The sequence below is a fragment of the Bacillus cereus group sp. MYBK245-2 genome (assembly GCF_051916145.1).
GTDB lineage: Bacteria > Bacillota > Bacilli > Bacillales > Bacillaceae_G > Bacillus_A > Bacillus_A pacificus.
This window is the reverse complement of record NZ_JBQAGB010000021.1, coordinates 1-90,546: the sequence shown is the minus strand read 5'-3', so window position 1 is coordinate 90,546 and position 90,546 is coordinate 1. Positions and strand designations below refer to the sequence as shown.

Sequence of the window (90,546 nt, the reverse complement as noted above, 5' to 3'; positions counted from 1 at the left end):
CAGCGTTCATCCTGAGCCAGGATCAAACTCTCCAATAAAGTTAGTTTGTCTAGCATCTAAAATAAAAATTGACGTTTCACGTTGTTTGTTTCGTTCAGTTTTCAAAGAACTAAAAGCGGGTGAAGAGAATCGAACTCTCGACCAGAGCTTGGAAGGCTCTTGTTTTACCACTAAACTACACCCGCGTGGTCGGGAAGACAGGATTTGAACCTGCGACCCCCTGGTCCCAAACCAGGTGCTCTACCAAGCTGAGCCACTTCCCGTAATTGGCGCGCCCGAGAGGAGTCGAACCCCTAACCTCTTGATCCGTAGTCAAACGCTCTATCCAATTGAGCTACGGGCGCTTATTCATGATGTTTTTTCGTCGTTGTATTTTGGCGACTCAATTATCTTATCATACTGCATTTTCAAATGCAAGTACTTTTTTAAAAAAGATTTTTGATGCGGCCGAGAGGACTTGAACCTCCACGGGGTTTCCCCCACTAGGCCCTCAACCTAGCGCGTCTGCCGTTCCGCCACGACCGCGCGGAAAAAACAAAAGTGAGCCATGAAGGACTCGAACCTTCGACCCTCTGATTAAAAGTCAGATGCTCTACCAACTGAGCTAATGGCTCGTAAATGGCTGGGCTAGCTGGATTCGAACCAGCGCATGACGGAGTCAAAGTCCGTTGCCTTACCGCTTGGCTATAGCCCATCGAAATACTTATCTTATTTTCAAAGACAAATGTTATTGTACCATAATGACCAATAAAAAACAACTGCCAATTAGCAGAAGTTAAAATGGCGGTCCCGACCGGGGTCGAACCGGCGATCTCCTGCGTGACAGGCAGGCATGTTAACCACTACACCACGGGACCATTTAATCTTTACATTAATTTCATTTCACTTTTCATTATACTATTATGGTGGAGGATGACGGGATCGAACCGCCGACCCCCTGCTTGTAAGGCAGGTGCTCTCCCAGCTGAGCTAATCCTCCGAAGTGGTGACCCGTACGGGATTCGAACCCGTGTTACCGCCGTGAAAGGGCGGTGTCTTAACCACTTGACCAACGGGCCAATATGAATGGCAGAGAAGAAGGGATTCGAACCCTCGCACCGCGTTCGCGATCTACTCCCTTAGCAGGGGAGCCCCTTGAGCCACTTGGGTACTTCTCTGTATGGCTCCGCAGGTAGGACTCGAACCTACGACCGATCGGTTAACAGCCGATAGCTCTACCACTGAGCTACTGCGGAATAATAAAGACAATTTGTATCTTATAAAAATTCTCATCGTAAGTCAAGAAGTTTTTTCACAACATCTTGTACAAACGTGACATGTTTATAATATACTGGATTGCGTTTTCACTGTCAAGATGTTTTCTTTATCAAGATTAGTTTCCCTTTACACTTTCCGCAGACATATCTTTTTGTATTAATTTGACGTCTTCTTACATATTGAAGTGAGCATCCCATACATTCATACATATAAACCTTTTTTTCCTTCTCTTCATTCATCATTCGTTTACAAAACCGCGGCGCATCAACTGCCTTTAACAGTTCGCGAAAATCCTTATCCCGGTGCTTATATCCTCTTCCTGTAATATGTAAGTGATAATGACAAAGTTCATGTTTAACAATTCCAACTAATTCTTCTTTCCCATACATTTCGTAATATCGATAATTCAGTTCAATATTGTGTGTATTCAATAGATAACGTCCACCAGTTGTACGCAACCTACTATTAAACAGTGCCTTATGTAAAAACGGCATTCCGAAATATTGTAGCGATACTTCTTCCACTAGCCGCTGTATTTCTTGCTCATCCATTTTCATTCCTCCTAAACAAAAAAATATTTTTACACTTTTCTCCTCTCTTATACATATATTAAATAGTACATATACCCATCCTCATTCAAGAAGCGTGGTTTCTAAAAACATAGCAAAAATAGAAATCCACTCACCAACCTCTCATCAATATTACTTTACATTTATGAGAGTAGGATTAAACAAGGAGGGATTCCTATGCCTACATGGCTCAAAAAACAAATGCAACGCGCATATTTTGAAAAAAACCGGTATCAAATTAAATTATTAAATGAATGCTGGTTTTATTATAGCAAAATACATCAAAGTTCTTAATCCATTACACGTTTTATCCTATAAAAAAAGAGCAGTTTCATCTGCTCTCTTCTCTTACTATTCAATCGGCAACATAGATAATGCAACGCGACCTTTTTTCGTATCAATATCATCTACCCATACTTTGACGATTTGTCCGACAGATACAACATCTAACGGATGCTTCACGTATTGTTTGCTTAGTTTAGAAATATGTACTAAACCATCTTGTTTCACACCTACATCAACAAAAGCACCAAAATCAACAACGTTACGAACTGTTCCTTCCAGTTCCATACCACGTTTTAAATCTTCTAATTTCAAAATCCCTTTTTTCAGAAGCGGTTTAGGCAACTCATCCCTCATGTCTCGCTCTGGACTAATGAGTGCATCTATAATATCAACTAATGTTGGTTCTCCAACTCCCGTTTCTTGCGACAACTTAGAAATCTCTACTTCTTCTAAACTCTTTTGTAATTGCGGTTGCCCTACGTCATCTTTTGATAATCCTAGACTCTTCAATAACAATTCAACATTTTTATATTGTTCTGGATGAATACCTGTACGGTCTAACGGATTTGCCCCTTCTAATATACGTAAGAAACCTATACATTGTTCATATGTCTTCGCACCTAGACGTGGTATTTTCTTTAAGTCTGTTCGTTTTGTAAATTTCCCTTCTTCTTCACGCTTTGCTACAATATTTTTCGCAACAGTTTTTGATAAACCCGAAACATATTGCAACAACGCAACTGAAGCTGTATTTACATTCACACCGACTTGGTTAACTGCTGTCTCTACTACAAACGTTAATGATTCATTTAATCTTTTTTGAGACACATCATGTTGATATTGTCCAACCCCAACTGATTTCGGATCAATCTTTACAAGTTCAGCAAGTGGATCTTGCAGACGTCTACCAATAGAAACCGCACTTCTTTCTTCAACCTGTAAATCCGGGAATTCCTCACGTGCTAAATCAGAAGCCGAATACACACTCGCACCAGCTTCGTTTACAATAATATAGAAGACTTCTCGTTTCACATTTTGTAATACATCAACTATAAATTCTTCCGATTCTCTAGAAGCTGTACCATTCCCAATCGCAATCATTTCAACTTGATATTTATCTATAATAGAAAGAACTTTCGCTTTTGCATCTTCATATTTACGCACTGGTGGATGCGGATAAATAACATCAATATATAGAACTTTCCCCGTATCGTCTACGATAGCTAATTTACAACCCGTTCTATATGCAGGGTCTACAGCTAACACAACCTTTTCTTTCATTGGAGGTTGTAATAACAAATTACGTAAGTTCTCAGAGAAAATATGTATCGCTTGTTCCTCAGCTGTTTCTGTTAATTCTTTTCGAATCTCCCTTTCAATAGAGGGTTGAATTAATCGTTTATAACCATCCTCAATTGCTAACTTTACATACTGTGCACTTTTTGAATCGTTATCACGAATTACTTTCTTATATAAGAAAGTTACTATCTCATCTACTGGTGGAACAACAGAAACTCTCAATATATCTTCTTTCTCACCTCGATTCATCGCTAATACGCGATGCGGCACGACTTTCTGCAACGGTTCTTCATAACTGTAATACATTTCATATATATTTTTTTCATCTTTCTCTTCATCTTTTACAGCCGAAGACATAACACCTTTTCGAAAAGTAACATTCCGAATCCAACTACGATATGCCGCTTCATCTGAAACGATTTCTGCAATAATGTCTTGAGCACCTTGCAATGCTTCCTCTGCAGATTGCACTTCTTTCTCGGCATTTATAAACTCTATTGCCTTCTGATTCGGATCTTCTTTCGTATATAACAATAACCATTCAGCTAATGGCTCTAACCCTTTTTCTTTTGCAATCGTTGCTTTCGTTCTTCTCTTCTCTTTATACGGACGATATAAATCTTCTACTTCTTGCAACTTTGTAGCTTTCACAATTTGCTGATGTAATTCTCCTGTCAGTTTCCCCTTCTCATCAATAAGACGAAGAACCTCTTCTTTCCTATCTTCAAGCTGCATCATATATTGCCATCTCTCTAAAATTGTACGAATTTGCACTTCATCTAAAGAGCCTGTCCATTCTTTTCGGTAACGAGCAATAAATGGAACTGTGTTACCTTCTTCTGTTAATTGAATAACATGACGAACTTGCTTTTCGGTAAAGCCTAATTCCTTCACTAACATTTTCATTAACGCTTGTCGATTATCTACCATTTCCATATACAACCGTAACCTCCTCTATAATAAAAAAAGTTGCCCTTCAAAGAGAGCAACTTAAACTGCCGATTTAAAAATCTATTAGTCCTAAACTAATTTGTAGCGCTTCATCTACACGAATCATCATCACTTCATCTAAGTGAGTGATTTTGTCCGTTAAGCGCTGCTTATCGATTGTTCGAATCTGCTCAAGTAAAATAACAGAATCTCTCTCAAAACCGTACTTTTTCGCATCAATTTCCACATGAGTGGGTAATTTCGCTTTTTGAATCTGTGCAGTAATAGCCGCTACAATCACCGTTGGACTAAAACGATTTCCGATGTCATTTTGAATGACAAGAACCGGACGAACGCCTCCTTGCTCAGAACCAACAACTGGGGAAAGGTCTGCAAAATACACGTCGCCGCGTTTTACAATCAAAATATTACCCCCCGCTAACTAAGCGTTCTACTGTATGAGCTGCTTCATACTCTGCTAAGAAAGCTTCAGATGCAATACCAAGATTAATTTTTCCCATTTCAATGTACCCACGTCGCATTGATTCATGTTGGTAGCGTTTCTTCGTCTTATGTTGACGCAATAACAGTTGTGTTGCCTGGCAAATTAGTTCATGGCGATTCTTATTCTCTTGTTTTCCAATTCCGTCCAATTCCGTTACCATTTGCTTTGGCAACCGAACCACGATTTCAGTAGTTACACTTGATTCGGACACAAAAATACACCTCCACCGTCAACTACACACCCAAATATATATATGACACCTATTGTAATAATACCATTGTATGGAGCCTGTTGCAAAGACTTCCTTATTCCTTGCTTATGTTTTCCAATTCACAAACAAAACATTCATATTCTTTTATTTTTTATCTCATTACAACAAGAAACGGAAGAGTTTCCGCGTTAAATTATGTTAAAAGTAATGATAAGTAAAAAGCTTCTCGTCAAAAAACGAACTTATTCTTAGCCAACGAAAAGTCCTCTCACATGACAAGAAGCAAATCATACTACCTTCTATATATCATTCAAATAATTGATTACTTCCACAACTTTACCGTTCCGTATAAATATTCTCGGCACACGGAAACTAATCGTTGTAATAATTTCATAATTAATAGTCCCTGAATATTCCGCAACCTCTGTAGCGCTAATATATTCATCTCCTTGCCTTCCAATGAGTGTAACTTTCGTACCAAGAGGCACTTTACAAGGAAGGTGAATCATGAATTGATCCATTGTTACTCGCCCTACAATCGGTACCCTTTTACCATTTACAAGCACTTCAAATCCTTGTAATCTTCTAAGCCAGCCATCTGCATAACCAATTGCAACGGTCGCAATCCATTCTTCCGTCTTCGTTCGATAAGTGACGTTATAACTAATTCCATCCCCTTTAATCACCTGTTTAATATGAGCAACTTTCGTATGCAATGATAGCGCTGATTCTAATTTAAACGGTAAAAAAGGGCGTATTTCTACAGATGGAGATAACCCATACATCGCAATACCAATTCGTACTGCATTAAATGTAATCCCTTGAAAACGTAGCGTTGCAGCACTATTAGCTGTATGAACAAACTTAGGATCCACTCCGAATTCTTTCAACCAACTTAACTGCTCCAAAAATGTGTTATATTGCTTATCAAAGTAAGAAGTCTCCACCTCATCTGCCGTTGCAAAATGTGTATAAACTCCTTCCAATTCTAAGAATGGTGCACCTTCTAAGCTTTTTAAAAATCCTTTTAATTCTTTACGTTCACGTATTCCAATTCTCCCCATACCACTATCGAAATTAATATGGTATTTCATCGTAGACGAACCATCCCAAAGTTTGATTGCTTCATCTACCCATTCCTTTTGAAAAACAGTTAATGCTACATCATTTTCAGCAGCTACATTTATATCACGAGGAGGAGAAGGACCTAACACTAAAATCGGCGCAGTAATACCAGCTCTTCGAAGCACTAAAGCTTCATCTAAGAACGCAACTGCTAACCTTGTCGCCCCCGCTTCTAATGCTGTTTTAGCCACCGGTACATAATCGTGCCCATATGCATTCCCTTTAACAACGGCAAAAATTTCTACATCACTCGGGATAAATTCTTTAATATGTGTAACGTTGTTATAAATGGCATCTAAATCCACTTCCACCCAAGTGTCACGGTAAAATGGCGCTTCTTCCATAAACACACTTCCTTATACACGATATGCGAAGCTTATTCTTTTATATGCTTCTTTTATGAAATCCACCCTTCAAACTAAGAAAAGACGTGGTGCACATATATCACCACGTCTAAGAAGTTTACTTCACTTGCTTCTCTGTAACTGAACGAGCAACCATTAACAGCTCCTTCGGCTCTAAACCTTTAGACACGAGCATATATTCTACTCCGTTATGCGACCACGTTAAAGAGTCTTTCGTCAATGCTCCAATTGTAAAGCCAAGATCAACCAATTCCCCGCTCACACTTATCGCTGACGAAGCCTCTGCAACTTTTGCCTTTTCTTGTATTAAAGTAAAGGATTTCTTACTTCCAGTGTATGTGAGTATCGCACGCTTGCCACTGTCTGTCTTCAACTCTTTTTCATCTTTCAAAGTCATACCTTGCGGCGTATCACGCGGATACAAAATAGCAAATGGTTTGTCTTCTTTCGCTGTCGTTTGAACATCTACTTGCGCTCTAGACATATTTTGTTTCGTATCAAATGCACCTTTATCAAATTTCGCATCAAATTTCACTTTAGAGAAATCTACTTTCACAAGAACATTTTGATCATTATCCATTAACTTCACCGAAACTGGTGTTAAATCACTTTTCTTCAATGTAATCTCTTGTCTCGGCAACATGTTTTGATGCTGATAGTTTGTTTTTGTTTTAAAGATATAATACTTATCTGTTTTTTCAAAAGTAAGGTTTTTCTTATCCTGCAAAATATCCCTCACAAGGGATTCGTATAAATAAGCCTGGCTACTATTTTGCGGCCAATCACTTTGGAAACGGAAACTCTTATTAAGCGCTGGCGTTAATACAAATACACCTTCTTCATTCCTTAAAATAATTTGACTTTGATCTTTTTTCGCATTCTGCAAATTCACACGATAAAAAGAAGGTTCCTTATGCCATATTTCTACCTTATACTCCTGAGGCTCATTCCCTGTTTTAATAGATAATTTCGCTTCAGCTTGATAGCTTTTCAACCCTTTTACTTTCGCTTCTAAATCTCTCACAACATCATCTTGTTTCTTTTCCATACAACCGGCCAACACAAAAACGGTTAATAAACCGACAAGAACTAAAAACAGACGCCTTTTCATCACTTCAGCCCCTTTGCCCCTATAAATGAATGGAAGATGTACCTTCCTTATCGCTACCACAAATATATGAGACAAAGATATAAAATATGCAGACTAGCGTGACGAGCTTTCTAAAACAACTTGAGCAACAGCAAATTCCTTACTATGACTAATTGATAAATGAACAATATGCTCTGTACTTGTAATAAGAATCGGCTTACCTCTATCATCATTTCTTACTTCAACATCTAAAAAACTCACTTCTTTCCCGATACCAGTCCCTACCGCTTTTGAATACGCCTCTTTCGCTGCAAATCTTCCAGCTACAAACTCTGTAAGGCGACTTCCCTTCAGCCCCTTAGCAACATTACGTTCACTTTCAGTTAAAATACGTTCCATAAATTTAAGCTTTCCATCTATCATTTTTTCAATTCGATTCAATTCAATAATATCGATTCCAATCCCTACAATCATTTCAAAATCCCCTTCTTCTATTTAGCTTTCTTTTTTCATATTGTAAGAATAACAGAGAATCTTTCTGATGCAAAAGGAGTGATACTCACAACATGCTAATACCATCCGCCCGCATTTCCTTACAACCAATCACCATTGCTTTACTTCTCATACAATTAATCATGATTATATTAGGTGATTTCCCCCTCTTTCCTATGGCAGCTTCTAATGAATATATCGCTAAAGGAGAATGGTGGCGTCTCCTAACTTCCCTGCTCGTACATGTAGACTTACAACATTTTCTTTTTAATAGTATTTGTTTATTCGCGCTTGGCTCTTGTATTGAAAAACAACTAGGGCACTTGTCTTTCATCATTATTTTTTTCCTTTCTGGCATTCTCGGAAATATGTCCTCTTATCTTATTATGCCTCATGAATATATTCATGCCGGGGCATCTGGTGGCATTTTCGGATTGCTAGGCGCACAGTTATTTCTATTGTATAGCCGATATCGTTCTTCCAATCCAAGAGACATCGCTATTTTTTCAATTATTATATGTATATTACTACTATTCACTTTCTTCAATCCCTCTGCCAACCCTATCAGCCATTTAACAGGATTGATCATTGGTGGTATTTGCACTCCTCTATTAATAAAAAAACTCGATGGTGCAGAGCTCATTTAATATAAAAGCTCGCACCATCGACAATTTCCACATCTGTTTGTTCACTTAAATCTCTCATGAGTTGAAATAAAGACTCATCCTTCTTCTTCGCTTCAATCATACAATCAATTTGCGGAACACTTCCTTTTATCTTTTTTAAAAAAGATAAAAAAGTATCTACATTAATAAAGTCTGCATGTGCCCTTGGGTCTTTTCCCTCTCTAGGACTAGAAATGTGCATTTTCACCGGTAACAAAGACGATTCCCACGTATGTACAACACGCGCCCAATCTTCATGCCAATCTTCTCGATCATGATTCATCATATGATGATGCAAATCAAATACAACGGGAATGTCCAACTTTTCTCCTAAATATAATGTGTCCTCGAGCGTAAAAGTTGTATCATCATTTTCTAACATAATCATTTCCTGAATACCTCTTGGGACGTTAGACCAATTCTCTATAAAACGCTCTAATGCGAGCTCTTTATCTTTATATCCGCCCCCAACATGCATTACACATCGTTGCTTATGTTCAATTCCCATACCTTTTAATAATTTTCTATGCATTTGTAATGTCTTGACAGATTGTTTAAAAATATTCTCCTCGGGTGAATTAAGTACAACAAAATGATCTGGATGAAAATCAATACGCATATTCATTCGAATAGCGTAATCACCTAGCACTTTTAAATTTTCTTTTAAGGGACGAATGTAGTTCCACTCTAACAACTCCTCATGATTCGCTAAAGGAATCAACTTGGAACTAAGTCGAAAAAAGGATATATCATGGCCTTTGTTATGCTTTAATAACCTTAAGCAATTTTCCAAATTCGAATTAGCAATTCTTTCAAGTTTATGAATCGCCGCTTCCCGATCATCTATTTTTTGAAACTGCGCGTACGTCATCGTTTGAGATGGGGATGCGTTTTTCAAATGTACACTCATCGCAACATACCCAAGTCTTACAAGCATGTAGCACCTCATTTCTACACAAGTTATTATGTAGTATGTACAATTACAGAAATAAAAAAAGAGAATGCCGGAAAAGGGCATTCTCTTTTTTACTATTAAGCTTGTGGCTTACGGCTATGATGTTTTCTTTCGCCGCGTCCGTTTGAAGATCCTGGGCGACCTTGACCTTCTCCACGACGACCACGGTTGCCGCCATCACGATTGCGGTCACGGTTACGACCATCGCCACCGCGTCCATCACGACTACGATTACGGTTACCATCACGGTATCCGCCTCCGTTACCGCCGCGTTTTTTAGAACCGCCACCTCTTGCAACAACTGGTGGTTCTGATGTTAAAGCGATTGGAGTTGTATCTGGCTCTTTTGTCATCATTTTTAAAGCAGCAGCTACTACTGTTACAGAGTCGTTCTCTTCTAACATTTCTTCCGCAATACGCTTGTAGTATGCTAAGTTTTCATTTTCAATTGTGTTTTGAAGTTTTTCAGCGATTAAACGTTGTTGACCTTCTAGTGCCTCGTCAAGTGTTGGTGCATCCATGCGGTCCATTTTACGTTTTGTTGTACGCTCGATATTTTTTAATTGTCCAGATTCACGTGGTGTTACAAATAGCATTGCAATACCTTTTTTACCTGCACGACCAGTACGGCCAATACGGTGAACGTATGATTCTGGATCTTGTGGAATATCGAAGTTGTATACGTGTGTTACACCTGAAATATCAAGACCACGTGCAGCAACGTCTGTTGCAACAAGAACTTCAATAGAACCTTCTTTGAACTTACGTAATACAGACATACGTTTCGCCTGAGTTAAATCACCGTGGATACCTTCCGCAGCATAACCACGTAAATTTAATGCTTCTGATAATTCATCAACACGACGCTTTGTACGACCGAATACAATCGCAAGCTCTGGAGATTGAATGTCTAATAAGCGTGTCAATACATCAAACTTTTTCTTTTCTTGCACTTCTAAATAGAACTGCTGAATGTTTGGCATTGTTACTTCTTTTGCTTTTACTTTAATGTGTTGAGGCTCAGTCATGAAACGCTCAGCAATACGACGGATTGGATCCGGCATTGTCGCTGAGAATAGTAATGTTTGGTGTGTTTCTGGCACATCTGTTAAAATTGCTTCAATATCTTCAATGAAGCCCATGTTTAACATTTCATCCGCTTCGTCAAGAACAACTGTCTCTACGTTTTGTAAGCGAAGTGTTTTACGGTTAATATGATCTAAAATACGACCCGGCGTACCAACAATAATGTGTGGGTGTTTTTTTAGAGCACGAATTTGGCGGTTAATATCTTGACCACCGTAAATTGGTAAGATACGAACGCGTTTATGTTTACCAATTTTGTATAGCTCTTCTCCAACTTGAATTGCTAATTCACGCGTTGGCGCGATAACAATACCTTGAACCGATTCTTTATGTGTATCCACTTTATCTAATAGTGGTAATCCGAATGCTGCTGTTTTCCCTGTACCTGTTTGTGCTTGCCCAATAATATCCTTACCTTGCAATGCATGTGGAATTGTTTCAGCTTGAATTGGCGTAGCCTCTTCAAAGCCCATACTTTCAACAGATTGCAGTAAAGAATCACTTAATCCTAATTCTCGAAATGTTGTCAATGTTACTTCTCCTTTTCTATCCTATACTTATCATTTAAAAAAAGGCGTTTTCCGAATTTGCGGAAAAGCCCTTTTCCTGAATGCTCACGTATATAAACGGGCGTATATTCTTCACGAAAATACTTCTAAACGTTATTACACTTTATCAATTATAAGTTTTGTATGTGTAAAAAGCAAACCCAACTGTTACCTTATTTTCATATTCAGAGGTTTTTTCTTCACTTTTATTTTTTTATATTTACTGTAAGCGCTTATTATAAGTTTCTTCTTTTTTCGTTGCTATCATCCCTATTTATATACACCAATTATTTCAACATCGTAATTACTTCTTCCAATTTCATACCGCGAGATGCTTTTATTAATACAACATCTTTTGCATCGACTACTGCTTGCAACTCTTTTACTAACTCTTCTTTATTATCATAAGCCTTTACACGTTCGTTAGGGAAATTAATTTTCGCTCCTTCAGCAATTTGAGCCCCTAATTTACCATATGTGAACACATAGGAGATTTTTGCTGGATCGATTAATTTACCTACCTCATAATGAAACTGTACTTCTTGATCTCCAAGCTCTAACATATCGCCGAGAACAACAATCTTTTTAGAGAATCCATCTAAACCATTCATTAGGTGGAATGCTGCTTCCATAGCTGTTGGACTTGCATTATAAGCATCGTTGATAATTGTTAATCCACTATTTGTTTTTACAATTTCCATACGCATGCCTGTCATTTGAAGTGTTACTAAACCTTCTTTCATCTCTTCCCACGTTACACCAAAATGTTTCGCAATTGCCATAGAAGCAAGCGTATTATACACATTGTGTTTCCCTAATACCGGTAGATAGAATGAAATGTTTTCTTCTCTATTCATTTTAAAGTGTGTCCCAGTTGCTTGTAACGTTACAGTCGTTGGATAGTAATCATTTGCTCTAGCATCACCAAACGTAACTGTTTCAGCTATTAAATTCATTTCAGGAACACGATTCGTTAATAACGGCTCATCTCCGTTATATACGAACACTCCACCTTCTTGTAATCCTGTCACAATTTCTAATTTCGCTTCAGCAATTGCCTCACGAGAGCCTAAGTCCATTAAATGCGCTTCACCAATGTTCGTAATGATAGCTGCATTTGGACGAGCTAACTTAGATAAGAATTCAATTTCCCCGCGGCTTGACATTCCCATTTCTAATACAGCTACTTCTGTATTTTCTTCTAAGTTTAAAATAGTAAGAGGTAGCCCGATATGATTATTGAAGTTTCCTTCTGTTTTTTGAACTTTGAATTTAGTCGCAAGAAGACTTGTTACAATATCTTTTGTAGATGTTTTACCGTTACTACCTGTCACACCAATCACTTTAACGTCCAATTGGTCGCGATAGTTTTTTGCTAACATTTGTAATGCTGATAGCGTGTCTTCCACAAAAATAACCGGAAGATTCTCAGGTGGATTTGCTACATCTTTCATCCATAATGTCGCCACAGCTCCATTTTCAACAGCTTTATCTACAAAAGCATGTCCATCGAAACGTTCACCTTGAATCGGAACATATAAGTTTCCTTTTTCGATTTTTCTCGTATCAATAGACACTCCTTGTATAGTAATTCCCTCATACTGCTCTGCTAATCCCGTACCATTTGTCATTTGTTCTACTTGTTTTAACGTTCGATTTATCATAAAAACACTCCTTACATAGAGGAAGCACTATTCCTTCGAATAGTGCCTCCTCCTTTTTTTGTTAGATTGTATATTTAATTTTTTGTTTTTCTTCGTGACGCTCCATTGCTAAACGAATTAGCTCTTCAATTAATTCCGGATACGGTAATCCAGTATGTTGCCATAGTAGAGGGAACATACTAAACGGCGTAAATCCTGGCATCGTATTCACTTCGTTAATATATACTTCTCCATCTTTCGTTAAGAAGAAATCAGCTCGCGTTAAGCCAGCGCCATCTAACGATTGGAATGCAACAATCGCATCTCGCTTAATAACATTAGACTCTTCTTCTGTCATTTCAGCTGGAATAATTAACGCTGTATCACCATCGATGTATTTCGACTTATAATCATAGAAGTCTTTTTTAGGTACGATTTCACCTACAACTGAACATTTCGGTTCATCATTACCTAGTACACCAACTTCTACTTCACGTCCAACGATATTTTCTTCCACAATAATTTTACGGTCAAATTGGAATGCTTCTTCAAATGCATTCTCAAGTTCTTCACGATTTTTACACTTATTAATCCCAACACTTGAACCAAGGTTTGCTGGTTTTACGAAGCAAGGGTATCCTAATACTTCTTCTACTTTTTCATATGCTGTTTCACGATCTTTTTCCCATGCACTACGAATAAATGATGCATATTTTGCTTGTTTCAATCCAGCTTCTGCAAAGATGTTTTTCATAACAACTTTATCCATACCAGCAGCAGATGCTAGAACACCATTTCCTACATACGGAATGTTCATTAATTCTAATAATCCTTGCACCGTTCCATCTTCACCATTTGGTCCATGTAGTAATGGGAAAATAACATCGATAGCATTTTCCTCAGCATTTGTAGATGGAATGATTTCTGTGCTTAATGATAACGGAGAAATCGCATTTTCTGCACCGCTCATTTTTAGAACTTCAACATCTGTTACTTCACCTTCAATACGCTCACCGCGTACCCATTGACCTTGTTCTGTAATATAAATTGGATGAATCTCGAATTTATCTTGATTTAATGCTTTAATAGCAGCAAGAGCCGTTTGTAGCGAAACTTGATGCTCAGCTGATTTTCCACCATATAATAAACCTAATTTAATTTTTGTCACTGAAATCACCCTAACCAATTGTTTTCATTTTTCTATTTTAGCACTTTTTATAAAAATAGGTAGTTCCTATTTGAAATAAAATGCAACTTCCACAAATAATTAAATGACACCACTTATTGGTTTTCTATACTTTTTCCACTTAAATTTCTTCATAGATATATAAAATTGCAACTCAATCTAGTTATGTACCTAAAATATGTAGAAATCCCCTTTTTGTGTATGTCATCTAATTATTAAGAAGATTGTTTGGTTAGTGTGCTTTTTTGCCTTTGTTCAACAAGGCGGTCTAAAGAAATATATACAATACCTGCAACTACACAACCTACAGCTAAAATTGTAAATAGAAAGTGGCCAAGTAATCGGTCTAATAAAAAACCTCCAAGAAGTGGGCCGAATGCACTTCCTGTAATCCACTGCAAACTTGCAGCTCCCATATAAGTCCCCCTCAAATGCTCAGGGGCCAAATTCGCTACAAACGTCATCTGTACAGGCGACATAATCATCTCACCTAACGTATATATGGCATATACAAACAGTAAAGTTATTAAAATAATCGTAGCATTTGTATCAAGTCCTCCAAACCACTTCGGTAACCACCCTATGAAAAATAACCCAATCCCAAACAAACATGCACCATATAACATCGTCTTTCCAACAGGTTTATCTGTGACCCATTTTGAAATTTGAAATTGGAACAACACAACTAATAGTCCATTTAAAGCCATTAAATATGGATATGGATTGTTAGTTCCAAAAATATCTTTCATTTCATTGTCAAAGTGCAGTGGCAACATGCCTTCTGTTTGAGAAAATCCCATCGAAATAATGATACCTGCTAATAAATAAATCATGAGTGCCTTATCTCGCAATACAATTTTCCACACTGCTCCTGATTCTTTTTCTGTATCACCTTCTTTATTCGTATTCTTTGGCATTGTCTCTTGAATAAGGACGAATACAAGTAATGCATAAAATAACATCGTAGATGCGGCAATAATAAACACAAGGTTCTTCGATAACATAACTACTGAAGCCCCCATTATCGGACCAATTGCAGCACCTATATTGTGTCCCATTCGCAATAAACCATATGCTTCTGTTCTTTTTTCTGGCGCCGTTACATCCGCAACCATCGCTGATGCAGCTGGATGAAATAACGAATTACTTAATCCTAAAAAAATAGATAAAATCGCATATGGAATAAATCCTTCTATAAATAAAAAACCGAGCATGAATACCGCATTGCTCGCCATCGAAAATATCATAATCGGTTTTCTTCCATATATATCAGCAATTCTTCCCCCTATAATTGATCCAAAGCTTGCAGCAATTGGAGACAGTGCCATAATCACTCCGACCTGTAATAATGAATCTACCTTATCTTTTAAATATAATGCAAAAAAAGGCATCAACATCATCATTGCAATTCCATTTAACGTCTCACCAATAAACCGAATCCATACGTTACGATCCATCTCCCTTAACTCACGCCACGTATTTTTCATTATTTCACCCCTTTTGTTCACCAATAATTATCTTATAACAAGTTTAGAATGATGTGAATTTTCAAAATTAAAAATCCATTCTAACAGAATTAGAATGGATTTTTCTACTTATAAATTGGCTGCGTCGTCTTCTTCTTTACTATTATTTAAAGCACTATGTTTTCGGCTATATAAGAAGTAAACCGCAATACCGATAATCATCCATACACCAAAACTAATCCAAGCCGTCCCAGATAATTGAAGCATTAAGTATAAACAAAAAATTACCGTTAACGCTGGTAAAAACGGTACAAGCGGCGCCTTAAATGCTCTTGGTAAATCAGGATGCGTTCTTCTCATTACAATAACAGCAACAGCTACAAGTGCAAAGGCTGATAAAGTCCCCATATTTACAAGATGCGCTAACACATTTAAATCTATTAATCCTGAAATAAGTGCTGCAATAATTCCCGTTGTCCACGTATTTAAAAACGGTGTTTTAAATTTCGGGTGAACTTTAGCAAGACGTTTCGGCAACAATCCATCTCTACTCATTGCATATGAAACGCGTACTTGCCCATACATCATAACTAACATTACTGTTGTGATCCCTGTAATTGCTCCTACTGAAATTACTCCCGCTAAACTATCTTGTCCAATAAATTGAAGTGCAAAAGCGACTGGATCTGATATATTTAACTGTCCGTATGGAACAATTCCTGTCAAAATAAGCGAAACGATAATATAAAGAGCTGTACAAATTAATAAAGATGCAATAATACCAATTGGTAAATCACGTTGTGGACGTTTCACTTCTTCTGCTGCCGTTGAAACTGCATCAAACCCTATGAATGCAAAGAACACTGTAGCAGCTCCAGCCATTACACCATCTAAGCCAAATGGCATAAAAGGCGTCCAGTTTTCAGGTTTCACATAATTAAAACCAGCAAAGATAAAAATAAGAACAACCGCTAGTTTAATAAATACCATAATATTATTTACACGTGCACTTTCACGAACACCTCTAGATAAAAGAACTGTCATCACTAAAATAATGAGAACTGCCGGCAAATCAATTATTCCACCCTTTCCTGTACCAGGGGCTGAGGAGAGAATGGTAGGAATATGAATTCCAAATCCCTTTAATAAAGATTGGAAGTACGCGGACCAACCATTTGCCACAGCAGAGGTTGCAAGTAAATACTCAAGCATTAAGTCCCATCCAATTAAAAATGCGAATACTTCTCCCATCGTCGCATATGTGTACGTATACACACTGCCTGAGACAGGAACTGAAGAAGCAAATTCAGCATAACAAAATGCAGCAAAGGCACATGCTAACGCGGCTATCGCAAATGATAATATAATAGCTGGTCCAGAATGTTTCGCTGCTACCACGCCCGTTAGAACAAAAATACCCGTTCCAACAATTGCCCCGATTCCAAGCATCGTTAAATCTAGTGCGCCCAATGTTCTTGCTAACGTCTTTTGTTTACTCTCTTGCATTAACTTCGCAATAGGCTTCTTTTGAAAAATTTGCTTCATAGCATGCTCCTCCAAGTTTTAAATTTTCTGAAAATTTTTAATTCGCTTTTTTATTTTACTCATAGTACTTTCCCCAGTCAATACTTTTGTCGAAATAAGTAGAAACTCTTATGAATATGCACGATTTTTATCATTCTTTCTATATATCTTTCTATAACTTTCTTTGGTATTATTATACATGTCGATTCCATGAAAGAGGCATGCTCCGTTATTGAGCATGCCTCTTTTTACTTATTTCACAGTATATGATCCCTCTTCAATCCAGCTATACATATATTTTTCATCTTCTGTTTCATGTGCTTGTTTTACAATACGAAGCGGACGGAATGTATCTATCATAACAGCTAATTCAAGCGTTTCTTTTTTCCCTATACTCGCCTCTGTTTTCCCAGGATGTGGCCCATGAGGAATGCCGCTCGGATGAAGTGTAATAGACCCTTCCTCCACACCTTTTCGGCTCATAAAGTTACCTTCTACGTAGTACAGTACTTCATCACTATTCACGTTACTATGATAATACGGTGCCGGAATAGATTCTGGATGATAGTCGTATAAACGTGGTACGAAAGAGCAAATAACGAAATTGTGACCCTCGAACGTTTGATGTACTGGAGGTGGCTGATGAATACGACCTGTAATTGGTTCAAAGTCCTCTACATTAAAGACCCACGGATATAAATAGCCATCCCATCCAACTACATCTAACGGATGGTGTCCTAAAACATGTTTATGCATATACCCTCGCGACTTTGTCATTACGACAAACTCACCTTTTTCATCATACGTCTCTAATTTTTCCGGGCCACGAATATCTCTCTCACAAAACGGACTATGCTCTAACAATTGTCCATACTCATTGCGATAGCGGCGCGGTGTTGTAATTTGGCTATTCGCCTCTACAACAAGAAACTTAGTCTCTCCTTCATCAGGAATAACACGATAAATCGTTCCAATTGGGATTGTTACATAATCGCCTTTTCGATAGTGAATCGTTCCAAACATCGTTTCAATTTTCCCCGTTCCGTAATGAACAAATAACATTTCATCGCCATCACCATTACGGTAGAAATAGTCCATTTTTTCTGTTGGAGTCACTACTCCAATTAATAAATCCTCATTCCCAAGCATAAAGTTTCTTCCGCTTACTGCATCGCCAGTTTTTTTATTTTCTTTCGTGCGAAAATGACGATGAGCAAGAGCTACATCTTCTTCATACTGCAACTGACAAGAATGAGATAATGCCGCATGCCCTACTTCCGTTGGCATATAATGATGGTACAAAATAGATTGCGTACCAGAAAAACCTTTTGTTCCCATTACCTGTTCACGATAAAGCGACCCATCTTTTTTACGGAATTGTACATGTCGTTTATGAGGTAGCTCCCCCATGTGACGATAAAACATGCCCATCACCTGCTTCCCTTTCTTTTTTAACCGTATTACGTAACGTACCTAAACCAGTAATCGTAAGTTCTACCACATCACCATCTTGTAGCCACTCTTCTGTGCCTAGTTCTAAAATGCAACCTGTTCCTACTGTTCCAGAACCAATCACATCGCCTGGATATAACGTAACGTCTTCCGAAGCACGTTCAATCATTTCAGCAAATGTATAGTAAATATCTTGGAAGTTCCCTTTTGATAATAGCTTTCCATTTACATGAGCAGTCATCTCTAACTCATAACGGTCACCATTACGATAAATATCTAGTTCCTCTTTCGTAACAAGGTACGCTCCTAATGAAGTTGCAAAATCTTTTCCTTTCGCTGGACCAAGTCCTACCTTCATTTCTGTTGCTTGTAAGTCCCTTGCACTCCAATCATTCATAATACAATAACCAAAAATATATTCCTCTGCTTGCTCACGAGAAATATTTCTTCCTTCTTTCCCAATTACGCAAGCAATCTCTAACTCATAATCAAGTTTTTTAGATTTCTTCGGACTAATTACAACATCATCTGGACCAATTACAGCACGATGGTTCGTAAAATAAAAAACCGGGATATCGTACCATTCAGGTACAACATCTAACCCTCTTCGGCTACGTGCCGTTTTTACGTGCTGTTCAAATGCATAAAAATCCCTAATACTACTCGGATTAGGAATCGCTGCTGCTAATTGCACTTCCTCTAAAGAATATATGCCCTTTTCCGGATTATTAATATTACGCAACACTTCTACATACTCATCCGCTTTCTCTAAAAAGGCGAACATAGAAGAAGGTAATTTTCCACCACTAGCAAGATTCATATCGATTACTTTGTCACCTTCAAGCCATCCAGCTCGCATTTCTTTTGAAGGAAGACGAAATGTAACAAATTTCATCATGATTCCTCCTTATGAAAATGAAATTTCCACCAGCAAAAGAATGATTGCTGGTGGATATAAATTTTATAAATTCCCGCGACGCTCTTGTTCTCTTTCAATTGATTCGAATAACGCTTTAAAGTTTCCTTCTCCAAATCCACGAGAACCTTTACGCTGAATGATTTCAATAAATAAAGTTGGACGATCTACAATTGGTTTCGTAAAGATTTGTAGTAAGTATCCTTCATCATCGCGATCTACTAAAATCTTTAATTCTTTTAATTTATCAATTTCTTCATCAATTTTTCCAACTCGTGCAGTTAACTCATCATAATAAGTATCTGGTGTATCTAAAAACTCCACACCATTTGCACGCAGCGCTTCTACTGTTTTAACAATGTCATTTGTTAGTAAAGCAAGATGCTGTACACCTGCTCCATTGTAGAATTCTAGATACTCTTGAATTTGTGATTTTCGCTTTCCATCTGCTGGTTCGTTAATAGGGAACTTAATACGACTTCCATTTGTCATAACCTTCGACATTAATGCTGAATACTCTGTACTGATATCATCATCATCAAAATGGATCATTTGTTTAAAGCCCATAACGTTCTCGTAATAACTAACCCACTCTTCCATCTTTTCAACATTACCAACTACATGGTCTACAGCAATTAAACCTGACTCTTCAAATGGAATATCAAACTCAGCCTTTTGGAATCCTGGCATAAATGTTCCTTTATAATTTTTACGCTCTACAAGCGTATGAATTGTATCACCATACGTACCAATAACTGCTTTTTTCAATGTACCGTTCTCATCTGTTAACTCTACAGGCGGAGCAATTGCGACGGCACCACGTTTCACCGCTTCCGAGTATGCTTTATCAACATCGTCAACAAGTAACGCCACATCTTTCACGCCATCACCATGAGTCTTTACAAATTCTGCAATACGATTGTCGCTACTTAAAGCCCCAGACACAACGAAACGCATATTTTTTTGCACAAGAACATAAGATACTTTTTCACGATTACCAGTTTCTAATCCAGAGTAAGCCACAATTTTGAATCCGAATGCTCTCGCAAGGTAATAGCTTGATTGCTTTGCATTTCCTACGTAAAATTCCAAATGATCTACATCACGTACTGGAAAAAAGTCCTCCATTTGTGCAGCTAGCGTATCCATAGATTTTTGTTTCATAAAATCCTCATCCCCCTGTAAATAGATTAAATGGTCCATACTTAAAACCAACCGAAAACGCTTCCAACATCAATTAATAGAAATTAGTTAGCAAGCTAACAAATTCTGACCTTTAAAATTTTCTATTTTTTCTGTCAAATTCCTCTTTTTTTCTTACATATAAAATTCGACTTTTTTCTCTTTAAAATAAAGGGGACTATTCATACTTGAAGGGATATATAGAAGAAAAATAAAAAAGACCCCAACATATTAATTACTTACTAATATGCTAGAGTCTTTATTTTTTTTGAATAATTGTATTTATATGTCTCATACTAATACATTTGCAAGGAATAGAATAAATGATGTTAATACTACCGCTCCACCTAATGATCCTAATAAATCTGTTTTTGTTACTTGTAACACTTGTTCACTGTTCATATTCCTCATTCTCCTTTCATTTTGTATAATGTAAAACTTCTATTACACTAATACACTTGATAGAAATACGATTAATGCTGTTAATACTACCGCTCCACTTGCTGATCCTACAAAGTCACCTTTTGTTACTTGTAATACTTGCTCTTTCATTGTGCATTCTCCTCTCATTTTTCTTTTGTTACAAAGTTTTTATTATACTAACACGCTTGATAGAAATACGATTAATGCTGTTAACACTACTGCTCCACTTGCTGATCCTACGAAATCACCTTTTGTTACTTGTAATACTTGCTCTTTCATTTCTTTCATTCTCCCTTCATTTGTTTTTTGTTACAAAACTTTTATTATACTAACACGCTTGATAGAAATACGATTAACGCTGTTAATACTACTGCTCCACTTGCTGATCCTACGAAATCACCTTTTGTTACTTGTAATACTTGCTCTTTCATTTCTTTCATTCTCCCTTCTCTTCTTTTGTTACAAAACTTCTATTATACTAATGCGCTTGATAGAAATACGATTAATGCTGTTAATACTACTGCTCCACTTGCTGATCCTACGAAGTCACCTTTTGTTACTTGTAATACTTGCTCTTTCATATTATGTATCCTCCTCTTAATAAGTTATCTATATGTAATTTCTAAGAAATGTTTATTTCATAGTTTTTATGTTGATGTTACATTAAATTTAATAACGTAACGTTTGTAACATTAATGTAACATACCTATTATTACGTTGCAATATAATTACGTAAATTTTATTACACTTTTTTTACGTTTTTTTATAAACACCCTTAAAAACCTTGTTTTAATGCAATTTCTACTAAGTTTATGTTTGTAATGTTATTGTAACATTACAGTCATATAACGAAATATCGCCATACTCACCTCTACTTTTGTTACAAATTAACATAAATCTTTCATTAATAAAGTGGAATCTATCAAATTCTTACTGATAGTTCATGAGAGGTAAAATACAATCTTTCCAAGATAAGTTTATATGTTTCCTCCGTATAACTATGTATAATAAAAACAAAGAGGTGGTCATTTTGAAATTAATCGCATTAGATATGGATGGAACACTACTATCATCTAGTCTTGAAATCTCCAAAGAGAACTTACAAGCTATCCAAACTGCAAAAGAGGCTGGTCATATAGTCATGATTTGTTCTGGTCGTGCAAAAGAGGATGCTTTGAAATTATTGGAAGAATATAAACTATCTCTTCCAGTTGGAGCGAGCAATGGGGCAATTGTTTATGTGGATGGAAAAGTAATTAACTCGCGTTGTTTACAAAACGATAAAGTATACAAGCTTGCAAAATTACTAGAATCTGAATGTTTTCCTTACAAGCTATATACGAATAAAGGAGTTTATTCTCCATATACATGGCAAGATCAAGTCATGCAAGCGTTCGAAGAGAACAAGCATGCACTAGATGTTACACTTGAGGAACTTGAAAGAATTACAGAGAAACAAAAGAAATCAAACTTAATTACTGATTTCCAAAAAATCGAAGATATTGTAAATAATCCAGAATTAGAAATATCTAAATTCTTCATTTTGACGTTTAACGCAGAGCATCGTACACAGCTATTAAGCGTGTTACAAGAAGACACCGACATTTCAGTTACAGCATCCGCTCCTACTAATGTAGAAATTATGGATAAGCATGGTCATAAAGGGAACGGTCTACAAGAAATGGCCGCTTATTTCAATATACCAATTGAAGATACTATTGCAATCGGGGACAACTTTAATGATGTGCCAATGTTACAAGTAGCTGGCTTATCAGTGGCAATGGGAAATGCTGAAGAAGATGTAAAAAAACTATGTGATGTTGTAACATTAACAAACAATGAACATGGTGTTGCTCATGCAATCGAGCAATTTGTATTGAAACAAACTTCATCTAGTAAATAAAAAAAGGACTCTTTCAACTTCTGAAAGGGTCCTTCTCTTTTATACATGATGACAAGCAACAAAGTGCTCTTCACCAACATTACGGAATTCTGGTACCGTTTGTTTACAAATATCTGTTGCAAATGGGCAACGTGTATGAAAGCGACAACCTGAAGGTGGATTCGCTGGACTTGGAATATCACCCTCTAGTATAATTCGCTCTCGCTTCACTGTTGGATCTGGTATTGGCACAGCGGATAACAATGCTTTTGTATACGGATGAAGTGGATTTATAAATAACTCATCACGTGGCGCTGTTTCCACAATCGTTCCTAAATACATAATTCCAATCTTCGTACATAAATGCTCTACTACGCTTAAATCATGTGAAATGAATAAATAAGATAGTCCTTTTTTCTCCTGTAACTCACTAAATAAATTAATGATTTGTGCTTGAATAGATACATCTAGTGCTGCCACAGGTTCGTCAGCTACAATAAATTCTGGATTTAATACCATAGCTCTTGCGATAACGATACGTTGACGTTGTCCACCAGAAAACTCATGAGGGTACCGGTCAATATGATATGGAGCTAAGCCACATAACTCTAATACTTCTGTCACCTTCTCACGAACATTTTCTTTCGTCGCTAATCCGTGAGCTAACATCGGCTCACCAAGCGCTTCCCCAATTCTCATTCTCGGATTTAATGAGCTAAATGGATCTTGGAAAACAAGTTGCATATTAGGACGATGTTTTCTCAATTCTTCCTTAGATAAAGAGTGAACATCTTGCCCTTTAAACTTCACTTCCCCTTCCGTTTTTTGAACGAGACGTAAAATTGTTTTTCCTATCGTCGTTTTTCCGCTTCCCGATTCACCAACGAGGCCGAATACTTCACCTTTATTAATAGTAAAACTTACCCCATCAACTGCTTTTACATGTCCAACCGTTCTACTAAATATGCCGCCTTTAATTGGAAAATATGTTTTTAAGTTCTTTACTTCTAATAATGGTTCACTCATTGTTCCGCACGCTCCTCATATAACCAGCAAGCAACTTTATGATTCTCATCATGTACATTCAAACTTGGCGCCTCTTCTTTACATATTTCCATACAATGCTCGCAACGGCCACTAAAGTAGCAAAACTCATCTAAACCAACTAAATTAGGAACTTGCCCTGGAATAGAATATAGTTTATCTATTCGTTTACCCATCACTGGTTTTGATTTCAACAAACCTTTCGTATACGGGTGTTTTGGATTTTTGAATATCTCTAGTACTGGGGCTTCTTCAATAACTTTCCCGCCATACATAACGACAACATAATCAGCCATTTCCGCTACAACGCCTAAGTCATGTGTAATTAATAAAATCGACGTTTTAAATTCTTCTTTCACTTGTCTTAGTAGATCCAATATTTGAGCCTGAATCGTAACATCAAGAGCCGTTGTCGGTTCATCCGCAATTAATAACTTAGGATTACAACTAAGTGCAACAGCAATCATAATACGTTGTAACATACCACCACTTAGTTCGTGTGGATAAGAATGGACGATTTCATCCGCACGAGCTATGCCGACTTTACGAATTAACTCAATCGCCTTCTTATATGCTTCATTTTTACTAAGCAGTTCATGCTCCCTTAACGTCTCTACAATTTGTTCCCCTACAGTAAATACTGGATTTAGCGATGTCATCGGTTCTTGGAAAATCATCGCAATATCATTCCCTCGTAAACTACGAAGCTCTTTCTCTTTCATTCCTAAAAGACTTTTTCCTTCATATAAAATATCTCCACCTACTACACTGCCTGATTCAGCAATAAGTCCCATAATAGATAAAGCCGTTACACTTTTCCCGCAACCAGATTCACCTACAACACAAACAGTTTCACCTTCTCGAACTGTAAAACTAACATGATTCACAGCTTTTACTGTTCCTTCTTCTGTCTGAAAGTGTGTTTGTAAGTCTTTCAACTCTACTACCGCTTTACTCATATTCCCTCACCTACCGTCTCATCTTTGGATCTAACGCATCACGAAGTGCATCACCAAGTAAATTAATGGATACAACTGTTATAAAAATTGCAAAACCAGGCGGAATCCATAACCACGGACGCTTTTGGAAATCAATTAATGAGTTCGCTGCACTAATCATATTCCCCCATGACGGTGTAGGCGGGACGACCCCGAGACCTAAGTAGCTTAGTGCGGACTCACTTAAAATAGATCCAGCCACGCCCAAAGTTGCTACAACAATAAGTAACGGAAAGACATTAGGAATTAAATGATGAATAATTTTTCGAGAATCCTTTAATCCTAATACATCTGCTGCTTGCATAAAGGCTTGCTCCCGCAATGTTAAAATTTGTCCTCTCACAAGACGAGCAAGCCCTGGCCATCCTACTAAACTTAAAATAATCATTACAACATATAAACGGTATTCTGATGGTAATTTCCATTCTGATAAAATCGCTCCCATTATAATAAGTAGCGGTAATCCCGGAATGGACATTAGCACATCCGCAACACGCATAATTAAATGATCCACAACCCCTCGATAAAAACCAGCAATTGCTCCTAATAAAGCTCCTAGTATAACGGATAGTAGCATCGACGCTAAACCAATTGTTAATGAAATACGCCCTGCTTGCATAAGTCTAGTTAAAATATCCCGCCCCAACTGGTCTGTTCCAAGCCAATGTGACAGGCTGGGCGGTTTATTAATTTGTGTTACTTGTACTTTCCCATCTGCATATGGTGAAAAGATTGGACCGATAAAACTAAATAAAAACATAAATATTAAAACGTATAAGCCACACAGTGCCATCTTATTTTTCTTGATTTTTTTATACGCTTGGCGCCATGGTGATGATTCATTTTTCTTTTTCCGTTCTTTCTTTTTCCCTATTATTGGTGTAATAGTCTCCATATCTTTCCCCCCTTTACTTCAATCGAATTCTTGGATCAACAAACGCATATACAATATCAGCTAAGAAATTAGCCATAATTGTTAAACAAGAAAGAAACATTGTAAACGCCATTAATACGGTATAATCACGGAAGTTTAATGCCTCTAATTGAATACTCCCAATCCCTGGCCAATTAAAAATCTGTTCAATAATAATAGCTCCTGAAAATAAACCCGGTAATTCAAAAGCGAGTAATGTAATTGCTGGCAAAATTGCATTTTTCAATGCATGTTTATAAATAACGGTTCTTTCTTTTAAACCTTTTGCACGAGCGGTACGAATATAATCTTGTCTAATAACATCCAACATGCCGGTTCTAAAATATCGTGTTAACGATCCTACACCAAGAAGCGTTAAAATAAATACAGGTAGAATCATATGACGTAATACTTCTAATATGTATGCTATCCCTGTTGAGTTACTCCCAATATCAATCATGCCACCAATAGGTAATAACTTTAAATCAACTGCTAATAATTTAATTAAAAATAGTCCGATAAAGAATGATGGAAATGACATTGCTGCAAAGACACCGATTGTTACCAATCTATCAAACCAAGAGTGCTGCTTTGTTGCAGAAATAACCCCAATAATAAGAGCAATAATCCAAGTGAAAAATAAAGCTGCAACAGCAACAATAAATGTATTCCAAATGAATTTATTAAGTAATGAAGTTACCGGTTCTTGATACTGTAAAGAAAATCCAAAATCACCATGCAAAGCATTCACTAACCAATGAAAATACCTTTCAATAATTGGTTTGTTTAAGCCGTATAATTCCCTTAATTCTTGGGCTCTCTCTGGTGTTAACTTTGGATTTGAATCAATATAATCTCCCGGCAAAAGTGCAAATAAGAAAAAAATAATAATAGATGTACCAAACAATGTAGGGATCATTTGAAGGAACCTACGAATGATATATGTTTTCACCTTTTGTCTCCCCAATCCTATTTACTTAAAAATAGAAGAACATTTTTTCAAAACAGCTACCATTCCATTGCTGTGTGAAAAAACGTCTTCTATTATTTAGGTCAATCCTTATTGTTCAATAGATAATACTGGTAAGTTAGAACTGATGCTATCGTACTTTTCTGGATCAATTCCTTTTATACGTGCATTATGAGCATACAGTAGTTTACGATAGTTTAATAGAATAACTGGTGGATCATCACTTAACTCTTTATACAGTTCTTTATAAATTGCTTTACGTTTTTCAATATCTGTCGTCCCTATACCTTTTACAATCAAGTCATCTACTTTCGGATTACTATAACCCGTATCACTTTTTGGATTAGTCGATAAGTAATCACTTACAACTTCACTTGGATCACTAATTCCTGGTGTTGAAACTGCCGCTAAATCGTAGTCACCTTTCCCTACTTTTGAAAGCATCGTATTAAAGTCCATCAACTCTGGATTTAATTCAACACCGATTTCTTTGTAACTTTCTTTTGCAATTGGAATAAAGATATCATTTGTTTTACCTGTATTTGATGCGTAGTATGTTAATTTTAATTTTTGACCATCTTTTTCACGAACCCCGTCAGAACCTACCTTCCAACCAGCCTCATCTAATAATTTTTTAGCCTTTTCTACGTCGTGTGGATATTTATTAATACCTTCTTCTGTATATGCCCATGAAACTGGCGCAATTGGTACGTTAGCAACAGATCCATATCCTTGTAAAGCTGTATCCACATACTTCTTACGGTCTAATCCATAAGTAAGTGCTTGACGTACCTTTTTATCTTTCAAATACGATTTCTTATTATTTACATAGATATAAGCAATATCACTTGATGATTCAAGATTAATGTTTGCAAACTCTAATCCTTTTAATTGGTCTATATTCTCAGGATTTGCTCTAAATCCACTATAGTCCAGTTCACCGGTTTGGAATAATTGGAATCCAGTATCACCTGATGTGATTTTGTAAATAAAGTTTTTGATTTTTGGTTTACCTGCATAATAATGTTCGTTAGCAACAAAGCGTACTTCTTGACCTGGAACATATTTTTCAAATTTATATGGACCCGCCGCAATTGGTTGCCCATATAATGCTTTTAAATAGTCTAAACTTGTATTTTGTTTATAATCTTTTCCATAATAAGCTTTTGATAGCACTGGACCACCTAAATTAATTAGCGCCTGTGAATTAACTTTTTCAGTTGTAATTTTAATTGTTTGTGGATCAACAACTTGAATTCCTTCAATAGAAGTTGCTTTTCCTTCTTTATATTCTTTTCCACCTTTAACAGCATACTGAGCAATGTCCATTCCACCTTCATACGCTTTATCATGAAGTAGTGTTAATGTAAATGCTACGTCCTCAGCCGTTAAAGGCGAACCATCACTAAATTTTAGATTTTTACGTAAATGGAATGTATATGTTAACTGGTCAGCAGAAATATCCCATTTTTCTGCAAGGTCCGGAATAGGTTTACTTTGTTTGTCTGTTGTTACTAGTGATGCAAAAATTACAGACGTTACATTTCCATCCCAACCATTCTCTTGGAAATATGGAAGGAAAACTCCCCCTGGCTTAGAAATAGCCGTAATAAAAGTATCCTTTCGCTGATTTGCTTTCTCTGGACTTTTCTTTTTATCTGTAGCTGGAATTGATTCAATCTTAGCGTCTTTTAAGTCTTGTTTTTTTACCGGTTCTGTAGAAGCCGTCTCTTCCTGTCCCCCACAAGCAGATAACACAAGCGAACTACTCAGTAATACCGAAAATACACCAGCCCATTTTTTTGTCTTTTTCTTCATTGTCCCCACCCTAACTTTTTAATAGTGATACCCTTTGAACTTATTAGCTTATGTATGCCTCCCACAGCACATTTATAGCCAATCGGAAAAGTCGGTTTTAATCGTAAAAAAATAGATGTTTTTGAGGGGTAACAATCCTATTCCGACCTTTCCGGTAGACTTTATGGTTATTAGCTTATATCTTTCGTTATATTTTGTCAATTCTTTCTAAATAAATATTTTGAGAATTTTTCCAAAATTATTGTTCTATCTTTAATTTAGGTAAACTTAACAAGATACCGTTATAGTTATCTTCTTGTAATCCTTGAATGCGTGCATGATGTGCAGACACAACTTTACTATTATTTAAGAAGATTACAGGCGGATCTTCACTCAACTCCTGGTACAACTTTTTATAAATTTCTTTTCGTTTTTCAATATCTAATGTTTCTAGTGCCTGCTTCGCTAATTCATCTACTTTTGGATTATGGTATCCATCATAGTTTCGTTTACTTGTTGAAACAAACTCCTCAATTGTTCCACTCGGATCATCAATCATTGGCGTAGATACCATTGCTAAATCATAATCACCTTTTATCACTTTTGAAATCATCGTATTAAAGTCCATATATTCTGGGTTAAACTCTACACCAAGCTTTTTATAATCCTCTTTCATCACCGGGATCATTACATCATTTATTTTACTTGCAGAAGAAGCAAAATAACTTACCTTCAATTTTTGACCATCTTTTTCGCGGATTCCATCTGAACCAGCTTTCCATCCAGCCTCATCCAATAATTCCTTTGCTTTCTCTAAGTTATACTCATATTTATTAATACCTTCTTCTGTATACGCCCAAGAAACTGGCGTAATCGGTACATTAACGAGTGAAGCATAACCTTGGAAATACGTATCAACAACTTTTTGACGCTCTAATCCGTAAATAAATGCTTGGCGGACACGCTTATCTTTAAAGTATGGTTTCTTATAATTCATTTTAATGTAGCCGTAAGAGCTTCCTGTATATACATTAATATTGGCAAAACCTAAATCCTTTAACTGTTCAATCGTCTCCGTATTTGTCGTAAAACCATCATAATCTACTTCCCCGGCTTGAAATTGTTGTAGCTTTGTATCACCTTTTGAAATTTTATAAATAAAGTGCTCAATCTTCGGTTTTCCTTCAAAATAATTTTCATTAGCTACAAATCGAACCTCTTGACCAGGAATATATTTATCTAATTTATAAGCTCCTGCTCCCATCGGTTTTCCATATAACTCTTTTAAATACTCCAGGTGCCCTTGTTTATACTCTTTCCCGTAATAAGCTTTAGATATAACTTCTCCACCGATTAATGATAGTGTTTGGGCATTTACCTTTTCAGTCGTAATCGTAATTGTTTTCGGATCAATGACTTGAATTCCCTCAATAAAGGTTGCCTTTCCTTCTTTATACGCTTGCCCACCCTTTATTGCTGTTTGACTTATATCAGTCGCTCCACTATAAGTTGGATCGTGTAATAGCGTTAATGTAAATGCTACATCATCTGCAGTTAGTGGTGATCCATCACTAAACTTTAAACCATCTTTCAAATAGAACGTGTATGTAAGCTGATCCTCCGAAATATCCCACTTCTTCGCTAAAATTGGAATTGGTTTTCCTTCCTTATCGAGTCCAACAAGAGGTGCAAAGATAGCTTGTGTTATATTACCATCCCATCCATTCTCCATAAAGTGCGGAAGGAATATCCCTCCAGGACTCGGCATTCCAACTACAAAAGTATCTTTTCTTTCTTTTGCTTTTACGGGACTTTTTGCTTTGTCGCTTGCCTGAATAAATTCATCTTTTACTTTCGGTACGTTCCCAGCTTCGTTTGTACTCGCTTCCTCTTGACCACATCCGGCTAGTAATACTGATACACTCAAAAATGTAGCAATTGCTCCTTTAAAAACATTTTTCATTGCACTATCACCTTTACCTTCTTAATTTTTAACGATGTAGGAACATAGGACTTCTTTCTACAACCATATTAATTATTCCTATAAAAATAGTATGAATTAATTTCAAGATTATTCCTTTCCTTTAAATATGTCAACCGTTCTCTTTTATTTCTTATTAAAAAATTAAAAATTCACTTCTATTCGTTCCGTATGAAACATAGAATACTAATAACCAATAACCAAAAAGGGGGCGAAAACATGGACAACCTATTCCAATACGTCCTGCACTACGTATTATTAACAATTATGATAGTCGGGGCGCTATTACTATTCCCATTCTTCCCAAAGTTCGTCCTCTTTTTAGCTTTTTTTATTATGCTCGGGATCGCTATTATCATTTCGACAAGAGAAGATACGACACAAAAAGAAAACAGAGTTCAGCGTGTAAAGCTGTAACTCTGTTTTTTTGTTTTCAATCATGCTTTGCTGTTACACATACTTATGTCTCGGGAAATAATTAACCGATCTAAAAAGCTCCTAATACTATTTATGTTTCACAACCTATGCAAGTTACGAAACAAAGATTTATCAAATTTACTGTTTCACGTGAAACACAACTTTTATTTATCTCTTAAAGCAAAACAGCAGTATAAAAAAGCGAATCCCTTCAGTAAAACTGAAAGGATTCGCTTTTTATTTTTCACTCCACAATATTCTCTAACTCATTATATAACTCCGCTCGTAACAACTCTTTCTTCGTTTTTTCTTCATACAATTGTTCAAGCATTTCAACATCAACTACTTGTTCCATCTTACACTCAAGCGTATATATATCTTCTTCAACATGCATTAACTCGGTTTCAATCTCCTCAATATTCCTAACTTCTTTCTTTTTTACAGGGACTGTTTCAATATTTTTTCTTCCTTGGCGTTGCTGCTTTATCACTTGCGTCTCGAGCTTTTCCTCCCACTTTTGACGCGCCCATGCATAGTTCCCTGCAAACTCAAATAATTTACGCTCATCAATCCAATACGTCTTTTCAAATAACTTATTTAAAAAATAACGATCATGTGAAACAGCTAAAATCGTTCCATTATATTGTTCAAGAGCTTCCTCTAAAACTTCTCTTGATTCAATGTCGAGATGATTTGTCGGCTCATCTAAAATTAAAAAATTGATATCTTGATACATAAGTTGTGCAAGTCTTAACCTCATTTTTTCTCCACCGCTCAGTTGCGTTACTTTCTTAAACACCGCTGGACCATAAAATAAAAACTTAGCTAATATATGTCTCGCTTCTCCCTCTGTTACAGCTACACATTCCCTGAAAGCCTCCAATACATTACTCTTCATATTTCCGTACGCATGCTGGGATAAATAACCGATTTTCACACTACTTCCAATTCGAATTTCTCCAGCGTCTGGTTCTATTTCTTCTAATAATAACTTTAATAGCGTTGTCTTTCCTGTACCATTACGACCAACGATAGCTGCACGCTCTTGAAAACGAACATGTAAGTTTGCTTCGTTAAATAAAAGATGTTCCGCAAACCCTTTACTCACTTCTTTCATTACAACAACATCTTTCCCACTTCTCTCTTGCCCTTCAAACTGAAGGCCCATTTGTTTTCGTTCTAAAATAGGTTTCTTTAGTTTTTCCATACGTTCCAGTGCACGTTCCATACTTCTCGCTCTCTTATGCAACCCTTCATTTGGAGGATTCGCCTGATTTGCCCATTCACGTAGTCGCTTAATTGCTTCTTTCATTTTCTTTATTTTCTTTTGCTGTTCTTGATAAGCCTGAAACTCCTGAAGCAACCTTTCTTCCTTCTCTTCAACAAACCGAGAATAGTTTGTATGATACACGTGAATCTCTCCATCTTCTAAATCAAAGATCTTCGTTACAACTTCATCAAGGAAATAGCGATCATGTGAAAGAACCATAACTGTTCCGTTGTATTCTTTTAAAAATTGCTCTAACCATTCGACTGCAAATAAATCTAAATGATTGGTTGGTTCATCTAATAAAAGTAAATCTGGTTTCTGCAACAGCATGTATGCAAGGCTTACTTTTGTTTGCTCCCCACCACTTATCTCCACAAATGATCGTGGGAATAGTTCTGTCACCTGTAAACCATTTGCTACCTTCATAATGTTCGCTTCGATTTCATAACCACCAAGAAACGCAAACTTTTCTTGGATGATTCCGTATCTTTCCATTAATTTTTGTAAAACAGAAGATTCCTGTTCTTCCGCCATATCTTTTTCTAAAGTACGCATTTCTCTTTCTAATTCCTTTTCTATTTTAAAAGCGGAACTCAATACTTCATATACAGTCATACTCTCATCAAATTTCGGAATTTGTGCCACATGACCAATACGTGTACCTTTCTTCATATGAATGGCCCCTGCATCCAAACTTTCCATTCCAGTTAAAAGCTGAAAGATTGTTGTCTTCCCGCTACCGTTACGACCAACTAATCCAACACGTTCACCATTCTTTATTTCAAGCGATATATTTTCAAATATGATGTTTCCACCAAAAGATTTCGTTACATTATTTACACTACAAATTGTCATTTTCCGTACTCCTTTCAATATAAAAAACCATGGTAAAGAAACATTCCCCATGGTTTTCGGCATAGAAAAAGGAAGCTAAATAGCTCCCTTTTCACACGTTTATTAAAAATGGGTGAAGAGATTTCTATCGTTCTATAGCTACTATGCAATTGTTAAAAAAGGACAGACGTATCCCGTTAACAACTACATCATGAAAAATCGCACGACAAAAATAGATAAAATCTAAAAATTTGGCACGTGCAGCTAAAGAACCTTTCATCTCATTCACCTCTTTCGTACGGAATTTAATACTTACTTCTTTATTATACTTTCCCATTTCATGTTTGAATAGTCATTTTTCTGAAAATAATGAAGATAGACTAAACATTTCAATAAGTGACATCAAATCTTACAAAACTGTTATGTTCACGTAATGGAAAGCGATAGTACGAAAAGATGCCTCCCTATACAATAAAGATGTAAACAAGAGAGACAACAAAAGGAGGAAACAATCATGATGAAAGAAATCGTAAAAGCAATCTTTGAGGTATTAGTGAACGGACAAGCAGTTGTAAAAGAACTAAATGAACTATAAAAAGGAGTGAAAGAATATGATGAACATGGTAAAAATGATTTTACACGCTCTAGTTGATGCAAAAGCAGTTAGCCAAGAATTAAACCAACAATAAAAAAGGGGTAAACGAATATGAAGAAAGCCATTATTGTCATCGCAAGTACAGCAATTGCCTTATACACAATAAAAAATAGAAAAAAGAAGCATAATAAAAACGATTTATATTATCCATACACATTATTAAAGAAAAAATAAAAGACAAGGTACCCTATCTTAATGAGGATATCTTGTCTTTTATTTTTTATATTCCCTTTAAAGGATTTTCTTCTCCTTTTCCCGAATGTATTAAGCGGGATTTTTACACATATTTTAAAGGGGCATATATACAAATGGATACACAACAACTATACTTTTTAAACGATATCGGCAAACAAAAACCAGAAAGCATCCGGAATAGAAGCGCTGCATGTCCTTTTTGTGACAGAGAAAATTTAACGGATATTTTAGCAACTGAAGGCTCAATTATTTGGCTAAAAAACAAATTTCCTACATTAAAAGATACATTTCAAACGGTGCTAATCGAAACAGATAATTGTGAAGATCATATTGCGACATATACAGAAGAACATATGCGATCGTTAATCCGTTTCTCCATTAAACATTGGTTAGATTTACAGAAGAATGAAGAATTCACATCTGTAATTTTATACAAAAATCATGGTCCATTCTCAGGTGGAAGTTTGCATCATGCACACATGCAGATTATTGGAATGAAATATGTAAACTACCTCGATAACGTAGAACACGACAACTTCCAAGGCGTAATTGTTCAAAAGAACGAACACATTGAACTCAATATTTCAGATCGTCCTATTATCGGTTTTACTGAATTTAATATCATTATTGAAGATATTGGATGCATAGATGAACTAGCAACTTATATTCAGCAAACTGTACGTTACATACTGACAGATTTCCATAAAGGATGTAGTAGTTATAACTTATTCTTCTATCACTTAAACGGAAAAATCATTTGTAAAGTTGTTCCTAGGTTTGTCGTTTCACCATTGTATGTAGGATATAAAATACCGCAAGTTTCCACCAAACTAGAAGACGTGAAAATACAACTAGCAGCGTATTTCACAAAACAAAACGACGTGATTATCCACAAAAAAATAGAGTAGGTATCAAAAACCTACTCTTTAATTACACCTTTATTTCGATAGTACACATCTTCTAATCCGATGTTATACTTCATGTTATTATCTGTCCACTCTGGCCCTAAATTCCCTGGCCATCCAGATGTATTTGCTATATATTTTAATAATGCAAAATCCGTCAAACCTTTTTGCACCCCGCGCTTATATCCTTTCATTAAATGCGGCATTGCAATTTGCGCATTTGTACGTGGATCTTTCAGCTCATCATCCGTTAAATGATCCGGTGCAAGTCCACCACCGCGATGCAATTGAAACAATCCGAATGAAGTTCCGTTATCTCCAACACTTCTTGGATTTAATCGACTTTCATGTTCGGCAATTGTAAGAGGTATCCATTCTGGAAGATTGACTTTCTTTGCTTCCTCTATAATAATTTGTTTCATCTGTTTTGCTTCTTCTGAGTCAACATAGCTTGTCTCATTTACTAATTTGCCCATTCCTTCAGACTTTCCTTGGAAGTATAAGTACACTCCAAGAACAACTAAAAATCCTACAAAGAATTTCTTCACTACCTCTACCTCTTTCTCCGCTGAAATTTGTCCCCTTTCAGCCTTCTTCCCTTTACAATTACCCACATTCTATCATTCTCTTACTCTTTTATCATAGCAAATAACTATACATATTATCATCATGCTTTAGACCGATTTTGTGAAAAAACAGCTGGTAAATACGTGCAAAAATGTAACTTTCATAGACTACAACGTATTTCTTGTATATAATTGTAAATTGAACTCTACATATAGAATAGGAGCAGACCAAATGAAAAAGTGCATAATACTCTTGTTCAGTATTTTACTTCTTATACCTATCCACATCTCTGCACAAACGTCATCAAAACCAAAAGTACTTGTTTTATATAGTACAAAAGAAGATAAAATTACAAATAATATTCAAATTCTTAACACTCAATTAGGACATTTTACAAACGATATAACTACGAAAAGTTTAAACAAAGCTCATGAAATTACTAATTCATCTTCTTATACACATATTGTCTATATCGGTGAACAAAAAGAAGAGTTTCCTACTGAAGCAAAACAACTTATAGAAAATTTCTCAGGCCCAGTATTAGTTTTAGGACAAAATGTTGAACAATTATCTAATCGTTTTTCATTCATTACCCTAAAGGATAATGATATACGAACTAATAAAATCGAATATCCAAGTAATAAATTAAAAAACACTCTAGAAGAAGAACGTTTGATTCAATCTTTTGATACAAACGGAACTGTTCTTGCTAACGCTTTAAGCTCAAATAACAAGAACCCACTAATCGTTCAACATGAAACATCTTACTACGTTGCAACACCAAATCTCTTTGACTGGATTTCTCATTACGTCGGTGAAATGCTATTTTCTTACTTTGGACAAAAACCAACGACAAATAAAGTAGAAGCTTATTTACGTCTTGAAGACGTTCATCCAGCCGCAGATATAAATCAATTAAAAGAAATTGCTGAATTACTAAAAGAGAAAAAGATCCCCTACATGATGACAGTCATACCAGTATATAAAGATCCTGATACAGGAAAGACAGTACATTTAAAAGATAAACCCGAACTAGTCGATCTTTTACGCTCTATGCAAGACGATGGTGCAGCAATTATTATGCATGGTTATACTCACCAATTTTATGATAGCGAAACCGGTGAAGGTTTTGAATTTTGGGACGTAAAAACAGACCAGCCAATTCGTCAACCAAATCATGAACAACCAAAATCAAAAAATGACTTTCCTACTATAGATGCCTATAATGCATACGTAAAAAAAGGGGAAGAATTTGAAGAAAAATATACAACTGATCATATTGAAAAAGGCATTCAAGAACTTGTAGATGCCAAATTATATCCTGTCGCATTTGAAGCACCTCATTACACGATGTCTCAAAAAGGATATGAAATACTATCAAGATACTTTTCAACTTATGTAGGACAACTACAGTTAAGTGATACAACTTGGAAATCCATGCACTCACCATTTTATACAAGTACCCCATCCTTTTTACATGGCATGAAATTAATGCCTGAAACAGTTGGATTTATTGAAGAAGATAAGCCACATGCTATCGCTAAAATGAAAGAACGTGCTGTATCTGTTGCAAAACTATCTGACGGCATTATCGGTGCATTCTATCATCCTTACTTAGGTGTGAAACCATTAAAAGAAGTACTAAAGGATCTAGAAAGTATTCCAAATATAGAATGGATTGATTTACAAAAAGAAACAAATGAAGTGAAAATGAAGGATATTCATATTACTACTAATAAAGATGGCATTCACGTTGAAAAACCAACGAGCGCAAGCGACATAATGGATTATGTAAAACAATATGGATTCTTCCTTATACTTGGTTTCTTCATCATTGTCTTTCTATTGTTATTAAGACGTGCAAAAAAATTAGAATCCTAAAATAAAACCACCAAGCAAAATGCTTGGTGGTTTTTTAACTTAAACCAAAACGCGGCATATTATTAATAACCCATTGATTATTTTCATAAATAAATTCAACTTCCACTTTTTCCGTTACATTATCATAGTCATTATACGTTTCTACCTGCGCTTTTATTTTTCCATCCTTTAACTCGGCAGAAATAATTTTTGTAAATTTAGTTGCTGCTTTTGATCCTGGATCTCCAATAGCATAGTACATTTTTCCATTTAACTCTTTCATATACTTACTCTTCATATACTCTGCTATAAATGATTTTGAGAAATACGTAGATAGCGTAGTCTCTAAATTATCCTTCGTATTATAAATAGGGGTCACTAATTCCCCGTATGACAAATCCCCTACTCGTTTTGGATTTCCTGTTAGTGCAGCCATTTGAACATTAGTAAGTTCCTTCTGTGCATTCCATACTTTCTGTAACATAACATCATCTGCTAATTTCTTATCTTTTACTTCATTTGATTTCTTTGTATCTAGATTCATGATAGTGCCATTATCCGTATAGAGGTACATATCTCCTGCTACAAAATATAAATAAAATTTAGTTGGTTCAACCGCTTTATTATAAATTACTTTTTCATTTCCTCCATTCATTCTCTTCTTATATACTCCATCCTTTTTTATATAATAAAAAGTGTCCCCTTTCACATTCATCTGCAAGGCATCCTTTACCAATAACTTTTCATTATTTTGTTGAACGTCTATTTCATATATGCCATGCTCAGCTTCATTTGTTTCAAAAGGTAACGAAAAGTCGACAACAGCATATAATTTTTCATTATCATATGTAGCACTAGATATTGTTGCATAATTTTCTTTTGACCAAGTTTTATTATCTTTTGTAACTTGTGTTCCACGATTTTTATTCCAATGTAGAATACTATCATCTATCGTTTGAGACCAACCAGAATTTTTAAATGCCGCTTCTTCTTCCTGTCCCGTTTTCAAATCCATTTTTACAATCCCTACAATATCAAAACCACCATGCTCAGAATATTTTTTCGGATAAAATAAAGTTTGGTCTTTTATATAAACATAATTTGTATCCGCTTTTAACGTGTCTAGCTTTTTGTTAGATATATCATACTTCATTAAAGAAGATAATCCTGCATTCTTATCTTCATCCGTATGAATAAAATATAAAACCTTGTTTTTTATATTTATGTAAGAAGCATTTACACCTTCCACTACACGTTCCGAAGTCTGAAATTGATCTTTCGTACGATAAATGCCTCCTGTATTTTCATTACCATTTACTGCATAGTAAACCCATCCATCACTCTCTGCCATCTTCCCTTTATTAGAACTGTTTCCAACCGTATTGCCATTTTTCTCATTTTCTTTCATCTGTTTTTCAACTACTGGATCAATTTGTTCTTCTTTATTTTCTTGTGTTACGTTTGAATTGATAGCCTTTTTTTCTGCTTCACATCCAAACGCTGCAAATGAAAGTGTACCGATCATCATTGTAATAGCTATTTTTTTATATGCTCTCCCCATTTTCTTCCCTACTTCCTTCATCAAATTAAACACATCATAAATTATAGAAAATATTAGAAAAAATATCCATAATAAAAGGGATAAGAGTAACGCTCCTATCCTTTCAAATAAAGTGAAACTTTAATGTCCATCCCCCACTGGTTATTAGTTGAACCAATCAGGCTTTTACGGGCAGTTGATCTCCCACCTAACTCCTCCGCATTAGTCGAATTTTGAGGTGGGAGTCTTATTGCCCGTTAATGTGGGGGTAAAATTGAATCGTATTTTCATATATCGTTTTCATAACCTTATCAACAGACATGTTTTTTATAACACTAATTTCCTTTAGTACCTCTCTAATCATTCCCGGATGCGTCATAACATCGTCTTGAAACTCCCACGGTCCATCTGTTTCTACCATCATATATTCAAGAGGATAATACGAAACAATTTTTCTAATCTTCTCCTTATGCAAAACATCTGGTGTAATAGAAATATAATAACCGTTCCTCATCATACGTTTCATTGTTGTTTCACTTCCTTTAAACCAGTGAAAGTGTGCACGCGAAACTTTATATTTCTCCAATAAATCACATACAATATCAGCATCTTCATACACTGCATGCAATATAATTGGTAAATCATATTTACTAGCTAGTTCAACAAACCGTTGTAACACTGATATATACGAATTGACAGCAATGCGCTCATCTTCTTTTCTTAAATAATACGGTAAGCCAACTTCACCAATCGCAACTATATCCTCTACATGCTCTTCAATTAATTTATAAATTTTCTCACATTCTTCTTTATGAATCGGTTGCTCCGGATGAAAACCTATTGCTGGATGTACAAAAGGATATCGCTTTGCTAAGGATACAGTTTCTTTACTTGATTGATAATTCATAGATACTGCAATAAGCCCCTTTATCTCTTTACTATGCTCCACATCTTTAAGTAATTTACTTTTCTCTTCATCCTTATATTGGTCAACATGTATATGACTATCAATCCACTTCACCTTTATTCCCCCATAAAAAAAACAAGAAAGGATCTCCCTTCTTGTTTTGTCATCTATATTATTTAACAATTAAGTTTGTTATGATATCAAATAATCCAATACATACTACGGCAACAGTAAAGTAGCTACAGAAATCTTTAATTGGAAACTTCACTACTTCTTCTTTACGCATCCCATTCTTCTCCCTTCTTACTATATCCCTAATTATTTTTATCTATTTGTATCTATTATGCAAAAAATATGACAAATTTACTATCGAATTAACTTACGTAAACCTTACAATGTTGTAAGGTTTATAAAAAGGGCCTCATCTCCATACAGATGAGGCTATTAAAAAGTAGTTGGTTTTTCATTCTTCATTCATATTACAAACAGAAAGTAATAAAGTGAGACTTTCTAATTACACTATATAAAATTCACTATCTTTTAACCATCGAATTACATTACAGAAGACTTACATGTTTGTAAGCTATGTGTAATGTAATTCGATAGTTTCTCTTACTGACATCTCGTACAATAAAGTTAGCAAGTAAGCCAAATAAGAAGAACACTCACATAACCAAATTACATTGCTAGTAGCTACTCTTCTTATACCTTTCACTCATGCTACTACAATGTACCCCCTTCCCCTTTATATATTAAAAAAAGCCTTAGTCCATATGGACCAAGGCTTTTTTTGCACACATCAAAATACCCATACCTAGTATTTTTATTTTCGACAAAAAATAGGTGGGGGTATAATTCGCTATCTCATCGCTAAAAGTTTACTCTTTGCATTAATGGGAATATTTACAGCTTCAATTTCTTCAATTGACTCGCCGTAGCGTCCTTTTGCGTACACTTTTAATGTTTCATCTCTCTTTAACATATGCTTAACAGTCTTCTTTATTTTTTGTTCTCTTCCACGTTCGTCAAATGCAATAAATTCATATTCATACCACTCATCACCAATATGCTGACCAATTGTATTCACAACCGTATAGTATTCTTTCGTCTTATAAAATGGATTATATTTATCGATAACCGGTCCAAGTTTCGTAGGTAGTAACATTATTACTATGACTATCATCGCTATTATAGTAGTGATCATTTTTTTCTTCATAATAAACATTCCTCCTCTGCAGGATATATATACATCCATTTTAAAAAGAAGGAATACAATCTACTATTGAATCTCATTACATTACACTTACATTTTTGTAAGAATTAAAAAAAGGTGAACGAATTTACTCGTTCACCTTTTAGCTCGCTTTAAAGCCTCCGCCAAGTACATCACGTACATCATGGATAACGACGAAAGCATCGTCATCTACTCGGCCGATAACTTGCTTTAACTTAACAAGCTCTTGTTTATTAATAACAACATATAAAACTTCTTTATTTTTACCAGTATATCCGCCGCGCCCTTCTAATACAGTAACGCCGCGTGTCATGTTTTTCGTAATAGCCTCACGTATTAACTCTGGTTGATTTGAAATAATTGTAACAGCCGTTTTTGTGTCCATTCCTTCTACAATGAAATCAATTACTTTCGCTCCGATGAATACTGCAACAAGTGTGTACATCGCTTTTTCTTGCCCTATTATAAATACAGAACCAGCAATTACAACGATATCAATAATAAGTACACCTTTTCCGACACTCCAACCTAAATATTGATTTGCTAACCGTGCTAAAATTGCCGATCCCCCTGATGTACCTCCAGCTTTGAACATACAGCCTAATCCGATACCGACAAATACACCAGCAAATAGTGCCGCTAATAAAGTATCACTATTTACACGGTACTCAATATGTTCCGTAACATATAAAAACAAAGATGTTTCTACAATCCCTAAAATTGTATAAACCATCGTTTTCTTATCAAAAAATTTATAACCAACAGCTAGTAAAATTGCATTTATAGCAAAATTCACAATCCCCGGCGACCAATCAAATAAATAGTACGTAACAACCGTTAAACCAATAATTCCACCCTCTGATAGACGGTTTGGAATTGCAAAGTAATTAATACCAATTGCGAATAATAATGAACCAATTGTAATTAGTGTTATTTCCTTTATACGTTGATTAACCATAGTTCATACCCTCCCCCCATTTGACATTGTATCACTATCTCCTAGAGGTTTAGAAGTTGTTTTTATTCAGCATTTTTCCTCATAAAGACCAGGATATTATGTTTAAACAGAGGGGTGATTAATTATTCACATTCGCTCTAACTATACGGACAAATTGCTCCACATTCCCCCTCTGAATATACTTAGCTCGGATGGTTTCATGATTACAAATAAATTCGAAATACGGGCGAAAAACTATGCTATCTATATGCAAATATGAGTACTCTTTAAATGTTGAAGGATAGTAAGGAAATTTCCCGTAAAACAGGAGACGTCTAGTAGTCGCAACAAAAATCCCATGTTGATAACATAACGTGAAATGTTCCTTCTCAAAAACCCCCACCACAAAGACTAAAACATTTTCGTCTTTCCCTAAAAACTTTTTTATACTTAATAAAAGTTCATTCATGCATTTCCCTCCAAATACTATTCTTGAAAAGAATCCATGGATTGTTACAAACCGGTTTAACCCCTTTATAAAGTATGAAACGCGTTTCCTGTCAAAGGTATTTCAAAAAAATAATCCGTTATGCACTTATACACATAACGGATTAAAACTACACTGTAGATCGCTCCACAAGTTCATATGGAATTTCCACCTTTTCTTGTTTAGAACTCTCGTCACTTATTTGCCGATAAAACATTTCAAAAGCCGCTTTTCCTATTCCCTTCAAATTTTGATCAATGGTTGTAAGTTGTAACACTTGCGAAATAGGTTGGTTATCCAAACCAATAATCGCTAAATTCTCAGGAACTTGAATACCCAATTTCCCAACTTCCGTCATAACCCCAATCGCAACTTCATCTCCTGCTACTATTAATGCTTCAGGAAGATGCTGCATCTTCTTTAATTTATGAGCCACTCTCACACCATCTTCTAACGTAAAACATTCTGTGAAAATCCATTCTTCATTCACTTCTTCATCTATAGATTGCAATTGACGCTTATACACATCAAAACGCTTTTGACTACTCGGTCCTAGCTTTCTCCCCGTGCAATAACCAATTTTTTTATAACCTTTTTCAATAAGGTGATTCATTCCTAGCTGGAAAGCTGCCGAATGATTTGTATATACACTTGAGATATTTGAAATATCATTGTCTTCACAAGCAATGATTGTGCCGTACGAAGCATACGGTTCTATCATTTCCCAATCATTTGCACGCGAACAAATAATAAGGCCATCCAATTGTTTCGTTTTTAACATATGTAAACTTTTCATTTCTTCTTTTTTATTATAGTTTGTTTGGCAAAGTAGCACCCTGTAGTTATGAGTTAACGCTCCCTCCATCATTCCCCCTACCATTGCATCGAAGCTCGGGTGATTAATGTAAGGGAGAATTACACCAACAATATTCGTCTTTCCTTTTGATAAATGAACAGCATTTGCGTTTTGTGAGTAATTCAATTTCTCAACTATTTCTAAAACAACTCTCCTTTTTTCTTCACTTACGTATGGATGATCATTTAGCACCCTCGAAACAGTTGTAACTGAAACCCCAGCCATCTTGGCGATATCTTTAATATTAGCCATACACTCACCTCTACTTTTAAATTAATAAATTCCATGAACATATGTCAAACCTTCTCATCATTACACCTTCATTCGTTTTTCTTACAAAAGTGTAATTTTCCTGTAAGCTAATTCGATAGTTACTTCTTGCGATATTTCATACAATTAAGTCAGAAACAGGGCAACCATTATTCGAAAAGGAGCGGATCAATATGATGAACAAGATGAAAACGAACAATCTTTTAAATACAATGGGCATGGTATTTTCCGCTCTTATCGATGCAAAAGCTGTTGCTTCTACATTAAACAAGTAAGGAGAATATACGATGAACAACATTACTTTTAACAAATTAGATTTTTTAGGATTAGCTAGCGGCTCGATTCTTCTTACTACTTTGATTTACGCTGCTACGCTTGTATAACTTTGTGTCCCCTTTCCCCTTTATATAGAAGAAGACGACCGTCTATGCCCGGTCGTCTTTTCTTACTTTTGATTTGATTGCAAAGCTTCCTTTAGCTCCTCAAACCTCTCATTTAATTGATCTGTCATCATTTTCATAGCTGTTTTTCGATCTATTTGTTCTTCAGCATCAATTTGAATTGGGTCTCCAAAAATTAATTGTGCTCTTTTTCCTTTTATTAATTCTTTTACACTTGATGGACCAATATAAGCTGCCGGTATTAATGGAACGTTAGAACGCATCGCAATTGTCACAGCACCAGCTTTTAACGAAACGTCTTCTGTCGATCTCGTTCCACTCGGGAAAATCCCTACCACTTTTCCTTCTTTTAATAAGCGTGATGGAATTTTAAGTGTACTCGGTCCTGGATTTGCACGATCTACAGGGAATGCATTTACATTTTTAAAGAACCAATTTTTGAATTTCCCTTCAAATAATTCTTTTTTGGCCATGTAATGAATCTCTGTTGGGTACATCCCTGTAGCTAACATTAATACATCCATAAAACTTGTATGTGTACACGCAACAACATACGGGCCACCTTCTGGTAGCTTTTCTCTTCCTTGCACTTCTACTTTCCCAGCTGTTTTAAATATATATTTCAACAAAAATGTAATTGGTTTATACATTTGTTTCGTTCCTTTCTGAACATCCGAAGTATAATCATTTCCTTACCATAATTATAACACTAAGTTTTAGGAGTTGGTAATAATTTTAAGGTTTAAATATTAAATTTCAATTCTTACAAAAGTGTAATTATCTTGTAAGCTAATTCGATAGTTACTCTCCACCATTTTTCATACAATTAAATCAGAAAGAAACAACAACCATTCGAAAAGGAGCGGATCAATATGATGAACAAAATGAAAACGAACAATCTTTTACATACAATGGGCATGGTATTTTCCGCTTTTATCGATGCAAAAGCTGTTGCTTCTACATTAAACAAGTAAGGAGAATACATGATGAACAACATTACTTTTAACAAATTAGATTTTCTAGGATTAGCTAGCGGCTCGATTCTTCTTACTACTTTGATTTGCGCTGCTACGCTTGTATAACTTTGTGTCCCCTTTCCCCTTTATATAGAAGAAGACGACCGTCTATGCCCGGTCGTCTTTTTAAATGTTTTTTTCTTTTAACTCTTTTAAAAGCTGTATCATTTCAGCTTGTTGTTTTATCTTTTTACGACCATTTCGATTAATTGCTGCAAGCTCACAAGCAACTCCAACGGCGAAGAAAAACAATAAACTTTCTAACATATGAAATCCTCCAATTGCCTATTAAACAGCTTGACGTAATTGCTCTTCTTGTAACATCTTCTTATTTATATTTTCTTCTTTTCTCTGACAAACATTATTGCGAATAAGCGCTGCAATAACAAATAAAGTCCCTACAATATCAAACATCGTGATTTGATATCCTTGCATCATCATAATAACTAAAGTCGTAATAGGTACAAAGTTAATAAATAAAATACCATTAATAGATGATAAAATTTTCACACCGTAATTCCAAGCGAGTAGTGCTACAATTCCTGGTAATGTCATCATAAACAATAAATCATATTTCACAACAGAAATCGTTCCCATACTCGGAACTGAAACATATCCAAGCGACGTAATAAGTACCGTTATAATTCCTGTAACGGTCGTACCGAATACACACGTCAACGTAGAGTAACGTAATGTCGACCAATCGCTACACGTTTGACCACCCATCGTATAAATAACCCAACCCACAACTCCAACAAATATACATGCTAGCGAAAACATGTTATCTTTCAACGTTAAAAAGAAACTCATATCACCTTTTGTAATAACAAATACAGCTCCTATAAAAGCGATAATCATGCTCGTTATCATATACTTTTTCGGTTTTACACGCTTATATCCCCATAGAATACAAATAGAAATCATCGGCATAAGTGCTTCCATAATGGAGGCTACCATCACGCCTGATTTCCCCATTAACATTTGACCTAAAAATATAAGTACATTATATACAGTAAACGCCATCGTTCCGAAAAAGACGAGTAGCCTTCCTCTTCCTTCTAAACGAAATGCCTGTTTCCCTTCTTTCATTAACAACAATACAATCAGCATTATCGCCACCGCTCCATAGCGAATAAGAGAAAAATAAAACGGATCTATGTATTCTAACGCATGATCAGCAACTGGAAACATTGCTCCCCATGACATACTTGCAATTAAACACGCGAAAGCACCTATTATCATTTGACCTTTTCTCACCACAATCCCCCGCTTCTTTCTATTTGCACAAAGAGAATTGTAAAAGAAAAAATACATCACGTAAAATGATTCAAAATGATGTTAACTATCATTTATAATGATAGTTAACATCAAGGAGGACAGTATCATGGAATTAAGAGACTTGCAAATCTTCCAGAGTGTTGCCGACCAAGGTAGTGTAAGTAGCGCAGCAAAGGAATTAAATTACGTACAATCAAATGTAACTGCACGTATTAAACAGTTAGAAAACGAGCTGAAAACACCGCTCTTCTATCGTCATAAACGAGGCATGACTTTAACAGCTGAAGGAAGAAAAATGCTCGTTTATGTTAATAAAATTTTGCAAGATGTTGATGAGCTAAAACAAGTATTTTTAGATAGCGAAACACCCTCTGGCATATTAAAAATCGGTACTGTCGAAACAGTAAGTACATTACCTACCATTTTATCTTCTTACTATAAAAGCTATCCGAACGTCGATTTGTCATTACAAGCAGGTTTAACAGAAGAATTAATTAGAGAAGTACTCGATCATCAATTAGATGGCGCTTTTATATCAGGACCAATAAAACACCCACTTATTGATCAATACGATGTTAGTACAGAAAAATTAATGCTTGTAACACAAAATAAAGCTTTTCATATAGAAGAATTTACAACAACGCCTCTACTCGTTTTTAACCAAGGTTGTGGATACCGTTCCAAACTAGAACGATGGCTGAAAGACGAAGGTTTGCTACCAAAAAGAATTATGGAATTTAATATATTAGAGACAATATTAAACAGTGTTGCACTCGGCCTTGGAATTACGCTCGTACCACAGTCTGCTGTCCACCATCTTTCTAAAGCAGGGAAAGTACATTGTCATGCAATCCCTGAAAAATACGGCAGTATTTCAACGGTTTTCATACGCCGCAAGGATAGCTATATGACGAATTCAATGCGTAGCTTTTTAAAAACAATTGAAGAGCACCACCACATTAATATGCTTTAAAAGACATTCTTACACGAATGTCTTTTTTTCTTACAAAAGTGTAAGTCTTCCGTAAGCTAATTCGATAGTTGCAGACGATCATATTTCCTATAATTAAGACATAAAGCAGGGCAACAACAATTCGAAAAGGAGCGGATACGCATGATGAACAAAATGAAATCAAACAAATTTTTAAATACAATGGGCATGGTGCTATCCGCACTTGTCGATGCAAAAGCTGTTGCAACTACATTAAACAAATAAGGAGAGATTATAATGAACAACATTACTTTCAACAAATCAGACTTTTTCGGACTTGCAAGTGGAGCGACTCTTCTTACAGCTTTCATTTACTCACTTGCTCAAAGTCTTGTTTAACACTTTGTTTCCCCAAACCCCTTTATATAGAGAAAAAGCTGCTCGTCTTATAGACAAGCAGCTTTTTAGTTTGTCCCGCTTTAATGGGCAGTAAGACCCCCACCTCAAAATGCAGCGAAAGCAAAGAAGTTAGGTGGGGGTCGGGCTGCCCATTAAAGTCCGATTGGTGAGGGCTGATAATCAGTGGGGGATGAAGCCCCCCACTGATTAAAGTTTCACTTTATTTCATATATAATTTGACCTGTTTTCGTCATATCATATCCGCCAATCGCCTTTAATTCATTATGAAATTCTTCCGATTGCAGAATGTCTTTCACAACTTCGATCAGCTCTTCATTTTCTTTATTCTTCAAAATCACTAAATCATACTGTTCTTTCATGATTGGAATAAAGTCTACATTTACAATTTGCGAAAACTTTTCTGACCCTACTCCGACGTCAGCTTTTCCATTCGCCACTTGCGTGGCAACACCAAGATGGTTCGATTCTTCCCACTCATATCCACTAATACGTTCTTTATTTAACTTTTGAATGCGCAATTGTTCATCGACTAACACCCTAATACCAGAACCTTTTTCTCGATTTACAAATCGTATAGATGATTGAGATAAATCAGCCCATGTTTTTATATTTTTTGGATTTCCCTTTTGCACATAAAACCCAACGTTCCTTGCTAATAAATTAATCATCGTACATGGTTGTCCTACTAAAATACGTTTTACGTAAGGAACATTATATGTACCCGTTTCGCCATCAAACAAATGCAAGCTAACGATACTTCCTTCTCCTTGATACATTTTTACTAGACTCGTTAAACTACCTTGATATGCCCTTAATATATTTGAACTTGGCAGGCGATTTTCTATACGTTTTGCCAACATGTCTAACGTTAGTTCTTGTCCGCTAATAATACATGTATTCGAGATACTATTACTGTTATTCTTTACAGGAGTAACTTGTACGTTACCTGTTTTCATTTGCTTAATATATTGTTCTAAATCTGCTGCATCAATGCGCATCTGTCTACCAATTCTATAAGAAGGAAGTTCTCCTTTTTTAATTAGATCGTATACAGTTAATTTTGATACTTTTAATCGCTTCGCTACTTCTTCCGTTGTGTAGGAATGATGATCCATAGACGATTCCTCACTTTCTTCCTTTATTGTAACAAAGAAAAGAATATTTCTCCTATATTTTAAGAGCAACTACATCTTTCAAATTATAACTAGTTATATTTAGTTATAATTAGTTATAATTGAATATGTCAAAATGAAAGGGGATTTTCTTATGAACAAGTTTACATTACGATCCATAGGGGCGCTTATATTTTCTTTTCTTCTTATATTTAGCGTTGCATGTACAAACGGAGATAAGAAAGAGAAATCAACTGCTAAAGAAGGAAAAACAGTTGAACTTACTATATCGGCAGCTGCAAGCTTACAAGATGCATTAAAAGAAATTGAAACAAAATATAAAGAAAAAGAACCTAATATTAAACTTTCTTTTAATTTCGGTGCTTCTGGTGCACTTCAACAACAAATCGAACAGGGCGCACCCGCTGATTTATTCTTCTCAGCAGCAGAAGATAAATTCCAAACTCTTGTTAAAAAAGGATTCATTAATGAAAAGGAAGGGAAAAATCTTCTTGGAAATGAACTAGTTCTAGTCATCCCTAAAGATAGTTCTCTTACAAAATTTCAAGATTTAAAAGATGAGAAAATCAAAAAAATTGCACTTGGTACACCTGAATCTGTACCTGCTGGCAAATATGCAAAAGCTTCTCTAACGCACGAAAACCTTTGGAATGATGTTCAAAATAAAGTCGTATTTACAAAAGATGTTCGCCAAGTGTTAACATATGTAGAAACAGGGAATGTCGATGCTGGTATTGTATACAAAACAGATGCTCTTATTTCAGAAAAAGTGAAGATTGGCGAGACAGCAGCTGCTACTTCTCATGAGCCAATTCACTATCCTTTAGGTGTTATAAAAGAATCTAAGCATAAGAAAGAGGCGACTTCATTTTATGAGTATTTGCAGTCAAAAGATGCACAATCTATCTTTAAGAAATATGGATTTACCGTCCTATCATAATTGCCATGAGCTTTGATACTATTTTATCACCAATCTTTCTATCTTTACGAGTAGCCACATGTGCCACCATTATCGTTACAATTTTAGGAACGATAATCGGAAGAGCGCTAGCACGTTCCTCATGGAGATATAAAGTAATACTAGAAACGATTTTCTTATTACCAATGGTACTTCCGCCAACTGTAATCGGCTTTTTTCTCATTATTATTTTTGGAAATAACAGCCCCATTGGAATGTGGATAGAATCAATATTTCAGCAATCTATTATGTTCACATCTACTGCTGCGATCATTGCTTCTACAGTTGTTGCATTTCCGCTTATGTATCAATCAGCAAAAACAGGATTTTCTATCGCGAATGTACAAATTGAAGAAAGCGCTCGTGATCTTGGTGCAAGTGAATATCAAGTTTTTCTACACGTCACACTTCCGCTCGCATTTCCTGCTTTACTAAGCGGAATGATTTTGAGCTTCGTTCGTGCGCTTGGTGAGTTTGGTGCTACACTCATGTTTGCCGGAAATATTCCTGGTAAAACACAGACTATCCCAACTGCAATTTATATGGCGATTGATGCAAGTAATATGCAGCTCGCCTGGACACTTGTCGTTATCACTATTAGTATGTCCCTCCTATTTTTGCTATGTATTCAGCTTATTAATAAAAGAATTACTAACTCTTAAGGCAGCTCTTTTTGAAGCTGCTTTTTTATTTCTTAGGAAATAAAAATATACCACTGGGAAATAACTGAATTTTACCTTTTATTTAAATATACATTCTATTTGAATTTACTTTCTAAAATAGGCAATTTCCTGTTATTATATGGAGGTGTTTGAAAAAATGAAGAAATGAAAACGCATTTATATTGTGAATTCTTCATCCTGTTTTAGCGATCGGTAATCTTCTACTCTAGTAGTGGGGCATTACCGATCGTTAGAACGATATGTAATTATATTGGTATAGCAAAACGAAGGGAGTCTTGTAATGGACATTTTATTAGCGCTTCTTCCTGCAATTGCATGGGGAAACATCTTATTAGTAAGCGTAAAAATGGGCGGTGGTGCATATAGCCAAACGGTAGGTATGACAATCGGTGCTCTATTCTTCGCAACAATTATGTATGTATTTACTCAACCAGCTTTAACAATGACAATCTTGATTGTTGGTTTTATTTCAGGTTTATTCTGGGCTTTAGGACAAGTAAACCAATTAAAAACAGTTGAAAAACTAGGTGTTTCAACTACTGTAACGATTTCTACTGGTATGCAACTTGTTGCAACTTCTATCTTTGGGGTTATCGCTTTCCGCGAGTGGACTACTACTACAACGATCATTCTGGGAACGATTGCAATCCTATTAATCGTAGTTGGTGTTGTATTCACATCATTAGATGATAAAGAAAATGCTCAGCCACCAGGACAATTGAAAAAAGGACTTCTTACTTTAATTGTTTCTACTTTTGGCTATCTTGTATATGTAATTATTATTCGTTGGTATAACATCGATGGTTGGTCTGCTATTTTACCACAAGCAGTTGGTATGTTTGTTGGTGCAGTTGTACTGACATCTAAACATAAACCATTTAACAAATATGCAATCCGTAATGCTTTATCTGGTTTACTATGGGGAACTGGAAACTTATTCTTACTTCTTTCACTACCACGTGTCGGAGTAGCAACAAGCTTCCCATTATCTCAAACTGGAATCGTTATCTCAACATTCGGTGCGATTGTCTTCTTAGGTGAAAAGAAAACAAAACGTCAATTGATCTTTATTGCACTTGGTAGTGTTTTAATTATCGGTGGCGCTGTATTGTTAGGTATGACAAAAGCATAAACTTATAACCTATTAGTAAACCCCTGAAGCGTATGTGCTTCAGGGGTTTTTCTCTTTCAATTACTTTCTAAATATAATTATTGACATGCCCTTGTCTTTTATAGTTGCTCTTCCACTCTAGTAAACCAGCTATACATATAAAGAGATTAATAACAGCTAATATTAGCATAACGTATAACCCGGCGGAAATATAAATTGAAATACTAACTACATTATATAAAATCCATAAATGCCAGTTTTCTAAGATTTTTCGACTTAGCATAAATTGAGCTACTAAGCCTAATACAGCATTTAAAGCATCTAAATATGGACTTGTTGATTCTAAGTAATGGACTTGATAATAACCCCAACCAATCCATGCAGCTAAAATAAAGACTATATAGAAAATCCAACCTTTCAAATCTAAACGAACTGTTGCTTTTACCTCTTCCTCCCCACTACGTGCAATCCAATGATACCAACCATATACATTAAATATAAATTGAAAGGCTGCCAATACTGCCATTGCATATAAACCTTGTGTAATAAAAATATATAGAAATACCGCAACAGTAATCATACCGAATAAAAAGTTGGATACTTTTTCTCTTGCTAATAGCCAAACATTGATAATTCCCATGACCGATGCAAAGATTTCAATATAGCTCGATTGAATATATAATCCAACCAATACACAAATAATACTAGTAATGAGTAAAAAGAGCGGACTTCTAATCATAATCATCTCTCCCCAGATGTGTAATAAATTCCCTATCACCAGTATAAGGAATCACTCTCCCTTTCACCATTAATTTCCTACTTTTCATTATCTATTCCATCTACAATAAGCCTTTTCTTTTTACAAAATTCTCTTAAAAATGGTATCGTTTTTTATAACATATCTCCACTAGAAAGGAATAGAGGATATGCTAACTAAACATCGAATTCTATTTATTGGTGCTGGTCGTATGGCAGAAGCTATATTTTCCGGATTACTGAAAACAAGCAAAGAATACATCGAAGAAATTATCGTTTCTAACCGAAGCAACGTAGAAAAACTGGAACAATTACAAGCGCGATATAATGTGTCTACTACAACAGATTGGAAGCAGCATGTTACATCTGTTGATACGATTGTTTTAGCAATGCCGCCTTCTGCACATGAAGGTTTATTAGCGGAATTATCTCCGTTACTATCGAATCAACTTGTCGTAACGGTAGCTGCTGGCATTGGCCCATCTTATTTAGAAGAAAGACTTCCTAAAGGAACACCTGTTGCTTGGATTATGCCAAATACAGCTGCTGAAATCGGAAAGTCTATCTCCTTATATACAATGGGACAATCGGTAACCGAGATGCATCAGGAAACCTTGCAACTGCTTTTAAGAGGTATTGGTACTTCGCAACTTTGCACTGAGGAAGAAGTTCATCAGCTTACTGCAGTTACGGGAAGTGCACCAGCCTTCCTTTATTACTTTGCTGAAAGCTTAATTGAAGCAACAAAAAGTTATGGAGTTGATGAAGCGACTGCCAAACACCTTGTCATTCAAATGATTTCTGGCTCTGCCTCTATGCTCGAACAAACGCAAGATCCAGCTAACCTCCGCGAACAAGTAACAACACCAGGTGGTTCCACAGCTGAAGGTCTCAAAGCTTTATATGAATATAATTTTTCAGAGGCAATTCAAAAAGCAGTAGAAGCAACAAACAAAAAAGCTAGGGGGAAATAATATGAGTTTAACAAGTTTAAAAGACTATACAACATTACATAACGGTGTAAAAATGCCTTGGTTCGGCTTAGGTGTTTTTAAAGTAGAAGATGGTTCAGAAGTAATTGAGTCTGTGAAAGCAGCAATTAAAAATGGCTACCGCAGTATCGATACTGCAGCAATTTATCAAAATGAAGAAGGCGTTGGCCAAGCAATCCGTGAATCAGGTGTTTCACGTGAAGAATTATTTATTACATCAAAAGTATGGAATAGCGATCAAGGATATGAAACAACACTTCAAGCATTTGAAACTACATTAGAAAAATTAGGACTAGAGTATTTAGATTTATATTTAGTACATTGGCCTGTAAAAGGGAAATATACTGAATCATGGAAAGCGTTAGAAAAACTTTATAAAGACGGCCGTGTTCGTGCAATTGGCGTGAGTAATTTCCATATTCACCACTTACAAGACGTATTTGAAATTGCTGAAATTAAGCCAATGGTCAATCAAGTGGAATACCACCCACGTCTAGCACAAGAAGAGTTGCACGCTTTCTGTAAAGAACATAATATCCAGCTTGAAGCTTGGTCACCATTAATGCAAGGACAACTATTAGATAATCCAACGTTGCAAGAAATTGCGACAAAATATAATAAATCAACTGCGCAAATTATTTTACGCTGGGATCTACAAAACGAAGTTGTAACAATCCCTAAATCTATTAAAGAACATCGCATTATTGAAAATGCAAACATCTTCGACTTTGAATTAAGTGCTGATGATATGAAAGCAATTCAAGCTTTAAATGAAGACCGTCGCGTTGGTCCAGATCCAGATAACTTTAACTTCTAGTAGAAAAACCACTGCCATATGCAGTGGTTTTTCGCTAGAGAAAACTGAAAATTTAAACTATATTCCATTCAGTTGACACTTCATCATCCAAGGTGTAAGATTTTGAATTATCAAAGAAACACAAAAATTAATAAAGTTTATTCGTTTACTCATTGTATCAAGAGAGGTGGAGGGACTGGCCCTTTGAAACCTCGGCAGCAGGTTCATTTTTGAATACTGTGCCACTTCCTGCAAGCTTTATAGCTTGAAAGATAGAATGAGGGACTTCGTTTATATACGGGTGCATAACTTGTACGTAAAAATCCCTCTTTCTCAATATGAAAAGAGGGATTTTTTATTTTTCATTTCCCTCATCATCATCCAAACTTAATTATTTAGGAGGAAAATCAAATGAAAAATAAGTTTGTACCCGGTATTGCATCAGTTGTAGGAGTAAGTATTTTATTAACTGGTTGCGGTAGCTATAAAAACGAAGCAAGCGGAACAAATGCAAAAGACGAGGCGCCTAGTAAACAGGTTTTAAACTTATCTTCACCTACTGAAATACGAACAATGGATACAGCTCGTGCTACAGATACTGATTCTGGTCAAGTAATGAGAAACGTATTTGAAGGTTTGTATAACCTTGGTGAAGGTAATAAACCTGTCCCTGGTGTTGCAAAATCTCATGAAGTAAGTGGCGATAAAACGAAATACACATTCCACCTGCGAGATTCAAAATGGTCAAACGGCACTCCTGTTACAGCGAAAGATTTTGTCTTCGCTTGGCAAAGAGCTGTCGATCCAGCAACAGCCTCTGAATATGCATTTCTATTCTTTGATATTAAAAATGCAACAAAAATTAACAACAAAGAACTTCCAGCCGACCAACTTGGTGTAAAAGCAGTTGATGACCATACGTTTGAGGTAGAATTAGAACGCCCTGTTCCATATTTTATTAGCTTAACAGCGTTCCCAACATTTCTACCAATTAACGAGGAATTCTTTAAAAAACAAGGTGATAAGTACGCTTTAGAAGACAATACAATCTTGTACAACGGCGCTTTTACACTAAGCGATTGGAAGCATGAACAAAGCTTTAAATTCAAGAAAAACCCTACCTATTGGGATAAAGATACTGTCAAACTAGAGGAAATCAATTTTAACGTCGTAAAAGAAAAATCAACAGAAGTAAACCTATTCGAATCAAAACAATTAGACCGTATAAAATTAACATCCGACTTCGTTGATAAATATAAAAAAGATGCGAACTTTAAAGAACGCCCGAACGTAGGCGTACAATTTTTACGTATGAACCAACAAAACAAAGTACTACAAAACGTGTCTGCACGCCAAGCAATCGATCAAACAATTGATCGAAAATCCTTTGTAAATACGTTATTAAATGATGGCTCTACACCAACCTTTGGTCTCGTTCCAAAAAACTTTGCAAAAGGGCCTGATGGAAAAGACTTCCGTACTATAAACGGGGATTTAACCAAAGTTGATACAAAATCTGCACAAGAGTTATGGAAAAAGGCGAAACAAGAGCTTGGTTCTGAAAAAATAACATTAGAATTATTAACAAGTGATGCTGACCTTGATAAGAAAACTGGTGAGTTCTTAAAAGGACAACTAGAAAAGAATTTAGATGGATTAACAGTAAATGTGAAACCACAACCACGTAAACAACAAGTTTCACTTTTATTAAAAGGTGACTATGAAATTGGTATTGACGGCTGGAGCCCTGACTTTGCTGATCCAATTACATTCCTTGAATTGTTTACAACGAATAACCCTTACAACTTGGATCATTACTCTAATAAGGAGTTCGATGAAACAATTGAAAAAGTGAAAACGACTTTAGCTGGTGATGAAAAAGCTCGCTGGGAAGCATTACTAGCATCTGAGAAAATATTATTTAAAGACTCAGTTATCGCTCCTCTTTACCAAAAAGGCGAATCTTATTTAGAACGTTCTTATGTGAAAGGAATTGTGCAAGTAGACTTTGCAGGCCAATTAAACTTCAAATGGGCACAAATTGAAAAATAAAAGGCAAGCTGAATTGAAGTTTTTCTATCTACAGCAATTATTTTATTGGAAAAATGTATTAAAAGCGGATTCTCAATAAGAGAAAATCCGCTTTTTTAATATATTATTTTAAAAAATTAATGCTCAACTTTTTATTATTGACATATAGTTCTTTTCAGTGTTAATATTCTAAATAATCAAAGAAACAAAATATTTCACCATCATAATATAACGTCTACTACGTTGAAACATATAACGATAAATTATAGTTCAACATGTATATACATATAGAACACCTGACTACCTACATGCAAATATCTATAATAGGTTTTCTCTTCTATAGCCACACTTCAAGACCTGGACATTATGACGTTACGAACAACACATTTAGGGAGGAACGAACAATGAAGAAAAAAGTTATACCTGTTGTTGCATCTGTTTTAGGGGCAAGTCTATTACTAACTGCTTGCGGGGGAAATAAAGATAACGCAAGCGGAGCGAAAGCAAACGATAAAGCACCTGATAAACAGGCAATTAACTTATCATTCGCTTCAGAAATTCCAACAATGGATGTTGCAAAAGCAACGGATGGGGAATCCATGAACGTAATGCGCAATGTTTTTGAAGGGTTATATGCAATGGGAGAAGATAATAAACCGGTTCCTGGTGTCGCTGAGTCGGTTGACGTTAGTCCCGATAAAACGAAATATACATTCCATCTTCGTGATTCAAAATGGTCAAACGGTACTCCTGTTACAGCAAAGGACTTTGCCTTCGCTTGGCAACGTGCCGTAAATCCTGATACAGCAGCTGAATACGCATTCTTATTCTTCGATATAAAGAATGCGAAACAAATAAACCAAAAACAATTGCCAATTGATCAACTAGGGGTCAAAGCTGTCGATGACAAAACGTTAGAAGTACAACTAGACCGTCCTGTTCCCTACTTCTTAAGCTTAACGACATTCTCAACATTCTTACCAATTAATGAAGAGTACTTAAAGTCTCAAGGCGATAAATACGGTTTAGAAACAAATCATTTAATTTACAACGGTGCTTTCACATTAGAGAACTGGAAACATGAACAAAGCTTCCAATTGAAGAAAAACCCTAACTATTGGGATGCTAAAACTGTAAAATTAGAAGAAATCAACTTCAATGTCGTTAAAGATAAGTCTACAGAAGTGAACTTATATGATTCAGGACAAATTGATCGTGTTGCTTTAACTGCAGAGTTTGTTGATAAATATAAGAGCGATCCAAACTTCAAGGAACGCGCTGAAGTCGGCATTCAATTCTTACGATTAAATCAAAAAAATGAAACATTAAAAAATCAACATGCACGCCTTGCTATTAACGGCGCAATGAATAAAAAAGCTTACGTAGAAACAATTTTAAATAACGGTGCTATTCCAGCTGAAGGAATGGTTCCTGCGAAATTTGCAAAAAGTCCTGATGGCAATGACTTCCGTAAAGAAAATGGAAATCTAGTCAAGGATGATGTGAAAACAGCGAAAGAAAACTGGAAAAAAGCAAAACAAGAACTTGGTACTGACAAAGTAACAATCGAACTATTAACAAGTGACAATGCTTTAGCTAAAAAGACTGGTGAATATTTAAAAGGTGAGTTAGAAAAGAACTTAGATGGATTAACAGTGAATTTAAAACCGCAACCACGTAAACAACAGTTGAAACTACTATTAAGTGGTGACTATGAAATTGGTATTGACGGATGGGGCCCTGACTTCGCTGATCCAATTACATTCTTAGATTTATTTACAACAGATAGTGCTTATAACTTCGATAAATACTCTAACAAAGAGTACGATGAGCTAATTCATAAAGTAAAAACAGATTTAGCTAGCGATGAAAAAGCACGCTTTGAAGCAATGAAGCAAGCTGAAAAAATTCTATTACAAGACGGCGCTGTCGCTCCTTTATACCAACAAGGTCGTTCTTACTTACAACGCTCTTTCATTAAAGGACTTGTAACAACTGACTTCGGTGGTGAGTTTAACTACAAGTGGACAGAAGTTGCAAAATAATAAGTGCTAATAAAAAGGTATCCAATTAGGATACCTTTTTATTTTATGCTTCTTTAACTACAGAGCTTCTTCTTCCCTTCACCATTCCTTTTATAGCTAAAGTCATCACTGCTACTGATTGTGTAACCGATACAATAACTAATAATACAATAATATTTCTCTCTAAACTAACTCCTCAAAATATTATTGTATAATAGCCATTCGCTGCATATGTTTTAGAAAGCATTTCAGTATCTCCTCACAACTTCAATTTACCATATACATACAAATCGTTTTTGATTTAAATTGCGGATTAGCCCTTGTGACTACAGAATAATAATTTATTTTCAACACATACATAATTACATGATTTTAGGAGAAACTTGTATAGAACGAATTTACATAAGGAGGAATTTATAATGAGAACTCTACTATCAATTTTATTAGCTCTTATGCTAGTACCTGCATTAACAGGATGTAAAGCTCCTGCAAAAGAAGATACAACTTCTAATAAAAAGACGACTGAAGAAGCAAAAAACGAGGCTCCTGCAGATTTAAAACTAAACTTCAATGAATTCGATTTAAAGGCAGACTACCAAGATACAAAGAAAGACTACGAAGCAGACTATAAAAATGTAGCAGCAGATAAAAAAATGGAAGCAAAAATTGAAGATCATAAAGCAGATGTAAAATTAACAGGAGACGAGGCTATCACAAAATTAAGCCCACTTCTACAAGAATTAAAATTTGATAAAGATACTGCTGACCAAGAAGTAATCGATCAAGTAGTGAACGTGTTCAAACTTGATAAAGACTATCAAAAATTTGATTTAGAAGTTGTCTTCTCTGATGGAACGAAAAAAGAATATAAAAGAGAAGTAAAATAAAGAAGTAGGCGGTTGCCTACTTCTTTATTTTTCCATATCTTAAATCTGGTTTAGATCCAACATAATATTGAAGTCCAGATACCGTTTGTTTTTGTAAATAGGAATCCGACGGGAATATAATTGGAATTAATGGTGAATCTGTAAACATAATATCTTCCGCTTTATGCAATAAGTCAAAACGCTTATCTTCATTTTGTTCAACTTCTGCTTCCTTCACTAAAGCATCAAATTCTTTATTATGCCATTTTGCATAATTGTTTGGACCATCACCTGCATATAAATCTAATTTAGTAATTGGGTCTAATAGAGAACCGCCCCATCCCATATAAGCTAATTGGAAATCACTTTGCTTATATGTGTCGATGTAACTCTTCCACTCTTTATTTTCTAATTTAATATCTACGCCAAGATTTTTCTTAAACATTTCTTGCATTGCTTCTGCTACTTTTTTATGTTGTGTATCTGTAGTGAATTTTAATGTTACTTCAGGTAATGTAGACCAGCCTTGTTCTTTCATGCCTTCTTCTAATAATTTTTTCGCTTCTGCTGGATCAAATTTAACGTAACCACCTTTTTCTTTACGGAAATCACGGCCGCTTTGTGTTTTTGCTCCTTCTGGAACGAATGCATTTGCTTCTTGTGCATTATTCTTATACAGTTTTTCAACGATGAACTTACGATCAACTGCTAATGAGAATGCTTTACGCACTTTCGCATTTGTGAATGGCTCTTTTTCTACGTTAAACGAATAAATATAAGATGAGAATCCTGCAACACGCTTGTATTCTTTACTTCCTTTTTCTTTCTCAATCATCTCTTGTGGTAAACCACTTAGTAAATCTAATTCTTTTGATTTATATAATTGGTACGCTGTTTTAGAGTCTGGAATAATACGAAACTCAATTTCTTTTAATGTTACCTTTTTATCATAGTATTCTTTATTTTTTTGTACTGTAATAGCCTGATTATGCTTCCATTCTTTTAACGTGAATGGTCCGTTCGTAATTAACTCTTTTGGATCTGTTTTTAATTTATTATTATCATCAATTGATTTTTTAGATAATGGAATGAATAATGAACTTGCTAATTTTTGTTTAATAGAAGACACTGGGTGCTCAAGTGTTACCTTTAATGTTTGAGGATCAATGACTTGAATGCCAACTTGTCCTTCTTCACTTTTTCCAGTATTGTATGCCTCTGCCCCTTTAATAAAATACATTTCTGTCGCATTCATAGAACCCGTTTTCGGATTTAATAATCGCTTCCACGCAAATTCAAAATCATTTGCTGTAATAGCAGAACCATCTGACCATTTAATATTTTTCTTTAAATGAATTGTATACTCAGTTCCATCAGCATTCACTTCCTCTTTCTCTGCTAATTCATTTTGATATTTCCCATCACTATCTTGCGTATATAAGCTTGAGAATAAATGCCCAATTACATAACCTGAAGTACTATCTGTCGCAATAGCGGAATCAAGTGTATATGGATCGCTACCAATATTCGTTACTAATCGATCTCCTTCTCCCTTACCAGCACTCGCCTTTTGCGTCTCTTTCTTACCGCAAGCGACAGAAGTAATTGCTAAAACAGTCATAATGACAAACAGTAAAAACTTCTTCATCCTACATTCTCCTTTAACCTGAAATTTTTGGTGTTGATGCCAATAGTGTTTTTGTATAAGAATGTTGTGGATTACGGAATACTTCGTCCGTATTTCCAAATTCAACAAGTTCTCCTTTGTATAGAACAGCTACTTTTTCACATAAATAGTGAACCATCGGTAAATCGTGCGCGATGAATAAATATGTATAACCTTGTTCTTTTTGGATTTTTTGCAGCAGATGTACAATTTGAATTTGCAATGAAACGTCTAATGCTGAAATTGGTTCATCAAGAATCAATACTTCTGGCTCACACAATAACGCTCTTGCAATAGCGATACGTTGACGTTGTCCTCCGCTAAATTCATGCGGATATCGATCAATATATCTTCTATCTAATCCAACACGCTCCAGGGCATCACCCGCTACTTTATCCTTCAATCCTTTATCACCTAAACCGAATGAAATATAACCTTCCGTTACGCTATCGCGTATTTTCCAGCGCGGATTTAATGCAGCTGTAGAATCTTGAAAAATGAACTGTACTTTCTGTAAAAAATCTCGCTTATGAGCTGACTTCAGCATGTGAACAACTTGACCGTTATAATCAATTTCACCAGACGTTGGACTCTCAATCCCTGCTATGAGCTTTCCAAGTGTTGTTTTTCCTGAACCACTTTCACCAATAATGCCAAGTGTTGTTCCTTTCGGGATAGAAAGTGATATATCTTTTAACGCTGTGATTTCTTTACTTTTACTTCCATATGTTTTCGTTACTTGCTTTACAGTAATTAAATCTGTCGTCATGAGGCATTCACCTTCTCTTTTGATTTCGCTTTATTATGCTCCAGAACATGCTGCCAGCAATGTGAACTATGCTCCTTAGAATACGTTGTTCTCTCTGGGAAACGATGAATACATTCTTTTATGGCTACTGGACAACGATTTACAAAAGGACAACCAAAGCTATTTAATGTTTCAATGGAAGGTGTCGTTCCTTCTATAGCACGTAATACCTTTTCGGAATCATCCATATTCGGAATTGCTTGTAATAAGCTTTTCGTATATGGATGTTTAGGAGAACCTATTACCTCCTGTATCGTTCCTTTTTCAACAACACGTCCCCCGTACATAACAACTACTCGATCAGCTACCTCACGTACAAGTGCCAAATCATGTGTAATTAGTAAAATACTCGTATTTTGTTTTTCTTTTCTTTCTTTTAATAGCCCCATAATTTGTTTCTGAATCGTTACATCTAACGCTGTTGTCGGCTCGTCTGCAATTACAAGCTTTGGATGACAAACAAACGCAATTGCTAAACAAATACGCTGCCTCATCCCCCCGCTTAATTGATGTGGGTACTGTTCAAAGCGTTTCTCTGCTTCATGTATCCCTAAATCTGTTAACAAGTTAATCGCAATTCCCTTTGCCTCTCTTTTCGACTTTTTCCCATGTTGCAAAATTACTTCTGTAATTTGTTTGCCTACCTTCATCGTTGGGTTTAAAGATGAAAGCGGATCTTGAAATATAAAGGAAATATCTTTTCCGCGAATTTGATTCCATTCTGATTCTTGTAAATTCGTTAATTCCTTTGATTGGAAAGATACATTTCCATCATCGATATGAATTAATTCTTGATTCAAGCCGATAATGGATTGTGCTGTAACACTTTTTCCTGAACCACTTTCTCCTACAAGTGCAACTATTTCACCTTCGTTAATAGAAAAGGAAACATGTTTCACAATTGCTTGCTTACTATTCTCTTTTTCAACGGCTAACGTTACGTTTTCTAAAGATAAGAGCTGTCCCATGTTTTTTCTCCTTTCGATTCCGTTTTACGATTTTTGGATCAATTGCATCTTGCAAACCATCACCAATCGCATTAAATGCGAACATAATGAGTGCAATCATGATTGCTGGGAAGAATAGCTGCCACCATTCCCCACTCAATAATGTCCCAAGTGCATCATTCGTCATCGTCCCCCAGCTTGCTGCCGGTGATTGTACCCCAAGTCCTATAAAGCTTAAAAATGATTCTGAAAAAATAGCTGCTGGAATTGTAAATGATAAATTGACGATAATAATCCCTGTTAAATTCGGAATTAAATGCCCATATATAATTTTCATATGTGATGTACCTAATCGCTCTGCTGCAATAACAAACTCTCGTTGTTTTAAAGACAATACTTGTGCTCGAATGAGACGAGCCATTCCAATCCATCCCGTTAATGCAAGGGCGATAATAATGGTGAAAAGACCTGGTTTCATAACAATTAATAGTAAAATAACAATTAATAAATATGGGATGCCGTATAATACTTCAATTCCTCTTATAATCCACTCATCAATTAACGTTCCAAGGCGATTACGCCCTCTCACATATCCACTAAATCCACCAATCAGTACACCGAGCCCTATATCGAGGGCAGCTGCTACTAATCCAACTGTTAGTGAAATCTTCCCACCAGCCCAAGTACGTGCCCAAATATCTCTCCCTAGATCATCTGTTCCAAACCAATGTTCACTACTCGGCGGTAAATTTGTTGCCTCTTTTACTTGTTCACTCGCAGTAAATGAAGTTAAACTTTCGCCAATAAGCGAGAAAACAATAATTAGCAATAACGTCACTGTTCCTAAAACTGCGATTGGATTCGATATAAACTTACGAAACACTTCTTTCTTTCTGCTAATCGTTTGCTGATTTTTATTTATCGTTAATTCTTTTTTCTCTTCATTTGTTAATAACTGGTCATTAATTTCATAAGCCCCCATCTAAACATCCCCTTCCTTACGTAATAGAACGAATACGTGGATCAACAATACGGTGAATAATATCTGTAATGAAAATACAAGTAATTAATAATGCACTATAGAAAATTGTTGTTCCCATAATCACCGGATAGTCTCGGTTAAAAATACTATCTACAAAATATTTTCCTAGGCCAGGAATTGAAAAGATTTTTTCAATAACGAAAGTCCCCGTTAAGAGTCCAGCCATTAACGGTCCAACAAATGTAAGTACTGGAACAATCGCATTTCGAAGAGCGTGTCTTATAATAATCTTCTTAATTGGTATGCCTTTTGCTCTTGCTAACTTAATATAATCACTCTGCAGTACTTCGATCATATTAGAACGAACAAACCTTGTAATCACTGCGATTGGCCCTAACGCTAACGCAAAGGATGGCAATACTGTATGTTCAAATGTACCCCAAGAGGCTACTGGTAAGAGCTCGAATTGAATAGCGAATACTTGTATAAATAGTGGTGCTAAAATAAAACTCGGAATAGAAATACCGAGGATGGCAAGTAAACTTACACCGTAATCAATTACCTTCCCATGATAGAGAGCAGCAAATGTACCTGCAGCAATTCCGACTAGCAATGAAATAATAAGTGCTTGTAAACCAATAATTGCTGATGGACCAAATCCTGTCGTTATAATTTCTGATACACCTTGCCCGGTTGACTGAACAGATTCACCAAAATCAAAATGAACTACACCGTCTAAATAAGCAACATATTGATTCCATAACGGTTCATCAAGGTGATACTTCGCTCTCATGTTTTGGATCACTTCTTCAGGAAAGATTTTTGCATCTGATGAAAATGGATCCCCCGGAATAATATGCATAATTAGAAATGTCACCGTCGTAATAACCCATAGCGTGAACACCATAACTGATAATTTTTTAATTACATACACTTCAATACCCCCTAAACACATTTATTTACTTAGTTTTATGAACGTACTTTTTCCATTACTCCCTTTTCTCTTTTTAGAATACAAAAAGCCTTGATCTTAAAAAATAAGATCAAGGCTTAATAAACAAAGGCCCATCACTTATCTTTCAAGACTTGCTTGCTGGAATTAGCACGGTGTTCCTATTACAGAACCCGCTGCTGAGGTGTCATAGGGCCAGTCCCTCTACCTCTCTGGATAAGTAAATTGCTATATTATTATTTGGTTCAAATTATATATTTTGAATTATAATTCTGAAAAAATGAAAAGTCAATCAAATTGGATATATTTAGAAAAATCAGTTTTTAATACTTTTATTTATCTATGCCATTCTTATAATAAAAAAGATATGAAAGGAGTTATAAGATAGACCCCTTACTTCTAGCTACTATAGGATTACCCTTAACAATCGTTATACTTGTCATCATCGGCTTCTACAAACTCTTCATCAAAAAGAAAAGTATCACCTCTTTTTATACCCCTTTCGATAATATTACCGGGCAAACTATTTCCGAATTTCACGAAGAACAGAAGATATTAGTATCCGAGGATGAAGACGGAGATGGCAAGAAGAAAAAATAACCTTGCATAGGCAAGGTTATTTTTTCGTTTCTGCTTGAAAACGTTTATAGTATGTCGATGCTGTTGCAAAATTAATTTCTATATCACGAATCAACGATGAATCTTCTTCTTTAGCTAACTTCTGTAATTTTTTCATTGCTTGTTCCGATTCATTCAAGAAGCCGACATATACCTCATGTTCTTGCTCTTTCGACTTCGGAACACGAATTTCTTTTCGTATATGATCAATATCTTCTAACATGCTCGTTGTTACCTTTTGCACATCTTCTTTATATGTAGCAGTCGTTATTTCCTTACCGCCCTTTTCTTTTGCCACTTCAAATAACTGCAGTGCGTTATTAATTTCTTTATTCATTTTCAAATCGTATTTTTCATGTACTGCACGGTATTCTTTCATTTCTTCTGTTTGTTCTGTAGATTGCTCTACCTTTTCTTTCGTATCTTTATTTCCATTACATCCCGCTAGAAGGATCATACTTCCCATTACAGCAATACCCAAAACCTTCTTCATCTCTTCTTCTCCTTTTATCTACAGCTACTACTCATTATAGTTTCTTTTATCTCCACTTGTTATTATACCGAGAACATCCTACTTTTTACACTTAAGACGACATCGTAACATATATACCAACATGTTTGTCACAGTATCGTCACTTTATACAAATAACTTTTGCACTGCTTTACTACAGCACCTTACAAAACTGTAAGCACACATAAAGAACAAACCATGCTAGACTTACATATGCATAACGCAAACATATGTAAGTTTTTAAGGAGAATCATCTATGTACAATACAATGCCTTTTATGGGAGAAGATATTCGTGTCCTTATTCGCGAAAAATCACTTCATATCGAAAATACAGAGAGCCTTCGCCGCGTATTAAAAAAGAAGCATGCTCCATTTAAGTTAGCCCAATATTTAAAACAACAACATACAAATCAATTTCATACCGTGCTAAATATATCAGATAAATCATTAACAATCGAAATCATCGGGCATGTCTACATTGGAAACTTCGCAGATATCTTAAAAGAAATCCCACGTATACCGAAAATTGCTCCTATTATCGTTAAAAAAGCGTATAAAATTACCGACCATACCGATATTATCGACTGCGGGGAAAAAGAAGTTGATAGTAATCGCTGGGTGTGGGATAAACTTGCTGTTTTATATGATACGATCATGAATAATATGTATGAGGTATTTCAAAGAAATGAAAAAAAGAACTGATTCAAATATTCCCTTTGAATCAGTTCTTTTTTGTTAAGCCTCTAAATTTTGTCTTGCTTGCAGTTCAAACTGCTTTTCACTTCTTCTAGCCATAAATAAATAGCATAGTACCGCACCAATTTCACAAAGAGCTATTACAACACCCATCGGTAATGCGGTGTTACTTCCACCAATACCTACTAGCGGTGCAACAAGCGCTCCTGAAATGAACTGTAATAAACCTAGTAAAGCTGATGCTGTTCCTGCAGCTTGTTTTTGATTTCTCATCGCTAATGAGAACCCAGTTGTTGAGACAACCCCAACACTTGATACGACAAGGAATAACGAGCATAAAACACCAATTAACCCTATTCCTAGTAAGATTGTCAGTAGTAAACATAAACCACCAACAGCTGCAATAATGATACCAGAGACAAATAATGTCTTCTCATTCACTTTCCCCGCTAAACGACCCGTAACCTGACTAGCAATAATAATACCGATACCGTTGATTGCAAAGAATAAACTAAATTGCTGTGGTGATGCTCCGTATATGTTCTGCAACACAAAAGGTGAACCCGAAATGTATGCAAACATTGCCGCTGTTACTAATCCTTGTGACAATGCATATCCCATAAACAGACGGTCCTTTAACAATTTTCCGTACGTCGCCAAAGTTCCTGACAAACCACCCGTTTCTCTTTCTTCAGGAGGTAATGTTTCACGCAATACGAAAGTAGCTGAGATTAACATGAATACGCTAATTGCTCCAAGAACGATGAAAACACCGCGCCACGTTGTAAACTGTAATAATTGCCCTCCAATAATCGGTGCCAAAATAGGTGCTGCTCCGTTTACTAACATAAGCAGCGAGAAAAACTTCGTCATTTCAGAACCTGAATACATGTCACGTACCATTGCACGTGATATAACAATCCCAGCTGATCCTGAAGCTCCTTGTAGGAAGCGTAATAATACTAAAGTCCAAATAGATGGCGCAACAGCACAAAGTAAAGAAGAAGCAACATAAATAATGAGAGCAATAATAAGAGGTTTGCGTCTTCCGTAAATATCACTAATTGAGCCAACAAATAATTGTCCTACTGAAAGCCCAAGCAAACAAGCTGTTAATGTAAGCTGGGCTAGGGATGCACCTGTTTGCAAGTCATCCGTTAATTTCGGTAACGAAGGCAAATACATATCAATAGATAATGGCCCAATCGCCGTAAGTGTTCCTAATACAAGAATCATCCATAACCGGTTCATCTTTATAGGCTTATATATTTCCTGATTAACTTCATTCACTTTTTTCGTTCACCCTTTCCTATACATACTAAATCGTAACAATTATAGTTACAACATAAACATACGTCAAGTATAGCGCATTTTCCTGTTTAATTCTGTAAAAAAAAGCGATAGAATTTCTATCGCTTTACTTGTTCAAATTATTATTTGTAAATTTAGATACGGAAGACATCGCCTCCCCTGTATCTAAATATGTGATTTGAATTGGATCTCCCACTTCTGTAAACATAGCATATGGGAATTTCTTCACAGGTATCATAAATACTTTTTGTTCATTCTCTAACAGTACGTACACGATTGTATTTTCACCTGATTTTTCTTTATATACACGTTGTACAGTGCCTTCTTTTTGCGCCTCTTTTCCATTTGAAGTCGGTCTAAATGAATCTCCGCTTCCACTCAGCGCATTTTTATAATTCTCAAGCGCTTCTTTTTGCGTCGAACCTGTTGCAAATATTTTCGCATTAGAAGCATAGATAACAGTATGGGCACGTACTAATCCTCCGTCATCAATAACAGGTACAATCCAAGAAGGTTTACCGTACACGTTATAAATAACCGGCATCGTTCCATGCCACTTTTCTCTCTTAAAAGAATTATCCACGACTTCCGAAGCAGCCGAACCATCCATAATTCCCTTTACTTCTTTTCCGTTATAGTAATACAACTTACCTGTACGCGCATCGATAAGTGAATAACCTAGTGCAGAATCTACTCCCTCTTTCGGAGAAGTGAAATCAGTAAAGTAATATAATGTTCCATCCTTACCGAAAATCGGTGTAACTCCTTCTTTCGTTCCCCACTCAGTCGGGATCTTCATATCAGTTTGCGAGAATTTTGTATTCCAAAATCCGTGAATATATTTACCGAAGTACGTATTTAACGTAGATGCAGTCTCGTGATTTAATACGCCATCAACAAATTTAGGTGCCTTTCCTTTATCGTATCTTTTCACTTCGCCTGTTTGTGCATCTACTACTACAACGCCCTCTACCTCAAATCCAGATCTTCCTGAAATAAATTCACCGTACGTCATTGTATAATACGGTTTCCCTTTATCATCCACTTCAAATTTAGGTTTTCCTTTAAAGATTAAATTTGGTTCTGCTTGCCTTACCACACGCTCTAAATTATTTCCGAAAAACATGCTTGGCACGTATTTCATTTTATAACCAAGGTGCAGTTTCGCTTCTGCATCAGGATTCGTACCTGACATCGTGACGTACCCTGGAATTGTCTCCGCTTTACGTGCTTTAAAAAACCCTGAAACTTCAATCGGTGCTACATATAAAGCCTCGCCATTTACCATTTGTGGCGTTAATTCTCCTAGCTCAAAATAAGCTACTTTCGGAATATCCCCAAATACTTTTTTCATCTTATTCTCCGCTGTCTTTGGCGGCACTGTAAATGGCTGATCATTTTCAGTAAATGGCTCTGAAATATCTTTCTCTACCTTTACAACAGAATCATATTTCGTTTGCGAGATTACTATATCGTGCAAATAACCAAAGTAGCCGTAACTTGCGAGTAAAACAAACATTAGAAGTCCTTTTAACGTGCCTTCTAATTTTCCTATTTGATCTTGCGAAAATAAAACAAGCCCAATTAAAATTGCTACTGCAACAGAATAATGAGTAAGAATTGAATCTGCTCGATCATCAATTAGCCAAAAATATTCATAGATTGCAATACCTATCCAAAATAAAACTGGAATAACTAAAATAGATGATTTCTTACCCTTTACAACCTTCTCATCCCCTTTCTTATCCACTGCTCGAAGTTTACTACCGCTTCTTCTTGTCCATGGAATCAAAAACAAAGTGAGAATAGCTAAAATTAAAAATTTCATCAAAGGCAATGTCCCCTTTTCTTTTGTCTTCCCCTTTAGTATAACAAATAAAGGTTATTCAGGTAAAAATGGGAATCGTTATATTTTTTTACTACTTAATACAACCCCGCTCACTACATATAAGATAGATGCAATATAAAAAATCGTGCCGATCGTAAAGAAATCTACTAAATATCCTGTTGCAATAATTGCTACTGCTCCTCCAATCGATGTCCACACATGATATTTTCCAATCTCATAACCAGCATTTTCTTGTACAACTTTTCGTGCTAACGATGTTTTCTCCGTATTACGCTGCACAGCCCCTAAAATACCCATTAAAATTTGAAGAATGTATACATGCCATACTTCTGTTGCAATAGGAAAACAAAGCATTAATATCGCCATGGACCAGGCGTATATAATTAATAACTTTCTATCACCTACTCTATCAGAGATTCTTCCAATTAACGGATATACTAGAGCTGAAGTTAAGGCAAATAAGCCATATGCCCAGCCAAACTGTGAGAAGCTATTTCCAACATTCCGAAGCAATAGAATGTAAAAAGGAAATACCATACTTCCAGCCATCATAATAATGCTTTGTGAAGCTACAAATCTTCTATATGTCATTTCGTATACTCCCTATAAAATAAATTCACAAATCTCTCTTTTGGATCCGCTTCTTTTTTCTTCTGAAGAAATTCTTCTATACGAGGATATGCTCTCCTTAACTGTTCTTTCGATGGATAAGAATAATACGGTAAATAATAACTACCGTTATGCTTTAACGTAACATCAATCATCTTCTGAATAACATTTTCTGTTTTCTTTATCTCATGTTCAGAACGCCCTTGATTAATTAAAAGAACCAGTGCAAACATATCATCTTTCGCATAGGATAAAACTGCATTTTCATTCTTTTCCACGTAACGAACCGTAATATTGAGCAAATTAAACTCTTCCTCATTTAATACGTTACGTAAATCATCTATGTATTCCGTGAAAGAATCTATAGGCACAAAATATTCTTGTAACACCTCTGTCCTATTCGGATTTTCATATTCCATAAAGGTACTATCTGACCTCATAACATTATTTCGCGTCTCATACTTTCCATCTGTACGTTCAAAATAACTTCTTTGTATATCCCAAAACGTATCTTTTCCCCAATCACTATAGCGTGATAATCCAAGTAAAAATTTAGGCGCTGCTATAATAGTTTCTTCTTTTAATTTACTATATTCCTCCCTCATATTTTGATTTTTTGCCAATGTATAATCTGTCACATACATTTCTCTAAAAAATGAATTTGGAGCAACAGAAATACGAGCTAAGTGCATACGAACATTTTCATCTTTTTTCACTTTCTCTTTGAAATAAGACGTGTATTCTTTATAATCTAGCATTTTCGTGTGCGTTTCATATAATTCATCATTTGTTAACTTTAAGGTCACATCTAAAATGACACCAAATAACCCGTAACCGCCAATGACATAAGGAAATAAATCTGCATTCTCTTCTCTACTTACATTACGCACCGTACCATCCGCCATTAGCAATCTAAACGACTCTACTGTATCAATCAATGCTTCATGACGAATATCACGACCATGTACATTTACACTTAATGAACCGCCAACCGTAAAAATATTTTGAGATTGCATAACTTGAACCGCAAGACCATATGGATTTATTTTCTTCTGAATATCATTCCACGTGACACCACTTTGAACTGTAATGCGCTTCTTCTCTGGATCAAATTCTAATATTTTATTATACCCTTTCATATCAAGCATCGTACCATGTGGATAATATGTCTGCCCGCCCTGACTATGTTGCATACCAGCAATAGAAATCTTCTCTCCAGAAACATTCGCATCTTGCACTAATTTTATTAACGAGTGCTCATCCGTAGCACTTTCAACACGTTTTATTTTTGTCGGAAGCAATTTACCTACATCACTCATAATAGGATGATCCAGTTGTTTTTTATATGTATGTACAGACGTTGCAAGCAAAACGGTATACGCTACAATGGCCACTACTATCTTTCTTTTTTTCAAATGACACTCTCCTTGTTTGAATTTCTTTCACTACATATTGTACCTATTTTTCTAAGAAGAAAATATGTTAGTAACGAAAAAAAGAGAGATGCCCTTGCTTTTTGGGGCATCTCTCTTCAAATCAATCAATTCGTTGCTGGCAACTGTATTGGATCAAATTTTTCATACGATGTATATTTTATATCCGTCATAAAGTGTGCTTTCTCCTTACTATTTCTACTCACAACTATATCCAATCTCAATGATTCATATTTAAAATCTTTTGTAATCATATATTCTGCATCTATCTCTTCTACCTTTGCATTTTGTGCTTCTAATGCTTTCTTCTGTGTTTCACCTATACTACCTAAAATACTCTCTGCATCTTTTCCTTTTAACCTGAGCTTTAATTTATATTTGTCTCCGCTTTTTTCTATCTTCATTTTTTGTACAATTTCTGGCGGGATTTCTACATTCTCTTTCACACTCTTGGCTGCATTCATCCCACTAATATTTAATTTCTCCTCTGGTATAGATATAACTTCACCTGTATTAGGATTCTTCACTTGACCAACAATATGATCCTTTACACCATAAATGATAATGTCCGTACCCGAAACATTCATTTCAGCACGAGAACTCTTTGTTTTTGGCTCTATTTGTATTTTAGCCTTCACTATACTCAGTTCTTGTCCGTCAGCCTTTATGTCCATATTCTGCATCAACGTTACATACTCTTCATTTTTTAAGTTTTCATACGCCTTATTAAAAACATCTTTTGCCGCTAATTCCTTCTCTTTCTTTACTGATGCCGTTTTGGGTCCATCCGTCTTCGATACTTTATCACTACTACACCCTACTCCTAAACCAATTGTAAGTAACAAACTAGAAGCTATCATGATTTTCTTCATAAAAATCCCCCTTTACCAAATAATACCACCCGCTTTTCTTTTAAATCCATATGATTTTCAATTTCATTATTTAACATGTTTGATGAAAATTTTAAATAGGATATAAATAACAACAACTAAATTCAGGAGGTCATTATGAAAGCAATCATTTGCACAAAGTATGGACCACCTAATGTTCTTCAGCTTCAAAATATAGAGAAACCTATACCTAAAAAGAACGAAGTATTATTCAAAATTCACGCAACGAGTGTAACGACTGGAGATTGTAGAATACGTGGCTTTAATAGCCCTCTCTTATTTTGGATTCCTATGCGGATCATATTAGGTTTTAGAAAACCGAGAAAGCCTATACTCGGTGTAGAGTTATCCGGCGAAATCGAAGAAATAGGAACAGATGTAACTCAATTTAAAAAAGGAGATCAAATTTTTGCATTAACAGAGCTTAATGTCGGTGGTTATGCAGAATATACATGTGTACATGAAAGTGGATTAGTAGCATTAAAACCTACCAATGTAACGTATGAGGAAGCAGCAGTTATTCCCTTTGGCGCAACTTCGGCACTACACTTCCTAAGAAAGGCCCGTATAAAAAGGGGACAACAAGTACTAATATATGGCGCATCTGGATCAGTAGGAACAGCTGCCGTACAACTTGCTAAATATTTCGGCGCAACCGTTACAGCTGTTTGTAGTCATTCAAATTTTGAACTAGTGCAATCTTTAGGGGCTGACAAGGTAATCGATTATATGAAAGAAGATTTTACTAAGCGGGGGGAATACTATGATGTTATATTTGATGCTGTTGGAAAACATAAAAGATCCCTTGGAAAAAAAGCATTAACGCCTACTGGTGTATATGTATCTGTTAATGGCATGATGGCAAAGGTCAGTAAAGAAGATATGTTTCTACTAAAAAAACTAACTGAAACAGAAAATTTAAAGCCTGTTATTGATAGAACTTACCGGTTAGAAGAGATTGCTGAAGCCCATATGTATGTAGAAAACGGGCATAAAAAAGGGAACGTTTCGATTATCTTAAAATAAAATATATAAGATAAAAAAAGAAGGTATCTCACTAGAGTGAGATACCTTCTTTTTTTATCTTTTAAATCCACCTTCTGAATGAATAACTTGTCCCGTAATCCACTCTGCTTCTTCACTTACTAAAAACTTAATGAGCCTTGCTGCATCCTTTGGTTCACCAATTCTTCCAAAAGGAAACATTGGCTTTAATCCTTGCTTTATCTCTTCATTCATCCAGCCTGTATCGGTTGGACCTGGGTTAATTGCATTCACTGTTATTCCTAAATGAGCTACCTCGGCTGACAACGAACTAGTAAGAGCATCAATAGCTCCCTTCGTTGTTGCATACGCCAGTTCTCCAACCATAGGTCCTTGAAATTGCCCTGAAGTCATATTTACAATTCTACCACCAGATTTCTTATCAAATCCTCGGGCAAATTGACTACTTAACAATGTAGTCGCACGAACATTGACCATGTAGTGCTTATCCAGATCTTCAGCAGTCAAATTAGAGAAATCATTATTCGTAGAATACGCTGCATTATTAATTAATATATGAGGGTAGCCTAGTTGTTCAGTAACTTTATTTATAAGCTCTTTCGGTGCATCATTCTGAGTTAAATCTAACTCCATACTCGATACTTTCACACCGTTTTTTAGCAACGCTTCTTTTAATTGTATTTGTTCATTTTGATCAACGCCCCAAGGCATCTCTTTATCGTAAGCTGTCCAATACGTAAAAAATATATCGTATCCTGCTTCAGCTAATTCTTTACAAATTGCTGCGCCTATACCATCTAGACGACTTACTCCTGTAACAACTGCTACTTTATGTTTTAATTGATTCATCATATACTCCTCCAATTTTAAAGGACGCATATTTTATATAAGAGATATGAATTTCCCCACATAAGTATAATATCCTTACAAAAGGGATGCACAAGCCAAATATGCAGTCCTTGCATGATTTATAGATAGCTAAATAACCCCTCACTTATGAGAGAAAAATTCATCTATCTAATTTCGAATCATTACAAGTTCATCCACATATTGAGTCCTTGTCTCCTTTCCATATATCTCTATTTTTATCATACCAATATGATGCAGTATTTTAAATGATAAAAACAAATATTCCATGTTGAACTCCTATTAATTTCATTACATTCTAATATCAAAATAATAAAAATAATCAGAAAAAATTCTGGTAAATATTGACTAACCTTCTTATAATAAAATGTGGGGCTAATGTGAGAGTTTAGTTTTAAACAAATAGGGGGAAGAAACATGTCAAAAAAATTACTTTCTTTATTTTCTGCAGTAATCGTAGCAGCTTTTGTAATAACCGGCTGTGGTCAAAGCGATACGACAAATAAAGAACAAAAAGAGAATGCAGCAAAAGAAAGCAAAACGGAAAAATCGGATACAACGAAAGAAAGTAAACCTGCTGAAAAAAAATCCGAAGATAAAAAAACTGAAGATAAAAAGCCTGAAAATACAACTACTGGCTCAAACGACTACGCTAAGCTGATTTCCTATATGGAAAAAGAAACAGGTGGTAAAACAAAAGTTCTTTTTGAAAATAAGGAACCACAAGTCTATAAAGCTGAAGATGTTTCAGTATCAATGAACAGTTATACATTAGTTGAATTAAATGGATTCCATACGGACTTTAACATTCCATTTAACCGCCAAACAGAGGGCGGAGTCATTCTTGTAAACTATAGCGTAAAAAATAGTTCAGCTAAAGATATTTATTATATGCCAGCATTGGACATGTCATTTACTGGTGCTCAGAAAGTATATAGTAACTATAAAGACTTAATTCCAAAAGAAGATCAGCTACCAACTAAGCTTGCTCCAACGAATGATTACTTAGTAAAAGCAGGAGAAACCATTTCTGGTTATATCGCGTATCCATTCGGAAAAGATGATCTAGCGAAAATTTCAAGTCTCTCAACAGTCTCAGTCACAGTCCCAACTGCACAAGCTAATAAAGGAAAATTCGATGCTCCAATCGGAAGCCCTGGAAGCTTTTCATTAAGTTTAAATAAACAAGGTGCTGAAAAGGTTGCAACAGATAAAACTTTCTACCAAGATAAAGCTACGGCTAATAACATGGGCGATAAAAAAATGTTAAAAGAGAAATCAAGTATTAATAACAGCCAAGAATTAGGTGCTGTTCATGTTACATTAGACGGATACCAATTTACTCAATTCACACCGAATTCCGTCGAAGCTCCACGCTTTGCAAATTTCAAAAATGGTATTGTTCTATTAACGGTGAAATTCAAGCTTGATAACAAAGATACTCAAGACGTTTCACTATCTCCTATAAGCTCTACATTGAGAGTGAATGATGGTACACAATATACGATTAATGAAGGTATGCTATTAAATTATGACTATAATGCTTCAGTCAAAACAGGAACATCTGGAGAGTTACTACAAGTATTTATTTTAGATCAAGAGCAGTATGAAAAGATTTGGAAAGACAAAAGCTTTGAGATTGAGTTAGGACCTATGAGAAATAAAGAAGCTAAAGATATTTCACAAGGTAAAAAAGCTAAATTTACATTACCTAAATAAATTACTAAATATATAATAGAAAAGGCATATAACATATGATTGTTATATGCCTTTTCTATTTGTATAAAGAACAAAACTTTAATTTAAGTGTATACATTTATCATTACCTATCCGTTGTATAAGTGTAGGGAGGAAAAGTGATGGGAAAAGAAAATATATTAACCTCCTATCTTATCAATCTAGGGGAGGAAGTGTTCAAACTACTACTAGCGAAAGGGGCTATAAAAGAAGATGCAGAAGACATCATCCAAAATACCTTCTATAAAGTATACACATTGCTAGATAATCTAACCGAGAGTAACATACGTCCATGGTTTTTCAGAGTCGCATTAAACGAATACATTGACTTGAAAAGGAAAAAAGAGCACCAAAACATCTATTTAACTGAAGAGATTTATTCGAAATTACAATATACAGACCGAGAATTAGACGCTGTTTTAAATAAAGATGAGATTTTCTATCTATTAAAAGATATAAAACTAGAACATAAAGAGGCCTTCTTTTTAAAGTACTACTACAACTTTTCATATGAGGAAATCGCCCTAATACTAGATATTCAAGTAAACAGCGTCAAACAAAAGTTACATCGTGCACGTAAAGCAATTCACTCAAAAATAGGAGGAAAACCTTAATGGATACTTCTTTAAAAGATGCATTAAAAAAAGCGAAAAGGAAACAGTTACTTAAAATCATCATTACTTCTATTATCGTTGTAATCATGCTTATCCCTATAATTTATAAAGTTGGCAATTACTTTGCAGCGAAAAGCTCTACGAAGCTTCACGAACGACTCTTTTTACATAACGACATTGCAGAACCGAATGTACAAATTGATTCTCAAGTAACGATTAATTCATCCATGTTTGGCGGCAATATTATATCAAATCGTTCTAAAAATATTAATGGCTACGTAGTCCCGTGGAATACATTAACAAGCTCCTATGGTTGGATCCGCATCAATATCGATTCCAATGAATTAACGCCTGGTTTTTATTGGTCCAATAAAGAGTTCTATGAGTACGATAAACAAACAAAGAAAAAATTTGCAACATTTTATAATCCGGCTATTAAGGAATATTTTGATGGTGTCCAAAATGAATTAGGGGAAGTTTCACAAATGAACAACTATGTTGCCGAAGTTGCTATCTCTTTCAATCAGCCCTACACACTACAAGAAATTAAAGAAAAAATTCCAGACAACTTAAACATTGTATGGTTATATATGATCTCACCAATTGGAGATGAAAGCAAAGGACCTGCTGGTATGCCCGTTTATGGATTTAATCCAGACAAGTCCCCTGAAGAAGCGTACAAAGATTTCGTTGATTCACTTAACCAATACGATGACGATGGAGATGACGAAACTATCCAGAGGTTTTTAAAATCAAACAAGGGCAAACCATTTGATCAAGTGAAAATCTTAGGGGTTATGCTAACAGGAAAAACAGAAAACTTTAAGGCATTAGAAAACCAAGACTTTATTCGCGGTGCTTCTGTAGGCGTTACTGCACAAGTTGTTCCTTATATAAAACCGGAGAAATAATAAGGAAAAGACAAGATAAACTAATAGTAGCTAGTTAAAAGAACGTACATGAAGGGCGCTACCTATTTTAGTGGAGAGCTCCCTTTATGTATTATTCACCCTCCAAACAATACATTTCCAAATACTTTATGTACAAATGAAAAATCACAATTTTTGTTCACACTTTATCCATTGTGAATCTTTTCACAATGGATATATAATAAACTTGTAAATACAATATTGGAGGGATTTCAATGGTTATCAATTTTTTAAGAACTGATAAACGTGCTACTTTCATGTTATTATTTTTACGACTTTACATAGGGTATACATGGCTCGCTGCTGGAATCGGCAAAGTCTTTGGACAATCTTTTGACGCAAGTGGTTTTCTAAAAGGTGCTATTGCTCAAGCATCAGGTGACCACCCTGCAGTACAAAGTTGGTGGGCAGATTTTCTTCAACATTTTGTTCTTCCAAACGCAGACCTATTTAGCTTTTTAGTTCAATGGGGAGAAATTTTAGTAGGTCTAGGTTTGATTTTAGGCGGCTTAACAAAAACAGCTGCATTTTTCGGAATCATAATGAATCTTTCATTTTTATTAAGCGGAACTGTTAGTGTAAATCCAAACCTGCTTATTTTGACTATGTTCATTTTAGTTGCAGGACAGAACGCTGGACGTATTGGATTAGATGGCTATGTTTTCCCAAAACTTTTCCGTAAAAACAACCACGGAACATATAAATTAAGTAAAACTGCGTAGTAACGTAACGGTTTACTCTTAAAATATAAATAAGAAAAAGAGCCTGAGTATAGGCTCTTTTTTATTTACTCCAAATTTAAACTCTTAACGAACCACGAAAACCTCTGGCAGCATAATAAGAGTCTGCCCCATTGTGATACACGAAAACGTGTCCGAAGCGATAATCACAAAATAGAGCACCACCGAGTTCTCGAATATCTGAAGGTGTTTGTACCCAGCTTGATGATTTCGTATCAAAATCCCCAAGTTTTTGCAATTCCCGATATTGTTCTTCCGTTAATAGTTCAATGCCCATAGCATTTGCAACATCGATAACGTTATTTTCTGGTTTATGTTTTTTTCTTGCCTCTAACGCTTCAAGATCATAACAAAGACTTCTGCGCCCTTTAGGGCTCTCCTTTGAACAATCATAGAAAGTATACTCGTCCTTCTCTTCATCATAACCAACAACATCCGGCTCACCGCCAGTTACTTCCATTTCGTTAATTGACCATAATTTTTCATTATTAGTAGCTAGCTTCTCTTCAACTTTAGCCCATTCAAGGCCTTCATGGCGATTCATGTTTTTCTCAAAACGAGCTTGTAATACTTTTAATAGTTCTTCACGTTGTTCTACAGATAACTCATTTTTATTCGCTGTCATATTCGTCCTCCAAATTACGTTTCCTTATAATCATAATGGTTTGCATACAGTTTACAACAATCTGACCGGATTACACAACGAAAAATCCCTGTACGAATATCCATTATATAGTACGAAATCCCTCCATACTTCCTCCAAGAATATAGTGGGAAAACCACATAAAGTTCTGATTCATAATGGCTACATTCATTCCTGGCTGATTAGAACTATATGCCATTCCTTTAAATATAATTAGTTCTGCATCAACTTCCATATCTCTTAATCCTTCATATAGCTCATATGCATTTGTAATTGGTATTCTTGCATCCTTTTCGCCATGTTGGATTAAGGTAGGCGTACAGGCTGATTTAATATACGTCATTGGTGATGTCTTCGTATAGATCTCCGGTTCATTCCATGGAGTATTTCCTAAATGCATTTTAATAAAATAAGGGATATCTGTATTTACATAATGAGTACTCCAGTTGGTAATTCCGCCTCCAACTGAGATAGCTTTAAATCTATCACTAAATGTAGAACAGAAAGCTGATATATATCCTCCGTTACTCCATCCCATAACTCCTACTCTATCTTTATCTACAATCCCTTTTTCAACAAACTGTTCAATCGGATATTTCTCATTGAAGCAGTCTGAAAATATCGGAAAGGATGCCCAAGCCGGACCACCATGGATTACTACTAATAAGGGATATTTTTTATTGGCATCAAAATTTACTGGCGTTGTTAAAATACCCTCTATTTCAAGACCATCACTACTTTTCCATGAGATGATTTCCCTGTTACTTTTAAGCTTCCCGTCGAAAAAGCTATTTTCATTCGTTATTTTTTTATCATCCAAATAGATTTCAAAAGTTTCATTTGTTATAGCCTTATTATAGGTTATATGATTTCCATCTCTTGTTATAGAAGCATCCATTATAAAGCCATCTATTTTGTCGCTTAATGCTTTCACAGTGCCATCTTCAGCTAGTAATCCAATACGATAATTCGTTTTATCCTGCCATCTAATTAAAATTCCTTTAGCTGTCCACTGTAATGGCATAACCGTACTATCAAAGTTTGTTAAGGGCTGAATTACCTCTCCAGTATGCATATCATATATCTCTAATGTACTCTCTTGTATATGGTTTCTATAATACTCCTTCTCTCTTATGCTTGCTGCGTAGCACATTTTACTGCCCTCAGGAGAAAAGCAAACGCTCCCGCCCAACAACTTATCCATATTCATTTTTTGTAGTTCTCCAGCTTCAACATCTAATATGTAGAGATCACCATTCATATGATCATTTATAATTGGTGTAGCCATACATACAACCTTTTTCCCATCATTTGAAATATCAAAGTCATGGATATAAAAATCTTTACCATCAGTTAATTGATAAACACCGTTACTCTCTCGTTCCTCTTTATCATTTTGTATCACTTTTTCTATTTCAATGTAGCATAAACAATTATTCTGATGTTCCTTACCTACATGTTGAAAATCTCCATATAGCTCCTTACGTTTCTTTATTTCCTCACATTCTTTTGACTGTGTAATATAATAAAAACCTTTACCGGTAGGATCCCATTTGAATGTACTGATCCCTTCTTCCTCATTAGTAATTTGTGCCCCACCGTAACCATCTAATGACTTAACGAAGATTTGACTTTTCCCATTACCAACAGGGCTAAGGTATGCAATATCCCTAGAATTTGGAGACCATAATGGGCATGTACTATCTATATCCCCATTTGTTAATGGATAACTTTGCCCTTTACCTTTTTCATATATCCATACATGATTTCTATATGTATTGTCTTTCCAGTTAGCTGTCCTCTTAACAAATGCTACATTTTTGCCATCATCGCTTATATTGGTACTTGATAAGGTTGGTAATGAAATAATCTCTTCTATACTTAAATATGTTTTTTCTTTCACGTTCATTAATAAGCCCCCTTGTAATACCTAGTAATCTATCCCCTCTTCTTTTCATAATAAAGGAAATTGTTCACGAATACTTAAAATGATAATTAAAAATTCAGATAAAAGAAAGTAGTACTTTAGTAGCGTACGGGCATCCTAACTTTCTCCTATCGATTTTAGATGTTCTTTTTAACACAAAAATCCCCCTTTAGATACAATATCTAAAAGGGGGACAAATTTGTAAATTTATTTTAAAGCTATAACTATATTTATTAACCTACCAATCTCCTACTCAACCGTAACAGACTTAGCTAAGTTACGTGGCTTATCAACATCACACTCGCGGTGAAGTGCTGCGTAGTATGAGATAAGTTGTAATGGAATAACTGCTACTAGCGGTGCTAGCGCTTCGTGTACAGCTGGTAATACGAAGCTGTCACCTTCCATTTCTAAGCCTTTCATTGAGATGATACATGGGTTAGCTCCTCGTGCTACTACTTCTTTCACGTTACCACGAATTCCAAGGTTTACGTGCTCTTGTGTAGCAAGTGCGATAACTGGTGTACCATTTTCGATTAAAGCGATTGTACCGTGTTTTAATTCTCCTCCAGCAAATCCTTCTGCTTGGATGTAAGAGATTTCTTTTAGCTTTAACGCACCTTCTAATCCTACGTAGAAGTCTACGCTACGTCCGATGAAGAAGCAGTTACGCGTTGTTGCTAAAAATTGTTTTGCTAATGCGTCCATTTCTTCTTTTTGATCACAAAGTTGTACCATTGCATTTGCTACAAGTCCTAGTTCGTGTGTTAAGTCAAAACCAAGAACTTCACCTTTTGCTTTAGCAATATCTGCAGCTAAAATTGAAAGTACTGCAAGCTGTGCTGTGTAAGCTTTCGTTGATGCAACTGCGATTTCTGGTCCCGCGTATAACGGAAGTGTATAATCCGCTTCACGAGAAAGTGTAGAACCAGGTACGTTTGTAATCGTTAATGCTTTATGACCCATTTCATTTGTTTGTACAAGTACTGCACGGCTATCAGCTGTTTCACCACTTTGTGAAATGTAAATGAAGAATGGTCTTTCTGTTAATAATGGCATGTTATAAGAGAATTCACTTGCTACATGCACTTCAACTGGCATTTTTGCAAACTTCTCGATAAATTGTTTTCCAACAAGACCTGCATGATAACTTGTTCCACATGCAATGATATAAATACGATCGCTATCTAAAATCGCATTGCGGATGTCTTGATCTAATTCAATCTCGCCATTTTCATCTTGATACTTTTGAATTATATTACGGATAACAAGTGGTTGCTCATCGATTTCTTTAAGCATGAAATGAGGGTATGTTCCTTTTTCAATATCACTTGCGTCTAATTCCGCTGTAAACGGTGCACGTTCAATCGTTTCACCTTGTAAGTTTTTAATTGTAATACTTTCTTTCGTTACAATTACAATTTCTTTATCCATTAATTCAATAAATTGATCTGTAACTTGTAACATCGCCATAGCGTCGCTCGCCACAACATTAAAGTTGTCACCAACACCTACTAATAGCGGGCTTTTGTTTTTAGCAACATAAATCATGTTTGGATTTTCAGCATCAAGTAATCCGATTGCATAAGAGCCATGTAAAAGAGATAGCGTATTACGGAACGCTTCTTCTACACTTAGTCCTGTGCTCACTTGTTGTTCCATAAGCTGTACGATAACCTCTGTATCCGTTTCACTTACGAACGTTACATCTTGTAAATATTCCTTCTTCACTAACTCATAGTTTTCAATTACACCGTTATGAACTAGTGTAAAACGCTTTGATGTACTTTGATGCGGATGCGCGTTTACTTTGCTCGGAACACCATGTGTAGCCCAGCGTGTGTGACCGATTCCCACGCTTGTTGCTACGTTCTCATCTACGATTTCGCGAAGTTTTGCAATACGGCCTTTTTCTTTGTATACAACAACACCGTTCTCTGCTTGTACTGCAATACCTGCTGAATCATATCCACGATATTCTAGCTTTTCTAAACCTTTTAATAAAATTTCCTTTGCATCTTGCTCTCCAATAAATCCTACGATTCCACACATGTTTAGTCGCCGTTACAAATGCTTACACTGCTCTGCGAACATGTAACGACATAGTCCGATACCATTTTTATTTATACTAAAAAACGGATTACATATTGCTAGCCCTGTAAGCTTGTAACGGCTTTCACCTTCCTCTCGATTGGGTTTAAGTCCGTATATACTTATACAGCTAGTTTGTATCCGTTCCTTTTCTCTCATCACACTTTCACCTTTGTCCACTAAGTCACCTTAATGATTTAAGTAAAAGCTTGCGGTTGTGATGAACAACCGGGAGCCATCCGCCGAAATCTCGATAAACCCCACCTCGTCAACTACACTACTTGTAGTTCTGGCGCTTCTATAATTTACAATATTTCCTTTGAGAAAAAGAACAAGACCATCTTATAACAAACATGGATAAACCGTCAATGAAAATTTTTTCACCATCTATAAAACATATGAAAAAGGAGCACTTATTGTGCTCCTTTTCAATAAATTTATTAAATTATTCAGCGCCAACTTCCGCTTTCACAACTTCTACAATGCGATGTACATATGCATCACAAACTTCTTGTGTTGGTGCTTCTGCCATTACACGAATAAGTGGTTCTGTTCCAGATGGACGAACAAGAATGCGGCCATCACCGTTCATTTCTTCCTCTACAACACGAATAATTTCTTTAATTTTTTCGTTTTCTAGTGCTAGTTTTTTATCTGTTACACGAACGTTTACTAGTAATTGCGGGAATTTTGTCATTTCTCCTGCAAGCTCAGATAATGGTTTTTTCGTCATTTTCATAATGTTTACAAGTTGAAGTGCACTTAACATTCCATCACCAGTTGTAATGTAATCAAGTAAGATAATATGTCCTGATTGTTCTCCACCTAAGTTGTAACCTCCGCGCTTCATTTCTTCCATTACGTAGCGGTCACCAACTGCTGTTTTATCACTTGTAATACCGTTAGCTTCAAGTGCTTTGTAGAAACCTAAGTTACTCATAACTGTTGAAACAACTGTATTGTGCTTTAGTTGACCAGTTTCTTTCATGTACTTTGCACAAATAAACATAATTTGATCGCCATCAACGATGTTTCCTTTTTCATCTACAGCGATTAAACGGTCACCATCACCATCGAAAGCAAGGCCAATATCAGCACCTTTTTCTTTTACTAATTCAGCTAATACTTCTGGATGTGTAGAACCTACTCCATCGTTAATGTTCATACCATTTGGTGAAGTTCCCATTGTTGAAATATCAGCTTCTAAATCAGCAAATAAGTACGGAGCTAAAGAAGATGTAGCACCATGCGCACAATCTAAAGCGATATGCAAACCTGAGAAATCTTCCTCTACAGTTTGTTTAATGTATTGTAAATACTTTTGTCCACCTTCAAAATAATCACTCACTTGCCCAAGGTTCGTACCTGTTGGACGTGGTAATTCATCCACTTCTTTGTCTAATAAAGCTTCGATTTCTGCTTCTTGCTCATCTGTTAATTTAAAACCGTCTGAACCGAAGAATTTAATTCCGTTATCTTGTACTGGATTATGAGATGCAGAAATCATAACACCAGCTTGTGCATCTAACGCTTTCGTTAAATAAGCAACACCTGGTGTAGAAATAACACCAAGACGCATTACTTCTGCTCCAGTTGATAATAGACCTGCTACTAAAGCTCCTTCTAACATATGTCCTGATATACGTGTATCACGGCCGATAATTACTTTTGGACGGTCTGTATCTTTTGTTAATACATAACCACCAAAACGTCCAATTTTGAACGCTAACTCAGGTGTTAACTCCTGATTCGCAACCCCGCGTACTCCATCTGTACCAAAATATTTACCCATTATGATTCGCTCCTTTTTCTGGCTCTTTTTGATTATCTACTGTTGGCTCTTGGCTAGTTTCTTTATCTTTATTTTGTTCCGGTTCCTTCTCCTTCTCCTTTTCCTTTTCTGGATCAGGCTTAGGTTCAGGTTCAGGATTTTTTGGTTTTTCAGTTTGATTATCTTTATTATTATTTGAATTTGGTTGCTCACCGTTACCCTGTACTTCTTTATCAGGATTTTCTTTCTTCACAATTGTGACTTTAGCACTTTTTTGTTTTGGCTCTATTGAAATATTACCAGGGCCACTCACTTGAATAGCAACATCCTTCGTCCCAGGAGACACATTTTGTAGATTAATCACTGCTGTTATTTGAGCAGCTGTTATTTTATCTACTATACTTGTTTCTCCTGAAATATCAACGCTTATCTTCCCATCTTGCGGCGAAAGTAACTGGGCCGTAACGTCTTTAGAAAGTCCATTTTTTTGAATTGATATACCATCAATCGTTCTTGTTTTCGTTTGTTTTGCTTTTTGTACGCCTACTGAAACCTTTACTTGATTTGGCTTCGCACTTGTTACACCCTTTGGTAATAAAACAGAGGTATCGAATGTTGTAGACTCTGTCAATTGACTAAGATCTACTTCGACCCCCTCTATCGATTGTATATTATCCAATATATCTTTTGGACCTGCTATCGTTACTTCTCTCGGCTCAACGCTAACATTTGTAACGGCCAATCCTTCCGGTAAACTCCCCTTTTTCGCATATGTTATAGGAACAGTTTTTTCAGTATTATTGGCCGTAGCTTGCGTCGCCACATTCAACGTTACACTAATTTTAGATGGACTTGTTCTTACATTTAAACGTTTGCCTTCTTTATTGTATAATGTCACTTCGGGTGTTTTTGTAACAGTTTTATTAACACCTTTTAAATCAACATACGCCTTAGCAGATGAAATACTTTCAATTTCTTCTTTCGTCCCAACTACCTCAACCGTATCAGGTTTAATGTTTGATTTTTCGAGCGTAGCACCAGCTGACATCTGATCCTCATTTGATAATTTCAAGTCTACATGAACATATTTTCTCGCTTTTTCATGAAGAGTAATTTTAATTGTTGATGGCTGAACTGTTCCTTTCACATCATCTGGAAGTCCATTCGTTTTCAAAGAAACTTCATACGTTCCTTTTTCGCTACCTCTCAAATCAACTGGTATATCAAATTGTTTTTTCGCTTTTGCCGTAGCAACTGCTGCCTTTGGACCCTCTAACTTCACCTTAACGCCCTCTGCCGGAATACCACTTACAATATATTTCTCTTCATCATACTTAACGTTAATAGCATAATTAGTTAATGTTTCTTTCGCATCATTTGCAAAAGGTAGTATCCCCGATGTCGTATTTTTTTCAGTTAAAGTCGCTGACATAAAAAGCATACACGCCAATAGTAATGAGATCCCCTTTAAAAACCAATGATTCTCCATTAACTTATCCATGACGCTTTCTCCTCCAATTCCATAAAGACGAAGAAGTCGTTTTTTCGTTCGCACTAAATTCAGCTAACAACATATCTTTCAGTTGTTCTGTCTTCAAATCACGATGCAACTTACCATTTTTCGTTAAAGAAATTTGGCCTGTTTCTTCCGACACAACTACTGTAATGCTATCAGTAACTTCACTAACTCCCATTGCAGCGCGATGCCTAGTTCCTAACTCCTTAGAGATAAATGGACTTTCTGATAACGGAAGATAGCAAGCTGCTGCTTTAATGGTACTTCCTTGCATAATTACTGCTCCATCGTGAAGAGGTGTGTTTGGAATGAAAATATTAATGAGTAATTCCGATGATACGTTTGCATTTAGCGGAATACCCGTTTCTACATAATCACCCATACCGGTCTCTTTTGACAAGGTAATTAATGCACCAATTCTACGTTTTCCCATATATTCCGTTGCTTTCGCTATCGCTGTTGCAACCATTTCAGGCTCATCATCCTCATGAGTTCCAGTACGCGAAAATAAACTCCCGCGTCCTAGCTGCTCAAGCGCTCTTCGCAATTCTGGCTGGAAAATAATAATAACGGCTAAAAATCCCCACGTTAATACTTGTTCAGTTAGCCAATATAGCGTTCGCAATCCAAGGAAAATACTGATCATCCGAACGACAATAATAACTGTAATCCCTTTTAAAAGTTGAACAGCTTTCGTCCCTCGGATTATGAGAATTAGCTTATATATAATAAACCATACAACGGCAATATCTAATGCCGTACTAAGATATTTCAAAATGGTCGTATCTTCAAAAGGCATGCTAACCCTTCCTCCTACTTACGAGCAATTCTATCCATATATTGAAATATTGTTTTATGCTCTATCTGTATGTATTTCCAACAACTAGTTAATTATACCATACATGAAACAAACGACAATTACAAACAACCCCCTTTAGTCTAAATTGGTAAGATGTCAAACATTCTTATCGTACAGTATAATATAAATCATTATTATACGCTTATTTTCAAATAAAAAAAGCAACTTCTCAGTTGCTTTTCTTACATTTATTTTAGTTTTTCACCGAATAAAGAACCCATTAAAGCAACCGCTGTTGTTGCCGTTCTATTTCGCTCATCTAAAATCGTATTTACCTCAACAAACTCGGCAGATGTAATAATATCAGCTTCCGCTAACATCTCCATTGCTAAATGACTTTCACGATAAGATAAGCCACCAATTACAGGTGTTCCAACTCCTGGTGCATCATGAGGATCAAGACCATCTAAATCTAATGATAAATGCACACCATCAGTATGAGATAAATACGCGATTGTTTCTTCCATAACAGCCGTCATACCCATACGATCAATCTCGTGCATTGAAAATACTTTAATACCTTCATTTCGAATAAAGTCTTTTTCTCCTTCATCTAATGCACGTGCACCGATAATTACAACATTCTCTTTTTTCACCTTTGGATATGCCCCGTATAAATCTACAAGCGCCGGATGTCCATACCCTAAACTTGCTGCAAGTGACATACCGTGAATATTTCCAGATGGTGAAGTTTCTTCTGTATTTAAATCGCCATGTGCATCATACCAAATAACACCTAGGTTTTTATAATGTTTCGCAACACCAGCTAATGTACCAATAGCGATACTATGATCGCCACCTAATACAAGTGGAAAACGTCCTTCTTCTATAATATGATCCACCTTACTTGCTAATTCGTTACATACAGTTGCAACTTGTGTAAGGTTTCTTAAGCTTGTATTTACATCTACTTCTTTTTCTCTCTCTATACATATATCTCCCATATCTTTAACGTCATATCCAATTTCTTCAATTCTTTCAATTACACCTGCATAACGGATTGCGCTCGGTCCCATATCAACCCCACGACGCATCTGTCCTAAATCCATTGGAACTCCAATAACTGAAATTTCTTTTTTCATAGATAGTATCCCCCTTTTGTGCCTTCACTAAATATTTTAAATCTTTTATATAGTCTGACTCAACTCGACATTTTTCTGTATGGATATACAAATTATTCACTTATATTCGCTTTGAAATCCAAATTTTAAGACTATTCCATGTATAAAGTTAACTTAATGAAGCAACTACTATCATTATTATTAGATAATAATAAAAAACACTCCCGCATTTAGAAGTGTTTTTCTGATGCTATTTTCCACACTGCTGCAATATTCTTTGCTGTCATTTCAATATTCTCTTCTGCTACTTTATATGCCTCCTCTAATGTCGTCGGACTTGTTGTAATACTAAATACTGCATCAATTCCTTTTCCATGAACAGCCGAGTAATTCGGAGATACTGATCCCCCAATCGCAATGACAGGAATATGAAAAAGCTTTGCACGCTCCGCAACACCTACTGGGGCCTTTCCATATGCTGTTTGTTCATCTATTCTCCCTTCGCCAGTTATAATTAAATCTGCACCTTCTATATGCTTATCAAAATTTGTATAATCTAATACAATTTCAATTCCCCTCCGCAAGCTTCCCTTCAGCACTGCAATAACAGCTGCTCCCATACCTCCTGCAGCTCCTGCACCAGGTATTTTAGATACGTCGCAAAATAGGTATTGTTTAAGGATATGCGCATAATGCTTTAAATTCTCATCCAGCTCTTTCATCATCTCTTCATCCGCACCCTTTTGTCGCCCAAATACGAAAGATGCTCCTCTTATTCCAACTAACGGATTATCTACATCACATGCTGCTTCTATCTTTATATGCTTTAAGCGTGAATCCATTTGTGAAAAATCAATAGAGACAATCGAATGTAACGTTCCACCAGACGGCTCTATTACTTCTCCTTTTCCATTTATAAACCTGACTCCTAAAGCTGACAACATACCCGCTCCTCCATCATTTGTAGCACTTCCTCCCAGTCCTAAAATGATATGCTCAGCTCCTTCGTCTAGCGCATGTAGTATAAGTTCTCCTGTTCCTTTCGTCGTCGTAATAAGTGGGTTTCGCTTTTTAGCTGGAACGTGTTGTAAGCCTGATGCTGCTGCCATTTCAATAAACGCTGTCTTTTTATCTTTAGACATACCGTAAAAGGCTTGTACGCTCTCTCTAAGCGGTCCTGTCACATGAAATGATATAATCCTCCCGCTTGTAGCATCAACAAGGGAATCAACCGTTCCTTCCCCTCCGTCTCCAATTGGTATTTTTACATACTCTGCTTTAGGAAAAATTGCTCCAAAACCTCTTTCAATAGCTTCACATACTTCTATAGCTTTTAAGCTTTCTTTATATGAATCAGATGCAATAACAACTTTCATAATTATCCCCATCCTTTATTTTCACGTTTTCTCCATTTTAAATGACAAGTATGAAAGTTGTCTTTTTAAACACAAAAAAGCTTACATCATATGATGTAAGCTTTCTCTATTAGATGGAGCCTAGCGGGATCGAACCGCTGACCTCCTGCGTGCAAGGCAGGCGCTCTCCCAGCTGAGCTAAGGCCCCTTAGTAATTAAGCGGAAGACGGGATTCGAACCCGCGACCCCAACCTTGGCAAGGTTGTATTCTACCACTGAACTACTTCCGCGAAAATGGTGAGCCATGAAGGACTCGAACCTTCGACCCTCTGATTAAAAGTCAGATGCTCTACCAACTGAGCTAATGGCTCGTAAATGGCTGGGCTAGCTGGATTCGAACCAGCGCATGACGGAGTCAAAGTCCGTTGCCTTACCGCTTGGCTATAGCCCATTAATATTTACTAGTATGGTTATCTTTTCAAAAAAATAAACCCTCTCAGGTTATTTTAAAGAAAATGGTGGAGGGGGGCAGATTCGAACTGCCGAACCCGAAGGAGCGGATTTACAGTCCGCCGCGTTTAGCCACTTCGCTACCCCTCCGACATTTAAAATATATATGGTGGAGGATGACGGGATCGAACCGCCGACCCCCTGCTTGTAAGGCAGGTGCTCTCCCAGCTGAGCTAATCCTCCAAAAGTGGTGACCCGTACGGGATTCGAACCCGTGTTACCGCCGTGAAAGGGCGGTGTCTTAACCACTTGACCAACGGGCCAAAAAAGTTTTAAACCTATTCCCAAGCTTCCAACCGGGCTTGAACCGGTGACCTCTTCCTTACCATGGAAGTGCTCTACCAGCTGAGCTATGGAAGCATAATGGCTCCGCAGGTAGGACTCGAACCTACGACCGATCGGTTAACAGCCGATAGCTCTACCACTGAGCTACTGCGGAATAATATTAGCCTGGCAACGTCCTACTCTCACAGGGACAAGGTCCCAACTACCATCGGCGCTAGAGAGCTTAACTTCCGTGTTCGGTATGGGAACGGGTGTGACCTCTCTGCCATCATTA

At 35.9% G+C, this 90,546-nt stretch carries 88 protein-coding genes, 20 tRNA genes, 1 rRNA gene and 2 riboswitches; of the genes, 26 read left to right on the top strand and 83 right to left on the bottom strand.

Annotation, left to right across the window (positions count from 1 at the left end):
• Positions 1–114 precede the first annotated feature (114 nt).
• The 12 genes from ACTFRN_RS25260 to ACTFRN_RS25205 form a co-directional block, all read right to left on the bottom strand.
• Positions 115–185: transfer RNA gene (locus ACTFRN_RS25260), tRNA-Gly, on the bottom strand.
• 1 nt (position 186) lies between these two features.
• Positions 187–263, bottom strand: a tRNA-Pro gene (locus ACTFRN_RS25255).
• 4 nt (positions 264–267) lie between these two features.
• A tRNA-Arg gene (locus tag ACTFRN_RS25250) sits at positions 268–344 on the bottom strand.
• Positions 345–442: 98 nt separating this feature from the next.
• Positions 443–525 (bottom strand) — tRNA-Leu (locus ACTFRN_RS25245).
• Between the two features lie 16 nt (positions 526–541).
• Positions 542–614, bottom strand: a tRNA-Lys gene (locus ACTFRN_RS25240).
• Positions 615–619: 5 nt separating this feature from the next.
• Positions 620–694 (bottom strand) — tRNA-Gln (locus ACTFRN_RS25235).
• 87 nt (positions 695–781) lie between these two features.
• A tRNA-Asp gene (locus tag ACTFRN_RS25230) sits at positions 782–857 on the bottom strand.
• 46 nt (positions 858–903) lie between these two features.
• Positions 904–979 (bottom strand) — tRNA-Val (locus ACTFRN_RS25225).
• 4 nt (positions 980–983) lie between these two features.
• Positions 984–1,058 (bottom strand) — tRNA-Glu (locus ACTFRN_RS25220).
• Between the two features lie 8 nt (positions 1,059–1,066).
• A tRNA-Ser gene (locus tag ACTFRN_RS25215) sits at positions 1,067–1,157 on the bottom strand.
• A gap of 3 nt (positions 1,158–1,160) precedes the next feature.
• Positions 1,161–1,235, bottom strand: a tRNA-Asn gene (locus tag ACTFRN_RS25210).
• A gap of 114 nt (positions 1,236–1,349) precedes the next feature.
• A complete protein-coding gene (locus tag ACTFRN_RS25205) occupies positions 1,350–1,808 on the bottom strand; it encodes a SprT family protein (RefSeq protein WP_000344243.1) in 459 nt (152 codons plus the stop codon).
• 195 nt (positions 1,809–2,003) lie between these two features.
• On the opposite strand from ACTFRN_RS25205, the gene cmpA reads away from it, so the two are divergent.
• Complete coding sequence (gene cmpA / locus ACTFRN_RS25200) at positions 2,004–2,120, top strand: cortex morphogenetic protein CmpA (protein ID WP_001143642.1); 117 nt, start codon at positions 2,004–2,006, stop codon at positions 2,118–2,120.
• Between the two features lie 57 nt (positions 2,121–2,177).
• Here the strand turns inward: cmpA and ACTFRN_RS25195 are convergent, their stop codons facing one another.
• The 6 genes from ACTFRN_RS25195 to acpS form a co-directional block, all read right to left on the bottom strand.
• The gene (locus ACTFRN_RS25195; RefSeq protein WP_014893363.1) at positions 2,178–4,346 is read right to left on the bottom strand and encodes a Tex family protein; all 2,169 of its coding nucleotides are present in this window, start codon (positions 4,344–4,346) and stop codon (positions 2,178–2,180) included.
• Between the two features lie 67 nt (positions 4,347–4,413).
• The gene (gene ndoA, locus ACTFRN_RS25190; RefSeq protein ID WP_000635963.1) at positions 4,414–4,764 is read right to left on the bottom strand and encodes a type II toxin-antitoxin system endoribonuclease NdoA; all 351 of its coding nucleotides are present in this window, start codon (positions 4,762–4,764) and stop codon (positions 4,414–4,416) included.
• 4 nt (positions 4,765–4,768) lie between these two features.
• Positions 4,769–5,056, bottom strand: coding sequence for an antitoxin EndoAI (locus ACTFRN_RS25185; protein WP_000004570.1), 288 nt, complete (start codon positions 5,054–5,056; stop codon positions 4,769–4,771).
• Positions 5,057–5,355: 299 nt separating this feature from the next.
• Entirely contained in the window at positions 5,356–6,525 is a 1,170-nt protein-coding gene (gene alr, locus ACTFRN_RS25180; protein WP_440038649.1) for an alanine racemase, read from the bottom strand.
• 118 nt (positions 6,526–6,643) lie between these two features.
• Positions 6,644–7,594 (bottom strand): LolA family protein, encoded by a 951-nt coding sequence (locus tag ACTFRN_RS25175; protein ID WP_025991724.1) that lies wholly within the window; start codon positions 7,592–7,594, stop codon positions 6,644–6,646.
• A gap of 156 nt (positions 7,595–7,750) precedes the next feature.
• Positions 7,751–8,110 (bottom strand): holo-ACP synthase, encoded by a 360-nt coding sequence (acpS, locus tag ACTFRN_RS25170; protein WP_000635038.1) that lies wholly within the window; start codon positions 8,108–8,110, stop codon positions 7,751–7,753.
• Positions 8,111–8,202: 92 nt separating this feature from the next.
• Between acpS and ACTFRN_RS25165 the strand changes: the two genes are divergently transcribed.
• On the top strand, positions 8,203–8,775 hold the full coding sequence (locus ACTFRN_RS25165; RefSeq protein ID WP_000906918.1) for a rhomboid family intramembrane serine protease: 573 nt from the start codon (positions 8,203–8,205) through the stop codon (positions 8,773–8,775).
• On the opposite strand, the gene uvsE is transcribed toward ACTFRN_RS25165, so the two are convergent.
• From uvsE to ACTFRN_RS25095, 14 genes are all read right to left on the bottom strand, one after another.
• Positions 8,768–9,730: a UV DNA damage repair endonuclease UvsE gene (uvsE, locus tag ACTFRN_RS25160; RefSeq protein WP_000961147.1), complete on the bottom strand. Its 963-nt coding sequence runs from the start codon at positions 9,728–9,730 to the stop codon at positions 8,768–8,770. The two genes, ACTFRN_RS25165 and uvsE, sit on opposite strands and share 8 nt — an antisense overlap.
• Positions 9,731–9,825: 95 nt before the next feature.
• Positions 9,826–11,364: a DEAD/DEAH box helicase gene (locus tag ACTFRN_RS25155; protein WP_372469647.1), complete on the bottom strand. Its 1,539-nt coding sequence runs from the start codon at positions 11,362–11,364 to the stop codon at positions 9,826–9,828.
• 305 nt (positions 11,365–11,669) lie between these two features.
• The gene (gene murF / locus ACTFRN_RS25150) at positions 11,670–13,046 is read right to left on the bottom strand and encodes a UDP-N-acetylmuramoyl-tripeptide--D-alanyl-D-alanine ligase (protein WP_000610682.1); all 1,377 of its coding nucleotides are present in this window, start codon (positions 13,044–13,046) and stop codon (positions 11,670–11,672) included.
• A gap of 61 nt (positions 13,047–13,107) precedes the next feature.
• A complete protein-coding gene (locus ACTFRN_RS25145; RefSeq protein ID WP_000161446.1) occupies positions 13,108–14,193 on the bottom strand; it encodes a D-alanine--D-alanine ligase in 1,086 nt (361 codons plus the stop codon).
• A 233-nt stretch (positions 14,194–14,426) separates the two neighbouring features.
• Positions 14,427–15,698 (bottom strand): MDR family MFS transporter, encoded by a 1,272-nt coding sequence (locus ACTFRN_RS25140; RefSeq protein ID WP_049112728.1) that lies wholly within the window; start codon positions 15,696–15,698, stop codon positions 14,427–14,429.
• A gap of 108 nt (positions 15,699–15,806) precedes the next feature.
• On the bottom strand, positions 15,807–17,222 hold the full coding sequence (locus tag ACTFRN_RS25135; RefSeq protein WP_000809368.1) for an amino acid permease: 1,416 nt from the start codon (positions 17,220–17,222) through the stop codon (positions 15,807–15,809).
• 231 nt (positions 17,223–17,453) lie between these two features.
• Complete coding sequence (locus ACTFRN_RS25130; RefSeq protein WP_000499913.1) at positions 17,454–18,626, bottom strand: homogentisate 1,2-dioxygenase; 1,173 nt, start codon at positions 18,624–18,626, stop codon at positions 17,454–17,456.
• On the bottom strand, positions 18,592–19,548 hold the full coding sequence (locus ACTFRN_RS25125; protein WP_000674029.1) for a fumarylacetoacetate hydrolase family protein: 957 nt from the start codon (positions 19,546–19,548) through the stop codon (positions 18,592–18,594). The genes ACTFRN_RS25130 and ACTFRN_RS25125 overlap by 35 nt, the downstream gene beginning before the upstream one ends.
• Before the next feature lie 66 nt (positions 19,549–19,614).
• Positions 19,615–20,733 (bottom strand): 4-hydroxyphenylpyruvate dioxygenase, encoded by a 1,119-nt coding sequence (hppD, locus tag ACTFRN_RS25120; RefSeq protein ID WP_000810913.1) that lies wholly within the window; start codon positions 20,731–20,733, stop codon positions 19,615–19,617.
• Positions 20,734–21,042: 309 nt separating this feature from the next.
• A complete protein-coding gene (locus ACTFRN_RS25115; RefSeq protein WP_001083700.1) occupies positions 21,043–21,153 on the bottom strand; it encodes a DUF3948 family protein in 111 nt (36 codons plus the stop codon).
• 42 nt (positions 21,154–21,195) lie between these two features.
• Positions 21,196–21,303, bottom strand: coding sequence for a DUF3948 family protein (locus ACTFRN_RS25110; RefSeq protein ID WP_000664237.1), 108 nt, complete (start codon positions 21,301–21,303; stop codon positions 21,196–21,198).
• Between the two features lie 42 nt (positions 21,304–21,345).
• Complete coding sequence (locus ACTFRN_RS25105) at positions 21,346–21,462, bottom strand: DUF3948 family protein (protein ID WP_000661718.1); 117 nt, start codon at positions 21,460–21,462, stop codon at positions 21,346–21,348.
• 35 nt (positions 21,463–21,497) lie between these two features.
• Positions 21,498–21,614: a DUF3948 family protein gene (locus tag ACTFRN_RS25100; RefSeq protein WP_000661718.1), complete on the bottom strand. Its 117-nt coding sequence runs from the start codon at positions 21,612–21,614 to the stop codon at positions 21,498–21,500.
• A gap of 33 nt (positions 21,615–21,647) precedes the next feature.
• On the bottom strand, positions 21,648–21,755 hold the full coding sequence (locus ACTFRN_RS25095; RefSeq protein WP_000664235.1) for a DUF3948 family protein: 108 nt from the start codon (positions 21,753–21,755) through the stop codon (positions 21,648–21,650).
• Between the two features lie 449 nt (positions 21,756–22,204).
• Between ACTFRN_RS25095 and ACTFRN_RS25090 the strand changes: the two genes are divergently transcribed.
• Positions 22,205–23,077, top strand: coding sequence for a Cof-type HAD-IIB family hydrolase (locus ACTFRN_RS25090; RefSeq protein ID WP_074568014.1), 873 nt, complete (start codon positions 22,205–22,207; stop codon positions 23,075–23,077).
• A gap of 39 nt (positions 23,078–23,116) precedes the next feature.
• Here ACTFRN_RS25090 and ACTFRN_RS25085 read toward each other — a convergent pair whose 3' ends face one another.
• The 6 genes from ACTFRN_RS25085 to ACTFRN_RS25060 all read right to left on the bottom strand — a co-directional run bounded on the left by ACTFRN_RS25085 (position 23,117) and on the right by ACTFRN_RS25060 (position 30,741).
• Complete coding sequence (locus ACTFRN_RS25085) at positions 23,117–24,082, bottom strand: ABC transporter ATP-binding protein (RefSeq protein ID WP_001294511.1); 966 nt, start codon at positions 24,080–24,082, stop codon at positions 23,117–23,119.
• The gene (locus ACTFRN_RS25080) at positions 24,079–25,059 is read right to left on the bottom strand and encodes an ABC transporter ATP-binding protein (RefSeq protein WP_000030795.1); all 981 of its coding nucleotides are present in this window, start codon (positions 25,057–25,059) and stop codon (positions 24,079–24,081) included. The genes ACTFRN_RS25085 and ACTFRN_RS25080 overlap by 4 nt, the downstream gene beginning before the upstream one ends.
• 10 nt (positions 25,060–25,069) lie before the next feature.
• On the bottom strand, positions 25,070–25,993 hold the full coding sequence (opp4C, locus tag ACTFRN_RS25075; protein WP_000447963.1) for an oligopeptide ABC transporter permease: 924 nt from the start codon (positions 25,991–25,993) through the stop codon (positions 25,070–25,072).
• 13 nt (positions 25,994–26,006) lie between these two features.
• The gene (locus tag ACTFRN_RS25070; protein ID WP_000860691.1) at positions 26,007–26,963 is read right to left on the bottom strand and encodes an ABC transporter permease; all 957 of its coding nucleotides are present in this window, start codon (positions 26,961–26,963) and stop codon (positions 26,007–26,009) included.
• Positions 26,964–27,071: 108 nt separating this feature from the next.
• Complete coding sequence (locus tag ACTFRN_RS25065; RefSeq protein WP_000730690.1) at positions 27,072–28,799, bottom strand: ABC transporter substrate-binding protein; 1,728 nt, start codon at positions 28,797–28,799, stop codon at positions 27,072–27,074.
• A 238-nt stretch (positions 28,800–29,037) separates the two neighbouring features.
• A complete protein-coding gene (locus tag ACTFRN_RS25060) occupies positions 29,038–30,741 on the bottom strand; it encodes an ABC transporter substrate-binding protein (RefSeq protein ID WP_074568016.1) in 1,704 nt (567 codons plus the stop codon).
• A 237-nt stretch (positions 30,742–30,978) separates the two neighbouring features.
• Between ACTFRN_RS25060 and ACTFRN_RS25055 the strand changes: the two genes are divergently transcribed.
• Positions 30,979–31,176 (top strand): hypothetical protein, encoded by a 198-nt coding sequence (locus ACTFRN_RS25055; protein ID WP_000369258.1) that lies wholly within the window; start codon positions 30,979–30,981, stop codon positions 31,174–31,176.
• 244 nt (positions 31,177–31,420) lie between these two features.
• Here the strand turns inward: ACTFRN_RS25055 and abc-f are convergent, their stop codons facing one another.
• Both abc-f and ACTFRN_RS25045 read right to left on the bottom strand, forming a co-directional pair.
• On the bottom strand, positions 31,421–33,301 hold the full coding sequence (gene abc-f, locus ACTFRN_RS25050; RefSeq protein WP_088106197.1) for a ribosomal protection-like ABC-F family protein: 1,881 nt from the start codon (positions 33,299–33,301) through the stop codon (positions 31,421–31,423).
• Positions 33,302–33,425: 124 nt separating this feature from the next.
• Positions 33,426–33,560, bottom strand: coding sequence for an RAxF-45 family protein (locus tag ACTFRN_RS25045; RefSeq protein ID WP_041184477.1), 135 nt, complete (start codon positions 33,558–33,560; stop codon positions 33,426–33,428).
• Positions 33,561–33,986: 426 nt separating this feature from the next.
• On the opposite strand from ACTFRN_RS25045, the gene ACTFRN_RS25040 reads away from it, so the two are divergent.
• Together ACTFRN_RS25040 and ACTFRN_RS25035 are read left to right on the top strand one after the other, a co-directional pair.
• Positions 33,987–34,109: a hypothetical protein gene (locus tag ACTFRN_RS25040; RefSeq protein WP_000709145.1), complete on the top strand. Its 123-nt coding sequence runs from the start codon at positions 33,987–33,989 to the stop codon at positions 34,107–34,109.
• A 134-nt stretch (positions 34,110–34,243) separates the two neighbouring features.
• Positions 34,244–35,038 carry a DUF4931 domain-containing protein gene (locus ACTFRN_RS25035; RefSeq protein WP_000381048.1) on the top strand — a complete coding sequence of 265 codons (795 nt, stop codon included), beginning with the start codon at positions 34,244–34,246 and terminating at the stop codon, positions 35,036–35,038.
• Positions 35,039–35,049: 11 nt separating this feature from the next.
• Here ACTFRN_RS25035 and ACTFRN_RS25030 read toward each other — a convergent pair whose 3' ends face one another.
• Positions 35,050–35,583, bottom strand: coding sequence for a transglycosylase SLT domain-containing protein (locus ACTFRN_RS25030; RefSeq protein ID WP_000713259.1), 534 nt, complete (start codon positions 35,581–35,583; stop codon positions 35,050–35,052).
• A gap of 250 nt (positions 35,584–35,833) precedes the next feature.
• Between ACTFRN_RS25030 and ACTFRN_RS25025 the strand changes: the two genes are divergently transcribed.
• A complete protein-coding gene (locus ACTFRN_RS25025; protein ID WP_000710539.1) occupies positions 35,834–37,483 on the top strand; it encodes a DUF2334 domain-containing protein in 1,650 nt (549 codons plus the stop codon).
• A 34-nt stretch (positions 37,484–37,517) separates the two neighbouring features.
• Here ACTFRN_RS25025 and ACTFRN_RS25020 read toward each other — a convergent pair whose 3' ends face one another.
• From ACTFRN_RS25020 to ACTFRN_RS24995, 6 genes are all read right to left on the bottom strand, one after another.
• A complete protein-coding gene (locus tag ACTFRN_RS25020) occupies positions 37,518–39,023 on the bottom strand; it encodes a DL-endopeptidase inhibitor IseA family protein (protein ID WP_124878433.1) in 1,506 nt (501 codons plus the stop codon).
• Positions 39,024–39,249: 226 nt separating this feature from the next.
• Positions 39,250–40,023 (bottom strand): TatD family hydrolase, encoded by a 774-nt coding sequence (locus ACTFRN_RS25015; protein ID WP_000871073.1) that lies wholly within the window; start codon positions 40,021–40,023, stop codon positions 39,250–39,252.
• 745 nt (positions 40,024–40,768) lie between these two features.
• A complete protein-coding gene (locus ACTFRN_RS25010; protein WP_000728419.1) occupies positions 40,769–41,125 on the bottom strand; it encodes a YxeA family protein in 357 nt (118 codons plus the stop codon).
• 139 nt (positions 41,126–41,264) lie between these two features.
• Positions 41,265–42,101 carry a YitT family protein gene (locus ACTFRN_RS25005; RefSeq protein ID WP_014893367.1) on the bottom strand — a complete coding sequence of 279 codons (837 nt, stop codon included), beginning with the start codon at positions 42,099–42,101 and terminating at the stop codon, positions 41,265–41,267.
• A 118-nt stretch (positions 42,102–42,219) separates the two neighbouring features.
• On the bottom strand, positions 42,220–42,549 hold the full coding sequence (locus ACTFRN_RS25000) for a PH domain-containing protein (RefSeq protein WP_014893368.1): 330 nt from the start codon (positions 42,547–42,549) through the stop codon (positions 42,220–42,222).
• 148 nt (positions 42,550–42,697) lie between these two features.
• Positions 42,698–43,675, bottom strand: coding sequence for a LacI family DNA-binding transcriptional regulator (locus ACTFRN_RS24995; protein ID WP_001273929.1), 978 nt, complete (start codon positions 43,673–43,675; stop codon positions 42,698–42,700).
• Between the two features lie 305 nt (positions 43,676–43,980).
• Between ACTFRN_RS24995 and ACTFRN_RS24990 the strand changes: the two genes are divergently transcribed.
• Positions 43,981–44,076 (top strand): DUF3948 family protein, encoded by a 96-nt coding sequence (locus ACTFRN_RS24990; protein WP_001060004.1) that lies wholly within the window; start codon positions 43,981–43,983, stop codon positions 44,074–44,076.
• Positions 44,077–44,138: 62 nt separating this feature from the next.
• Here ACTFRN_RS24990 and ACTFRN_RS24985 read toward each other — a convergent pair whose 3' ends face one another.
• Complete coding sequence (locus tag ACTFRN_RS24985) at positions 44,139–44,744, bottom strand: lysophospholipid acyltransferase family protein (protein ID WP_000277773.1); 606 nt, start codon at positions 44,742–44,744, stop codon at positions 44,139–44,141.
• A 336-nt stretch (positions 44,745–45,080) separates the two neighbouring features.
• Here ACTFRN_RS24985 and ACTFRN_RS24980 point away from each other — a divergent pair, with 336 nt between their 5' ends.
• Positions 45,081–45,176, top strand: coding sequence for a DUF3948 family protein (locus ACTFRN_RS24980; protein ID WP_001060003.1), 96 nt, complete (start codon positions 45,081–45,083; stop codon positions 45,174–45,176).
• A gap of 60 nt (positions 45,177–45,236) precedes the next feature.
• Here the strand turns inward: ACTFRN_RS24980 and ACTFRN_RS24975 are convergent, their stop codons facing one another.
• Together ACTFRN_RS24975 and ACTFRN_RS24970 are read right to left on the bottom strand one after the other, a co-directional pair.
• Entirely contained in the window at positions 45,237–45,377 is a 141-nt protein-coding gene (locus ACTFRN_RS24975; RefSeq protein WP_000894067.1) for a YrzO family protein, read from the bottom strand.
• Positions 45,378–45,398: 21 nt separating this feature from the next.
• Positions 45,399–46,367 carry a DMT family transporter gene (locus ACTFRN_RS24970; RefSeq protein ID WP_001225432.1) on the bottom strand — a complete coding sequence of 323 codons (969 nt, stop codon included), beginning with the start codon at positions 46,365–46,367 and terminating at the stop codon, positions 45,399–45,401.
• A 127-nt stretch (positions 46,368–46,494) separates the two neighbouring features.
• Between ACTFRN_RS24970 and ACTFRN_RS24965 the strand changes: the two genes are divergently transcribed.
• Positions 46,495–47,361, top strand: a complete 867-nt coding sequence (locus ACTFRN_RS24965; protein ID WP_000423053.1) for a LysR family transcriptional regulator — start codon at positions 46,495–46,497, stop codon at positions 47,359–47,361.
• 255 nt (positions 47,362–47,616) lie between these two features.
• Positions 47,617–47,718, top strand: coding sequence for a DUF3948 family protein (locus ACTFRN_RS24960; RefSeq protein ID WP_001060012.1), 102 nt, complete (start codon positions 47,617–47,619; stop codon positions 47,716–47,718).
• Positions 47,719–47,933: 215 nt separating this feature from the next.
• Here ACTFRN_RS24960 and ACTFRN_RS24955 read toward each other — a convergent pair whose 3' ends face one another.
• The gene (locus ACTFRN_RS24955) at positions 47,934–48,881 is read right to left on the bottom strand and encodes a helix-turn-helix transcriptional regulator (protein ID WP_000657102.1); all 948 of its coding nucleotides are present in this window, start codon (positions 48,879–48,881) and stop codon (positions 47,934–47,936) included.
• Positions 48,882–49,005: 124 nt separating this feature from the next.
• On the opposite strand from ACTFRN_RS24955, the gene modA reads away from it, so the two are divergent.
• From modA to ACTFRN_RS24940, 3 genes are all read left to right on the top strand, one after another.
• Entirely contained in the window at positions 49,006–49,812 is an 807-nt protein-coding gene (gene modA, locus ACTFRN_RS24950) for a molybdate ABC transporter substrate-binding protein (protein WP_001032225.1), read from the top strand.
• 5 nt (positions 49,813–49,817) lie between these two features.
• On the top strand, positions 49,818–50,492 hold the full coding sequence (gene modB, locus ACTFRN_RS24945; RefSeq protein WP_000007159.1) for a molybdate ABC transporter permease subunit: 675 nt from the start codon (positions 49,818–49,820) through the stop codon (positions 50,490–50,492).
• Between the two features lie 301 nt (positions 50,493–50,793).
• A complete protein-coding gene (locus ACTFRN_RS24940) occupies positions 50,794–51,645 on the top strand; it encodes a GRP family sugar transporter (protein WP_000353544.1) in 852 nt (283 codons plus the stop codon).
• 67 nt (positions 51,646–51,712) lie between these two features.
• Here the strand turns inward: ACTFRN_RS24940 and pnuC are convergent, their stop codons facing one another.
• Positions 51,713–52,363: a nicotinamide riboside transporter PnuC gene (pnuC, locus tag ACTFRN_RS24935; protein ID WP_000621364.1), complete on the bottom strand. Its 651-nt coding sequence runs from the start codon at positions 52,361–52,363 to the stop codon at positions 51,713–51,715.
• A 187-nt stretch (positions 52,364–52,550) separates the two neighbouring features.
• Between pnuC and proC the strand changes: the two genes are divergently transcribed.
• The 5 genes from proC to ACTFRN_RS24910 all read left to right on the top strand — a co-directional run bounded on the left by proC (position 52,551) and on the right by ACTFRN_RS24910 (position 59,110).
• Positions 52,551–53,354: a pyrroline-5-carboxylate reductase gene (proC, locus tag ACTFRN_RS24930; RefSeq protein WP_000956269.1), complete on the top strand. Its 804-nt coding sequence runs from the start codon at positions 52,551–52,553 to the stop codon at positions 53,352–53,354.
• 1 nt (position 53,355) lies between these two features.
• Entirely contained in the window at positions 53,356–54,189 is an 834-nt protein-coding gene (locus ACTFRN_RS24925; protein ID WP_000060176.1) for an aldo/keto reductase, read from the top strand.
• A 151-nt stretch (positions 54,190–54,340) separates the two neighbouring features.
• Positions 54,341–54,447: riboswitch (SAM riboswitch) on the top strand.
• 132 nt (positions 54,448–54,579) lie between these two features.
• Positions 54,580–56,220 (top strand): peptide ABC transporter substrate-binding protein, encoded by a 1,641-nt coding sequence (locus ACTFRN_RS24920; RefSeq protein WP_074568018.1) that lies wholly within the window; start codon positions 54,580–54,582, stop codon positions 56,218–56,220.
• Between the two features lie 383 nt (positions 56,221–56,603).
• The gene (locus ACTFRN_RS24915) at positions 56,604–58,244 is read left to right on the top strand and encodes a peptide ABC transporter substrate-binding protein (protein WP_074568019.1); all 1,641 of its coding nucleotides are present in this window, start codon (positions 56,604–56,606) and stop codon (positions 58,242–58,244) included.
• Between the two features lie 398 nt (positions 58,245–58,642).
• Positions 58,643–59,110: a YusW family protein gene (locus ACTFRN_RS24910; RefSeq protein ID WP_074568020.1), complete on the top strand. Its 468-nt coding sequence runs from the start codon at positions 58,643–58,645 to the stop codon at positions 59,108–59,110.
• A 16-nt stretch (positions 59,111–59,126) separates the two neighbouring features.
• On the opposite strand, the gene ACTFRN_RS24905 is transcribed toward ACTFRN_RS24910, so the two are convergent.
• From ACTFRN_RS24905 to ACTFRN_RS24885, 5 genes are read right to left on the bottom strand one after another with little or no spacing between them, the layout of a single operon-like run.
• A complete protein-coding gene (locus ACTFRN_RS24905; RefSeq protein WP_088106198.1) occupies positions 59,127–60,737 on the bottom strand; it encodes a peptide ABC transporter substrate-binding protein in 1,611 nt (536 codons plus the stop codon).
• A 13-nt stretch (positions 60,738–60,750) separates the two neighbouring features.
• A complete protein-coding gene (locus tag ACTFRN_RS24900) occupies positions 60,751–61,524 on the bottom strand; it encodes an ABC transporter ATP-binding protein (protein ID WP_074568022.1) in 774 nt (257 codons plus the stop codon).
• The gene (locus ACTFRN_RS24895; RefSeq protein ID WP_074568023.1) at positions 61,521–62,531 is read right to left on the bottom strand and encodes an ABC transporter ATP-binding protein; all 1,011 of its coding nucleotides are present in this window, start codon (positions 62,529–62,531) and stop codon (positions 61,521–61,523) included. The genes ACTFRN_RS24900 and ACTFRN_RS24895 overlap by 4 nt, the downstream gene beginning before the upstream one ends.
• Complete coding sequence (locus tag ACTFRN_RS24890) at positions 62,488–63,492, bottom strand: ABC transporter permease (RefSeq protein ID WP_000501528.1); 1,005 nt, start codon at positions 63,490–63,492, stop codon at positions 62,488–62,490. The genes ACTFRN_RS24895 and ACTFRN_RS24890 overlap by 44 nt, the downstream gene beginning before the upstream one ends.
• Positions 63,493–63,508: 16 nt before the next feature.
• Positions 63,509–64,426 carry an ABC transporter permease gene (locus ACTFRN_RS24885; protein ID WP_000289309.1) on the bottom strand — a complete coding sequence of 306 codons (918 nt, stop codon included), beginning with the start codon at positions 64,424–64,426 and terminating at the stop codon, positions 63,509–63,511.
• A 135-nt stretch (positions 64,427–64,561) separates the two neighbouring features.
• Positions 64,562–64,667, bottom strand: a riboswitch (SAM riboswitch).
• A gap of 161 nt (positions 64,668–64,828) precedes the next feature.
• Here ACTFRN_RS24885 and ACTFRN_RS24880 point away from each other — a divergent pair.
• Complete coding sequence (locus tag ACTFRN_RS24880) at positions 64,829–65,044, top strand: DUF3951 domain-containing protein (protein WP_000371388.1); 216 nt, start codon at positions 64,829–64,831, stop codon at positions 65,042–65,044.
• Between the two features lie 16 nt (positions 65,045–65,060).
• Here ACTFRN_RS24880 and ACTFRN_RS24875 read toward each other — a convergent pair whose 3' ends face one another.
• Positions 65,061–65,555, bottom strand: a complete 495-nt coding sequence (locus ACTFRN_RS24875; RefSeq protein ID WP_074568024.1) for a hypothetical protein — start codon at positions 65,553–65,555, stop codon at positions 65,061–65,063.
• A gap of 274 nt (positions 65,556–65,829) precedes the next feature.
• On the opposite strand from ACTFRN_RS24875, the gene ACTFRN_RS24870 reads away from it, so the two are divergent.
• A complete protein-coding gene (locus ACTFRN_RS24870; RefSeq protein WP_000282867.1) occupies positions 65,830–66,276 on the top strand; it encodes a hypothetical protein in 447 nt (148 codons plus the stop codon).
• Between the two features lie 33 nt (positions 66,277–66,309).
• On the opposite strand, the gene ACTFRN_RS24865 is transcribed toward ACTFRN_RS24870, so the two are convergent.
• From ACTFRN_RS24865 to ACTFRN_RS24845, 5 genes are all read right to left on the bottom strand, one after another.
• A complete protein-coding gene (locus ACTFRN_RS24865) occupies positions 66,310–67,521 on the bottom strand; it encodes a multidrug effflux MFS transporter (RefSeq protein WP_124878437.1) in 1,212 nt (403 codons plus the stop codon).
• Positions 67,522–67,687: 166 nt separating this feature from the next.
• On the bottom strand, positions 67,688–69,409 hold the full coding sequence (locus ACTFRN_RS24860) for a DUF3981 domain-containing protein (protein WP_074568025.1): 1,722 nt from the start codon (positions 69,407–69,409) through the stop codon (positions 67,688–67,690).
• A 78-nt stretch (positions 69,410–69,487) separates the two neighbouring features.
• Positions 69,488–70,021 carry an MFS transporter gene (locus ACTFRN_RS24855; RefSeq protein WP_000222354.1) on the bottom strand — a complete coding sequence of 178 codons (534 nt, stop codon included), beginning with the start codon at positions 70,019–70,021 and terminating at the stop codon, positions 69,488–69,490.
• Positions 70,018–71,454 carry an FAD-binding oxidoreductase gene (locus ACTFRN_RS24850; protein ID WP_124878431.1) on the bottom strand — a complete coding sequence of 479 codons (1,437 nt, stop codon included), beginning with the start codon at positions 71,452–71,454 and terminating at the stop codon, positions 70,018–70,020. The genes ACTFRN_RS24855 and ACTFRN_RS24850 overlap by 4 nt, the downstream gene beginning before the upstream one ends.
• Before the next feature lie 125 nt (positions 71,455–71,579).
• On the bottom strand, positions 71,580–72,344 hold the full coding sequence (locus ACTFRN_RS24845) for a DUF6612 family protein (RefSeq protein ID WP_014893374.1): 765 nt from the start codon (positions 72,342–72,344) through the stop codon (positions 71,580–71,582).
• Positions 72,345–72,479: 135 nt separating this feature from the next.
• Here ACTFRN_RS24845 and ACTFRN_RS24840 point away from each other — a divergent pair, with 135 nt between their 5' ends.
• The gene (locus ACTFRN_RS24840; RefSeq protein WP_088106199.1) at positions 72,480–73,388 is read left to right on the top strand and encodes an NAD(P)-dependent alcohol dehydrogenase; all 909 of its coding nucleotides are present in this window, start codon (positions 72,480–72,482) and stop codon (positions 73,386–73,388) included.
• A gap of 54 nt (positions 73,389–73,442) precedes the next feature.
• On the opposite strand, the gene ACTFRN_RS24835 is transcribed toward ACTFRN_RS24840, so the two are convergent.
• The gene (locus ACTFRN_RS24835; RefSeq protein ID WP_014893375.1) at positions 73,443–74,219 is read right to left on the bottom strand and encodes an SDR family oxidoreductase; all 777 of its coding nucleotides are present in this window, start codon (positions 74,217–74,219) and stop codon (positions 73,443–73,445) included.
• Between the two features lie 432 nt (positions 74,220–74,651).
• Between ACTFRN_RS24835 and ACTFRN_RS24830 the strand changes: the two genes are divergently transcribed.
• The 4 genes from ACTFRN_RS24830 (at position 74,652) to ACTFRN_RS24815 (ending at position 78,236) form a co-directional block, all read left to right on the top strand.
• Positions 74,652–75,953, top strand: coding sequence for a DUF5068 domain-containing protein (locus tag ACTFRN_RS24830; RefSeq protein ID WP_000038595.1), 1,302 nt, complete (start codon positions 74,652–74,654; stop codon positions 75,951–75,953).
• A gap of 140 nt (positions 75,954–76,093) precedes the next feature.
• Positions 76,094–76,585, top strand: a complete 492-nt coding sequence (locus ACTFRN_RS24825) for an RNA polymerase sigma factor (RefSeq protein WP_000514145.1) — start codon at positions 76,094–76,096, stop codon at positions 76,583–76,585.
• Positions 76,585–77,496, top strand: coding sequence for a sigma factor regulator N-terminal domain-containing protein (locus ACTFRN_RS24820; protein ID WP_000381487.1), 912 nt, complete (start codon positions 76,585–76,587; stop codon positions 77,494–77,496). The genes ACTFRN_RS24825 and ACTFRN_RS24820 overlap by 1 nt, the downstream gene beginning before the upstream one ends.
• A gap of 233 nt (positions 77,497–77,729) precedes the next feature.
• Positions 77,730–78,236 (top strand): DoxX family membrane protein, encoded by a 507-nt coding sequence (locus ACTFRN_RS24815; protein WP_000236371.1) that lies wholly within the window; start codon positions 77,730–77,732, stop codon positions 78,234–78,236.
• Positions 78,237–78,312: 76 nt separating this feature from the next.
• Here the strand turns inward: ACTFRN_RS24815 and ACTFRN_RS24810 are convergent, their stop codons facing one another.
• From ACTFRN_RS24810 to rrf, 19 genes are all read right to left on the bottom strand, one after another.
• Complete coding sequence (locus tag ACTFRN_RS24810) at positions 78,313–78,879, bottom strand: DUF4256 domain-containing protein (protein ID WP_074568396.1); 567 nt, start codon at positions 78,877–78,879, stop codon at positions 78,313–78,315.
• Positions 78,880–78,982: 103 nt separating this feature from the next.
• The gene (locus tag ACTFRN_RS24805) at positions 78,983–80,806 is read right to left on the bottom strand and encodes a S9 family peptidase (RefSeq protein ID WP_074568395.1); all 1,824 of its coding nucleotides are present in this window, start codon (positions 80,804–80,806) and stop codon (positions 78,983–78,985) included.
• A gap of 267 nt (positions 80,807–81,073) precedes the next feature.
• A complete protein-coding gene (gene glmS / locus ACTFRN_RS24800) occupies positions 81,074–82,876 on the bottom strand; it encodes a glutamine--fructose-6-phosphate transaminase (isomerizing) (protein WP_000334168.1) in 1,803 nt (600 codons plus the stop codon).
• 12 nt (positions 82,877–82,888) lie between these two features.
• The gene (locus ACTFRN_RS24795) at positions 82,889–83,074 is read right to left on the bottom strand and encodes a hypothetical protein (protein ID WP_001208183.1); all 186 of its coding nucleotides are present in this window, start codon (positions 83,072–83,074) and stop codon (positions 82,889–82,891) included.
• 286 nt (positions 83,075–83,360) lie between these two features.
• A complete protein-coding gene (gene glmM / locus ACTFRN_RS24790) occupies positions 83,361–84,707 on the bottom strand; it encodes a phosphoglucosamine mutase (RefSeq protein WP_000521482.1) in 1,347 nt (448 codons plus the stop codon).
• Positions 84,700–86,187 carry a CdaR family protein gene (locus tag ACTFRN_RS24785; protein ID WP_074568394.1) on the bottom strand — a complete coding sequence of 496 codons (1,488 nt, stop codon included), beginning with the start codon at positions 86,185–86,187 and terminating at the stop codon, positions 84,700–84,702. Before ACTFRN_RS24785 ends, glmM begins: the two co-directional genes overlap by 8 nt.
• A complete protein-coding gene (cdaA, locus tag ACTFRN_RS24780) occupies positions 86,180–87,001 on the bottom strand; it encodes a diadenylate cyclase CdaA (RefSeq protein WP_001115703.1) in 822 nt (273 codons plus the stop codon). The genes ACTFRN_RS24785 and cdaA overlap by 8 nt, the downstream gene beginning before the upstream one ends.
• Before the next feature lie 248 nt (positions 87,002–87,249).
• Positions 87,250–88,143 (bottom strand): arginase, encoded by an 894-nt coding sequence (gene rocF, locus ACTFRN_RS24775; RefSeq protein ID WP_000711566.1) that lies wholly within the window; start codon positions 88,141–88,143, stop codon positions 87,250–87,252.
• A 209-nt stretch (positions 88,144–88,352) separates the two neighbouring features.
• Positions 88,353–89,498: a glycerate kinase gene (locus ACTFRN_RS24770; protein ID WP_000869572.1), complete on the bottom strand. Its 1,146-nt coding sequence runs from the start codon at positions 89,496–89,498 to the stop codon at positions 88,353–88,355.
• Positions 89,499–89,612: 114 nt separating this feature from the next.
• Positions 89,613–89,685 (bottom strand) — tRNA-Ala (locus ACTFRN_RS24765).
• Between the two features lie 10 nt (positions 89,686–89,695).
• Positions 89,696–89,767: transfer RNA gene (locus ACTFRN_RS24760), tRNA-Gly, on the bottom strand.
• A 5-nt stretch (positions 89,768–89,772) separates the two neighbouring features.
• A tRNA-Lys gene (locus ACTFRN_RS24755) sits at positions 89,773–89,848 on the bottom strand.
• Positions 89,849–89,853: 5 nt separating this feature from the next.
• Positions 89,854–89,928, bottom strand: a tRNA-Gln gene (locus ACTFRN_RS24750).
• Between the two features lie 65 nt (positions 89,929–89,993).
• A tRNA-Tyr gene (locus ACTFRN_RS24745) sits at positions 89,994–90,077 on the bottom strand.
• Positions 90,078–90,094: 17 nt separating this feature from the next.
• Positions 90,095–90,170: transfer RNA gene (locus tag ACTFRN_RS24740), tRNA-Val, on the bottom strand.
• Between the two features lie 5 nt (positions 90,171–90,175).
• Positions 90,176–90,250: transfer RNA gene (locus ACTFRN_RS24735), tRNA-Glu, on the bottom strand.
• A 24-nt stretch (positions 90,251–90,274) separates the two neighbouring features.
• Positions 90,275–90,347 (bottom strand) — tRNA-Thr (locus ACTFRN_RS24730).
• 4 nt (positions 90,348–90,351) lie between these two features.
• Positions 90,352–90,426, bottom strand: a tRNA-Asn gene (locus ACTFRN_RS24725).
• Between the two features lie 9 nt (positions 90,427–90,435).
• Positions 90,436–90,546 (bottom strand): 5S ribosomal RNA (gene rrf, locus ACTFRN_RS24720); the annotation flags it as partial.

Coding starts and splice junctions, on each gene's coding strand:
- ACTFRN_RS25205 (WP_000344243.1), bottom strand. CDS start 1,808: ATGGATGAGCAAGAAATACAGCGGCTAGTGGAAGAAGTATCGCTACAA.
- cmpA (WP_001143642.1), top strand. CDS start 2,004: ATGCCTACATGGCTCAAAAAACAAATGCAACGCGCATATTTTGAAAAA.
- ACTFRN_RS25195 (WP_014893363.1), bottom strand. CDS start 4,346: ATGGAAATGGTAGATAATCGACAAGCGTTAATGAAAATGTTAGTGAAG.
- alr (WP_440038649.1), bottom strand. CDS start 6,525: ATGGAAGAAGCGCCATTTTACCGTGACACTTGGGTGGAAGTGGATTTA.
- ACTFRN_RS25175 (WP_025991724.1), bottom strand. CDS start 7,594: ATGGAAAAGAAACAAGATGATGTTGTGAGAGATTTAGAAGCGAAAGTA.
- acpS (WP_000635038.1), bottom strand. CDS start 8,110: ATGATTGTAGGGATTGGAATCGATATTATTGAATTGAATCGAATTGAA.
- ACTFRN_RS25165 (WP_000906918.1), top strand. CDS start 8,203: ATGCTAATACCATCCGCCCGCATTTCCTTACAACCAATCACCATTGCT.
- uvsE (WP_000961147.1), bottom strand. CDS start 9,730: ATGCTTGTAAGACTTGGGTATGTTGCGATGAGTGTACATTTGAAAAAC.
- murF (WP_000610682.1), bottom strand. CDS start 13,046: ATGATAAATCGAACGTTAAAACAAGTAGAACAAATGACAAATGGTACG.
- ACTFRN_RS25140 (WP_049112728.1), bottom strand. CDS start 15,698: ATGAAAAATACGTGGCGTGAGTTAAGGGAGATGGATCGTAACGTATGG.
- ACTFRN_RS25135 (WP_000809368.1), bottom strand. CDS start 17,222: ATGAAGCAAATTTTTCAAAAGAAGCCTATTGCGAAGTTAATGCAAGAG.
- ACTFRN_RS25130 (WP_000499913.1), bottom strand. CDS start 18,626: ATGTTTTATCGTCACATGGGGGAGCTACCTCATAAACGACATGTACAA.
- ACTFRN_RS25125 (WP_000674029.1), bottom strand. CDS start 19,548: ATGAAATTTGTTACATTTCGTCTTCCTTCAAAAGAAATGCGAGCTGGA.
- hppD (WP_000810913.1), bottom strand. CDS start 20,733: ATGAAACAAAAATCTATGGATACGCTAGCTGCACAAATGGAGGACTTT.
- ACTFRN_RS25115 (WP_001083700.1), bottom strand. CDS start 21,153: ATGAACAGTGAACAAGTGTTACAAGTAACAAAAACAGATTTATTAGGA.
- ACTFRN_RS25110 (WP_000664237.1), bottom strand. CDS start 21,303: ATGAAAGAGCAAGTATTACAAGTAACAAAAGGTGACTTTGTAGGATCA.
- ACTFRN_RS25105 (WP_000661718.1), bottom strand. CDS start 21,462: ATGAAAGAAATGAAAGAGCAAGTATTACAAGTAACAAAAGGTGATTTC.
- ACTFRN_RS25100 (WP_000661718.1), bottom strand. CDS start 21,614: ATGAAAGAAATGAAAGAGCAAGTATTACAAGTAACAAAAGGTGATTTC.
- ACTFRN_RS25095 (WP_000664235.1), bottom strand. CDS start 21,755: ATGAAAGAGCAAGTATTACAAGTAACAAAAGGTGACTTCGTAGGATCA.
- ACTFRN_RS25085 (WP_001294511.1), bottom strand. CDS start 24,082: ATGAGTGAACCATTATTAGAAGTAAAGAACTTAAAAACATATTTTCCA.
- ACTFRN_RS25080 (WP_000030795.1), bottom strand. CDS start 25,059: ATGAGTAAAGCGGTAGTAGAGTTGAAAGACTTACAAACACACTTTCAG.
- opp4C (WP_000447963.1), bottom strand. CDS start 25,993: ATGGAGACTATTACACCAATAATAGGGAAAAAGAAAGAACGGAAAAAG.
- ACTFRN_RS25065 (WP_000730690.1), bottom strand. CDS start 28,799: ATGAAGAAAAAGACAAAAAAATGGGCTGGTGTATTTTCGGTATTACTG.
- ACTFRN_RS25060 (WP_074568016.1), bottom strand. CDS start 30,741: ATGAAAAATGTTTTTAAAGGAGCAATTGCTACATTTTTGAGTGTATCA.
- ACTFRN_RS25055 (WP_000369258.1), top strand. CDS start 30,979: ATGGACAACCTATTCCAATACGTCCTGCACTACGTATTATTAACAATT.
- abc-f (WP_088106197.1), bottom strand. CDS start 33,301: ATGACAATTTGTAGTGTAAATAATGTAACGAAATCTTTTGGTGGAAAC.
- ACTFRN_RS25045 (WP_041184477.1), bottom strand. CDS start 33,560: ATGAAAGGTTCTTTAGCTGCACGTGCCAAATTTTTAGATTTTATCTAT.
- ACTFRN_RS25040 (WP_000709145.1), top strand. CDS start 33,987: ATGAAGAAAGCCATTATTGTCATCGCAAGTACAGCAATTGCCTTATAC.
- ACTFRN_RS25035 (WP_000381048.1), top strand. CDS start 34,244: ATGGATACACAACAACTATACTTTTTAAACGATATCGGCAAACAAAAA.
- ACTFRN_RS25025 (WP_000710539.1), top strand. CDS start 35,834: ATGAAAAAGTGCATAATACTCTTGTTCAGTATTTTACTTCTTATACCT.
- ACTFRN_RS25020 (WP_124878433.1), bottom strand. CDS start 39,023: ATGGGGAGAGCATATAAAAAAATAGCTATTACAATGATGATCGGTACA.
- ACTFRN_RS25010 (WP_000728419.1), bottom strand. CDS start 41,125: ATGAAGAAAAAAATGATCACTACTATAATAGCGATGATAGTCATAGTA.
- ACTFRN_RS25005 (WP_014893367.1), bottom strand. CDS start 42,101: ATGGTTAATCAACGTATAAAGGAAATAACACTAATTACAATTGGTTCA.
- ACTFRN_RS25000 (WP_014893368.1), bottom strand. CDS start 42,549: ATGAATGAACTTTTATTAAGTATAAAAAAGTTTTTAGGGAAAGACGAA.
- ACTFRN_RS24995 (WP_001273929.1), bottom strand. CDS start 43,675: ATGGCTAATATTAAAGATATCGCCAAGATGGCTGGGGTTTCAGTTACA.
- ACTFRN_RS24990 (WP_001060004.1), top strand. CDS start 43,981: ATGAACAACATTACTTTTAACAAATTAGATTTTTTAGGATTAGCTAGC.
- ACTFRN_RS24985 (WP_000277773.1), bottom strand. CDS start 44,744: ATGTATAAACCAATTACATTTTTGTTGAAATATATATTTAAAACAGCT.
- ACTFRN_RS24980 (WP_001060003.1), top strand. CDS start 45,081: ATGAACAACATTACTTTTAACAAATTAGATTTTCTAGGATTAGCTAGC.
- ACTFRN_RS24975 (WP_000894067.1), bottom strand. CDS start 45,377: ATGTTAGAAAGTTTATTGTTTTTCTTCGCCGTTGGAGTTGCTTGTGAG.
- ACTFRN_RS24965 (WP_000423053.1), top strand. CDS start 46,495: ATGGAATTAAGAGACTTGCAAATCTTCCAGAGTGTTGCCGACCAAGGT.
- ACTFRN_RS24960 (WP_001060012.1), top strand. CDS start 47,617: ATGAACAACATTACTTTCAACAAATCAGACTTTTTCGGACTTGCAAGT.
- modA (WP_001032225.1), top strand. CDS start 49,006: ATGAACAAGTTTACATTACGATCCATAGGGGCGCTTATATTTTCTTTT.
- modB (WP_000007159.1), top strand. CDS start 49,818: ATGAGCTTTGATACTATTTTATCACCAATCTTTCTATCTTTACGAGTA.
- ACTFRN_RS24940 (WP_000353544.1), top strand. CDS start 50,794: ATGGACATTTTATTAGCGCTTCTTCCTGCAATTGCATGGGGAAACATC.
- pnuC (WP_000621364.1), bottom strand. CDS start 52,363: ATGATTAGAAGTCCGCTCTTTTTACTCATTACTAGTATTATTTGTGTA.
- proC (WP_000956269.1), top strand. CDS start 52,551: ATGCTAACTAAACATCGAATTCTATTTATTGGTGCTGGTCGTATGGCA.
- ACTFRN_RS24925 (WP_000060176.1), top strand. CDS start 53,356: ATGAGTTTAACAAGTTTAAAAGACTATACAACATTACATAACGGTGTA.
- ACTFRN_RS24920 (WP_074568018.1), top strand. CDS start 54,580: ATGAAAAATAAGTTTGTACCCGGTATTGCATCAGTTGTAGGAGTAAGT.
- ACTFRN_RS24915 (WP_074568019.1), top strand. CDS start 56,604: ATGAAGAAAAAAGTTATACCTGTTGTTGCATCTGTTTTAGGGGCAAGT.
- ACTFRN_RS24910 (WP_074568020.1), top strand. CDS start 58,643: ATGAGAACTCTACTATCAATTTTATTAGCTCTTATGCTAGTACCTGCA.
- ACTFRN_RS24905 (WP_088106198.1), bottom strand. CDS start 60,737: ATGAAGAAGTTTTTACTGTTTGTCATTATGACTGTTTTAGCAATTACT.
- ACTFRN_RS24900 (WP_074568022.1), bottom strand. CDS start 61,524: ATGACGACAGATTTAATTACTGTAAAGCAAGTAACGAAAACATATGGA.
- ACTFRN_RS24895 (WP_074568023.1), bottom strand. CDS start 62,531: ATGGGACAGCTCTTATCTTTAGAAAACGTAACGTTAGCCGTTGAAAAA.
- ACTFRN_RS24890 (WP_000501528.1), bottom strand. CDS start 63,492: ATGGGGGCTTATGAAATTAATGACCAGTTATTAACAAATGAAGAGAAA.
- ACTFRN_RS24875 (WP_074568024.1), bottom strand. CDS start 65,555: ATGAAGAAGGTTTTGGGTATTGCTGTAATGGGAAGTATGATCCTTCTA.
- ACTFRN_RS24870 (WP_000282867.1), top strand. CDS start 65,830: ATGTACAATACAATGCCTTTTATGGGAGAAGATATTCGTGTCCTTATT.
- ACTFRN_RS24865 (WP_124878437.1), bottom strand. CDS start 67,521: ATGAACCGGTTATGGATGATTCTTGTATTAGGAACACTTACGGCGATT.
- ACTFRN_RS24860 (WP_074568025.1), bottom strand. CDS start 69,409: ATGAAATTTTTAATTTTAGCTATTCTCACTTTGTTTTTGATTCCATGG.
- ACTFRN_RS24855 (WP_000222354.1), bottom strand. CDS start 70,021: ATGACATATAGAAGATTTGTAGCTTCACAAAGCATTATTATGATGGCT.
- ACTFRN_RS24845 (WP_014893374.1), bottom strand. CDS start 72,344: ATGAAGAAAATCATGATAGCTTCTAGTTTGTTACTTACAATTGGTTTA.
- ACTFRN_RS24840 (WP_088106199.1), top strand. CDS start 72,480: ATGAAAGCAATCATTTGCACAAAGTATGGACCACCTAATGTTCTTCAG.
- ACTFRN_RS24835 (WP_014893375.1), bottom strand. CDS start 74,219: ATGATGAATCAATTAAAACATAAAGTAGCAGTTGTTACAGGAGTAAGT.
- ACTFRN_RS24830 (WP_000038595.1), top strand. CDS start 74,652: ATGTCAAAAAAATTACTTTCTTTATTTTCTGCAGTAATCGTAGCAGCT.
- ACTFRN_RS24825 (WP_000514145.1), top strand. CDS start 76,094: ATGGGAAAAGAAAATATATTAACCTCCTATCTTATCAATCTAGGGGAG.
- ACTFRN_RS24820 (WP_000381487.1), top strand. CDS start 76,585: ATGGATACTTCTTTAAAAGATGCATTAAAAAAAGCGAAAAGGAAACAG.
- ACTFRN_RS24815 (WP_000236371.1), top strand. CDS start 77,730: ATGGTTATCAATTTTTTAAGAACTGATAAACGTGCTACTTTCATGTTA.
- ACTFRN_RS24810 (WP_074568396.1), bottom strand. CDS start 78,879: ATGACAGCGAATAAAAATGAGTTATCTGTAGAACAACGTGAAGAACTA.
- ACTFRN_RS24805 (WP_074568395.1), bottom strand. CDS start 80,806: ATGAACGTGAAAGAAAAAACATATTTAAGTATAGAAGAGATTATTTCA.
- glmS (WP_000334168.1), bottom strand. CDS start 82,876: ATGTGTGGAATCGTAGGATTTATTGGAGAGCAAGATGCAAAGGAAATT.
- ACTFRN_RS24795 (WP_001208183.1), bottom strand. CDS start 83,074: ATGAGAGAAAAGGAACGGATACAAACTAGCTGTATAAGTATATACGGA.
- glmM (WP_000521482.1), bottom strand. CDS start 84,707: ATGGGTAAATATTTTGGTACAGATGGAGTACGCGGGGTTGCGAATCAG.
- ACTFRN_RS24785 (WP_074568394.1), bottom strand. CDS start 86,187: ATGGATAAGTTAATGGAGAATCATTGGTTTTTAAAGGGGATCTCATTA.
- cdaA (WP_001115703.1), bottom strand. CDS start 87,001: ATGCCTTTTGAAGATACGACCATTTTGAAATATCTTAGTACGGCATTA.
- rocF (WP_000711566.1), bottom strand. CDS start 88,143: ATGAAAAAAGAAATTTCAGTTATTGGAGTTCCAATGGATTTAGGACAG.
- ACTFRN_RS24770 (WP_000869572.1), bottom strand. CDS start 89,498: ATGAAAGTTGTTATTGCATCTGATTCATATAAAGAAAGCTTAAAAGCT.